General features: G+C 35.5%; 78 protein-coding genes, 1 tRNA gene, 1 pseudogene, 1 riboswitch and 1 other annotated feature. Of the genes and pseudogenes, 63 read left to right on the top strand and 17 right to left on the bottom strand.

Annotated features, from left to right (window positions below; translation table 11 throughout):
• Positions 1-235: 235 nt before the first annotated feature.
• The 3 genes from EKG35_RS06635 to sspI form a co-directional block, all read right to left on the bottom strand.
• Positions 236-1,276: an S-layer homology domain-containing protein gene (locus EKG35_RS06635; protein WP_185807666.1), complete on the bottom strand. Its 1,041-nt coding sequence runs from the start codon at positions 1,274-1,276 to the stop codon at positions 236-238.
• Positions 1,277-1,416: 140 nt separating this feature from the next.
• Positions 1,417-2,796, bottom strand: a complete 1,380-nt coding sequence (locus tag EKG35_RS06630) for an FAD-binding oxidoreductase (RefSeq protein WP_126293650.1) — start codon at positions 2,794-2,796, stop codon at positions 1,417-1,419.
• 160 nt (positions 2,797-2,956) lie between these two features.
• A complete protein-coding gene (gene sspI / locus EKG35_RS06625) occupies positions 2,957-3,166 on the bottom strand; it encodes a small acid-soluble spore protein SspI (protein WP_126293649.1) in 210 nt (69 codons plus the stop codon).
• Between the two features lie 513 nt (positions 3,167-3,679).
• Here sspI and EKG35_RS06620 point away from each other — a divergent pair.
• Complete coding sequence (locus EKG35_RS06620) at positions 3,680-4,441, top strand: TrmH family RNA methyltransferase (RefSeq protein ID WP_126293648.1); 762 nt, start codon at positions 3,680-3,682, stop codon at positions 4,439-4,441.
• Between the two features lie 103 nt (positions 4,442-4,544).
• On the opposite strand, the gene EKG35_RS06615 is transcribed toward EKG35_RS06620, so the two are convergent.
• A complete protein-coding gene (locus EKG35_RS06615) occupies positions 4,545-5,915 on the bottom strand; it encodes a methyl-accepting chemotaxis protein (RefSeq protein WP_126293647.1) in 1,371 nt (456 codons plus the stop codon).
• Between the two features lie 216 nt (positions 5,916-6,131).
• Positions 6,132-6,362: a binding site (T-box leader), on the top strand.
• Positions 6,363-6,550: 188 nt separating this feature from the next.
• Between EKG35_RS06615 and pheS the strand changes: the two genes are divergently transcribed.
• The 4 genes from pheS to EKG35_RS06600 all read left to right on the top strand — a co-directional run bounded on the left by pheS (position 6,551) and on the right by EKG35_RS06600 (position 13,330).
• Positions 6,551-7,588, top strand: coding sequence for a phenylalanine--tRNA ligase subunit alpha (pheS, locus tag EKG35_RS06610; RefSeq protein WP_126293646.1), 1,038 nt, complete (start codon positions 6,551-6,553; stop codon positions 7,586-7,588).
• Between the two features lie 12 nt (positions 7,589-7,600).
• On the top strand, positions 7,601-10,006 hold the full coding sequence (gene pheT / locus EKG35_RS06605; protein ID WP_126293645.1) for a phenylalanine--tRNA ligase subunit beta: 2,406 nt from the start codon (positions 7,601-7,603) through the stop codon (positions 10,004-10,006).
• 201 nt (positions 10,007-10,207) lie between these two features.
• Positions 10,208-10,555 (top strand): hypothetical protein, encoded by a 348-nt coding sequence (locus EKG35_RS21215; protein ID WP_246020230.1) that lies wholly within the window; start codon positions 10,208-10,210, stop codon positions 10,553-10,555.
• Positions 10,556-13,330, top strand: coding sequence for an ATP-binding protein (locus EKG35_RS06600; protein WP_246020228.1), 2,775 nt, complete (start codon positions 10,556-10,558; stop codon positions 13,328-13,330).
• 59 nt (positions 13,331-13,389) lie between these two features.
• Here EKG35_RS06600 and EKG35_RS06595 read toward each other — a convergent pair whose 3' ends face one another.
• Both EKG35_RS06595 and EKG35_RS06590 read right to left on the bottom strand, forming a co-directional pair.
• Positions 13,390-16,365: a collagen binding domain-containing protein gene (locus EKG35_RS06595; RefSeq protein ID WP_246020232.1), complete on the bottom strand. Its 2,976-nt coding sequence runs from the start codon at positions 16,363-16,365 to the stop codon at positions 13,390-13,392.
• A 35-nt stretch (positions 16,366-16,400) separates the two neighbouring features.
• The gene (locus tag EKG35_RS06590) at positions 16,401-17,522 is read right to left on the bottom strand and encodes a collagen binding domain-containing protein (RefSeq protein WP_126293643.1); all 1,122 of its coding nucleotides are present in this window, start codon (positions 17,520-17,522) and stop codon (positions 16,401-16,403) included.
• Positions 17,523-17,894: 372 nt separating this feature from the next.
• Here EKG35_RS06590 and EKG35_RS06585 point away from each other — a divergent pair, with 372 nt between their 5' ends.
• Together EKG35_RS06585 and EKG35_RS06580 are read left to right on the top strand one after the other, a co-directional pair.
• Complete coding sequence (locus EKG35_RS06585; protein ID WP_246020226.1) at positions 17,895-18,506, top strand: class D sortase; 612 nt, start codon at positions 17,895-17,897, stop codon at positions 18,504-18,506.
• A gap of 56 nt (positions 18,507-18,562) precedes the next feature.
• Entirely contained in the window at positions 18,563-19,621 is a 1,059-nt protein-coding gene (locus EKG35_RS06580) for a response regulator (RefSeq protein ID WP_126293642.1), read from the top strand.
• A gap of 200 nt (positions 19,622-19,821) precedes the next feature.
• Here the strand turns inward: EKG35_RS06580 and EKG35_RS06575 are convergent, their stop codons facing one another.
• A complete protein-coding gene (locus EKG35_RS06575) occupies positions 19,822-20,277 on the bottom strand; it encodes a nucleoside-diphosphate sugar epimerase (RefSeq protein ID WP_126293641.1) in 456 nt (151 codons plus the stop codon).
• A 225-nt stretch (positions 20,278-20,502) separates the two neighbouring features.
• On the opposite strand from EKG35_RS06575, the gene EKG35_RS06570 reads away from it, so the two are divergent.
• From EKG35_RS06570 to EKG35_RS06510, 12 genes are all read left to right on the top strand, one after another.
• Entirely contained in the window at positions 20,503-21,042 is a 540-nt protein-coding gene (locus EKG35_RS06570) for a hydrolase (RefSeq protein WP_126293640.1), read from the top strand.
• Positions 21,043-21,174: 132 nt separating this feature from the next.
• Positions 21,175-22,608 (top strand): sodium:solute symporter family protein, encoded by a 1,434-nt coding sequence (locus EKG35_RS06565; RefSeq protein ID WP_246020224.1) that lies wholly within the window; start codon positions 21,175-21,177, stop codon positions 22,606-22,608.
• 44 nt (positions 22,609-22,652) lie between these two features.
• On the top strand, positions 22,653-23,810 hold the full coding sequence (locus tag EKG35_RS06560) for an NAD(P)/FAD-dependent oxidoreductase (RefSeq protein WP_185807665.1): 1,158 nt from the start codon (positions 22,653-22,655) through the stop codon (positions 23,808-23,810).
• A 28-nt stretch (positions 23,811-23,838) separates the two neighbouring features.
• On the top strand, positions 23,839-24,102 hold the full coding sequence (locus EKG35_RS06555) for a (2Fe-2S)-binding protein (protein ID WP_126293638.1): 264 nt from the start codon (positions 23,839-23,841) through the stop codon (positions 24,100-24,102).
• Positions 24,103-24,128: 26 nt separating this feature from the next.
• Positions 24,129-25,346 carry an NAD(P)/FAD-dependent oxidoreductase gene (locus EKG35_RS06550; RefSeq protein ID WP_126293637.1) on the top strand — a complete coding sequence of 406 codons (1,218 nt, stop codon included), beginning with the start codon at positions 24,129-24,131 and terminating at the stop codon, positions 25,344-25,346.
• 1 nt (position 25,347) lies between these two features.
• Positions 25,348-25,596: a (2Fe-2S)-binding protein gene (locus EKG35_RS06545; RefSeq protein ID WP_126293636.1), complete on the top strand. Its 249-nt coding sequence runs from the start codon at positions 25,348-25,350 to the stop codon at positions 25,594-25,596.
• Between the two features lie 579 nt (positions 25,597-26,175).
• The gene (locus EKG35_RS06535; RefSeq protein WP_126293634.1) at positions 26,176-27,387 is read left to right on the top strand and encodes a CaiB/BaiF CoA transferase family protein; all 1,212 of its coding nucleotides are present in this window, start codon (positions 26,176-26,178) and stop codon (positions 27,385-27,387) included.
• Positions 27,388-27,468: 81 nt separating this feature from the next.
• Complete coding sequence (locus EKG35_RS06530; protein ID WP_126293657.1) at positions 27,469-28,659, top strand: CaiB/BaiF CoA transferase family protein; 1,191 nt, start codon at positions 27,469-27,471, stop codon at positions 28,657-28,659.
• Positions 28,656-29,603, top strand: a complete 948-nt coding sequence (locus tag EKG35_RS06525; RefSeq protein ID WP_126293633.1) for a hydroxymethylglutaryl-CoA lyase — start codon at positions 28,656-28,658, stop codon at positions 29,601-29,603. Before EKG35_RS06530 ends, EKG35_RS06525 begins: the two co-directional genes overlap by 4 nt.
• 45 nt (positions 29,604-29,648) lie before the next feature.
• On the top strand, positions 29,649-30,713 hold the full coding sequence (locus EKG35_RS06520) for a tripartite tricarboxylate transporter substrate binding protein (RefSeq protein WP_185807664.1): 1,065 nt from the start codon (positions 29,649-29,651) through the stop codon (positions 30,711-30,713).
• A gap of 46 nt (positions 30,714-30,759) precedes the next feature.
• On the top strand, positions 30,760-31,248 hold the full coding sequence (locus EKG35_RS06515; protein WP_126293631.1) for a tripartite tricarboxylate transporter TctB family protein: 489 nt from the start codon (positions 30,760-30,762) through the stop codon (positions 31,246-31,248).
• Between the two features lie 12 nt (positions 31,249-31,260).
• Positions 31,261-32,763: a tripartite tricarboxylate transporter permease gene (locus EKG35_RS06510; protein ID WP_342774106.1), complete on the top strand. Its 1,503-nt coding sequence runs from the start codon at positions 31,261-31,263 to the stop codon at positions 32,761-32,763.
• Between the two features lie 246 nt (positions 32,764-33,009).
• Here the strand turns inward: EKG35_RS06510 and rnhC are convergent, their stop codons facing one another.
• The gene (rnhC, locus tag EKG35_RS06505) at positions 33,010-33,966 is read right to left on the bottom strand and encodes a ribonuclease HIII (protein WP_126293630.1); all 957 of its coding nucleotides are present in this window, start codon (positions 33,964-33,966) and stop codon (positions 33,010-33,012) included.
• Positions 33,967-34,150: 184 nt separating this feature from the next.
• Between rnhC and zapA the strand changes: the two genes are divergently transcribed.
• The 13 genes and pseudogenes from zapA to EKG35_RS06440 all read left to right on the top strand — a co-directional run bounded on the left by zapA (position 34,151) and on the right by EKG35_RS06440 (position 49,401).
• Positions 34,151-34,411 carry a cell division protein ZapA gene (gene zapA, locus EKG35_RS06500; RefSeq protein WP_126293629.1) on the top strand — a complete coding sequence of 87 codons (261 nt, stop codon included), beginning with the start codon at positions 34,151-34,153 and terminating at the stop codon, positions 34,409-34,411.
• A gap of 5 nt (positions 34,412-34,416) precedes the next feature.
• Entirely contained in the window at positions 34,417-34,956 is a 540-nt protein-coding gene (locus tag EKG35_RS06495) for a CvpA family protein (RefSeq protein WP_126293628.1), read from the top strand.
• A gap of 220 nt (positions 34,957-35,176) precedes the next feature.
• On the top strand, positions 35,177-36,886 hold the full coding sequence (gene polX, locus EKG35_RS06490; RefSeq protein WP_126293627.1) for a DNA polymerase/3'-5' exonuclease PolX: 1,710 nt from the start codon (positions 35,177-35,179) through the stop codon (positions 36,884-36,886).
• 40 nt (positions 36,887-36,926) lie between these two features.
• Positions 36,927-39,293, top strand: a complete 2,367-nt coding sequence (locus tag EKG35_RS06485; protein WP_126293626.1) for an endonuclease MutS2 — start codon at positions 36,927-36,929, stop codon at positions 39,291-39,293.
• A 97-nt stretch (positions 39,294-39,390) separates the two neighbouring features.
• Positions 39,391-39,804: a DUF350 domain-containing protein gene (locus EKG35_RS06480; RefSeq protein ID WP_126293655.1), complete on the top strand. Its 414-nt coding sequence runs from the start codon at positions 39,391-39,393 to the stop codon at positions 39,802-39,804.
• A 503-nt stretch (positions 39,805-40,307) separates the two neighbouring features.
• Positions 40,308-41,999 (top strand): annotated as a pseudogene (locus EKG35_RS06475) (long-chain-fatty-acid--CoA ligase).
• A gap of 99 nt (positions 42,000-42,098) precedes the next feature.
• The gene (locus EKG35_RS06470) at positions 42,099-42,680 is read left to right on the top strand and encodes a fatty acid metabolism transcriptional regulator FadR (RefSeq protein WP_126293625.1); all 582 of its coding nucleotides are present in this window, start codon (positions 42,099-42,101) and stop codon (positions 42,678-42,680) included.
• 24 nt (positions 42,681-42,704) lie between these two features.
• Positions 42,705-43,478 carry an enoyl-CoA hydratase gene (locus EKG35_RS06465; RefSeq protein ID WP_126293624.1) on the top strand — a complete coding sequence of 258 codons (774 nt, stop codon included), beginning with the start codon at positions 42,705-42,707 and terminating at the stop codon, positions 43,476-43,478.
• A gap of 83 nt (positions 43,479-43,561) precedes the next feature.
• A complete protein-coding gene (locus EKG35_RS06460) occupies positions 43,562-44,335 on the top strand; it encodes an electron transfer flavoprotein subunit beta/FixA family protein (protein WP_126293623.1) in 774 nt (257 codons plus the stop codon).
• 27 nt (positions 44,336-44,362) lie between these two features.
• Positions 44,363-45,340 (top strand): electron transfer flavoprotein subunit alpha/FixB family protein, encoded by a 978-nt coding sequence (locus EKG35_RS06455; protein WP_126293622.1) that lies wholly within the window; start codon positions 44,363-44,365, stop codon positions 45,338-45,340.
• 190 nt (positions 45,341-45,530) lie between these two features.
• A complete protein-coding gene (trxA, locus tag EKG35_RS06450) occupies positions 45,531-45,884 on the top strand; it encodes a thioredoxin (protein ID WP_281274596.1) in 354 nt (117 codons plus the stop codon).
• Positions 45,885-46,022: 138 nt separating this feature from the next.
• Positions 46,023-47,813 carry an excinuclease ABC subunit UvrC gene (gene uvrC / locus EKG35_RS06445; RefSeq protein ID WP_126293620.1) on the top strand — a complete coding sequence of 597 codons (1,791 nt, stop codon included), beginning with the start codon at positions 46,023-46,025 and terminating at the stop codon, positions 47,811-47,813.
• A 34-nt stretch (positions 47,814-47,847) separates the two neighbouring features.
• A riboswitch (Lysine riboswitch) is annotated at positions 47,848-48,032 on the top strand.
• A 142-nt stretch (positions 48,033-48,174) separates the two neighbouring features.
• Positions 48,175-49,401 carry an aspartate kinase gene (locus tag EKG35_RS06440; RefSeq protein WP_126293619.1) on the top strand — a complete coding sequence of 409 codons (1,227 nt, stop codon included), beginning with the start codon at positions 48,175-48,177 and terminating at the stop codon, positions 49,399-49,401.
• A gap of 66 nt (positions 49,402-49,467) precedes the next feature.
• Here EKG35_RS06440 and EKG35_RS06435 read toward each other — a convergent pair whose 3' ends face one another.
• Complete coding sequence (locus EKG35_RS06435) at positions 49,468-49,884, bottom strand: YslB family protein (protein ID WP_126293618.1); 417 nt, start codon at positions 49,882-49,884, stop codon at positions 49,468-49,470.
• Positions 49,885-50,156: 272 nt separating this feature from the next.
• Between EKG35_RS06435 and EKG35_RS06430 the strand changes: the two genes are divergently transcribed.
• From EKG35_RS06430 to EKG35_RS06380, 11 genes are all read left to right on the top strand, one after another.
• A complete protein-coding gene (locus tag EKG35_RS06430) occupies positions 50,157-50,771 on the top strand; it encodes a succinate dehydrogenase cytochrome b558 subunit (protein ID WP_126293617.1) in 615 nt (204 codons plus the stop codon).
• A gap of 58 nt (positions 50,772-50,829) precedes the next feature.
• Complete coding sequence (sdhA, locus tag EKG35_RS06425) at positions 50,830-52,575, top strand: succinate dehydrogenase flavoprotein subunit (RefSeq protein WP_126293616.1); 1,746 nt, start codon at positions 50,830-50,832, stop codon at positions 52,573-52,575.
• Positions 52,576-52,597: 22 nt separating this feature from the next.
• Positions 52,598-53,377, top strand: coding sequence for a succinate dehydrogenase iron-sulfur subunit (gene sdhB, locus EKG35_RS06420; protein ID WP_126293615.1), 780 nt, complete (start codon positions 52,598-52,600; stop codon positions 53,375-53,377).
• 508 nt (positions 53,378-53,885) lie between these two features.
• On the top strand, positions 53,886-54,332 hold the full coding sequence (locus tag EKG35_RS06415) for an acyl-CoA thioesterase (RefSeq protein WP_185807663.1): 447 nt from the start codon (positions 53,886-53,888) through the stop codon (positions 54,330-54,332).
• Positions 54,333-54,404: 72 nt separating this feature from the next.
• A complete protein-coding gene (locus tag EKG35_RS06410; RefSeq protein WP_097072809.1) occupies positions 54,405-54,626 on the top strand; it encodes a helix-turn-helix domain-containing protein in 222 nt (73 codons plus the stop codon).
• A 139-nt stretch (positions 54,627-54,765) separates the two neighbouring features.
• The gene (locus EKG35_RS06405) at positions 54,766-55,215 is read left to right on the top strand and encodes a MarR family winged helix-turn-helix transcriptional regulator (protein WP_126293613.1); all 450 of its coding nucleotides are present in this window, start codon (positions 54,766-54,768) and stop codon (positions 55,213-55,215) included.
• 10 nt (positions 55,216-55,225) lie between these two features.
• Complete coding sequence (gene racE, locus EKG35_RS06400) at positions 55,226-56,020, top strand: glutamate racemase (RefSeq protein ID WP_126293612.1); 795 nt, start codon at positions 55,226-55,228, stop codon at positions 56,018-56,020.
• Between the two features lie 536 nt (positions 56,021-56,556).
• The gene (gene rph / locus EKG35_RS06395; RefSeq protein WP_126293611.1) at positions 56,557-57,315 is read left to right on the top strand and encodes a ribonuclease PH; all 759 of its coding nucleotides are present in this window, start codon (positions 56,557-56,559) and stop codon (positions 57,313-57,315) included.
• Entirely contained in the window at positions 57,316-57,909 is a 594-nt protein-coding gene (locus EKG35_RS06390) for an XTP/dITP diphosphatase (protein WP_126293610.1), read from the top strand.
• A gap of 264 nt (positions 57,910-58,173) precedes the next feature.
• A complete protein-coding gene (locus EKG35_RS06385) occupies positions 58,174-58,680 on the top strand; it encodes a metallophosphoesterase (RefSeq protein WP_126293609.1) in 507 nt (168 codons plus the stop codon).
• A 127-nt stretch (positions 58,681-58,807) separates the two neighbouring features.
• Positions 58,808-58,881: transfer RNA gene (locus EKG35_RS06380), tRNA-Arg, on the top strand.
• Positions 58,882-59,237: 356 nt separating this feature from the next.
• On the opposite strand, the gene EKG35_RS21210 is transcribed toward EKG35_RS06380, so the two are convergent.
• The 4 genes from EKG35_RS21210 to EKG35_RS21125 all read right to left on the bottom strand — a co-directional run bounded on the left by EKG35_RS21210 (position 59,238) and on the right by EKG35_RS21125 (position 62,109).
• The gene (locus EKG35_RS21210) at positions 59,238-60,146 is read right to left on the bottom strand and encodes a hypothetical protein (protein WP_246020222.1); all 909 of its coding nucleotides are present in this window, start codon (positions 60,144-60,146) and stop codon (positions 59,238-59,240) included.
• 94 nt (positions 60,147-60,240) lie between these two features.
• Positions 60,241-60,756 carry a hypothetical protein gene (locus EKG35_RS06365; protein WP_126293608.1) on the bottom strand — a complete coding sequence of 172 codons (516 nt, stop codon included), beginning with the start codon at positions 60,754-60,756 and terminating at the stop codon, positions 60,241-60,243.
• A gap of 6 nt (positions 60,757-60,762) precedes the next feature.
• Positions 60,763-61,092, bottom strand: a complete 330-nt coding sequence (locus tag EKG35_RS06360; protein WP_126293607.1) for a histidine kinase — start codon at positions 61,090-61,092, stop codon at positions 60,763-60,765.
• Positions 61,093-61,395: 303 nt separating this feature from the next.
• Complete coding sequence (locus tag EKG35_RS21125) at positions 61,396-62,109, bottom strand: SHOCT domain-containing protein (protein ID WP_221766319.1); 714 nt, start codon at positions 62,107-62,109, stop codon at positions 61,396-61,398.
• 275 nt (positions 62,110-62,384) lie between these two features.
• Between EKG35_RS21125 and EKG35_RS06350 the strand changes: the two genes are divergently transcribed.
• The 3 genes from EKG35_RS06350 to EKG35_RS06340 all read left to right on the top strand — a co-directional run bounded on the left by EKG35_RS06350 (position 62,385) and on the right by EKG35_RS06340 (position 64,295).
• Positions 62,385-63,224 (top strand): MerR family transcriptional regulator, encoded by an 840-nt coding sequence (locus EKG35_RS06350; RefSeq protein WP_126293606.1) that lies wholly within the window; start codon positions 62,385-62,387, stop codon positions 63,222-63,224.
• A 70-nt stretch (positions 63,225-63,294) separates the two neighbouring features.
• Entirely contained in the window at positions 63,295-63,975 is a 681-nt protein-coding gene (locus EKG35_RS06345; protein WP_126293605.1) for a DUF554 domain-containing protein, read from the top strand.
• 131 nt (positions 63,976-64,106) lie between these two features.
• Positions 64,107-64,295, top strand: coding sequence for a YjcZ family sporulation protein (locus tag EKG35_RS06340; RefSeq protein WP_126293604.1), 189 nt, complete (start codon positions 64,107-64,109; stop codon positions 64,293-64,295).
• 204 nt (positions 64,296-64,499) lie between these two features.
• Here EKG35_RS06340 and EKG35_RS06335 read toward each other — a convergent pair whose 3' ends face one another.
• Together EKG35_RS06335 and EKG35_RS06330 are read right to left on the bottom strand one after the other, a co-directional pair.
• The gene (locus EKG35_RS06335; RefSeq protein ID WP_126293603.1) at positions 64,500-65,249 is read right to left on the bottom strand and encodes an SDR family NAD(P)-dependent oxidoreductase; all 750 of its coding nucleotides are present in this window, start codon (positions 65,247-65,249) and stop codon (positions 64,500-64,502) included.
• Between the two features lie 72 nt (positions 65,250-65,321).
• Positions 65,322-66,317 carry a LacI family DNA-binding transcriptional regulator gene (locus EKG35_RS06330; RefSeq protein ID WP_126293602.1) on the bottom strand — a complete coding sequence of 332 codons (996 nt, stop codon included), beginning with the start codon at positions 66,315-66,317 and terminating at the stop codon, positions 65,322-65,324.
• A gap of 157 nt (positions 66,318-66,474) precedes the next feature.
• Between EKG35_RS06330 and EKG35_RS06325 the strand changes: the two genes are divergently transcribed.
• The 8 genes from EKG35_RS06325 to EKG35_RS06290 all read left to right on the top strand — a co-directional run bounded on the left by EKG35_RS06325 (position 66,475) and on the right by EKG35_RS06290 (position 74,974).
• A complete protein-coding gene (locus EKG35_RS06325) occupies positions 66,475-67,314 on the top strand; it encodes a transketolase (RefSeq protein ID WP_246020220.1) in 840 nt (279 codons plus the stop codon).
• A gap of 1 nt (position 67,315) precedes the next feature.
• Entirely contained in the window at positions 67,316-68,326 is a 1,011-nt protein-coding gene (locus tag EKG35_RS06320) for a transketolase family protein (RefSeq protein ID WP_126293600.1), read from the top strand.
• 23 nt (positions 68,327-68,349) lie between these two features.
• Positions 68,350-69,363, top strand: a complete 1,014-nt coding sequence (locus tag EKG35_RS06315; protein WP_126293599.1) for a zinc-dependent alcohol dehydrogenase — start codon at positions 68,350-68,352, stop codon at positions 69,361-69,363.
• A gap of 37 nt (positions 69,364-69,400) precedes the next feature.
• A complete protein-coding gene (locus EKG35_RS06310; RefSeq protein ID WP_126293598.1) occupies positions 69,401-70,396 on the top strand; it encodes a TRAP transporter substrate-binding protein in 996 nt (331 codons plus the stop codon).
• 21 nt (positions 70,397-70,417) lie between these two features.
• A complete protein-coding gene (locus EKG35_RS06305; protein WP_126293597.1) occupies positions 70,418-70,924 on the top strand; it encodes a TRAP transporter small permease in 507 nt (168 codons plus the stop codon).
• Positions 70,921-72,201 (top strand): TRAP transporter large permease, encoded by a 1,281-nt coding sequence (locus EKG35_RS06300; RefSeq protein WP_126293596.1) that lies wholly within the window; start codon positions 70,921-70,923, stop codon positions 72,199-72,201. Before EKG35_RS06305 ends, EKG35_RS06300 begins: the two co-directional genes overlap by 4 nt.
• 656 nt (positions 72,202-72,857) lie before the next feature.
• A complete protein-coding gene (locus EKG35_RS06295; RefSeq protein WP_126293595.1) occupies positions 72,858-74,177 on the top strand; it encodes a GntP family permease in 1,320 nt (439 codons plus the stop codon).
• Positions 74,178-74,197: 20 nt separating this feature from the next.
• Positions 74,198-74,974: a 3-hydroxybutyrate dehydrogenase gene (locus EKG35_RS06290; protein ID WP_126293594.1), complete on the top strand. Its 777-nt coding sequence runs from the start codon at positions 74,198-74,200 to the stop codon at positions 74,972-74,974.
• Between the two features lie 256 nt (positions 74,975-75,230).
• Here the strand turns inward: EKG35_RS06290 and EKG35_RS06285 are convergent, their stop codons facing one another.
• Positions 75,231-75,611, bottom strand: a complete 381-nt coding sequence (locus tag EKG35_RS06285; protein WP_126293593.1) for a YmaF family protein — start codon at positions 75,609-75,611, stop codon at positions 75,231-75,233.
• Positions 75,612-75,907: 296 nt separating this feature from the next.
• Between EKG35_RS06285 and EKG35_RS06280 the strand changes: the two genes are divergently transcribed.
• Positions 75,908-76,108, top strand: coding sequence for a spore coat protein (locus EKG35_RS06280; protein ID WP_126293592.1), 201 nt, complete (start codon positions 75,908-75,910; stop codon positions 76,106-76,108).
• A 185-nt stretch (positions 76,109-76,293) separates the two neighbouring features.
• Here EKG35_RS06280 and EKG35_RS06275 read toward each other — a convergent pair whose 3' ends face one another.
• On the bottom strand, positions 76,294-76,680 hold the full coding sequence (locus EKG35_RS06275; RefSeq protein WP_126293591.1) for an SLAP domain-containing protein: 387 nt from the start codon (positions 76,678-76,680) through the stop codon (positions 76,294-76,296).
• Between the two features lie 154 nt (positions 76,681-76,834).
• Between EKG35_RS06275 and trhO the strand changes: the two genes are divergently transcribed.
• From trhO to EKG35_RS06235, 8 genes are all read left to right on the top strand, one after another.
• Entirely contained in the window at positions 76,835-77,797 is a 963-nt protein-coding gene (gene trhO, locus EKG35_RS06270; protein ID WP_126293590.1) for an oxygen-dependent tRNA uridine(34) hydroxylase TrhO, read from the top strand.
• An 886-nt stretch (positions 77,798-78,683) separates the two neighbouring features.
• Positions 78,684-78,950, top strand: coding sequence for a hypothetical protein (locus EKG35_RS06265; protein WP_126293589.1), 267 nt, complete (start codon positions 78,684-78,686; stop codon positions 78,948-78,950).
• Between the two features lie 152 nt (positions 78,951-79,102).
• The gene (locus EKG35_RS06260) at positions 79,103-79,474 is read left to right on the top strand and encodes a DUF1413 domain-containing protein (protein ID WP_185807662.1); all 372 of its coding nucleotides are present in this window, start codon (positions 79,103-79,105) and stop codon (positions 79,472-79,474) included.
• A 119-nt stretch (positions 79,475-79,593) separates the two neighbouring features.
• Complete coding sequence (locus EKG35_RS06255; protein ID WP_126293587.1) at positions 79,594-80,223, top strand: YIP1 family protein; 630 nt, start codon at positions 79,594-79,596, stop codon at positions 80,221-80,223.
• Between the two features lie 152 nt (positions 80,224-80,375).
• Positions 80,376-80,849, top strand: coding sequence for an IS200/IS605 family transposase (gene tnpA / locus EKG35_RS06250; RefSeq protein ID WP_126293586.1), 474 nt, complete (start codon positions 80,376-80,378; stop codon positions 80,847-80,849).
• A gap of 327 nt (positions 80,850-81,176) precedes the next feature.
• Complete coding sequence (locus EKG35_RS06245) at positions 81,177-82,769, top strand: ATP-binding protein (RefSeq protein ID WP_126293585.1); 1,593 nt, start codon at positions 81,177-81,179, stop codon at positions 82,767-82,769.
• Entirely contained in the window at positions 82,766-83,449 is a 684-nt protein-coding gene (locus EKG35_RS06240) for a response regulator (RefSeq protein ID WP_246020218.1), read from the top strand. The genes EKG35_RS06245 and EKG35_RS06240 overlap by 4 nt, the downstream gene beginning before the upstream one ends.
• Positions 83,450-83,689: 240 nt before the next feature.
• Positions 83,690-84,982 (top strand): CitMHS family transporter, encoded by a 1,293-nt coding sequence (locus EKG35_RS06235; protein ID WP_126293584.1) that lies wholly within the window; start codon positions 83,690-83,692, stop codon positions 84,980-84,982.
• Positions 84,983-85,311 lie beyond the last annotated feature (329 nt).

The following is an 85,311-nucleotide window of genomic DNA, read 5'->3' as shown; positions in this document are numbered from 1 at the left end:
AATTCATAGACGGAGTCCTCCTGTGTGATGATGGGTCAATGGCTGTTGACACTCATGCATCATACTAGAGGGCTTTTTTTATTTCAAGACCCTGAAAATCCTTCTAACAGGAATGCTCCTTTAAATTATCCTTAACATACAGTTCAAATTGATAAAACAATAGCAAAAAATCATCTCATCTTTAGAAATCTATAGAGATGAGATGATTATAATCAATACTTTTTCAAGCTCTTAACTAATTCTTTTTAAGATCAATTAATTCATAAACGACCTGATCATTATCCAAATCGTAAGTCAAAATGTGACCATATTGTTGATCGAAATAATATAGATAGCCGTCCGTACTTTCTACTTCCATTACCTGATTAAAGGTGCCTGCTTCAGTATCAACACTCTCTGACATACTTGTTACGGTATAGCGAACCGAAAGATAGGAATCGTTATAAGCATAGCTCCAGGTTGACCCCAATTTAACAGGGGAGGGGATAGAGAATTTTAAGTATTCATCTAAATTTCCTTGTTTAGGTGCGAAAAATTTAAATCGGCTATCAGTTAAAATACTTTGATAGTTTCTACTAGAACCGCTTTCGTCTGTAACGCTCCATAGGTCAGTATTTTTGTCCGATTTCTTATACGTATAAACCTCTGTACCAATTCTTCCGTTATTTTCAATGTATTCAAAAGTATATTGATAATTCTTATTGAACTTGAATTTCCCGGTAACTGGAATATAATCAGGCACTAAAACACGGGAAAGAAAAGCAGAAAAATGTGAACGAGTTAATGGACTTTTTGGTTTAAATGTTCCATCAGTATATCCGGTTGTAATATTATTTGCTGCAAGTGTACTAATTGCAGCGTAATAACTGCTTTTTGTAGAAACATCTTTAAATCGAACACTGCTTTTACCAGTTAAATCAAAAGCATTTACTAGCACGTGCGCCATTTTTTCACGGGTAATTGGTTCATTCGGATAAAACATTTTCCCTTTTGGAAAAATTCTCTCGTCTACAACTGCTGCAATTGCATCGTATGCACCATGATTTTTTGAAACGTCTAAAAAATTAGGATTAGGTCTATTTTCTAAATCGAGATTTAACGTTCTAGCAATCATTGTAGCAACTTGAGCATTTGTTACATTGTTATCCGGTTTAAATGTAAGATTGTCATATCCTTTAATAATTCCTTCCTGTACTAAAAATTCAATTTCGGAAGAATTTGGATGTTTTGAGGGTACATCTTTAAATGTTGCAGCCTGGCTACTCCCAATATTCATAAATAGAAAAGTAAAAAGAGCGAGGCTATTCAGTATAAAAAACTTCCATTTTCCCTTCAAATCTAGGTCCTCCATTTACTAGTTAAATATCAAAATTAAATCAAAAAACAAGAGATCCAATAATGATAAGTTAAATATAATTAAGAAATGAATATTTTTCCAGGGTTTAGAATATTATTTGGGTCAAATAATTTTTTAATAGCCTTCATCACTTCTAGAGAATTCCCATGCTCAGTTTGTTGGTATTTTGCTTTGCCAATTCCTACACCATGTTCACCTGTACAAGTTCCACCGTTTTTTAAAGCAAAATTCACTATATTTTCGTTGAACTTTGTCGCGCTTAATTTTTCTTCATCGGATTGTGGGTTATACATGACGAGAGCATGGAAATTTCCATCACCAACATGGCCAACAATTCCGCCAACTAGACTTGTGACTTCTATTTGTGAACGGGCAAAGCGAATTGCCTCCGCAAGTTTCGATATTGGTACACAAACATCCGTTGTCATCATTTTTTTCCCTGGGAAACCGTGGATGAACGCATAAGCAATACTATGTCGGACCTCCCAAAGTTTGTTGCGGGAAGCAGTATCTGTTTCAAAAGCAAAATTAGTACAACCATATTCTTCAAATATATCTTTTGTAAAAGATACATCCTCTGCCATACCAGACTGATTACCATGGAATTCTAAAAATATAGTAGGCTTTTCTTCATAATTCGTATCATTATAGATGTTAGCTTGACGGACTGAAGCTTCGTCTACCAATTCTACTCGACCAATTTGAATTCCTGCTTGCCTAATGGCAGTAACAGCCTGTACGGCAGAATCAATCGTGTCAAATAGTGCACGACCTGCAGTAACGAATTCTGGAATACCGAATACACGAAGCGTAATTTCTGTAAAACACCCTAAAGTACCTTCAGAACCAACAAATAAGCCGTTTAAATTGTAGCCGGAGGAAGACTTAACAGCTAAGTTTCCTGTATGCATGATTGTGCCATCAGCAAGGACAACTTCTAAATCACGAACTTGATCGCGCATTACACCGTAGCAAACTGCGGTAGTACCGCTTGCATTTGTGGCAGTCATTCCACCAATTGTTGCATCAGCCCCGGGGTCAACGGTAAATTGAAGCCCATATTTTTTTAATTCTTTATTTAATTGTAATCGTGTAACTCCTGGCTGAACTTTTACTAATAAGTCATCTGGTCGAATTTCCAATATGGAATTCATTAGTGAAAAATCGATCGAAATTCCTTTATTAACTGGAATTACATTTCCCTCTAAGCTTGAGCCGACGCCAAATGGAACAACTGGAATTTTAAATTCGTTTGCGATTTTTAAAATGTTTTGTACATCTAATGTCGAGCGGGGATAGACTACCACATCAGGTAAAACTGGCTCATGGTGTGATTCATCTTTTGCATGTAATTGTCTTACAGTTTCGTTTGTAGTAATTTGATCTTGTTCTAAAACTTCTAATAATTGATTAATAGCATCTGAAATACTTACTTGCATTTTTTACACCTCATTATTTATTAGTAACTATTATTTTAGATTAAATGAGAATTTTATGAAAGGTTGAAATATTATGTAAATGGGAATGTTGAAAAAAGGAACCATCCAAAAGTATTTTGGACGGTCCCTAAATTCATACCAAGTAAGTAGACATCTGATATTAAGATTGAAAAGCTTTTGATAATTTTTCTGTAAATGCTTCCTGTTCTGCAGCAGACGATGCTTTCCACCATTTCTCTAAAAATACACCTAAACCAGGTAGTAAATGCTCTTCACCACGAGAAATAGCATCCTCTACAGTATCACGGAACTCGTTAGCACTGTCGCCTTGAACGTTTGCTGTAATTGCATCTCGAATTTGAAAATTCATAACAATCTCCTCCTCTAAGAGTAGTCTGCTTCAACATAGAAAAACTATACATAGTAAATAATTTTATAAATGATGAATTTAAACAATTCACAAAAGGGTTGGATAACAGCAGTAAAATTCCATGCCACATTCGATTAAAAGATAGCGAGTTTCCATTGCAACTTCTTCTACACTTTTATAATATTTCCTTTTCCACCGTTTTCATTAGTTTCAGAAACAATGCAGAATGATTCATTGTTAAGCATGGAAACCTATTTTTGTTTATCAGGATGTTGTGCAATAATGCGTTTTACTAAATTCATTTCTATACGAGCTCATTTGAAAACTTTGGTGAACATACTACTGAGGAGCATATAAAAAGGCTTAGTACACTTTTAAAAACCAATGGAATTGAACAAAACTATTCTGTTAAGAAATAGGTTGACCTTTTCAAGAAGAAGATTTTTACACTGTCCAACTTTTCATGTAAAATTAGGCTTTAAGAACGAAAGGGAAAAGGCGGTAACTGTATAAATGAAACGAATTGAATCAACACAAAATGCTTTAGTAAAGCATTGGAAAAAGCTTGTAACAACTCGTAAAGAACGTGAAAAAACAGGAGAATTTATCGTAGAAGGCTTTCATTTAGTGGAAGAAGCGTTGAAAAATAAAGAGCAAATTGTTCAGATTATTGTGCGTGAAGGTGTGGAATTACCTTTATTATGGGCAATTGATAATGTCGTGATGGTGGAGGTTACGGATTCCGTTGCAAAAGAAATTGCGGAGACAGAGACTTCTCAAGGTGTCTTTGCCCATTGTAAACAACAACAGGCAACAAATGAAGATCAGGCAAATTGGCGAAAACTTTTACTTGTTGATGCAGTGCAAGATCCAGGCAATATTGGTACGATGATTCGTACAGCTGATGCAGCTGGTATTGATGCAGTCGTATTAGGAAAAGGTTGTGCAGACGCGTACAACCCGAAAACATTACGTTCAGCTCAAGGCTCCCATTTCCATATCCCGGTTGTGCGGGGTGAATTAATGGATTGGATTGAAGATTTACAAGAGCGTGATGTAAAAGTTTATGGAACTGCTTTACAAGATGCCATTGATTATACTGAGGTTGAAGGTTCGCAAAACTTTGCATTAATCGTAGGTAATGAAGGCAGTGGTATTCATCCACAGCTGCTTGATAAAACAGATCAAAATGTCATTATCCCGATTTTGGGCAAAGCTGAATCGCTAAATGTTGCTGTAGCAACTGGAATACTGCTCTATCAATTTATTCGTTAATTTAGAAACTAAAGAAGAGAATGAGAAGAATCTAGCACAAGACCCTGCTCCTTTTAGTGAAAGTAACCTAAAAGGCTAAGTGGGGTACTTGCGCATTTATTATTTATTCAATCAGTAAATCAGCTCCCAATACACCAATAATATGATCTCCATCTAATATAGGCATTGACAGTGAAATACAATTTTTCTTTGTTAAAGCAGAAATATAAACCTCTGATACATAGACTTGTCCAAGTGAAGCTTGAATAAACCAAGGACGCATTTTTGCGTTAACAAGACCAGCTGTAGGATTCGAATAAACGAATGTTCCATCCAGTCGATTAGACCATATTGCTTCTAATTGTTTGTTTGATGAAAGAATATCATCCAATACTTTCTTGTGTACTTGTGTATTCATTGTTACTAGCTGTCTTGTTTGGTTTAGTTGTGAAAGAATTTGTGTCATGTTATTGATTAAGGAGTGATCCATTTCTATTTCATGTGCGGATAAATCTTGTTGAACGATTGTTTGTAATTCTTCGGAAGTTTGAATTAATGAATGACTTATTGCTCGTATCTCTTCTACATTTATGTGCTGCTTATCTAAATCGTTTGATACGTGATAAACATTCTCTTTGTTTTCAAACGCCAATTGAGATATTTCCTGAAGCAGCTGTGCAATCTCCTGGACGCTTTCTCGTTGTCCCTCCACAGCATCAGTAGATTCGGAAACCATTTTTGTTATAGAACTTAATTTCAATTGGAATGATTTTAAATATTTCAGAATGTCATTTAATTCGTTTGAACCCTCCTGAATTTGCTTTGTTTCAGTTTCCACCATATGTGTAGATTTATTAATCTCGTTTAAGATTAAATCAATATTTTCTCGTGTTTCTTCCACTGCATTTGAGGTTTGGTTTGCTAGGTTCCCAACTTCATTCGCTACTACTGCAAATCCTTTTCCGTGTTCTCCTGCTCGAGCAGCTTCGATGGATGCATTTAAAGCTAAAATTCGCGTCTTTTGGGAAATGGATCCGATTGTATGGACGATATCAATAATTTTTCTTGAGTTATTTACTAGCTGATTCATTTGCTGTAGGAGAGTGTTGTGACTATTGCTTAAAGTTTCAAACTTTTTTTGAAGTGAATGAAAAGATTCAAAAGATATCATTAATTCTTCATTTGAAGTTTGACTGTTTGAAAGAATTTCTTGTGAAAAGGCAGAAATATGTAAGGCGGATGATTCAATTTCAGTCATTTTTTTAGAAACTTGCTGTGCATGTTCAGCAGTTTGTATACTATGCTCAAGTAAACTATTTGATTTTTCTTTACTAGAAGCAGATGTTTCCTCAAGTGCTATTGAAGCGATTTTCATTTGTTCAACTACTGCTTTAAGTTGGTCAATTGCAACTTGAATTTGTCCATTGATATTTAGAGATGCGTCTTCGAAACTTGATTCTGTTTTTATTTCTTCTCGTCTTTTTATAAAAAGCATAAAATATCCCTCCTTTTTTGATGTTACAAAATCTAACGTTAATATAATATAAAATATAACATATTAGTTAAAAATTCCATATACAAATGTTTAAAATGTACTATTTTTTACGTATATTAAAAATGTAATATTTTTAAATGAGAATGTGATTGCTGTACTTGAAACGATTTCCGTTTTGAAGTAAAATAATGAAGAATTTAGAAATACAATAATTTTAAATGCGTTATGAGTGGGAAGAGTAAATATTTATAGACCTTTTAGGGAGCATAGGCCGTAGACTGAAAGCATATGTATTGTCGTAAATATTGAAGTTCACCCCACGAGCAGCTTCCGGGATCAAGTTTATTTGTGAAAGGAAAGCCGGCTGAGTTAGCCGTTATGTTAATGAAGTGATTGCATATTTGCAATAACTAGGGTGGTACCGCGAAATTAGTCCTCGTCCCTTTTTAGGGGCGGGGTTTTTTGTTGTGAAAAGAGGTTAATTGGTTATTCGCACATAAATCTGTGAAAACCGCACATAAACCGATGAATTTCGCACTTAAACATTCCAATACCGCACATAATCAGGCGGAAACCGCACATAACCCATTAGTCACATCACTACAAAGCCAAATTTTTTAAGGAGGTATATAAAAATGGAACAACAATTAAAGCAATTAGAGCAAGAAGCATTAGCTAAATTAGCAGCAGCTTCGAATTTAAAAGAATTAAATGATGTTCGTGTTGCGTATTTAGGTAAAAAAGGTCCAATTACTGATTTATTAAAAGGAATGGGGAAATTATCCCCTGAAGAGCGTCCGAAAATGGGTGCACTTGTCAACACGGTTCGTGAGAATGTAACAGCACAATTAGAAGCAAGAGCTGCTGTATTAGAAGCTCAAGCCATTCAAGAACAACTTGAAAAAGAATCAATTGATGTGACGTTGCCAGGACGTAAAATTCGCCAAGGAAATCGTCATCCTTTAACACGCGTAGTCGAAGAAATTGAAGATTTATTCGTTTCAATGGGATATCAAATTGCTGAAGGTACAGAAGTTGAAAAAGATTATTACAACTTTGAAGCACTTAACTTGCCTAAAGGGCACCCTGCTCGTGATATGCAAGATACATTCTATATTACAGAAGAAACACTTTTACGTACACATACTTCACCAGTGCAGGCACGTACGATGGAAGCGAAAAAAGGTGAACCAATTCGAATCATCTCGCCAGGTAAAGTGTTCCGCCGCGATAATGATGATGCAACACATTCACATCAATTCATGCAAATTGAAGGGTTAGTTGTTGGTGAAAACATTCGCATGAGTGATTTAAAAGGTACACTTGATGCGTTAGCGAAAAAAATGTTCGGTGCAGAACGTGAAATTCGCCTACGTCCAAGTTTCTTCCCATTCACTGAGCCATCTGTTGAAGTTGATGTTTCTTGTCATAAATGCGGCGGTTCTGGCTGTAACGTATGTAAGCAAACAGGCTGGATTGAAATTTTAGGAGCTGGAATGGTGCATCCAAATGTACTAGAAATGGCTGGATATGACTCTAAAAAAGTATCAGGATTTGCATTTGGAATCGGTGCTGAACGTATTGCAATGTTGAAATATGGAGTGGATGATATTCGTCATTTCTATACGAATGACAATCGTTTCTTATCACAATTCCACCGAACAGAAGAGTAAGGGGGCGCAAAAATGTTAGTATCATTAAATTGGTTAAAACAATATGTTGACATAGATAGCTTAACACCAGAAGAATTAGCTGAAAAAATTACACGTTCTGGTATAGAAGTAGATGCAGTAATCGATCGTTCGCAAGGGATGACAAATGTAGTTGTAGGATATGTTGTTTCAAAAGAAAAACATCCTGATGCAGATAAATTAAATATTTGCCAAGTTGAAGTTGGAGAAGGTGATGTGCGACAAATTATTTGTGGTGCACCGAATGTTGCGCAGGGTCAAAAAGTTATCGTAGCATTACCTGGAGCTCGTCTTCCAGGGGGCGTGAAAATTAAAAAAGCTAAAATGCGCGGCCAGGAATCAAACGGAATGATTTGTTCATTACAAGAGCTAGGTATAGAAGGACGTGTTGTTCCGAAGGTCTACGCTGACGGAATTTATGTACTGCCTGAAGATGCAGTGCCAGGAAGCGACGCATTGGAGCTTATCGGCTTACGTGATATTGTATTAGAACTTGGCTTAACACCAAACCGTTCCGATGCACTTTCAATACTTGGAGTTGCTTATGAAGTGGCAGCTATTCTTTCACAGGAAGTAAAATTACCGAAAATTAACTATGAAACTTCATCTGAAAAAGCTCAAGACTACTTAAAACTCCGAGTGGAAGCTAAAGAAAATCCATTGTATGGTGCGAAAGTTGTTAAAAACGTAAAAATTGCCGAATCACCACTTTGGCTGCAGCATTATTTAATGGCTGCTGGTGTACGCCCACACAATAATGTTGTTGATATTACAAATTATATTTTAATGGAATATGGTCAACCGCTTCATGCATTCGACTATGATTCATTAAAAACAAAGGAAATTGTTGTACGTTTAGCAAACGAAGGTGAAAAAATTGTTACTTTAGACGATCAAGAACGTACATTGAATTCTCATAACCTTGTTATTACTAATGGCATCGAGCCAGTTGCAATTGCAGGGGTAATGGGTGGTGCAAACTCTGAAGTGACAGATTCTACGACAACAGTTGTAATTGAAGCTGCTTATTTTGATGGCCTTTCAGTTCGTCGTACATCAAAAGAATTAGGGCTTCGTTCTGATTCATCAGCTCGTTTTGAAAAAGGAGTAGATCCAAATCGTGTCCTTCTAGCTGCTGAACGTGCTGCTCAAATGTTAGAAGAACTTGCTAGTGGAGAAGTGTTAGATGGAACAGTGTTAATTGATGAATTAGACAAGACACCTGCAAGAGTCGTTGTATCTCCTGATTTTATTAATACTCGACTAGGGATGAAAATATCGTTAGAGGAAATGTTGTCAATTTTAAATCGTTTAAAATTCGACGTAGAAGCAGCAAATGGCTTACTAATTATCGATGTACCAACTCGTCGTCAAGATATTAAAATTGAAGAAGATATTGTAGAAGAAATCGCTCGTTTGTACGGCTATGATGAAATACCAATGACGCTTCCAAGTGGAGGGGAACAAGTTGGTGGTTTAACACCTTACCAAGCGAAACGACGCGTTGTTCGTAATTTATTAGAAGGTTCTGGCCTATATCAAGCAATTACTTATTCATTGACTTCTGATGAGTTAGCACAAAAATATGCTTTAAAAGCAGAAGATACAACAAGATTATTAATGCCAATGAGTGAAGATCGTTCTACATTACGTCAAAGCTTAATTCCTCATTTAGTGGAAGCAGCAAGCTATAATGTAGCTCGTAAAGAGGAATCTGTTGCATTATATGAAATCGGGTCTGTTTTCTTGGGTCAAACAGAAGAAAAACTTCCTTATGAAGAAGAGCATATTGCCCTTATTGTAACTGGAAAATGGGTAGACAATGCATGGTTGGGTGAAAAAGTAAATGCAGATTTCTTCGTTGCAAAAGGAATCGTAGAAGCTTTATTCGAAAAACTCGGCTTATCAGAACGAATTTCGTATGAAAAAGCGGTTGTTGAAGGTTTGCATCCTGGTCAAACGGCAAATATTTTGCTTGATGGAGAGAAAGTCGGAATAATTGGTGGTCTACATCCAGTAGAGCGCAAAAAGTATGACTTAAAAGAAGCGTTTGTAGCTGAATTAAACTTACAAGCGATTATTACAGCGTCTGTAGAAGAGTTAGTGTATAAACCAGTTCCTCGTTTCCCAGCGATGACTCGTGATATCGCATTAGAGCTTGATCGTTCAAAACCAGCTGGAGAAATTGTTGAAATAATTCGTAAAGCGGGAACAAAACTTTTAAAAGAAGTAAAAGTTTTCGATGTATATGAAGGTGACAAAATGACAGCTGGCAAAAAATCAGTAGCCTTCTCTTTAACATACTTCGATCCAGAGCGTACGTTAACAGATGAAGAAGTAGTAAATGCTCATGAAAAAGTGCTAAAAGCATTGGCTGAGGCTGGAGCGGAAGTACGATAATTTAATACAAATTAGATGGTGGTGAAAGGCTATTTACTTTTCACCACCTTTTTTATTGTTACTTATAAGAAGATAAGAAGAAAAAGTTTTATGAGGTATATAAAACTACTTTTGTTAAATTTTTGATAAAATATTTTTAAAAAGTGTGCTAAAATTTTATTATAAGAGTGAAAATATAACATTAAAGGAAATTAACAAAGTATGTTAAGTTTTAAAAAAGCAACAAAAAGTAAGATACTAATTGTTATTACTTTTCTTATTATCATTACTATTTTCCGTTTAATATGGATGAACTTCTTATCAACGCTTAATTATACTGAAAGCCCAAGTATAAATAATGGTGTTTTAGATTTACGTGGATGGGAGTTTTCAGATAAAAAGACGCTCCCGTTAAATGGAGAATGGGAGTTTTACCCATCTACTTTAATCAATCCTGATGAATCTCTACAATCGGTCGAGGGAGATAAAACGTATATACAAGTTCCAAGTAAGTGGAATGATGTTTTTATTAATGATCAGGATCATTCTTTTCACTACGGTACATATTGATTGCGAATACTGCTTGATGATGAAAGTCCCCATACATTTGGTTTAAAGATTTCAGAAATTAATACTGCCTCTGCAATATATGTGAATGGAAAATTAGTAGGGGGAGCTGGACTACCATCATCAAATTCCGACTTACATGAAAATAATAAAATTCCATATTCTGTTTCATTTGGACCTAAAGAAAATGAAGTTGACATACTAATACATGTATCTAGTAAGTTTAATGAGGGGGGAATTATAAAACCCTTACGCTTTGGAACAATAGAAGCAATTACTTATCGAAATAACCTTTCCATTGGAATGCAGCTATTATTTTGTGCAGTCTTAATAATACACGGTGTTTATGCGTTAATCTTATATGTTATTGGCGCTAATCCAAATAAAGGATTGTTATACTTTTCCTTAATATTATTCTCTGCTCTTATTACTGTTCTGGGAGCAGATGATAAATTACTGTATAGAGTATTTGAAATCAACTATGTATGGGGGGCAAAATTAACTTTTCTCTCATATATTGGTGTTGCAGCATTTATTCCACACTTGATTAAGAATTTATTCCCTATTGAAGGTTATTTAAAAATTCTAAGATGGTACTCGTTATATTGTGCTCTTTATGCTATCTTCATTCTACTAGCACCTTTGGAATATGCTTTACATACAATTACCATACTCGGTACAGTCCTTTTATTATCAATCATTGTTTCGGTGATTTTGCTTAAAAATACAAATAAGGAGATAGAAGAAAGTATCTATCTTTTAATTAGTTGTTTAAGTATTGGAGTAAACATTGTTTGGGTAATAATACACGGTCGTTTGTCGCTAGAATATATACATTATCCTTTTGATCTTATTTTCGCAATACTAGCTTTTGCAGCACTTTGGTTTAAACGCTTTTTCCTCGTTACATCAAAGGCGGAACAGCTTGCTGAAAAATTAAAGCTCGAAAACACGCGCAAGGATGACTTTTTAGTTAATACCTCTCATGAATTGAGAAATCCATTGCACGGTATAATCAATATTATTCAATCAATTTTAGATGACCGAAAAACCCCGCCTAGTGAAGAGCATAAAAAACGCTTAGGAATTATAATGAAAGTCAGCAAGCGTATGTCCTTAATGTTAAATGACTTGCTGGATGTCACTAGATTAAGAGAAAAAACGATTCAGTTACAACTAGGGAGAGTACAGTTACATTCTGTTGTAGCTGGTGTTGTGGATATGATAAAACTTATGCTGGATGGGAAACCAATCCGTCTGCAAGTTTGTATTCCTGATACATTTCCTGCTGTTTTAGCAGATGAAAACAGAATTATTCAAGTCTTATTTAATTTAGTTCATAATGCAGTGAAATTTACTGATGAAGGAACAGTCACAATTCATGTGTATATTGAGAATAAAAAAGCTTATATTGTTGTTGAAGATACTGGAATAGGAATTGAAAAAGAGGCATTGCAAACTATTTTCCATCCCTATGAACAAGCTTCTATTAATTCATCAAGTGAACGTGGTGGATTCGGACTTGGACTTAGCATTTGTAAGCAATTAGTAGAATTGCATAACGGAACATTAACAGTTGAATCAACTCCAGGTAAAGGCTCTGCTTTTACATTTACACTTCCTCTATTCGAAGTTAGTGAAGTTGAAGAGGAAAATTATATAATTAATCTGCTGAAAGAATCAATCAATACTATTGCTGCAACAACTGAGCTTTCAACACAGATTGAAACGCGAAACGACTATAATGTTAATCAAGAATTGAAACCAAAAATTTTAGCAGTAGATGACGACAATATTAACTTAAACATATTGATTTCCCTTCTTGGAGAGGAATATGAAGTGACCGCTGTTAGCAGTGCAAAACAAGCTCTTGAAAAACTCAAAGTGGAACAATATGATCTTGTTATCTCAGATGTGATGATGCCGCATGTTTCAGGCTTTGAGCTAACGCGTATTATCCGCAAACAATTTACTCTTTCGGAGCTACCTATTCTGCTACTGACTGCTCGAACTCGGTCTGAGGATATGTTGACCGGCTTCCATGCAGGCGCAAATGATTACGTAACGAAACCTATCGATTCATGGGAATTAAAGGTGAGAGTGCAAGTACTCATAAAACTAAAACAATCCATTGAGGAACGTGTAAGAATGGAAGGTGCTTGGCTGCAATCACAAATCAAACCACATTTTTTATTTAATGTGTTAAATTCAATTTCTGCACTTGGAACGATAGATACAAATAAAATGCAGGAGCTCCTTGAAGAATTTAGTAATTATTTACGTTTCAGCATTGATTTTAATAATGCAGCACCACTTGTTTCTCTTGAAAGTGAACTTTCTCTTGTTCGTTCCTATTTATATATAGAGAGTGTACGTTTTGGTGATCGCTTAAGAGTTCGATGGGAGATTGATGATTCAATTGAAATTCAGGTACCTCCGTTGTCAATTCAACCACTTGTAGAAAATGCGGTAATACATGGTATTTTAGATCGCAAAGATGGGGGAGAAGTTTGCATTCGGGTTCGCAGGCAGTTAGATTGTATTGAAATTTCGATAATTGACGATGGCAAAGGTATGACTGAGGCTGAATTTGAGCAGCTCTTCATGAATAAAAGTGACTCGAAAGTTAGAAAAAGTATTGGGTTGAAAAATATCGACCGCCGCTTAAAACAGCTATTTGGTAAAGGGCTGCAAATCGTTAGTTCATATAATAAAGGGACAACTATTACTTTCTATATTCCAATTAAGAAAGAGATAGGGGAAATAACCTTCCCTTAATGCTAATTTGTACTAACATAAAATGAGCCAACCACAATATGTGATTGGCTCATTTCCTTTTAAGAGTTTCTTAATTTAGTTACAAACATAATTGAAAATGCTGAAAGCAGCAATAATAACCCAATTACTAACAAGGAGTACATGTTTGTTGCAGTTTTTGGCAATTCATAGTTTGTATCACTGTTAGAATTATTTGAGTTTCCAGCAGCGACTTCTCCATTGGAATTACCTGAATTATTATTGCCGTTAATGTTGCCATTAGGTTTTCCAGGGTTCTTTCCACCATTGTTGCCATTAGTGTCCCCGGAGCTACCGCCGCCATTATTGCCGTTAGGTTTTTCAGGATTATTACCGTTATTGTTGTTGCCGTCAGATCCTCCAGGATTACTGCCGCCATTGTTGTTGCCGTCGGTATCTCCAGGGTTATTACCGCCGTTGTTGTCGCCATCAGAGTCCCCAGGGTTATTACCGCCGCCGTTGTTGCCGTCAGAGTCCCCAGGATTATTGCCGCCATTGTTGCCGCCGTTGCCTCCTCCTGAGTTGCCTCCGCCACCGCCGCCAGATCGAATCACTTCATTTTCAAAAGTGACTTTTACTGTTTCTTTTTGATCATTTTCAATAATAAAATTAAGCGGGTCCTTACTTAGGCGATATCCGGATGGTGATTTTGTTTCAATGAATTGGTAGTTTCCTGGTTGTAAAGCAGGGATTATGATTTTGCCTTCATTGTTTGTCGTTAAGTCTTTAGAAATTACATTGCCATATTCATCTAGTAAATCAAAAACTGCCCCTGCTAAAGTTACAGAGTGATCACCTTTTTTAACCTTTGTTAATTCTACGGCATCGATATGTTTTTTATTTACGTGACTAACTTTTACGATTTCAGTTTGAATTTCGGTAATAGTGAATGGAATCGGTGTTGCATCCAATTCATAACCAAGGGGAGCAACTGTTTCGATTAACTGATATTCACCAGGCTGTAAATTTGGTATAGCTAATCTTCCATTAGCATCCGTTTTAAGATCCGTCAAACCGATATCCACATATTCTGTTCCGTTGTATCGTAAAAGCTTGAATGTTGCATCTGCCAAAGTAATTGACTCATCATCAGCATCAAGCTTTGTCAGTTCAACTGCTTGATGCAATTTTTTATTTGTAACCGTTACAGAAACTTGTGGTTCATCGATTGTCACTTTTTCTTCCCCTTGAATTTCGATAAAGTAGCCTTCAGGGGCAGCAGTTTCCTTCAAAATATAGTCATCATATAATAGACCATCAAAGATTGCTTGTCCTTTTTCGTCTGTTGTAACGGTTTTTATTGGTATTTTTCCTTCGCTATCATAAAGTGTGAATTTTGCACCAGGCAGTAGCTTTTCAGTGTTGTCGGCATCTACTTTTGTTACAACAAGTTGGCCTGTTTCACCAGAACCACTGCCGCCGCCTCCAGAAAGTCTAACAACGATGGACTTACTAGTTTCTGTGACTTCAGTTGTTAAACCAGCTCCATTAAGCTTCACTTTATTTGATACAGTAGCGCCATGTTGTGCATTAATATAAGTTTGGTATTCTAACATATAAGCTGTTTCGATTGTATTATTGAAGCTTAGTTTGAAGGTTGGTTTGCCCTCATCATTTTCAGTAAACTCAAGTGTATAGGCATTACTATCTAGCACGTCGCCTTTAGATATCGTACCGTCTTGGTTAACCTCTGTTTTATATACAACAAAAGAATCCTCTACTAGTATTAAATTTTCACTTGGCGTATCAGAAATTGTTGCATCTGCGATAGTAGATTGACCACGGTTAATGTAAACGGTCCAATCAATTACCTTGCCATCCTGCAAACCATCCTTGTTGACATATTCTCCACCATGCTTCACTGCAACACCTGCATTCAAATCTGTTAGCTTTTGCGTGTCATCATATAATGTAGCAGTGTTGTCATACTTTTCAACGATTAATTGATTGTCTAAAGTAGTTTTATAGGTAATAATATATCCACTATTGATAGATTGGTTAAAGGCAAGTTTAAACCCTAGAGTTTCACCATTTTCAATAGTGTCGACAGTAAATTGGTCTTCAGAAAGTTTTGCACCCTTACTAAATTCATTTTTGCCACCAAGAGGCTCTGCATGGAATACCTCAATAGAACCATCTACTAATTTTTGCCCTTGTAAAATATAGTCTTCAATAATGGCTTTTGAAATTGATTTTAAATTATAGTTTATGCCAATTTCCCAAGTAATTTCTTTTGTAATTGGGTTGTAGCTTCCGTTTTTGTAGCCATTATTAGTAGTATATTCATCAGGTTTAAACTCAGCAGTAGTAGTTTTTTCTTTTGGTGCTCCTTCTTCTATCCAGTGAATTTCCGCATTATTAGTGAAATTCGGTTTTGAATCATCTTCTTTCCAATCATTGTTGAATTTTGTAGTGTATGTGATAATTAGTTTTTCTTCAACTGGATTTAGGAATTTAACGGTAAATCCTTTTTCTTGAAGTACAAGTTCATAATCAGTGTTCTTTGTTAAAACCTCTTGATTTGCCTTTGTAATCTTAAAAGAATCTTCCACAAGTTCGAGCCCACCGTTAACAAATGAATCAGTTAACACAAGGTCTTCCATTTTAAAGGAGTTTCCGTTTAGTTCAATCTTCCAATCTACCGTTTTCTCTTTATAGTTAGGGTTTTGCGAATTTTTAATTAAAACAACTTGTTGTACATATCTTGTAGCTGTTTTTTCTGTTTCTACTGACTTCACCTTATTTTCGGCATTCCCACTATTGAAGATTGGTTCAATTGGGTTTGTACTATATTCAATTTTGTAAGCAGACGATATTTCTTTATTGAATTTTACTGTAAAACCATGTGAACCATCTATAGTTTTATCTGCTAAGGTGTATTCCGAGGAATCCACTAGTTCGCTTTTAGATTCCTTTCCATCAGCATCTAATGTAACTTTATAAATTTTAAAAGTATCTTTTATAAGCTGATGTCCAGCAGGTAAGAAGTCCTCTAAGACAGCGTTATCCTTTGAAATTGTTTTTTCATTATAATTATATTTTATCTGACAATCTATCTCTTGCTTTGAAGAATTGTAGTCATAAGTTCTTTTTCTAGATGTACACCACGTCGTACAGAAACAGTACTAGTCGCTTCGGCATTACTGATATTATCTCCACTTAATGTAGCAGTGTTGCTATAAGTTGTTTTATCTACATCAGTAATATTTGTTGTGTAGGCAATACGATAAGCTGCATTAATTTCATCAGATACAAAGTGAATTTCAAAATCTTTCCCATCTTCAGTCTTCACAATGTTATAAAGACTTGAATCTAGTTCTCCACTTATTTCAGCAGTACCATCTAACTGCATTTCTAATGAGTAAATTTTAATTGATCCGCTCACCAATTCCTGTCCCTCTTCAATTGGATCTTTAACCACAGCTTTAGCTATAGTGTCTAGATGTTTGTTGACATCAACAGTCCAGTCAATTGATGATGCATTATAATTTGTATTAGGTTTCCCTGATTTTTCAATAGTTTTTCCCGGTTTTTCTTTAAAAATTATTGGTATTTCAAGTTCCCCTGATTGAATTGGGAATTTAATGACTTGATGAGTACTGCCAGTAATAGTCGTTTCACTGAAAATACTCCAAACTTCAAATGTTCCACTTATATTTGAGTGTGTTTCTACATTGCCGTTAAAGATAAAAGTAACTTTCCCATCTTTTGTAACAACAAAAGTACCTACAGTTCCGAAGCCTGCAACTAAATCTCCATCAAACTCATTGTAAAGTTCAAATTGTTCTGGTAGTTGGAACTCAAAAATATCCCCATCTTTATAATTGTGCCCATTTTCCAGTTTCCACTCGTATTTGATAATTACTTCTGAGCCTAGCAATGGTTGGTTGGTAGGATTCTTATCAGCATCTATTAATTCTCCCTCTGTTGTCTCTAAAGTAACGTTCGTTATTATAGTTGCTGAATCACCTGTTGTTGGAGGAATAATGACTTCAACAGTATCTCCTGTGGTGTTCTTTGTATCCATTTCCTCTTGAACAGAATGATCCTCAGTAACAGGTTCCTCTGAAGGTATATTCTCTTCCGCACTGGCAGATAGAGGAATCCCTAAACTAAAAAAAATGCTATTAATCACTAAAACTAGGACTAAGCATAAAGAACTGATTTTTTTCATTCTACATTTATTACCTCCTATTTGATTAATTTTTTACCAGATATCCTTTGTGTTTCCCATCCCTCAACTTTCTACATTATTTAGATGAATGCATTGATAAGTTTTTGAAACTAGTAATGAATTACATATTTTTGCAGTTCATCCTAAATCATTATTGAAGAAAGTTCTCTACACTTTCTCCACAAAAGTTGTAAAACTCGGAGAATTTAAAATAATTGAATTTTTGGCAGTAGAATATTATGATAATCAAAGAATTTTGTGTTAAAATATGTAAATCTATGATAAAAATAGTAATAAATAAGTGACTTTTTCCTAATCTTTTTCTATAGTTTTTTAAAATAATTCTACTAATAGGAATTTAGAGGTGGTCTTTTGCTTAAAATAATTCAATATACATTACTTATTGCAGGGGTTGTTTTTGTCAGCTTATTTTTTGCCCAGTACTCGCAAACTATGGAAAAGCAAGATGCAGCACTAGAAGAAGCAGTTGAAAAGGTCAGTAAAAGCGAGGTTTCTTTTGCAAAAGAAAAAGAAAAAGAAGAAGAAACAGAATCAGAGATCAAGAATTTTACGGCCGCAATGAATGAAGCCTTTGCTACACTTGAAATTCCAAAATTAAATAGGACTCTTCCAGTCGTTGAAGGAACAGATGCTGACTCATTGGATAGAGGGGTCGGCCATTTAACCAAGTCTGTTTTTCCAGGGCAAGGGGAACAGATTGTCTTATCTGGGCATCGTGATACGGTTTTTAGAGATTTTAACAAGATAGAAATAGGAGATCTTTTCATTGTAAATATGCCTTATGGAACATTCACTTATCAGATTAAAGATACGGAAATTGTCAATGAGGATGATACGACCGTTATAAGGAAAATGGGCGAAGAAGTTCTTGTTGTAACAACCTGCTATCCATTTGATTTCCTAGGCAGTGCCACGCAGCGTTTTATTATTTATGCTTACCCGTATGACAAAGAAGTTTCATAAAATTATTCCATAAAGTTAACAGAACAATTAAATGCAGGAGAAGGCGGTAGAATAGTTTGAGAGCACTTGTTATTGATGATGAAGAATTAGCGATTTATCATTTAGTTAATTTACTAAAAAGATTCTCTTTCATAACAGATATTGTGACATTTCATGTTAGTGTTGAAGCATTGGACTATTTAAAATTACATCAGGTGGAGATTGCCTTTATTGATATAGAAATGCCTGAAATGAATGGAATAAAATTAGCAGAAGAAATTCAAAAATTAAATCCAGCATGCAAAATAATTTTTACTACTTCTTATGACCAATATACGGTTAAGGCATTTGAGCTGCAAGCAACAGATTATTTAGTAAAGCCCGTAACATATAAAAGACTGCAAATTACAATAGAAAGGGCATCTAAAAAAATAAAGAAAATAAAACCTAGGCTTTGTCTTTTAGGTGATTTAAAAATACTTGTTCAATCAGAAGCAGCGATTGTTTTTGATAAGTGGAGAACACAGAAAGTGAAGGATGTATTCCTTTTCTTATTGCATGAACGAAACAAAAATATTTATAGGGACACCTTGATAGAATTATTTTGGCAAGAGAAGGAAATCAGTAAATCGATTGCTAGTCTGCATAGGATGGTCTATTATCTCAGAAAAATGTTGGAGTCACACCAGTCTATTTTAAACAATGCAATTGAAATCATAAGAACAGATATTGGCTACCAGCTAAAGGTGAAAAATATCGAAGTTGATGTGGAGTTGTTTGAAAAGAAAGTAAAAGAATTATCGGATATACGAAAAGTAGATGCAACAAATTATAAACAAATTGAAGTATTAGTATCATTATATAGCGGGAATTATTTGGATAACGCTGATTATTGGTGGATTGAAGGGGAGAGAAATAAATACCGGGAAATATGGATTTACTATTCCAGTCTATTATTAGATTACTATTATAATGAAGAAATGTACCAGGAAGTAATTACATTGGCAAACCGTATTCAAAAATTAGATCCACTAGAAGAAATGTCATACCGAATGTTAATTCAGCTTTATAAAGAAACTGGGAATAAGCAAGGAGAAAAGTTTCAAAAATCGATGCTTGAACAAATTTTCCGTTGATGGGAAATAAAGGTTCCCTATATACCTAATGATATGTTGAAAATATTACAAAACGAAATATTTTTTGTAACATTCAGAAGTATATGGGGTTTACACTACGGTTTTATTTCTTTTTAAGATTGGTAATTAAATAGGAATATACGAGGTTATACCCTATGCTTTTAAAGTGGTTTTACCTCGTTTTTTGTGAACAATGAAGTTTATTCGCCCATAGTATTTCTAGGTCTAGCTAGTCCTATTATTGCTCCCAGGACGCCCAAAATTGTATGTATAAGGCCGAATGTATAAAAATTAAAGAAAATTTTATGTGTATATTCATTTAATAATGGTAAATTTGGATCAGTAGTGATCTCTCCTAAGGTTGAAAGAACATTCTGTTGGAAATCGATTGAAAAATAAACGAAAACGCCGATAAGTAGAACTCCTCCAACAATTGAAACTGCCCTTAGCATGTGGTCACGGGAATTTCTAGATAATGTAAGAAAATATCGAAATGTCGTAAACAAACTTAGTATTAAAAAAGGCATTACAAATACAACGCCAATAAAACCGAAGTTTCCTGAGTTATCTTGAGGCTTCATGGTAAACAATTGTCCTATGAGTAAAAAGCCCAGCAACGAGATTCCTAAACTAATCAACCAGCTTAGTCTTAGCAAACTAATCATCCTTTCTATAAAAATACTATACATTGAAATAATGAATTTGTGTGGGAAATGTTAAAAAAATAGGGGTATTAAAGGTTAAGCAGGTTTATAAATAAGTTTCTTCTATATTAATTGAAAGTTTAAGAATTAAGCGGTCAGTTTTAATGGCAATTTTCTATAAAATGCTGTTACCATATAGTTGTAAAGAAAAATTTTTAGAAAAAAGGGGAATTGGTTATGCTTCAAAAAGATGAAACAGTGCTGGTGCTCATTGATATTCAAGGAAAATTAGCAGAAATTGTAGACAATAGTGAATTTGTCATTGAAAATATTGCAAAGATGACACAAGGGGTGCAACTTTTAGGTTTACCTATTCTTTGGCTAGAACAATATCCAAAAGGTTTGGGGAAAACTGTTGAAGCGATTGCTCAGCATTTAACAGACCAACAGCCGATTGAGAAAATCACTTATAGTGCTTACGACACACCTGAATTTGTTGAAAAACTAGAAGCAACTGGACGTAAAAAAGTGCTTCTTGCAGGTATTGAAACACATATTTGCGTATATCAAACTGCAGCGCATCTGTTGCAAAATGGCTATGAAGTAGAAGTTTTAGCGGATTGTGTTTCATCTCGCACAGCAAAAAACAACGAAATTGGTCTTCAGAAAATTACTCAAATTGGTGCTAAAGTGACAAGTGTTGAAATGGCGTTATTTGAAATGCTTCAAATCGCAAAAGGAGATACATTTAAAGCGATTAGTAAACTAGTTAAATAAAAAATATAATATTAAAACCATACTATCATTGGGCTTTTCAATGGGGAGTATGGTTTTTTTATGTAAGAAATTTTTATAAAATGAGAGATTTTAGCATAAAAATTAAAATAACTATTTAAAAGGGGGGATTTAGTGTTAGCAACATGGACGTGGATTGTAACAATTGTTTTAAGTTTATTCTTTATTGGCATGTCTTTAAGATTCAGAAAAAAGTCGAACGAAAGCTTTTTGCAATTTGCAATAGCTGGTGGAACACTTCCGTTTTTCTTAATTTTATTTACAGATATTGCAACGATAATGGGGGTAGGGAATTTTGTAGGCCATTCTTCCAAAGGTTTTGAAATTGGAATTGCCAATATTCCTTTTATCATCGGTGAACAAGGTGCAAAAATACTTTTTGCCCTCCTCTTTGCAGGGTTTGCTGCACGCTTTACGTATAAAAGTATTGCAGAGCTATTAAATGACTTAATATTAAGAGATAAAGTATCGAGAGCACTTGTTGGTATTTTAACTTCTGCTATTATGATTGCGTGGATTGGTGGGCAAGCAAAAGGGATGGGGCAACTATTTTCCGTATTTACAGGGGCCGATCCTTTGCCGCTTATCTTTTTCTTCTCTGCGGTATTTATTATTTATACAACAATAGGCGGTATGTATTCGGTGGTTTGGACTGATTTTATACAAGGTGTATTTTTACTAGGACTTGCAGTTTGGTTTTATATAAAAGTTTATGCAAAAATCGATTTTAGTTACACGAAGTTAAAATCAATGCTTGTTGATGTAGGTGCAGCTTCTTTGACAGAACTCAACATTTCCGGTTGGGAAGTATTAACACTATTTGTGACAGGCTGTTTTGGGGTTTTAGCAGCTCAAGTATATTGGCAACGGTGTTTTGCAGCAGTTAATCCGAAAGCGGCTAGCCGAGCGATGTTATATAGTGGCATTGTTGCAATTATATTTACTATATTAGCTTCTGTATCAGGAATGATTGTAAAAGCGTTGAATCCTAATGTTGAATCAGGCAATGCAATTTCGTGGTTAATTTTAAATGAAATGACCCAATTGGTTGCATTACTATTCTTTATCTTAATTTTCCTCGCGGCCATTTCGAGCGCCTCCTCTCAATTACACTCAGCTGCTATAGTTATTGTAAACGATCTAATTATTCCATTTTCAAAGGAAGTCAAGGATAAATCATTGATTTCTATATCGAGATGGTTAGTTGTAATTGTAGGGATATTTTCAATTACTGCTGCCGTTTATTCAGAATCCATTATTAGTTTATTTTCTTTTGCCTACACAATGACTGGTGGGGGAGTAGTACCCGTACTGATTGTTGGTTTGTTATGGAAAGCTAGAAGATCAGAGCGTTTTGAGATGGGTTTCCATAATAGTAAAGTATCCGTTTGGGGTGGTCGAATCGGTTTGCTTTCGGGTGCTATTATTTCTGTTGTATTTGGAATTCTATGGGGAGTTTTAATATCAACTATTCTAACAATTATTGTTTCATTAATACTTCCAAATAAAACAGATTCAAATAGAACGATAGAAATTAAACATGCATAAGATGAAGTAGTTATTTATTTTACCTATTGATGGAGGATAAAACCTTGAAACAAAAAGTCGTCGTCATCGGCGCAGGGATTATTGGAACTTCAGTAGCATATTTTTTATCAAAAAAGAATGTCAATATCGTCCTTGTTGACGCTAAAGATATTGCTTCAGGTACTTCAGGTGCTTGCGATAAAGCCATTATGCTGCAGTCAAAAAAGTGGGGTCCTGCACTTGAGTTAGCTATACAAAGTGCAACACTATATAAAGATCTAGAACAAGAGCTCCAGCAGGATTTAGAATACCGTCAAGGTGGCGGACTGATATTAATCGATAATGAACAAGATCTTAAAGTATTACAGCAAACGGTGGAGAAGCAAAATTCTATCGGTTTAAATGTCAAAATACTAACAGGTGATGAAGTAAGAAAAAAGAATCCGTATCTTTCCGAGAAAATTATAGCTGCTTCATGGTGTGAAGAAGATGCGGAAATTAACCCGATGCTTACAGCCTTTGCTTTTGCAAAGGCAGCTCATAAAAATAAAGCAATACTTCGATTAAATTGTGAAGTACTTGATCTTGTTACAGAGAATAACAGAATATTAGGTGTTCAAACAACCCATGGGAAAATCTATGCTGATAGTGTTGTAATTTGTAGTGGTGTTTGGACAAATCAAATTTTAAAAACGGTTCAACTTGAAGTCCCAATCATCCCACGAAAAGGCATTATTCTAGTAACAGAGAAACTACCAAAAATCATTGATTGCAACATATTAAGTGGTTCGTATATAGTGTCTAAATTACAGAAAGAACAAAATTCTATCCCTTATGGAATCGGGCTTGCGATTAGTCAAACTAAAAGCGGTACGTTGCTAATAGGTGGTTCGAGAGAGTTTGTCGGATTTGATGAGTCTATTAAAACTAAAATTATTCGTGATATTGCAAAGCAGGCGATACACGCATTTCCGTGTTTAGATAATATACATTTAATCCGTTCATTTGCCGGTTTTCGACCATATACCCCAGACAATATGCCGATACTTGGAGAAATCCCTTCAGTTCAAGGCTTGTATATTGCTGCGGGACATGAAGGAGATGGGGTGGCTTTAGCACCTATTACAGGGAAGTTAATGTCGGAATTAATCACTAATCAAAAAATTGAATTTGATTTATCGCCATTTAGTATTGAAAGGTTTTTAGAGAGTACTATTTCTTAAAGATATCTCATAATGCGAGGAGTTTCGTATGGAGAATCAAAATCATGAAAAAGAAATTTCGTTTACTTTTAATGGCAAGCGAATAAAGGGAATTGAAGGGCAGCCTATTGCGGCAGCTTTAATGGCAAATGGAATTCGAGCTATTCGAACATGTACAGTAACCGGAGAACCTAGAGGGATTTACTGTGGTATTGGACATTGTTATGAATGCAGAGCAACCGTTAATCAAAAGCGAAATATCCGTACATGTCTAAAGTGTTTAGAAGAGAATATGGACATTAAAAGTGAATGAGAAATTGACATAGGAGCTTTATCTAAATGAAAGTTGATGTGGCCATTGTTGGTGCCGGACCTGCTGGACTTATAGCCTCAATCGAGCTCGCAAAAAATGGCATGAAAGTAGTTGTAATTGATGAATATTACCGCTCGGGCGGACGGCTATTGGGACAGTTGTACGAAGATACAAAATCAGAGAAAAAACGGATGTGGGATGGAAAAGAAATTGCAAATCATTTGATGGACGAAGCGTTATCTCTAGGTGTACAAATCCTTTGTAAAACAACTGTGTGGAAAATTGAGTCAAATTGTCTTTTTATATCAAATAGTGAAATAAAAGAAATTCATTCAAAGGCTATCATCTTAGCAACAGGAGCAATAGAAAAAGCACTTCCTATACCAGGCTGGCAAAAGGTAGGAGTCATAGCAGTTGGAGCAGCGCAAACTTTTACAAATTTACATCGTGTAAAAATCGGTAATCGTGTTCTTTTTGTTGGTATTGATCCTCTTTCAATTTCGGTTGCAATGGAAATGAAAAAAGCGGGTATTCATGTAGTTGGAATGATGCTGCCAGCGCCTTCATTAATGACAGGTGAAAAAAGCAATCCACAAGACGTACTAGAACAATTACTGATGGTTGCTCATATGGCACCTAATTACTTTTTTCGTATAGCTGGAAAACTAGTTAAAGGGAAAATCAAAAAATTGATTGTAAACTTATTAAAATTTAATTTAATTCAAATCATGGGAATACCTCTTTATTTCAGAAAAGCGGTTACACAAATAAATGGTCAAAGGGAAGTAGAAAGTGTAAGTGTTAGTAATCTATCGACCAATGGCGAACTTTCTCGTATAGAAACAAAGCTTGAAGTAGATACAGTTTGTTTATCTGGAGGTCTATTACCTTTAGTTGATCTTACACAAGTAGCTAATTGTATACTTGTTGATATACCAGAATTAGGTGGCATCGTGCCATTACATAATAAATATTTAAAAACATCTGTTGAAGGAATTTATGTAGCCGGAAATATTACAGGAATTGAAGGAGCAAAGGTTGCGATGGCTCAAGGTAAACTCGCGGCGTTTAGTTTGTTGTACGATTTTAAAATAGTAAGTGAACAACAATTACAAATGGCATTTAATGAAGTCGATATTGCTAGAAAATCTTCTCCAATTTCATTTCTTCCAAATATAAAAATAGGAAGAAAGATTATGGAAGAGAAATGGAAAGCTTATTCCATCCCGATAGGAGAAAAATGAATTGGAAAAAACATGTATTTGTCGATGTGAAGGTGTTTTTCTGGAAGAAATTCTTCAAGCAATTGATGAGGGAGCAACAAGCTTTCAAGGAATAAAAAAAAGAAATCGTATTGGAATGGGGCATTGTCAAGGAAGAACGTGTCAGCCGATTGTAAGAGATATTTTAAGAAAAAAGGTAGGAGCCAATTCATTATTCGAATTACAAAAAGCGCAAGCACCTGTAAGACCTGTTCCATTGGGGAAATTATAATTATAGAGAGTGTTAGTTAAGAAACTTCTCCTTCTTTCATGTAGTTTTCCATTGTATTTCTCGTATTAGTAACAAATTAATATAAAATCTTATGTTAGGGGCTGTACCAACAGTAAATGATAATTCACTGTTGGTCAGCCTTTTATAATTTTATAAAGAGTAATATTCAGAATAATTAAAAATATGATAACTATAAAAATTAATTAACGACATATATTTTTTGAAATGTTCATACCATTGAAATGTGTACAATTTTTAACATTGTATCCAAACCGCTCATTGAATATGAAGTTGATGCATATACGGTGAAATTATTGGTTTCTTTTTTACTTAGAATATCTAGCGAAAGCCATCCAGTCACCGAGGCAGCGCTGCTTTTCCTCGAAGGCAATAAGCGCTCCATTGTTTTAGAAATAGCTAAAGGGCTGAGCAAGGCGTTAGCGTTTTTCATATGGTGATTGCTTTAAACAACCACTTTATTGTAATCGCTTACTAATTTGAAGAAAGAGGGCTTGCCGCAATGAATAGATTACTAAATTTAGAGAGTATAGAGCTGCAAAATGTTAATGCTAAGGGAGGATGAAAGAGTTGCCAGAAAAAAAATACCCTTTAGAAGGAGTTAAAGTTCTTGAAATGGGCTCATTAATTGCTGGGCCCTTTTCTACTAGAATATTAGCTGACTTTGGAGCAGAAGTAATAAAAATTGAACTGCCAAAAAAGGGGGACCAAATAAGAAATTGGCGAGTTCTGCATGAGGGGACTTCTCTCTGGTGGTATGTTCAGTCAAGAAATAAGAAAACGATTTCTCTAGATTGTCGTACTGAAGAAGGAATGGAAATTACAAAGAAATTATTAAAGGATTGTGATGTTTTAGTAGAAAATTTCCGTCCTGGAACTATAGCAAAATGGGGGCTAACTCCTGAGAGGTTAAAAGAAATTAATCCTAAACTCATAACTTGCCATATTTCTGGTTATGGACAAGATGGCCCGTATAAAGACCGTGCAGGATTTGGTGCAATTGGTGAAGCGATGGGAGGTTTAAGATATTTAACAGGCTATCCAGATCTTCCTCCAACAAGAGTAGGAATTAGTATTGGAGATTCCGTAGCATCTCTTTATTCAGTCATTGGGGTATTAATGGCTTTATATCATCGTGATGTAAATAATGGTGAAGGTCAAAGTATTGATGTTTCACTATTCGAATCTATATTCAGTTTAATGGAAAGTTTATTGCCTGAGTATGATGCAGCTGGAGTAAAGAGAGAAAGGACAGGCTCCTCTATGCCAGGTATAGCACCATCCAATATTTACAAAGCAAATGATGGAAAGTATGTAGTTATCGCAGCGAATGGGGATAATATTTTCCAGCGCTTGCTAAAAGTAATTGGAAGAAATGACTTGGTCGGGGATGAACGGTATACAACAAATGAAAAAAGAGTTGCTAATCTCGAATTTATTGATGGCATTATTCAAGATTGGACATTGCAGCATTCATTAAAAGAATGTGTAGATCTTTTAAATGATAATGGAATTCCTGCTGGTGCCATCTATAGTATTGAAGATATTGTAGAAGATCCACAATATAAAGCGCGGGATATGATTGTAGAGGCGCCACATCCAGAACTTGGTACGTTAAAGGTACCTGGTATTGTTCCGAAATTAAGTGATACGCCGGGTGAAATCAAGTGGTTAGGTGCAAAAGAAATCGGAGTATTTAACAATCAAGTCCTAAAAGAAATTGGGCTGACAGATGACCAAATCCAACAATTGTGCGAAAAAGGGATTATCTAAAGTTGGAAATCTAGTCATCTATAAAAGTAAATATTACTCGTTATAGAAAACAGAAACTATTTTTTGAACAGAGGTGAACAAATGTCTGGTCCACTTACTGGATTGAAAGTTTTGGATATTGCAACGGTCTATGCAGCCCCATTTGCAGCGGCTTTATTAGGGGATTACGGTGCAGAAGTAATAAAGGTAGAAATTCCGGGAAAAGGTGATCCTGCTCGAGGGTTTCAGCCGATGAAGCTTGATGAATCGATTCCTTGGGCTACGATATCACGCAATAAAAAGACGATTACTCTGGACTTGCGGAAAGAAAAGGGACAAGAGATATTTTTGAAATTATTAGCCGATCAAGATGTTCTATTCGAAAATTTCCGTCCAGGAACACTTGAAAAGTGGGGAATAACGATGGAGCGAATTCGTGAAGCAAATCCCAATATTATCGTTGTGCGTGTCAGCGGCTATGGACAAACAGGTCCAAAGCGTGAACTAGCAGGTTTTGGGACTTCGGCTACAGCATTTAGTGGTTATACCTATATAACAGGTGAACCAGATCGTCCCCCATTATCACCACCGATATCACTTGTAGATTATGTAACAGGTTTATTTGCAACAATTGGGGCAATTGTTGCTCTCTATCATCGGGATGTCTATGGAGGGGAAGGACAAGAAATTGACGTCTCCCTTTATGAATCGATGTTCCGAATGATGGAAGTACTTGTCGCTTCCTATGACCAACTAGGAATAATTATGGAAAGACAAGGAAGGGATAATAGTTTGGCTGTTCCAGTAGGAATTTTTCAAACTGCTGATAAGAAATGGATGGTTCTTACGACAAGCACAGATAGGACATTCTACCGCCTCGCTGAGCTCATGGGGAGAGCAGAAATGGTTACTGATCCAAGATACTCTACAAATAAAGCGAGAGAAGAAAGACGAGCAGAACTAATGAGTTTAGTTGAGGAATGGATAGGGAGATTTAATGCAAAAGAACTTCAGGAGCTTTGTGACCAAAATGGTGTTCCAATTTCACCGGTCTATTCGATTAAAGATATATTTAATGATCCTCAGTATCAATCACGTCAATCTATTATCGAAGTGGAACACGCAACTCTTGGAAAAGTAAAGCTTCCGAGTGTGGTACCGAAATTTTCTAAAACTCCGGGTACAGTTAGGAAAACAGGTGCATCATTGGGAGAACACAATGTGGAGGTATTTTCGCAGCTTGGTTTTTCTCTTGAAGAAATTGAATTATTACAAAAGGAGGGAATTATATGAGTTGGCAGCATATTGATTTAATCAAAGTGAAGGATGTAGGACCACGGGATGGTCTCCAAATGGAAAAAGCTTTTATACCGACAGAAGAAAAAATTAAATTGATTAATGCTCTATCCAAAAGTGGTGTAAGTGCTATTCAAGTGACTTCTGTTGTTCATCCAAAAGCTGTACCTCAATTAGTAGATGCAGAGATTGTAATGAAAAACATAGAACGTCAATCTAATGTCAAATATAGCGTCTTAGTGCCAAATGAAAGAGGAGCTGAGCGAGCGGTTCCAATGCAAGCAGATGAATGGGAATTGATGCATTCGGTCACAGAAGCCCATTGCAGAGCCAATTCTAATAAAAGTGTAGACGAAAGCTTGAAAGAACACGAAAAAGTCGTGAAGATTGCTAGGCAAAATAATATAACGGTACAAGGAGGAATGGCAACTGCCTTAGGTTGTCCTTTTGAAGGAAGAGTTTCTTTTGAACGAGTGCTTTATACCGCCGAAGCTTATTATTCTATGGGAATTCGCCATATTGGAGTTGCGGATACAATAGGCTGTGCAGATCCAAAGCTTGTCTATACGACAATGAAACAGCTTATCGATAAGTTTCCAGATGTGGAATTTAGTCTTCATCTTCACAATACAAGAGGAATGGCTCTTGCCAATATTTTAGCAGGCATTAATGCAGGGGTATTTAATTATGATGCTTCGATTGGTGGACTCGGAGGTTGTCCATATGCACCAGGTGCTACAGGAAATATAGCAACAGAGGATCTTGTACACATGCTTGATTTAATGGATTTGCATAGTGGTGTTAATTTAAATGAGCTTCTTTCTATTTCAAAGGATGTTGAAAGATTAGTAGGACATGAACTAGAAAGTGCCATTCATCGTGCTGGACCGTCCTATCAACTACATGCCGCACCAGATGCACAGGTGAAGCTGGACCATTAAGGTAGAACAAGGCGATTACGTTTTCAAATAAAGGGGGAAGATTACGTGAAAATATTAAAATCTAAGGGGTCATCATTATTCATTGTGTTTTTATCGGTGCTGCTTTTATTAGTTGGATGTAGTTCGAATTCAAGCTCATCTACAATTACAACAACTGCATCAACTTCAAATGAAGGTTCAGCAAATACTAGTGGAAATGATGAAAGTGTATATGCAGACGGAAAGCCGGTAACTCTTGTTGCACCTGCCTCTCCTGGCAGCGGTTGGGATTTAACCGCACGTGCATTGGTAGAAGTTTTTACAAAAGAACAATTAGTTGACTTCCCAGTACCTGTAATAAATGAGGCAGGTGCAACTGGAGCTGTATCGTTGTCACAACTTGTTACAGCGAATAAAGGTGGGGTTGATAAAATCAGTGTAACATCAACACCTATTATGTCCAATTATCTTCGCGGACTGTCGGACTATTCATATGAAGATGTGACGATGATTGCAAGGCTTATGACAGAATATTACACAGTTATTGTACCGAAGGATTCAAAATATCAAACACTTACAGATTTATTAAATGAAATAAAAGAAGATCCAAAATCAGTTGCAATTGGAGCATCTGGCGATGATCAGCTGCCATTTGCACTATTAGTAGATGCAGTTGGCGGTGATGCATCAAGTATTAATTTCATCTCTTATGAGGGTGGCGGTGAAATTACAAATGCTGTATTAAATGGAGACATTAAAGCAGCCATGTCAGGTATAAGTGAATTTACAGCACAAATTGAATCAGGCGAATTCCGAGCACTTGCTGTAACAAGTGAAGAAAGACTTGGCGGTGTCATGGCAGAAGTTCCAACAGCTGTTGAACTTGGCATCGATGTTACATTTGGTAACTGGCGTGGACTAATGGGTCCTCCTGAAATGCCGCAAGATGCTGTAGCATATTGGCAAAATGTTATTGAAAAGACTCTGCAAACTGAAACTTGGAAAGATTTAGCTGCAAAGAATCAATGGGAAACAACCTTTATGAAAGGGGAGGAATTCCAGAATTATTTAGATGAAGCGAATGACGCATATATAAAAGGATTAGAAACAACAAACCAACTGAAAAAATAATAACTAAATCAAATCGTTTACAAAAATCGGAAAAAGAGGTGTTCATTTGAATAAGAATATCATTTCAGGAATGGTAGTTCTAGTCTTTTCCATAACGTATACGATTTTGGCTTTTCTCTTACCACCGCCTGCATCAGGATCTGTCGTTATTGGACCCTCCGTTTTTCCAGGAGCTATAGGAATACTATTAATCGTCCTAGCGATAATTCTTATTATTTCTGGTTTAATAGAGGTGCGTCAAAAAAAAGCCAATTTGATTAAAGAAAAAGGTACGCATGGTACACAGGATGAAGGAGAACCACAAGATAAGAAAAAGGTATTTATTCTTTCACTAATACTTTTTGGGTATATGATTTTATTCGTTCCATTGGGATACCTTATTTCTACTGTGTTGTTTATCTTAAGTATAACAATGTATTTGGACCGAAAGCATTGGATTCGAAATGTTATTTATTCATTTGCCTTTCCAATTATCGTATATTTCGTATTTGATCGTTTGCTTTCAGTTTATTTGCCATTAGGACCATTAGGATAGGGGGTGGCTGAATTGGATGTTTTTTCTAATATCATGACGGGATTTAGTGCCGTATTAACACTAGAAACACTTGCTTTTGCTTTTCTTGGGGTTTTAATCGGTACGTTAACAGGGATTTTACCTGGTATTGGTCCGATTACGGCCATCGCCCTGCTAATTCCGTTATCGTATGGAATGGAGCCAATGAGCGGTCTGATTATGTTAATTGGAATTTATTACGGTTCGATGTATGGCGGTTCGACAACAGCCATCCTTATTAAAACACCTGGGGAAGTAGCTTCTATCGTTACCACGTTAGACGGATATGAAATGGCCAAACAGGGAAAAGCAGGCAGGGCTTTATCCGCTGCGGCGATTGGTTCTTTTATTGCAGGAACACTTTCAACTTTAGGTTTAATGCTACTAGCACCTATTTTAGCTAAGTCAGCCTATTATTTTGGTTCGGCAGAATATTTTCTTCTTATTGTTTTAGCGATGTCTATGGTATCGAGTTTAACAACAGGCTCACCTTTAAAAGCCTATATTTCAACTTTATTCGGTCTTTCGATTGCTATGGTAGGAATTGATTTGCAAACAAGTGTACCTCGATTTACTTTTGGCATCCCGAATCTTTTAGATGGCATCGACTTTGTTTTAATTGCGATTGCACTTTTTGCCATACCTGAGGCAATAGAAAATTTGGCAAGGAAGGGCAGCTCACACAAAGCAGATATACAAAAAATTAAAGGCTCACAATGGATGACGCGCGAGGATTGGAAAAGATCGATTGGTCCATTTGGCAGGGGTTCTGTATTAGGGTTTCTTATAGGAGTTCTTCCAGGAATTGGACCGTCTTTAGCATCCTTTTTATCTTATGGGATGGAAAAAAAGTTATCAAAGCATCCAGAAGAGTTTGGGAAAGGTGCAATTGAGGGAGTATCTGGTCCAGAGGCTGCAAATAATGCTGGAGTGGGAGGGGCATTAGTGCCATTATTTACTCTTGGCATCCCTGGCTCAGCCACAACAGCGCTCTTAATGTTTATTTTTATGATGTACGGACTACAGCCTGGCCCAGGAATGTTTGATTCAAACCCAACTCTTCTTTGGGCAATTATTGCCAGCATGTATATCGGTAATGTCATGCTATTAATATTGAATTTACCATTAGTAGGTGTATTTGCATCTCTATTAAAATTACCGGCTGTGCCGCTTTTTGTGGGAGTGGTTGCTCTTTCGGTACTAGGTGTATATGGCATTAACTTTAATCAGTTTGACCTTATTTTGTTATTTGTATTTGGAATGGTTGGCTATGCGATGTCGCGTTTTGGTTTTCCGTTAGCACCAGCAGTAATGGCTTTAGTATTAGGGCCATTATTGGAACAGAATTTCCGTAGAACGATGGAAATTACGAATGGTGACTTGCTAACTTTCGTTCAAAGACCAATTTCTCTTGTTATTTTGATTCTAATAGTCTTAATGATTATTTTACCTATCTTAAAAAGGGTGTTTATGAAAAAGCGTAATAGTAGAGGTTAAGATGATATAGAAACTAATAATTAAAATATATGGGTAAAAAAGGGTCGTCATTTAGTTAGCTTGAGACGGCCCATTACTTCTGTAGAGGTGCCGTTTTTAGCGACTGCCATTGGAATAATGTTGGAAGTGAAACTAATAAATAATTAGTAATGAAGACGGATACTGTTTTGTAAAATAGACAACTTGTTGTTGTGAAAGATTATGTGACTAGGGTAAAACGAAAAAGAGGCATAATTACCTCTTCTTTCATTTGCGTTTTAAATTGACAATTTTCTTCGCTTTTTCCGTATTGGCAAAATGCCATTTAGACAACGTACGTAATGTTTCCTCTCCATGCTCCAACCAGATACGGGCAGCCATTTCATCAACTTTTCCACTCGCCCCTTTTTGCAATGGAAATCCTACTGTTTCCGAAAGTCTATCCATTTCGTTTAAAAATGCATAGCGTGCGAGTATTGAGGCGGCGGCAACCGCTACGTGCAGTTGCTCTGCTTTTGTTGAGAATAAAACATTTTCACGTACAATTTCTTTTACATTTTTTAAATGATTGTAGTATATATTTCGTTCAGCAAATTGATCGACTAAAATATAATCTGGTTGTTCAGGGGCTATTTTCTTTAAAACATGTCTTAACGCTTGATTATGCAGCATAGCTTTGATTTTCCCCTGCGAATAACCTTTAGCTTGAAGCTCGTTATACTTTTCATTGCGCAATGTTAAAATGCTATGTGTACAAACAGACATAATATCAGGAGCCATTCTTTTCATAATCGTGTCGTTTAACATTTTAGAATCTTTAACACCTAATTCGTAAATTAACTCAATTTTATCTTGAGGAACATAAACAGCTGCAACAGTCACAGGGCCGAAATAGTCGCCTGTTCCAGTTTCATCTGAGCCAATTACAGATAACTCAGCAAAATGTTCAGGTAATTTATCACCTTTTGTTTGAATCGGCTGGTTATTGGATATTGCGGAAGTGGATGGACTTTTAGCCTTTATCTCTCCCCAGCGGCTTGCCTCTCTTTTTGCTCCAATTCCTTGAAACATTACTTTTCCTGATTTATATATAGTAATTGCTGTATCAGGCAGCTTTGCAGCAAAAACTACACCGGGTGCATTGCGTTCTATAATCGATGATGCATAATATGATTTTACTTTATCCTGTATTTCTGTAGAAAGCTGTAACACAATATTCGACATAAGTTTATTCCTTTCTTCGTTCGTTGTTCACATGAAAAACAGTTTCATGATATGATATGTATTATAAAATTTCCAAATATATTCTAATATTATAGAAATAGTGCAAGTAAATGTAACTTTTAGCTTGTTTGTAACGTTTATAAAAAATATCTGGTTTGTTGCTTACGCTTTGGGAGGTATTGCATTGGCTGAACAAGAAAAAAATCGAATATCGGTGGAAATATATGGTCATACTTATAAAATGGTTGGGACTGAATCTACCGGTCATATGCGATTAGTTGCATCAATAGTAGATGATAAAATGCGGGAAATACATGTACATAATCCTTCACTAGATAGTTCCAAGCTTGCAGTACTTACAGCTGTCAATACCGTACATGAATTACTTAAATTAAAAGAGCAAGTTGAAAAGCTTGAAGATGAATTGAAAAAATTAAAGGGTTGAAGTTAATGTTAGACATATTGTTAATTATTATATTTATTGCTAGTTTACTAGTGGGGCTAAAACGCGGCTTCATAGTGCAAGCCATCCACCTTACAAGCTTTTTCATTGCACTTATTGTAGCGTATATTTATTATAAACCATTGGCAGAGAAGTTTGTACTTTGGGTTCCGTATCCAGGTATCAGTGAAGATACATCGATGATGCTTATATTAGATACGTTGGATGTTGATCGAACATTTTATCGTATTATAGCGTTTGCAGTTATTTTCTTTGCAGTAAAAATAGCACTACAAATTCTAGGTTCTGTTTTTGACTTTTTAACATATTTGCCAATACTAAATTCTATTAATCGACTTCTTGGTGCGATTCTTTGTTTTTTAGAATTTTATTTTATTTTATTTATTGTTATGTATGTTCTTGCAATGCTTCCAATCGAGGCCATTCAAAGCTTTATGGGTAGTTCGATTATAGCCAATCTAATGCTTGAGCATACGCCGATTCTCACAGGGATGTTCCAAGATTGGTGGTATATCTATAAAGAATAAAATAGACAAGAAATTGTATGTGTCGTTATGATTTAAAGTTAGTAGTAGTATTAATAATTAGAAGGCATCACTTTACTTTCGTTGGTAGGATAAATTGCGCCGACAATACGGAGTACCAAAGTAGCAGGACTTTATAGCATATATTTAGTACAGAAGGAGTGGGGATGTTCAGAAATTATTACTTTCTGGACACCTCCATTTTTCACGAGGAGGTACGAAATTGAATAAAAAAATTGTTATTAAAACTCTCGAAAAAATTGCCCTATACTTGGAGCTTCAAGGAGAAAATCCATTTAAAGTGTCAGCCTTTCGAAAGGCAGCAAATGCACTTGAATTGGACGAACGTAGTTTAAGTGAAATAGATGATATTACGAAACTTAAAGGTATTGGGAAAGGCACTGCCGCAGTTATTAATGAGCTAATTGAGACAGGTGAATCCTCCCAATTAAAAGAGCTTGAGGATGCTGTTCCAAAAGGATTAATTCCACTCCTAAAACTTCCTGGTTTAGGAGGCAAAAAACTAGCGAAGCTTTATAGCGAGCTAGGCATTGATAGTGCAGAAAGCTTGAGAGCAGCATGTGAAGCAAAAGAAATCCAAAAACTAGCTGGATTTGGCCCAAAATCTGAAGAAAAAATATTAAAAGAGTTGGAGCAGCTAGGAAATCGAAGTGAACGTTTGCCTATATGGTATTTGCAGCAAATCGTCATTGATATTGAAGAATTGCTAAAAACCATTCCAGAAGTGCAAAAGTTTTCTGTTGCTGGTAGTTTTCGGCGTGTAAATGAAATGAGCAAGGATATAGATTTTATTGTAGCAACAGAACAGCCAGAAAAAATAAAGGAACAGTTGCTTGAGGAACTATCAGTTAAAGAGGTTGTAGCAGCTGGAGATACAAAAATTTCCGTTGTTTTAGATATTGAAGATGTAGTTAATGTCGATTTTCGACTTGTTTCTTTAGCAGAGTTTGCAACTGCTCTACATCATTTTACTGGTTCAAAAGACCATAATGTCCGCATGAGGCAGCTTGCAAAAGAGCAAGGGAAGAAAATAAGTGAATACGGTGTAGAGCAGCCTGATGGTACAGTTTTAACGTTTGATTCCGAAGAGCAATTTTTTGCACATTTCAATTTGCCTTTCATACCTCCAACTGTTCGAGAGTCAGGTAAAGAATTAGAGCGTTTAGATGAATTAAATAATCTTGTTACACTTGAAGCGATTGTGTCAGATTTGCATATGCATACAACTTGGTCAGACGGTGCCCATACTGTGAAAGAAATGGGTGAGGCGTTGATTAAACGTGGCTATACACACGGAGTTATTACTGATCACTCGCAATATTTAAAGGTTGCCAATGGTTTAACTCCAGAGCGTTTAGAAAAACAACGATTAGAAATTTATTCATTTAATGAGGCCCATCCGAATTTCCGATTATTTGCAGGTACGGAGATGGATATTTTACCAAATGCAACACTTGATTTTGAAGATGATGTATTAAAAGAGCTTGATTTTGTAATTGCATCTATTCATTCAAGTTTTTCACAGCCCCAAGAAAAAATAATGGAGCGTTTATATACAGCTATTCAAAATCCATATGTTCATATGATTGCACATCCAACAGGTCGAATTATTGGTCAGCGTGATGGCTATAATCCTGATATACCACAACTAATTAAATGGGCAGCCCAATTTGGAAAAATTTTAGAACTAAACGCAAGTCCGTACCGCTTAGATTTATGTATAGAGCATTTAATGATGGCAATGGAATACAACGTTCCTATTGCTATTAATACAGATGCCCATGCGATTGAGCAATTATTGTTTATGGAAATTGGAACAAAGTATGCTCAAAAAGCCTGGGTGAAAAAAGATTTAGTTGTAAATACATGGTCAGTAAAACAATTTGAAACTTTTATACAACAAAACAAGTAAACAATATGTATGGAAATGATTTAGCAGGAGGTGTTCGGGAGTGATCGCAGAACGAGCATTAAGAACATTAGAATACGATAAAGTACGTGAACAGGTAGCAGCCTTCTGTACATCTTCTTTAGGAAGAAATGCCATCGAGCAACTAATTCCCGAAACAGATTTTGATAAGGTAATTGAGCTATTAGAAGAAATGGATGAAGGGCTTTCTATTCTACGTGTTAAAGGGAATGTACCAATGGGTGGAATTTTTGATGTACGTCCACATGCAAAACGCGCCCAAATCGGTGGAATGTTGAGTCCGATTGAATTAATGGAAATTGCAAGTACGATACGAGCAAGTCGTATTCTTCGTAATTTTTTAGAAGATATTGAGGAAGAAGGGAATATTCAAATTCCTCATTTTATCGAAAGAAAAGAGCAAATGCCGATATTGACAGCATTGCAGCATGAAATAAATGATTGCATTGATGATAACGGAGCAGTATTGGATTCGGCAAGTACAGTATTACGATCAATTCGACAATCTCTAAGATCTGAAGAAGCTAAAGTGCGTCAAAAGTTAGAAAGCTTAACCCGCGGCTCCAATGCTTCGAAAATGCTTTCAGATGCAATCGTTACCATTCGTAATGACCGCTTTGTTATTCCAGTTAAGCAAGAATATCGAGGTTATTATGGTGGCATCGTTCACGACCAATCTTCATCAGGCCAGACGCTTTTCATTGAACCGGAATCTGTTGTACAGGCGAATAATGAAATTGGTCGATTAAAAGTAAAAGAAAAAGCTGAAATTGAAAGAATTTTAGTAGAGCTTTCAACAAAAGTACAGGAAGTTAGCCACGACTTATTTGTGTTAGTACAAATATTAGGCGATATTGATGTCATTTTAGCAAAAGGAAAGTATGGCCAGGCAAACAAGTGCACGAAGCCAAAGATGAATGAGGAAGGCTATATTCGTCTTGTACGAGCTAGACATCCACTTATTCCGATTGATGAAGCTGTACCTAATACAATCGAATTTGGACGTGATATTACAGCAATTGTTATTACAGGACCAAATACTGGCGGTAAGACGGTTACACTTAAAACTGTTGGACTTTGCACATTGATGGCACAGGCTGGTTTACCAGTTCCAGCATTAGATGGCTCTGAATTAGCTGTGTTTAATCAATTGTTTGCTGATATTGGAGACGAGCAATCAATTGAACAGTCGTTATCAACCTTCTCTTCTCATATGGTGAACATTGTTGATATTTTAAGTAAATTTGATTCGCGTTCACTTGTATTATTTGACGAACTAGGTGCTGGAACAGACCCTCAAGAAGGTGCTGCACTTGCCATATCCATCTTAGACGAGGTAGTTGGTCGTGGTGCACGAGTTATGGCAACTACTCATTATCCTGAGTTAAAAGCTTATGGCTATAATCGGCCTGGAGTTGTGAACGCAAGTGTGGAATTTGATGTTGAAACTTTAAGTCCAACTTATCGCTTATTAATTGGTGTTCCAGGTCGGTCTAATGCGTTTGAAATTTCTAAGCGCCTTGGTTTAAAATCATCTATCATTGACCAGGCAAAATCATTTACCGGCTCTGATCGTCATGAGGTAGAAGCAATGATTGCTTCACTTGAGGAAAGCAGACGCCGTTCGGAACGTGAGGCGGAAGAGGCACATCTTCTTTTAGAGGAAGCTCAGCTATTGCGTGAAGAACTTGCAGAACGTCTGAAAACATATGACGATAAAAAGGAAAATCTTGAGAAAAAAGCAAAAGAAAAAGCTCGGAAAATTATAGATGAAGCAAAACAAGAAGCTGAAAAAATTATTACAGAGCTTCGAGAAATGCGAGAAAATGCGAGTAAAGTTGTTAAAGAGCATGAATTAATTGATGCTAAAAAACGATTAGAGGAAGCTGCTCCTCAGGAAAATCCAGTGTTAAAGAAACAAGCCCAAATTCGCGAACGTGCTCAAAATTTAAAAATTGGCGATGAAGTAAAAGTTTTAAGCTATGGTCAAAAAGGTTCGTTAATTGAAAAAGCATCTGATAATGAATGGGTTGTACAAATCGGTATTTTGAAAATGAAACTAGAAGAATCGGATTTACAATATATAAAACCGGAAAAAGAAAAGCAAACTGTCACAATGACCAATGTGAAAAATCGTAATAGTCATGTTAAATTAGAATTGGATTTACGTGGCGAACGATATGAAGATGCCATTCTTAGAACCGAGAAATATATTGATGATGCACTCCTAGCTAATTACCCCCGTGTATCGATTATTCATGGTAAAGGAACTGGAGCATTAAGACAAGGAATCCAAAACTTTTTAAAAGGTCACAAGCGTGTGAAGTCATTCCGCTATGGAGAGGCTGGCGAAGGTGGATTTGGAGTCACTGTAGTCGAGTTGAAATAAGAATAGTTTTTCTAACAATATAATGTAATCAGATGGACTAGAGAAAATAGAGGAGCTTTTTATATAAAGCTTTATAAGTATAGAGGGGATGACTGTGATGCTGGGTTCAAGTTTTTGGCAACATCCTTTAGTTGAAACAGCAGGTTACTTTAGTGTGGTAGTACTTTGTTTAATCGTGTCAATGATTTTATTCGAAATTGTAACAAAGTATAAAAACTGGGAAGAAATAAAAAATGGAAACCTAGCTGTAGCACTGGCAACTGGCGGTAAAATATTAGGGGTATGTAATATTTTTAGGTATTCGATCGAACGCCACTCAACCCTTCTAGAGATGCTTGGTTGGGGATTGTTTGGATTTGTATTATTAATTTTTGCTTATTTGTTATTTGAATTTTTAACGCCTCGCTTTAAAGTGGATGATGAAATTGCAGAAGATAATCGTTCGGTCGGTTTTATATCGTTTACTATTTCATTGGGGTTATCATTTGTAATCGGCGCAAGTATTACGTAGGAGCGATTGTATGAAAACTTTAGCTAAAATATTAGTGGGTGTTTGTGTAATATTTTTAATTATAGGGATTTATTATTTAGCGACAGTGTAAGATGACGGTGAAGCTAGTAGAGGGATTTACTTCTACTAGCTTCAAATATTTTGAATAAGTTTATTGTTTGTATCCTCATGCTGCTGACCTAAAGTAAAGCAAGATAAACGTCATCGCTTTTAGTACACTAGACGGCTGCACATGTGAATACACAATTAGTAAAACTTAATACATTATAAGAAGCTAGTAGAATCCATTTTCTGCTAGCTTTTTATATTACTAAATTAAATAAAGAATTCTATAGACATTTTTCTACAAAGTTCAACTCTGGAAAATATACATAAATGAAAGAAAAAATAACATTAAATAGCTAAAATGTGAAAGTTTTATAAAAATAGTTTGAAAGCGCTTTTCTTTTCAACTATAATAATTGTAAGAAAATTTAAAACTTTGAAACGAAGGGGAGTTGTTAATGACTGAGAAGGTTTGGCTTTCAAAATACCCGAAAGAAATACCTCACAGCTTGACTTATGAAAAAGTACCTGTTCAAAGATTTTTAACAAGGGCATATGAAAAATACCCGAGCAAAGTGGCGATTCATTTTACTGGGAGAGATGTTACTTATAAAGAATTGTATGAATCTTCACTAAAATTTGCGAATTATTTGCTTCGGTTAGGGGTGGAAAAAGGTGATCGAGTAGCAATAATGCTGCCAAACTGTCCGCAGGCAGTCATTGCATACTACGGTATTTTATATGCTGGAGGAATCGTCGTTCAAACGAATCCACTTTATACTGAGCGTGAGTTGCAATATCAAATGGCTGATTCGGGGTCAAAAATTATTGTATCAATGGATATTTTATATCCGCGTATTACCAAAGTATTAAAAGAAACGAATATTGAAAACGTTATTATAACAGCAATAAAAGATTATTTGCCATTCCCTAAAAACCTGGTTTATCCATTTATTCAAAAGAAACAATATGGGGTTAGTGTAAAGGTAGAGCATAAGGGGCTGACACATTTATTTACTGAAATTTTGCGGACTAGTGAGGCGCTGCCAATTGAAGTGCCATTTGATTTTGAAGAAGATTTAGCATTAATTCAATATACTGGTGGAACTACTGGTTCGCCTAAAGGGGTAATGCTGACACATAAAAATTTAATTGCAAATACAATGATGTGTGATGCGTAGATGTACCAATGCAAAAATGGTGAAGAAGTGATTCTAGGAGCATTGCCATTTTTCCATGTCTATGGAATGACAACGGTACTCTTATTGTCAGTAATGGCATGCAACAAAATGGTGCTGCTTCCGAAATTTGATACAGAACAAGTATTGAAAATGATTGAAAAGCAGAAACCAACTCTCTTTCCAGGTGCTCCGACAATGTACATTGGATTATTAAATCATCCTGATATAGGGAAATACGATTTATCTTCAATAAAGGCTTGTTTAAGTGGTTCTGCACCTCTGCCTGTTGAAGTACAAGATAAATTTGAAGCACTAACGGGTGGGAAACTTGTAGAAGGCTATGGTTTGACTGAAACATCTCCTGTAACACATGCCAATTTTATATGGGGCAACCGTGTAAAAGGATCAATTGGAGTACCTTGGCCAGATACGGAAGCGGTCATTATGCGTTCAGCAGACGGCGAAATTTTACCTCGCGGAGAAATTGGTGAAATTGCTATTAAAGGTCCACAGGTGATGAAAGGCTATTGGAAGAGACCGGAAGAAACTGCAATGTCTTTTGTTGATGGGTGGTTTTTAACCGGCGACTTGGGTTATATGGATGAAGAAGGATACTTTTATGTTGTAGATCGTAAAAAAGATATGATTATTGCTGGCGGTTTCAATATTTACCCTCGTGAAGTTGAAGAGGTACTTTATGAGCATGAGGCGATTCAAGAATGTGTTGTTGCCGGCATACCTGATCCATACCGCGGTGAAACTGTTAAAGCATATATCGTGGTTCGAGAAGGAAAAAATGTTTCTGAAGAAGAATTAAATAAATATTGCCGTCAACATCTAGCTGCATATAAAGTACCGCGTATTTATGAGTTCCGAAATGAATTGCCAAAAACTGCAGTTGGAAAAATTTTAAGACGTACTTTAGTAGAAGAAGAAAAACAAAAAATGAATGAACTGCAAGTAAAATAATAAGGGTGATATTTATTGACAGAATGTTTAATAAATAATAATATGAAAATATGAATGAATGGTCATTCATGTTTTCATATTTTTTTGGTGGTGAGCAGCATGAAACGGGATAAACCCAAATACAAACAAATAATAGATGCAGCTGTAATCGCAATTGCAGAAAACGGCTATCATCAAGCACAAGTATCGAAAATTGCAAAACAAGCAGGAGTTGCAGACGGTACTATCTATTTGTATTTCAAAAATAAAGAGGATATTTTAATATCTGTTTTTCAAGAAAAGATGGGTGTCTTCGTTGAAAATTTACAACTGATTATTCAAAAGGGCGAAACTTCAACAGAGAAGCTATCCCAAATGATAGATAACCATTTTAACGTATTAGCAAATGATCGCCACCTTGCAACTGTTACTCAGCTAGAATTAAGACAATCAAACAAAGAAATAAGACTAAAAATTAATTCAATCCTAAAAGAGTATTTAAAACTACTTGATGAAATTTTAGTAGAAGGCATGGTTAAGGGAGAATTTCATTCAGGCATGGATGTAAGGGTTGCACGTCAAATGGTTTTCGGAACAATCGATGAAACGATTACATCTTGGGTAATGAATGATTTTCGATATGATTTACTCGCAACTGCACCAAAGGTTAGACAACTATTGTTGAATGGCTTAAAAGGTTAAATTGCAATAAAGGGGAGTGGGAGAATGCAATACTTAAGATTGAATATTGAAGATGGAGTAGCAATTGCCACAATTCAGAGACCACCTGCAAATGCATTATCGCGCGAGTTAATTTCTGAAGTGGATGAATTGTTAACGACTGTTGAACATAATGATTCAGTACGCGTTATCCTTATACATGGTGAAGGACGTTTCTTCTCAGCTGGTGCAGACATAAAAGAATTTACTGAACTAGCGTCAGGCGAAGAGTTTTCTAAATTAGCAAGCAACGGACAACAAGTATTTGAACGTTTAGAGTCTTTCCCCAAACCAGTAATCGCAGCCATTCATGGCGCTGCATTAGGTGGGGGTCTAGAGCTTGCTATGGCATGTCATATCCGCTTAGTAGCTGAAGATGCAAAATTGGGATTGCCGGAATTACAGCTTGGTTTAATTCCAGGATTTGCAGGTACACAACGCTTGCCTCGTTATGTTGGTATAGCAAAAGCGGCAGAGATGCTCTTTACAAGCGAGCCATTAACTGGCAGCGACGCAGTACAATGGGGTCTTGCAAACAAAGCATTTCCTATAGATGAACTTTTGCCAAATGCACTTGAAATGGCGAAAAAGATTGCTCTAAAGAGTCCAATCGTATTAAAAGCTGCAATAGACATGCTGCAATATAGTAAACATCAAGCTTACTATGATGGTGTAAAAGCTGAGTCGCTTAGTTTTGGTACAGTATTTGAGTCTGAGGATGCAAAAGAAGGCATTCAAGCATTTATCGAAAAACGTCAGCCATCATTTACAGGTAAGTAATCTATTAAGTAAGAAGCTTCATCAAAATTAAAAGATTGGCTGCATACATTATGTAGTCCATTAGCTTATAGGAGGTTAGGGATATGAACATTTATGTTTTAGTAAAACGCACATTTGATACTGAAGAAAAAATAGTGATCGCAAATGGCAAGATTCAAGACGACGGGGCTGAATTCATTATTAATCCATATGATGAATACGCGATTGAAGAAGCAATTCAAGTGCGAGATGCAAAAGGTGGAAAAGTAACTGTAGTTACAATCGGTGGAGAAGATGCTGAGAAACAGCTTCGCACAGCTTTAGCAATGGGTGCTGATGAAGCAGTGCTTATCAATACAGAAGATGATTTAGATGAGCTTGACCAATACTCTACAGCATATATTCTAGCAGAATATTTAAAAGATAAAGAGGCAGACTTAATTTTAGCGGGAAATGTTGCAATTGATGGCGGGACTGGTCAAGTGGGTCCCCGTGTAGCAGACTTACTTGGAATTAACTATGTAACAACAATTACTAAGCTTGAAATTGATGGTACAAACGTAAAAATTGTACGTGATATTGAGGGAGATTCAGAGATTATTGAAACTTCTTTACCGTTGCTAGTTACTGCTCAGCAAGGATTAAACGAGCCGCGCTATCCTTCTTTGCCAGGTATTATGAAAGCAAAGAAAAAGCCGCTTGAAGAGCTTGAGCTGGACGATTTAGATATCGATGAAGATGATGTAGAAGTGAAAATCGAAACAGTGGAAATTTTCTTGCCAGCTCAAAAATCTGCTGGACGAATTTTACAAGGTGAGCTTTCAGACCAAGTAAAAGAGCTTGTTAACTTATTGCACTCAGAAGCAAAGGTAGTCTAAAACTATACGGTAACGGAGGGGTCTTATATGGCAAAGAAAGTTTTAGTGTTAGGTGAAGTTCGTGATGGAGCATTACGTAACGTTTCATATGAAGCAATTGCTGCTGCAAAAAAAATTGCGGATGGCGGTGAAATTGTAGGCGCACTAATTGGAGATGGAATCTCTCAATTAGCAAATAGTCTTATAGCTTATGGAGCAGACCGGGTGGTGACGGTTGAGCATCCTCATCTAAAATCATATACTTCAGACGGCTTTAGCCAGGCTTTATTAGCAGTACTAGATCAAGAAAATCCACAAGCAATTGTTTTTGGACATACATCTTTAGGTAAAGATTTATCGCCTAAAATTGCTTCAAGATTACAATCTGGCTTAATTTCAGATGTTACAGAAATTGAAGGTTCTGGGGATAGCGCATTATTCATCCGTCCTATTTACTCTGGAAAAGCATTTGAAAAAGTAAAAATAAAAGATGGTGTTGTTTTTGTGACAATTCGTCCAAACAACATTGCACCTCTTGAAAAAGATGAGAGTCGTTCAGGTGATGTTTCTTCAATTACAGTAGATATTCAAAATCTGCGTACAATTATTAAAGAAGTGGTACGCAAAGCATCTACTGGTGTCGACCTATCAGAAGCGAAGGTTGTTGTAGCGGGAGGTCGAGGTGTTAAATCAGAAGAAGGCTTTGAACCATTAAGAGAATTAGCTAACTTACTTGGTGGTGCAGTAGGAGCTTCTCGTGGGGCTTGCGACGCTGAATACTGCGATTATTCATTGCAAATTGGTCAAACAGGCAAGGTTGTAACACCAGATCTTTATATTGCTGCTGGTATTTCTGGAGCAATTCAACATTTAGCAGGTATGTCGAATTCAAAAGTGATTGTAGCAATTAATAAAGATCCAGAGGCAAATATTTTTAAGGTTGCAGATTATGGAATAGTTGGTGACTTATTCGAAGTAATTCCAATGTTAATTCAAGAATTTAAAGCGTTAAAAGTAAATTCATAATTCCATACTAAATAGTTCGATAAAGTCGATTTGCTCTATATTTTTAAGGCAAATCGGCTTTTTTTATGCTCTTCAAACTGTGAATTGACAATTGTGAAGCTATTTTTAATATTTCATTTTAACTAAGATTTTGTAAATTTTATGTTTTAATTTCAGTTCACTTTACTGTCACTCAATTTGCTATCATGCTATACTACATTCAGATGTTAGATTTAAGGAGGCTATAAAAATGGCAATTGTACATGCAACAGATCAAGACTTTTCACAACAAATCGCTTCAGGCGTTGTACTTGTAGACTTTTGGGCAACATGGTGTGGACCATGTAAAATGATTGCACCAGTTTTAGAAGAAATTGATGCAGAAATGAGCGATCAAGTAAAAATCGTTAAATTAGATGTTGATAACAACCAAGCAACTGCTGCAGAATATCAAGTAATGTCAATCCCATCTTTATTATTATTTAAAGACGGCGAGCTAGTTGCTAAAACTGTTGGATTCCAACCAAAAGAAGCTTTAGTAGAGTTCATTAACAACAATAAATAATGCTATTGCGATGTCCCAAAGGTGGCTTTAAGCTGCTTTTGGGTTTTTTTGCTTTATAAACAACCTCTTTTTTCTCGCATTTGTTCTTCTAATCGCCGTATAATAGTATAAAAGGTAAATTAAATTTAGGTGATAATAATGAATGATAACATTCAAAATAAATTAGCGATTTTGCCCGAGGAACCTGGCTGTTATTTAATGAAAGATCGTCAGGGGACAATTATTTATGTCGGCAAAGCAAAAATATTAAAAAATCGAGTTCGTTCGTATTTTACGGGCTCCCATGATGGGAAAACCCAGCGGCTAGTAAGTGAAATTGAAGATTTTGAATATATTGTTACTTCAAGTGATTTAGAAGCATTAATTTTAGAGCTAAACCTAATTAAGAAACATGATCCGAAATATAACGTAATGCTGACGGATGATAAAACATATCCTTATATAAAAATAACGAATGAAAAATATCCGCGTATTTTAACAACACGAAAAGTTAAAAAAGATAAAGCAAAATATTTTGGACCATATCCAAATGCATTTGCGGCAAATGAAACAAGAAAATTACTAGACCGCATTTACCCATTAAGAAAATGTGCAAGATTGCCTGATCGCGTCTGCTTATATTATCACCTTGGCCAATGCCTTGCTCCTTGTGTAAAGGAAATTGAGCCAAAAGTATATGATGACATGATAGAAGAAATAACAAAATTTCTTAATGGCGGCTATGAGGAAGTAAAAGAAGACTTGCAAAAGAAAATGATGGAAGCCGCAGAAAATCTTGAATTTGAACGTGCTAAAGATTTTCGTGATCAGATTGCACATATTGAAACGATTATGCAAAAGCAAAAAATCGTTTCAGCAGACTTATCAAATCGTGATGTATTTGGATTTACTGTCGAAAAAGGTTGGATGTGTGTACAAGTATTTTTTGTGCGTCAAGGGAAGCTGATTGAACGTGATGTTTCTATTTTCCCAATTTATCGTGATCCTGAGGAAGAGTTTTTAACCTTTATTGGTCGTTTTTATGATATTCCGGAACATATAAAACCAAAAGAAATTTTTATTCCAAATAATATAGAGACGGGTATTTTAGAAAAACTGCTTGATGTAAAAGTGATAATCCCAAAGCGAGGACCTAAGAAAGAGCTCGTTGAATTGGCAATGAAAAATGCACAAATTGCTCTTCATGAGAAATTTCAGCTAATTGAACGTCAAGAGGAAAGAACTATCGGTGCTTGTGAGGAGCTTGGAGATGCGATGAATATCGCTGCACCTCTTCGCATCGAAGCGTTTGATAATAGCCATATGCACGGTGCAGATGCTGTTTCGGCTATGGTCGTTTTTATTGACGGAAAACCAGCAAAAAAGGAATATCGCAAATATAAACTTCGAGAAACGGCGAAACATGATGATTACGGTGCAATGCAAGAAGTTATTCGCCGCAGATACACAAGAGTATTAAAAGAAAATTTACCTCTCCCTGATTTAATTATTATCGATGGTGGGAAGGGACAAATGGAAGTGGCACGCGAAGTAGTAGAGGATGAGCTAGGTCTTTACATTCCCATTGCGGGACTGGCAAAAGATGAAAAGCATAATACTTCCCAACTGCTATTTGGCGACCCGCCAGTACCTGTCGAAATGAAAAGAACAAGTGATGGCTTTTATTTATTGCAGCGTATTCAAGATGAAGTGCACCGATTTGCCATTACGTTTTTACGTCAACAACACCAGACACATGCGATTCAATCTGTTTTAGATGGAATTGAAGGTGTAGGCCCAAAACGAAAACAACAATTGTTAAAGCATTTTGGATCAATAAAGAAAATAAAAGAATCAACTATTGAACAACTAATAGAAGCTCATATTCCAAGTGCTACAGCAACCGCCATTTATAATTATTTCCATAAAGATACATTGTCAAAGGAATAATTGTATGATATTGTAAGCACATAACATCTAGTATATTTATGATAGAGGTGCAAGGTTTAATAGTAACTGATTGGAGGATGAACAATTCCTGAGATAGTTAGTGAAAGGAAAACTTGCCGAAGCGGTAAATCAATTGTTCAGGTTTACTTGCTGGTTTTACATTTAAGAAATGTAAGACTGTCAGAATCAAAATCAAGGTTCTGGAGGGCTATCTCGCAAAACGTTCCAATCTTGAGGTATGTTTAGAGGCAGCTTTTCACTTTTTCTGTGAGAAGTTGCTTTTTTATTTATAGCTAAACGAAATTCATCCTTGTTTGATGTAGAAAAGGTCAGCATCGATGTTAAAAAGGAGTGTGTGCCTATGACGAACATTGTTGTAAAAATCGACAGTTCTTCACTATCAACACCTGAAAAAATAGAGCAAATTGCTAAAAGAATAGTTGAAGAAAAAAAGCTTGGGCGAAATGTAATTGCCGTCGTACCATCTATGGAATTAATTGACGATATGTTCCTTCAACAAGCATATTTACTTTCAGATAAGCCCTCAAAACGAGAGCTTCATGTACTTGACTCAATTAATGCGCAGATTGCAAGCAGCTTATTAGCAATTGCAGTTCAAAAAAATGGATTTAAAGCAATCTCATTAACAGGCTGGCAAGCAGGAATTCAAACTGTAGAATCAAATAATAATGTACTCATTGACAATATAAATCAGAAATTCATTTTCGAGCGCATAAAAAAGGGAGAAATAGTCATTATTGCAGGGTCCCAAGGAATCGATAAGAAAAATGATATTTTGACATTAGGTGACGGTGGTCCAGAAACAATTGCGGTCGCAATCGGAGCAGCAATTCAAGCACAACGTATAGAAATTTATACAAATCAGGATGGCATTTACACAGCAGATCCCAATATAGTAAAAGAAGCTAGAAAGTTAAAGCAGATTTCTTATGATGAAATGCTTGAGCTGGCAAACCTTGGTTCACAAATTATCCATCCGCGAGCTGTCGAATTAGCCAAAAGATATAAAATGCCATTAATAGTTCGATCTAGTACAGAAAATGCCAAAGGGACTATGATAAAGGGAGAGGTTGACATGGAGAAAAATTTAGTTGTACGTGGTGTTGCTTATGAAGCAGACATTATTCGCTTAACAGTAGGGTATGATTCTTATGAGTATTCATCACTTGCTACTATTTTTTCTACACTGGCTCAGCATAACATCGATGTTGATATAATCGTACAAGCAGTAATTGATGGAGTTAAACCGACTGTCTCCTTTTCAATCGCTAAAGGAGATTTTGCAGAAGCAATTAAGGTATTGGAGAAAAATAAAGCAGCTTTAGGGTTTAGTTTTGCAGATTTCGAGGTAGGTTTAGCAAAAGTATCAATTGTAGGCTCAGGGATGGTTTCAAACCCTGGTGTAGCTGCACGCATGTTTGACCGACTACGAAAAGAAAACATATTAGTGAAAATGGTAAGTACATCGGAAATAAAAGTATCTGTTGTTGTGCCGCAAGATGAAATGGTTAAAGCAGCAAATGCTTTGCATGACGAGTTTAATTTAGTAGAGGAATTAGTTAATTAATAATAAAAGCCGTCCAAAAATAATTTTCGGATGGCCTTTTTATATTTAATGGAAGAAACTACAAATTTATTCAATCGTTTCTTTTTTATCCCATTTAACAGTAAATATAACTTGGTGCTGTTTTTCTCGTTTTTCATCATGGCATTCAGTTAAGCAGCCTTTGATTCCTTGTATCTGCTGTGCGATAAAGCCAGCCTCGAGTCGAAATGAACGTTCCTCGATATTTAGTAAATCAATATCATTTGTCAGATGAAAAATACAGCCGTCCTTTTCTTCTTTATCTAGTGTCAAAAAACCCCATCCTGCATCTTGGAAAAATGAGATAATAAGCTGAGTATCAGTACATGGAAATTTTCTTGCCAAGTCTTTACCTGCCCAATATAGAACTTCTTTCTCGTGTTTTCCTAATATTGTAGGAAGCAAGTAATCTCTTATTAAATCATAACCAAATGCTGGAACAGTTTTGTTCTGAAATGATGTCATCTAAAAATACCTCTTTCGTGAATTTTCTTATTTTTACTTAAAAAGAACATAAAAATTTCGTAAAGTAGAAAAAAACCTCTTGTGAGAGCAAATTCTTTATTTATTTGTATGTATAAAAAACTGGAAGCTACCTTGACGCTAATAGTTCTTGAGAGTACAATGGACATGTCATAATATTGTACCATGATGAAATCCGCAGTCAATGTAATATCGTTTACAAAATAGTGACGATATTGGCTCGCTTTTCAAAAGTACTAAGGGGGGTAACAGTCTTGTCGAAAAATCGAGAGTTTTACTGGCGCCGCTTACATTCCTTACTAGGTATTATCCCTGTAGGTCTGTTTTTGGTGTTCCACTTATCTTTGAACTTCACTGCGACAGGTGGAGAAGAGGCTTACAACAATGCTACTGGAGTAATGGATTTAGTTCCACATTCTCTACTACTAATTGTTGAATGGATCGTAATTTACATACCAATCCTATTCCACGGATTATATGGTGTGTATATTGCATTTACGGCTACTAACAATGTGAAACGCTTCGGCACATTCCGTAACTGGATGTTCGCACTACAACGTTTTACAGGAGTATTCCTTGTAATTTTCATTGCGTGGCACATCTTCCAAACTCGTATTCAAAAAGCACTTGGTGCAGAAGTTGAATTCAGTATGATGGAAGAAATCGTTCGTAATCCATGGATGCTTGCATTCTATATTGTAGGTATTTTATCAGCTACATTCCACTTATCTAATGGAATTTGGTCATTCCTAGTAAGCTGGGGGATTACACAATCGCCTAAATCACAAAAAATCGCATCGTATGTTACAATGGTATTCTTCGTATTGTTAAGTATTGTTGGTGTTGCGGCAATCTTAGCATTCGTGTAATTAACACAATAGAACATCCGCTATGTTTTTAGCAAATAAAGAGGAGTGAGGAGTAATCATGGCGAAAAGCAAAATCATCGTCGTAGGTGGCGGTTTAGCTGGCTTAATGGCTACGATGAAAGCTGCCGAAGAAGGCACTGAAGTTGAATTATTCTCATTAGTTCCCGTAAAACGTTCACACTCTGTATGTGCGCAAGGTGGAATTAATGGTGCTGTTAATACAAAAGGTGAAGGGGATTCTCCTTGGATTCACTTTGATGATACAGTTTACGGTGGGGACTTCTTAGCAAACCAACCACCAGTTAAAGCAATGTGTGATGCTGCACCTGGCATTATTCACTTATTTGACCGTATGGGAGTTATGTTCAACCGTACTCCAGAAGGTTTATTAGATTTCCGTCGTTTCGGTGGAACACTACATCACCGTACAGCATTCTCTGGTGCGACAACTGGTCAACAATTGCTATATGCACTTGATGAGCAAGTTCGCCGCTATGAAGTTGACGGTTTAGTTACAAAATACGAACACTGGGAATTCCTTGGCGTTGTTTTAGACGACGAAGGTCATTGCCGTGGTATCGTAGCTCAAAACATGCAAACTGAAGAAATTCAATCATTCCGTGCTGATGCTGTAATTATGGCAACAGGTGGTCCTGGTATTATCTTCGGTAAATCTACAAACTCAATTATTAACACTGGTTCTGCAGCATCTATCGTTTACCAACAAGGTGCTTCATATGCAAACGGTGAGTTCATTCAAATTCACCCTACAGCGATTCCTGGTGACGACAAAAACCGTTTAATGTCAGAATCTGCTCGTGGTGAAGGTGGACGTATTTGGACATACAAAGACGGTAAACCATGGTACTTCCTAGAAGAAAAATACCCTGCATACGGTAACTTAGTTCCTCGTGATATCGCTACTCGCGAAATCTTCGATGTATGTGTAAACCAAAAATTGGGTGTTAATGGTGAAAACGTTGTATATCTAGACCTTTCTCATAAAGATCCACATGAATTAGACGTTAAACTTGGTGGTATTATTGAAATCTATGAAAAATTCGTAGGTGACGATCCACGTAAATTACCAATGAAAATCTTCCCAGCAGTTCACTACTCAATGGGTGGTTTATGGGTAGATTACGACCAAATGACTGAAATTCCTGGTTTATTTGCAGCAGGTGAATGTGATTATTCACAACACGGTGCTAACCGTCTAGGAGCAAACTCATTATTATCAGCTATTTATGGTGGTTCAGTTGCTGGACCAAACGCTGTTAAATATGTAAAAGGCTTAAAGAAACATGCAGAAGATCTTCCTCAATCAATCTATGATGCTCGCGTTCAAGAAGAGCAAGAGAAATGGGACGCAATTCTTAAAATGGATGGTAATGAAAACGCATACTTACTGCATAAAGAGCTTGGTGAGATGATGACTGATAATGTAACAGTTGTTCGTTATAATGACCGATTAGAAGCTACTTATAATAAACTTGGTGAAATGTTAGAACGTTGGGAAAACATTAACATCAACGACACACAAAAATGGAGTAACCAAGGGGCTCACTTCACTCGTCAGTTGAAAAACATGTTATATCTTGCTCGCGTAATTACTAAAGGAGCACTTTTACGTAACGAATCTCGTGGAGCTCACTACAAACCAGAATATCCTAACCGTGATGACGAGAACTTCTTAAAAACAACAATGGCGAAGTTCAATCCACAAACTGGTGAACCGGAAATTACTTATCAAGAAGTTGACGTTTCTCTAATTCCGCCACGTAAACGTGACTATTCTTCATAAAACATAAGGGGGGTCATTAATCATGACAACAGCAGTAGGAACTGGAAGAACAATTAAACTTGAAATCCTTCGTCAAGACACTCAAGGTGGAGCAACACGTTGGGAGAAATTCGAAGTTCCTTACCGTCCAGGTATGAACGTTATTTCTGCTTTAATGTTCATTCAACAAAACCCTGTTACAGCTGATGGTCAAAAAACATCTCCAGTAACTTGGGACATGAACTGTCTTGAAGAAGTATGTGGTGCTTGTTCTATGGTAATTAATGGTCGTCCACGTCAATCATGTTCTACATTAATTGACCAATTAGAACAACCAATTCGTCTTGAACCAATGAAAACTTTCCCAGTTGTCCGCGACTTACAAGTAGACCGTAGCCGTATGTTCAACGCTCTTAAGAAAGTTAAAGCATGGGTTCCAATCGACGGAAGTTATGATTTAGGTGAAGGTCCACGTATGCCAGAACGCAAACGTCAATGGGCTTATGAATTATCTAAATGTATGACTTGTGGTGTTTGCTTGGAAGCATGTCCAAACGTGTCTGAAAAATCTTCATTCATCGGACCAGCTCCACTTTCACAAGTACGTTTATTCAACACTCACCCAACAGGTGCAATGAATAAAGATGAACGTCTTGAAGCAATTATGGGAGATGGTGGCCTTGCAAACTGCGGTAACTCACAAAACTGTGTTGCTGCATGTCCAAAAGGTATTCCACTAACTACTTCAATTGCAGCACTTAACCGTGCAACAACTGTACAAATGTTCCGTAACTTCTTCGGTTCAGATCATATGGTTGATTAATAGTAAAAGATAAATGTATTAGTATAATAAAAGGGTATCTAAGTCATAATTTATGACTTTTAGATACCCTTTTTATTTTACTTGCATAATATAGAATGGCAGCCAGTTTGGGCTGTTGCGTTCAAGCTTAAGGAAGCTTCTTCTTTCACTTTTCCTATAAACTATTTTAACAATAATTTGTAAGCTTTATCTTCACAGCATCTAAGATTTACCTTGCGAATCAATAACAAAACACTTATGCCATGGCTTTCATTTTTGTTATAATAAATGAACCACTATTCATTTTATCTTCTTTCAGTACTGAATGAAGATATAGCCTTCGGTGAGTCATGCAATTTCGTGATGGGTTTGGGGAGGGAAGTTAACCTAAGTGAGTTTCTGCCATAAGACAATGGTTAACTGGTTAAGCATTATGCTTGATCCTACACGAATCCGCAACTTGAATGCTTATTAGCCAAGGCGTAAATTGACAAAAGGGGATAGGGGAAATAGGAAAGGGGTTATGAAGATGAAAGCAAATTATATTGCAGATCCACAAGCTTGGGCAGAAGAATTTGAGTTTTATGTAGAAGTGAAGGTAAGATTTTCTGAAACGGATATGTTTGGACATCTTAACAATACCGTACCTTTTACTTATTTCGAGTATGCGCGTATTGAATTTTTAAAGCATATCGGGTTTTCAACAAAATGGTCTGCAGATGAAGTAACGAAAATTACTGTAGTGGCAGACCTGCAATGCGACTATTTAAAACAAGTATTTTTTGATGAAACACTTCGAATCTATGTAAAGGCAGCACGAATCGGTACTACATCAATTGATATTCATTATTTAGCAAAAAACGAACATGATGAGGCATGTTTTACTGGTCGAGGAACAATTGTTCAAATTGATAAACAAACTGGAAAAGCAATTCCATGGGATGAAAAAGAAATATTAATATTACATGGGAAATAGTAAAAATGCCCTCACAGCCTTTCAACTCTTATCATACTTTACATAGAAGAGGAGATAGGAGGGTGTTGCCTTATGAATAGCCCGCAGCATCGTTCGCTTTTGACGAAAAGAGAACGGGAAATATTCCAGTTATTAATCTTAGATTACTCTACAAAAGATATTTCGCAAAAGTTGGGCATTAGCGAAAAAACGGTGCGTAATCATATTTCAAACACGATTCAGAAACTGGGCGTATCCAGTAGATCACAAGCATTAATCGAATTACTGAGGCTAGACGAATTATCACTACATTAGAATGGATGCTTGCTATTTCGCTTAAAACACTTCAAAATAGAATTAACTTCATTTCAGCAAAAATTTTTTGTCCCTAAGTGTACACACAAGTTCAAAAGTAGCTGAGACGGATTTGATTCTTGAGGAGTGAATGCACTTAATGAGTAACAACGAAATGCGCAGCCATGGTACAGTAGCATTTTTAGAAAAAGAACTACGCTATATATCACATTTAATTAAACAAAAAGGCAGAGAAATATTAAGCAATTACACGATTACACCTCCACAATTTATTGCGCTTCAATGGTTACATGAATCGGGCGATATGACAATTGGGGAATTATCGAATAAAATGTATTTGGCTTTTAGTACGACAACTGATTTAGTTGATCGTATGGAAAAAAGTGAATTAGTAGTGCGCATTCGTGATGATCAAGACCGCCGAGTTGTACACATACATTTGCTTGAAGAGGGAGAAAGAATCATTCAAGAAGTTATCGAAAAAAGGCAGAACTACTTACATGAACTTTTAGTAGATTTTGATAATCAGGAAATAGAAATGTTATCAAAATTACTATATAAACTACATTTACAAATGGTAGAGGATTGAGGCGGTTTTTGTGAATGCACCGATTGGCGTTATTGATTCAGGTGTTGGCGGCTTAACAGTTGCAAAGCGAATGATGGAAGTTTTACCATATGAAACTATTTATTATATTGGTGATACTGCAAGATGTCCATATGGACCAAGAAACAGGCAAGAAGTATTAAAATTCACATGGCAAATGGCAAATGTATTACAAAAGATGAATATTAAAATGCTTGTCATTGCATGCAATACAGCAACCGCAGTAGCGTTAGATAGCTTGCAAAAAAATTTATCGATTCCTGTAATTGGAGTTATAAATGCTGGTGCACGTGCTGCTGAGAAAAAAACAAAACGAAACGAAATCGTCGTACTTGCAACAGAAGGTACAATTAAAAGTGGTGCATATGAAAATGCGCTGCTTTCTTTAAGTACGAAGGCGAAAATAATTCCTCTTGCATGTCCGACGTTCGTCCCACTTGTAGAAAGTGGAGAATATGAAGGACAATTTGCATTCGACTTAGTAGCAAAAGGTTTAAAGCCGCTAGCCAATAAAAAATTTGATACAGTTATATTAGGATGTACACATTATCCAATTATCCAGCATCATATCGAAAAAGTGGTTGGACCCGATGTTGTGGTCCTATCCTCAGCAGAGGAAACTGCAAGGGATGTAAAAGACTTATTAGAGTATAATGATCAGCTCTGTACTTCTACAAAAGAGCCGCATCATATTTTCTATTCAACAGGGTCAGTACCAATTTTTCGCTCAATCGCTGAAAATTGGCTTAAAAAATCAAATTTAGACATACGTCGTATAAAACTATAATCTACTAGGTATTCAAACTTTTTGAGTTTGAATATCTAGTTTTATTTTTTTATTCGAAAATAATAAAATCATTTGAGTGTGAGTGCAACAATTTTTTCCCAAACAAATCGTCTAGCGGAAGAGGCAAAAGGAACAAAAATACAATTATATTAGTGATGGTGGGCACAGTAAAATTTCCTGGGCAATTGAAGATTAAATGATTATTGGATTAGCTCCAGTTAATATTCAGATGATGCGAGGTTCGAGGGTGTAGGTGATTATGGCTAAACAAAAAATATATAGTTATTGGGAAATATTAACTAAACCAACCGATTTATTACATGTACAAGTGGTATTAGCTAATATTGTTATGTAGAAACAATATTATATAATAAGGATACCTCAATTAAGCGGTGTGTAGAAACTCTATATATCGTTTTTAATTGTGAAACAAGCTTGTGTTGGCGTTTTCGAAATAGTTTCAAATTAATGGTGTGTATGGTACTTTAATTTAAATTATGTTAATATGGGGGCGCGAAACAACGAGGAGGACAATTATGACAAGACATGATGGACGAGAGGTTGACCAATTAAGACCAGTAAACATCGAAAAAAATTATTTAATGCATCCAGAAGGATCTGTACTTATAAAAGTAGGGAATACAAAGGTTATATGTACTGCAACAATTGAAGATAGAGTGCCTGGGTTTTTACGAGGTCAGGGTAAAGGATGGATCACTGCAGAATATTCTATGCTGCCAAGAGCGACAGCTGAACGTACACAACGTGATTCTTCGCGTGGTAAAGTGAATGGCCGTACGATGGAAATTCAGCGTTTAATTGGCCGAGCTTTGCGCGCCATTGTTGATTTAGAAGCGCTGGGTGAAAAAACAGTATGGATTGATTGTGATGTTATTCAAGCAGATGGCGGCACTCGTACTGCATCAATAACAGGTGCATTTGTCGCTTTAACAATTGCCATTGCAAAAATCCATGAAATAAAACCGTTTGCAAAATTCCCCATTGTAGACTTTTTAGCTGCAACAAGTGTCGGGATCATTGATGAATTAGGCCCTATTTTAGATTTGAACTATGTTGAGGATGTTGCAGCAGCTGTTGATATGAATCTTGTCATGACAGGTGCAGGACGCTTTGTAGAAATACAAGGGACAGGGGAAGAGGCAACTTTCTCTCGTGATGAACTTAACACATTACTGGACTTGGGTGAGAAAGGTATTTCTGAACTAATTGCCATTCAAAAAGAGGTACTTGGAGAAGCAGCAAACCTTGTAGGTTCTTTGAAGGAGGAAGCATAAATGAAACAGGTAGTAATCGCAACGAAAAATAAAGGAAAAGCAAAAGATTTTGAAGCTCTTTTTGGTCCTCTAGGCTATGAAGTCGTAACAATGTTCGATGTGGCGCCAGATATGGAAATTGAAGAAACAGGGACAACCTTCGAAGAAAATGCCGTTTTAAAGGCTGAGACGCTTTCGCGTGAGCTTAATAAGCTTGTTATTGCAGACGATAGTGGTTTAGCAATTGATGCATTAGGGGGGGAACCAGGCGTATATTCTGCCCGCTATGCAGGCGACCATGATGATGAAGCAAATATCGTAAAGGTACTAGAGAAAATGCAGGAGGTCCCAGATGATAAACGTACAGCTCGTTTTTGCTGTGCATTAGCCATTGCAGGACCTGGCATTGAAACATACACGGTTTTTGGAACATGTGAGGGCGTCATCTTACATGAGAAGCGCGGTACAAATGGTTTTGGTTACGACCCAATTTTTTACGTTCCAGAACTAGGGCGCGCAATGGCTGAATTGTCTCCTGAAGAAAAAGGAGCCATTTCACACCGTGGCAATGCTATTCGTAAACTTGCTGAAGAATTGCCGAATTTGTTAAAATAAACTAGTTGCACGGAATTTTACTCATTATTTAGCGAGAAATACCTGAAAGTTTAATAATTATTTGGTAAAATGAAATTAGCCCGGTACTTTTTGGTATCGGGTGGTTTTGATTCATTTAAAAGGTGCTAAGTTTTTGGAAGAAGTATTTGTTTAAGACATCAAGCTGCTTAAGAATGAGTGTATACTTGTAACAAGTGTCTATTTCACTGGTATAGGCGAAGAATGCTTCTTATTGGTAAACCATTTATTAAAGGAGACCTAAGTGTGAAATTATTAGTAATGAGTGATACACATGGGGATGCTGAGGTAATAAAGCGTGTACGGGATGCACATTTAGATGTCGATGCAATCATCCACTGTGGGGATAGTGAGCTGCCATTTGATCATCCTTATTTAGAAGGTGCAAAACGGGTGCGCGGCAATTGCGACCACGATTCCCGCTATCCTGAAAAGGAACTGTTCAATGTAGAGGGCTTAAAGATATTTGTTGCTCATGGTCATTTGCTAAATGTAAAGTCAACAACAATGAACTTGCTATATCGTGCCAAAGAGGTTGAAGCTGATGCAGCATTTTTCGGCCATTCACATGTATTAGGAACAGAATTAGTGGATAATATATTATTTGTGAATCCAGGAAGCCTCCTAAAGCCCCGAGGCATTGATGAAAAAAGCTATGCTATAGTTGAGTTTGCCGATCAATCTTGGAAAGTTACAGGGTATACGGATACAGGAGAAGAGATCTTTACGAAACGATTTCCTTTAGATGAGTAACAAAGATTAATGCTTTCAGAAAAAAATAAGAAAAATTTTCATTTATTTTTAAAATACCGTTGACATTCTCCTGTAATGCACATATAATAATAATTGTCTTTAATGGTTATTACCATGTTTGACCAATGTCTCAGTAGCTCAGCTGGATAGAGCATACGCCTTCTAAGCGTACGGTCGGGGGTTCGAATCCCTCCTGGGACGTCATAAGGTAGTTTTAGAAAAAGAAACTATCATCGAAAACAGCCTTAAATCCTTTTATATAAAGGGTTTAAGGCTGTTTTGTTTATTTAAGAAAAAGATAAAAATAGTTAAAAAATAAATAGTAGGTACCTATTTGGTACCCAATTATTTGTTATTTGTACTTATACAGCTTGACTTTCATCTCGTTCCTGTATAGCAAGTGAGCGTAATGAACCAGTGTTGTTTGAAGATCCACTTGTGTAAGATTTTTGTAAAATTAGATTAAATCAAGCTATCCAGATCGATTAAATTTTTAGTATAGCTCAGGAATTAGTAATAACTGATTCAAAATAGCTTTTATTGGAAAATATGATTTTCTAATCAACAATAATTACTGGGTCAAATAACCAATCTTTTGATTTGTAATTATTATCGTACATATTTCTTACATCACGAGTGATTCCATTATCAATAAGTAGGTCTCGGAATCTTTTACTTAAAAAAATTGGATGATATGCCCATTGTCCGTTTGACTTCCACTCTTGAAGGATATTTATATCTTTGATTGGATTCTGCTCAATATCAATTTTATTATAGTGATAAGGGTAATCAATCCGACCTCTTATGTTACATATAGAACATTGATCATTTGTTTCTGTAATAAAATAATAGTGTTTCATTTCGGAGCTCCATGATGGAAGAATGCTAGTCGGAATTATTTGAAATGCTGGTTGAGCTGTCTTTTTACCGATATGTATCACTTCTTGCAATTTATAACCCGTTATATTCCACTTTTCCATTAGAATGGCCATTTTCTCCGAAACAACCCAATAATCAATACCGACATTTACCATATATCGGTCTCCAATTTTAGAAGTATCTATAACTAAAGCAGAGTTTTGAACTTTTGCTTGAAGTCCGCAATAATTACATATTGTCTTCCATTCAATTCCATCTTTTTTATGTTCTAAAAATACTTTTTGAGAATTACCGGTTGATCTTAACTCAAAAAAAGGAGATGGCTTAAAATCTTCATCATCAAATTTAAAGGATAAAGCCTCACCACATGATAAATTGAATTCACTCTCTAAAATGGAAATGATTCTTGCGAGTGTATCAACAGTTAATCTCTCATTTAGATTAATTGGAACTTCGACATAAACTTCAGAACTGTGTTTTCGTTTCTCCGGAAAAGTCAATTGAATTCCATATTTATAAAAGAATTCTTCAAGCTTATTCTTTAGGTAGTAATCAGCATAAAAATCAACAATTACTCTTGTTTCCATGTTTCCTCCCTTATTACAAGAAAGAGTGAGACTATATTAATTCCTGCTCAAGCGTAAATCTTCTCACAATTCTTTGATATGGCGAATGAGAGTGCTACTTGTTGCTATAGATTCGTTCTATAATTTTTTCAAAATCTTCTTGTGAAAGTGTTTCGTCTTGAGGATATCCCACCATAAAACCTTGTGTGGCAGCAGGCAATTGATAGGTTAACATTACGGTCATTTTTTTAGGATGATCATTATATTCATCATAAGTTTGTTTTGTTGTTGCATTTTTAGAAGGTTTACTAAAGGGAGCATACCCTTTAGTAGAATCTACAAATACAATTGGTATTTGTAAGCTTTCAAATCGTTCAATATACTCAATTTGAGTAACAGTATTAAAGTAATCATCTTCAATCATAATTGTTGAATATTTATTTTTTAAATCGTCTTGAAGTAATAAATCCTCAACTCCCAATGATTCAAAATGAACATTTTCATATCGGAATTCCTCTAAAGTACCAACAACTCCTATATTCACAGTTTCTTCAAAGGTTATTTTATTATTTGAGCAACCACCGATTAAAAACATTAAAACAGCAATTAACAAATACATAAATTTATTCATAATAAATTATCCATTAATCTCTCTAATATTTTCATTGTGAATATCTGTAAGATCTTTTATATAAAATAATGAAAAATCATCCCTTATATCTACCTCAAAAAAATAAATATTTTCGGTATCTTTATCTATAACTTCTATTTCAAACAATCCTATTCCTGGAAGATAGTTAATTTCCTTGGGTATTAAATTTTCCCTATCTACGCCATAGTTAGTTTCAATATTATTTTCAGCATAAAAGTATGCGACAGCTTTTTTAGATTTAGAATTATAATAATAATTACTGACGAAAATTACCAATATACAAAATAATACATTAAATATAACTAATTTTTTCATTTTCCTCCCCCTAATCCAATTCATAAAAAGTCAGCTGCTAAAATTACTTTCATTTCCCGAATCTGATACAGATTATGCATATTTATCATGGGGTATCCAGGTTAGGATATTTCTATTTTAATTTACATATCATTCTCTAATTATTTCATGGTGAGCTTAACAGTAGTTAGTTATGAAGAAATTTGATCCTGCAAGGGCATTACAACAATAATCATCTACATTTTCATTAGTTGATAGAGTATGAATATGAAATAACCTTTTTTAAAGAATAGAGAGAGGTAATTTTCCAAGACAGTTATATTCTCAACCTTGATTTAAAATTTTCTTTTTCTCTTTTTCGAATTCTTCTTCAGTTAAAATGCCTTGTTCTTTTAATTTTCCGAGTTTTTCAAGTGCTGCGTACTTATCTGATACTGCAACAGTAGAAAATGAAACTGTTGTTGTTCTAAGCGTATCACGAACCATGTGGATTTGATTCATAACAATATTTATAAAATCTCTTAACCGTTCAAATGGCATTAAATTGTCGAATTTCTTACGGCTTATTCCTAGATCGATATAGAGTTCATTTTCAAACAAACCGTCTTTTGCTTGTGTTATGCCATTCATACTTCTATAATCGAATTCTTCATAAAAAAATTGTTTATTTCTACCACGACTACTAACGAATACTAATCGTTGATCGGTAGCTATTAACAATCCCTTAATTTCACGATCCACTGTTTTATCGTATTCTGCAATTATAGAAAGTAAAAATTTTTCATTGGAACGTAAGACGTATTTTTCGAAATAAACGATAGAATCTTTATAGAGAGAAAATAGGGAGCTTTTTCCAAAGCCTGTGCCAATGTATTTCTCTTGTAAAATTTTTTTATCTTCTTTTTCAATGACGTTAACTCCTAATTTTACTGCTAATTCCTCTTTTACTTGGCGTAGTTCCTCTTGTTTTTGTCTTTCTTTCTCTATTTGTTCAGGTGTTTTTTCATGTGTTCCTAATAATTTTTTAAAAAAACTCATTTTACCACCCCATTGTTTTATTTAAATAGGTAAGTTATTACATTACCCATAAATGAAAAAAATTTACAATATATTTTGCTAAATATTATAGCATAGGCGGAATCTGTTGTGAGAATGGGAGAGTTAAAAGTTTCCATAATAATATTCAAGAGACTGAACAGAGCTTGCCCTTGAATCTGGTACTCAAAATTACCGAAAAATCTTTCTTAGTATTGAATCTATTGTAAAATATAAGTACGTTGATTCTCTGTATTCATATGATGAAGGAGTCTTTTATGAAAGAGTATTTTACTATTGGGGAAGTATCGAAGCTATTTAAGGTGAAAATTGCAACACTTAGGTATTATGACGAGATTGGTCTTTTACGTCCAGAATTTATTGATAAAAAGACCAACTATCGATATTATTCGACGCAGCAGTTTGAAAGGCTGAATTCAATAAAATATTTGAGGGCTTTAGATTTGCCAATAAGTGAAATTATCGATTTTTTTAACTATAGGGAAGTGGACACGCTTATAGAAATGCTAAAGAAGCAGGAGACCGAAGTTGCTAAAAAGAAGCGGGAATTGGAGATCATTGAGACTAAAATTTCCCGCCGTTTATTGCAAATTCAAGACGCCATTAGTACACCTTTAGATAAAATATCGGAAGTAAAGCTTCCTAAAATGCGAGTAGCATATTTACGACAGGAATATGTTATTGGAGACGATATTGAAATACCTATTACAGAATTAAGGAATAGTTTTGGCATAAACGGGGAAATTTTCTTAGGGAAAATAGGACTCTCTATTTCGAGTTCTAATTTAATAGCTAATAAATTTGATAAATATTCAAGTGTTTTCATGGTGCTAGAAGAAGGAGACCAGATAGAGTCTTCTTCTATTGTTATACCAGAAAGAGAGTATTTAAGAATTCGATTTAAAGGAACCCATATGGATGCAGCAAAATATTATAAAAAATTGCTTTCATATATGAAAGAACATCAATATGAACTGATCGATGACTCGATGGAAATAACACTGATTGATTACGGTATTACAAATGATGTGGAAAAATATGTAACAGAATTATTATTACCGTTTGCCACTCTTAATCTTAGCATTTATTCAAAATAGCAACTTGACCCTCTAGTTACTAGAGGGTTTATTTTTATTTCTAGAAATAAAGTAAAGGAGAAATAAATAAATGTTTGGAACCATTTTTAACACGATGATGATAATAGTTGGAAGTATTGTTGGAAGTATCTTTAAAAAGGGAATAAAAGATGAGTATCATGATATTCTTATGCAAGCCATGGGATTAGTAGCCATGGGGTTAGGAATAAATGCAATCGTGCAGCATTTGCCTTCAAGCAAGTATCCAGTACTTTTCATTGTAAGTTTAGCTTTAGGGGGATTGATTGGTGAAAAGCTAAAGTTGGAATCAAGATTCAATGCTTTAGTTAATAAATACTCAAAGGGTAATTTAGCTGAAGGGCTATCGACTGCAATTTTATTATTTTGTATTGGAACACTATCGATTTTAGGTCCTGTGGAAGCAGCATTAAAGGGGGATTATACATATCTTCTCGCAAACGGCATGTTAGATGGCATTACTTCAATTGTACTAGCGTCCACTTTTGGCATCGGGATAGCGGTTGCAGGTATAGTTTTATTCGTATGGCAAGGATCCATCTATTTAATTGCTATTTTAATGGAGAATTCATTAAATAATGACCTTCTGAATGAAGTAACAATTGTAGGTGGAATTTTAATTTTAGCGTCAGGATTAAGTATTTTGGGGATTAAGAAATGTAACACTTTAAATCTTCTGCCCTCGTTAATCATTCCCCCTATTGTATTTTTTATAATTCATTTAGCCAATTAGCTTTTACTTCATTTTGAAGAGGAGATACTAAAAAATTTTATTAATTTTTTTGTCAAAATTACACGTTTATACTTACCTGTATTAAGAAATAGCCATAGATTATACTATCATGAGTTAAAGGGGGTGTACGTATGTCATATAACGTAGGAGGAAGTTACGACTATTGCAACAACTACAATGATGTAGCAGGCAGCTATGATTATTGCAATAATGTAGGTGGCGCTTACGATAGAAAAGACAACAAAAAGGACTTTGTGCTTATTGTTGTACTATTTATCCTATTAATTATTATAGGTACTGAATTTAAAAAATGGTGTTAGGCTAATTTATTTGTGCTAAAAAATTGAATTTAATTTGTCCACTTTAATAAACCCCTTCAAAAAATCCCCAAGCATAAATTACCGTATTTACGTAATTGTTTACGTGAATACGGTATTTTTTATTATCAGTCACTCTAATTTTGAGGAGCTATGACCCTAAATTACTAATATTGAGTCATCTTTCTTAAAAAGAACATTATTAAACTAGTCAATGTGAGAGCCGCCGTTAATATCGATTTCCTCACCAGTAATATATCCAGCATCCTCGCTGCATAAAAAAGCAATCGCACTAGCAACATCATTTACGTTTCCGATTCTTTTTGCAGGAATACCTTCGGAAATTTCTTTCAAAATGTTAGGATCATCTAGTAAGTTACCAGTAATCCCAGTACCAATCATGCCAGGTGCTACACTATTTACAGTAATACCGTGTTCGGCAACCTCTCGAGCAACGGCTTTAGCGAAGCTCATAACAGCACCTTTTGTTGCAGAATAATGTGATCCTCCGAAAACACCACCGCCACGTTTAGCAGAAACAGATCCTAAATTTACAATCCTGCCATATCTTTGCTGAATCATAGATGGTAAAACAGCTTGTGTCATATAGAAGGTTCCATTAACATTTACTTTGAAGAGAAGGTCAAATTCAGAAGTAGAAATATCTAAAATTCTTGTTGGTCTTGTAATCCCTGCGTTATTGACGAGAATGTCGATTTTTTCGTGCTCCTCAATTATTTTATTTACTATAGAATTTACAGCTTCTTGATTTGTAACATCCAATAAAGCGCCTTCAGCAGAATGTCCTTCGTTTACAAGGATATTTGCTGCATGTAATGCTGCTTTTTCATTAATGTCGGCAATAATTACATGCGAAAATTTAGCTAAATATTTAGCCGTAGCAAAACCAATCCCATTTAAGGTAGCTGCACCTGTAATAATAGCAACTCTTTTCAATACATCAAGCCCCCTTCTTTTATAAGAAAGGTTAAACGTTTAACTATAAAATATACCGAAATTTCTAATAAGTCAATTTCTTTTTGTTGAATTTCTTACTTTTAGTAAAAGTTCTACTTTTTCTTCTTGTTCAAAAGGGTGGTTATTCAATATATTAAATAACTTATGAGCAGCTTTTCTTCCAATTTCCTTATTTTCAACGTGGATAGCAGTAACAGATGGTTCAATCAGCTCAGCACTAGCAAAATCCCCGAAACTTACAACACCGATTTGTTCTGGGCATTTTAACTTTAATTCTTTTATCTTCATAAGACATCCAATTGCCATAAAGTCATTTAATGCAAATACTCCGTCTACATCTGGATGTCTTCTATAAATTTCTTCAAATGCCTTTGCACCGCCTTCTACAGTTGCGAATCCTTGTTCAAGAAATAGAGTATTAGTATTTGAGAATTCAAGGAGTGCCTGTTGACATCCTTTTATACGATCAAAGGTTGGATTGATTGTTTTTTTAGAGTATATGATGGCGATTTTTTTATAGCCTTGACTTAATAAATGTTTCGTTGCTAGATAACCGGCATTAAAATCATCAGCTGTCACTTTAGGTAAAGAGAGTGCCGTGTCATAGCGCAGAACTTGGACAATTGGTAATTCTTTAAACAAATCCTGATATTTAGATAAAGATGAACTATTGACAGGACTTATTATTAAACCCTCAACCCTTTGAGCAATTAAAAGTTTGATCGCTTCCTTTTCATAATCTAAATTTTCACTTGTATTAATAAAAAGCATTTCATATCCATTAGAACGTATTACATCGGATAATTCCATAATAATTCCTGAAACATAATGGTCTTGAATGCTCGAAACCATGACACCAATAGTTTTTGTGTGATCGTTCCTTAATTTTTTAGCATTTTCACTTGGAATGTAATTATATTTGTTAATAACATCCATCACTTTTTTTGTTGTGGATTCACTTAATTTTTTTGTCCCATTTAAGACATGTGAAACACTTGCTGTAGAAACCCCAGCTTCTTTAGCAATATCTTTAATTGTAATGCGCATTTTATTTACCTCCGATATAAGGAAAAATCGTATTTTAAGAGAAAATATTAAACTGAAAAGATAGAAAATTTTAAAAATTGTTGAAATTAAATTCTTGTTTTGGTATCTTATTCAAGAAAGGTTAAACGTTTAACTACAATTTGAAAGGATGATTAGGATGTCAACCCAGACAGAATCTAAAATTCTATTAATTAATGAAAAGGCCAAAATGTCTCGTATTGAAACAGTACGCTTGATTGAAAAGGCGGGCAGTGGCCACTATGGTTCCTCTTTTTCATCTTCTGAAATCTTTGCAACACTATATTATCATGTTATGAACTTTGATGCTAAGAACCCTAAATGGCCAGATCGAGATCGATTTGTAATGGGAAAAGGGCATGCAGCAGTTGGCTTATATCCAATTTTACAAGATTTAGGATTTTATTCTAAAGAACTTTTAGATACGTATGTAAGCTTAGGAAGTCCGTTTGGTGATCACCCAGATATGAATAAAATTCCTGGAATTGATTTTAGTTCAGGTTCTATCGGACACGGATTGTCTGTTTGTGTAGGGATGTCATTAGGAGCTAGGATAGACGGAAAAAAATATCGTTCTTTTTGTTTAATGGGAGATGGGGAATTGCATGAAGGCCAAGTTTGGGAAGCAGCTATGAGTGCAGCTAATTTCAAGTTAGGTAACCTCGTAGCAATTTGTGACAATAATAAAGTTACGGTTGATGGAGTTATTTCGGAAATGATGAGTATTTATCCTATTCGGGAAAAATTTGAAGCTTTTGGTTGGCGGGTTGTTGAAGTAGATGGCCATGATGTTAAAGCTCTAATTGAAGTGTTTGATTCGTTACCAGATGTCGATTCAGAAGTTCCAACTTTAATTATTGCAGATACATTATCAGGAAAAGGTGTATCTTGGATGGAAAAAGGATATGAGTGGCATGTAGCAAATTTAGCACCAGTTGATATTGAACGGGCAATTAAAGAGATTGAGGAGATGGAATAGTATGGTGAATAAAAACTTGACTGAATATTATGGAAGTCTATCTCATTTGGATAATGAAAGTTGGGAGCTATATAGAAGTTTAGAGCTCGCAAAAGAATTAACTGCCGGGGAAACACTGGCAAAGCTTGGTGATGAACACCCAGAAATCGTAGCTTTATGTGCTGACCTAGGAAAACCGACACGTTTAATTGATTTTGGAAATAAGTATCCAGATAGATTCTTTAATTTCGGATTGGCTGAAAAAAACATGGTAACAGCAGCTGCAGGATTGGCTACAACAGGTAAAATACCCTTTGTGGCAACATACGCATCCTTCTTAGGTTTATTGTGTGCGGAACAAATTCGTACAGCTGTAGCATATCCAAATTTGAAAGTGCGCTTAATTGGAACCCATACCGGAATTGCAATGGGTTATTATGGATCTTCTCATCATGCGACTGAAGATATTTCCATTGTTCGGTCTATGGCGAATATGACGGTTATTTCACCTTGTGATGGTACATCTCTAGCAGATTTAATTGAAGAATCTGTAAAAACATATGACGGACCAATTTATTTCCGAGTTAGTAGAGGTCGGGAAGATTCAGTCTATAAAAATCGTAATATTAAAAGCAAGATTGGAAGAGCGAATGTTCTACGTGACGGAAATGACATTGCCATAATTGCCTGTGGAGTTACAGTTCAATGGGCACTAGAAGCTGCTGAAATTTTAGCAGCTGAAGGTATTCAAGCTAAAATTATCGATATGCATACGATTAAACCAATTGATGTGGATTGTATTTTACAAACGGCAAAAGAAGTTGGAAACATAGTAACAGTAGAAGAACATAATATTATGGGTGGACTCGGCAGTGCTGTTGCAGAAATATTAATGGAAAATGGTGCTCATTGTAAATTTAAACGTCATGGCTTAAATGATGAGTATTCAATTATTGGAAAACCGTATTATTTATATGGCTATTATAAATTAGATGGTAAAGGAATTGCAGAAGTTGCAAAAAAACAATTATAGAATTTGATACTGGAGGTATTGCTATGAAAGTTGCAGAATTTGATAAGATTCGCAGTATTGTAATCAAGCAAGGACAACCTCCAAAACATAGTGTAGGCGAAGTGCTAGTAAAAACATTATTAACTGGTATTTGCGGTTCCGAGGTACATGCGTATCTCGGTACACATCCTTTTCGCTTACCGCCTAGTGTTTTGGGACACGAGGTAATTGGTGAAATTATTTCAGTAGGAAAGGGATGTAAGGGCTTACAAGAAGGGGACTTAGTAGTAATTGAACCGCATTATGGCTGTGGTAAGTGCTTTGCCTGTGAAAATGGAGATTACAATTTATGTACAGAGAAAACGATATTGGGAACTGTAAAATGGCCTGGTTCTTTCGGGGAACAGTTTGTTGCCCCTGCCCAGTGTGTTTATAAAATTCCTAAAGAGTTTGACTCTCGGTATATTTTAGTCGAACCATTAGCAGTTGGATACCATGCTGTAAAAAAAGCTGAAATACAAAAAGGTGAAAATGTATTAATTATTGGTGGAGGTCCCATTGGTATATTAACAGGTGTTGCAGCAAAAGAAGCTGGTGCAGAAAAAATATATATTTCTGATATTGCAGAACTAAATTTAAAAACGGTAGAAGATTTAAATATTGGTGAAGCCATCAATTCGCTGAAAGTGGATTTAGAAGAATATTTAAAAAATCAAGTAATCCAACATGTATTTATTACAGTTGGTATTACAAAAGGGATTGAAGATGCTTGTAAATTAATAGTTAGAAAAGGAAAAATTATTTCAATTGCTTTATTTGAAAAATCTGTTCCACTTGATTTCAATCAAGTAATGATTAAAGAGATACAAATTTTTGGATCTTCAATGTACACACAAGATGATTTTGTAAATTCAATAAATCTAGTTAATAGTTCTAAATATCCTTTAGAAAAAATAATTACAAAAACTTATAAGTTTAATGATATACATCAAGCGATGGAAGACTGTGTTCTTAAATCTCGAGAAACCATTAAATCTGTTGTTGATTTTACAAAGTAATGAAATTTTTTAGTGTAAAAAAATTAGGGGTGATTATATGAGAAAGTTCTTAATGATTTTGTTTCTAATTACAGTTATAGGGGTATTAGCAGCTTGTAGTTCTAGTGAAGAGGATAGTGCTTCTGCAGATGGAAGTTTAACATTAAAATTTGCCCATGGAGCAGCTGAAGATAACCCCCGTCATTTAGGTGCATTGAAATTTAAAGAATTAGTTGAAGAAAAATCAGAAGGCAAAATAAAAGTTGAAGTATTTGGCAATGAAGTATTGGGCACTGAAAGCCAAATGGTAGAGAACTTAGAAATGAACGATTTAGATATTGTAGCTTCTTCAACATTTACACAATACGAACCAAAAATTAATTTATTTGGTTTACCATTTTTATTTGAATCAAGTGAAAAAGCATGGGAAGTATTAGATGGTGAATTGGGACAAGAGATTTATGGATCTTTAATTGATAAAAATATCAGAATAATCGGACACTTCGAAAATGGTATGCGTCATGTAACATCAAATAAAGAATTAGTAGAAAAACCTGAAGATTTAAAAGGGTTATCAATTCGTACACCAGAGATTCAAATTTTAATAGACATTTTCAACCAAGTTGGAGCAAATCCAACTCCAATGGCATTTGGTGAACTTTATATGGCATTACAACAAGGTACAGTTGATGCCCAAGAAAATCCAATAACAAATATTTATGCTAGTAAGTTTTATGAAGTACAGGATTATTTATCGCTAACGGGACATTCTTATAGTTCCACTGATATTGCTATTAGCGACCAGTTATGGTCTTCATTAACAGAAGAACAGCAATCATTAATTCAGGAGTGTATGGATGAAGCAGTAGCATACCAACGTGAGCTAGTCCGTACTCAAGAAGAGGAGTTTCTTAAAGAAATGGAATCAAATGGAATGCAAATAAAAGAACCAAGCAAAGATGAAATGCGTGAGGCTACAAAAGGGGTCTATGAAAAGTATTCAAACGAGTATGGAGAAGAACTTGTTAACCGTTTGATGGAAGCTGCACAATAAAGAGTTGGATGGTGATAAAAAATGGTGGTGTTGCGTTGGCTAGATAAGCATATAGAAGAAGTAATTTTAGTTATTTTAAGTATATTGACCGTCGTTATTGTATTTTTCCAAATTGCATCACGAAACCTTTTAAATTTCTCTTTAATTTGGGCAGAAGAATTAGCTCGATATGCTTTCATCTGGATGATTTATATAGGGGTAGCATATGGAGTGAAGAGAAAAAGACATATTAGTGTGGAAGTCTTAAATATGATCTTAGGCAAAAAGGGAAATAAAGTATTAGATATAGTAGCTAATATTTTATTCTTGGTATTTGCAGTAATTGTAACTTATTTAAGTTTTTTAGTTCTAGGAAAAGTAAATCGTGTATCTTCTGCCTTAAGTTTACCTATGGAATTTGTTTATGCTGCTCCATTAGTTGGCATGTTGTTGGCGAGTATTAGACTAATACAACAAATCGTAAGTCAAGTCAGGAATTTTAATAAGGAAGAGGAAGTAACAGAAGAGAAGGTGGTGCCAAAAGTATGACTACTTTAATTTTATTCGGGAGCTTTGCCATCTTATTATTCTTAAGTGTACCAATCGGTATCGCATTAGGAATGGCATCACTTATCACATTATTTTATTCTGAGATTACGTCATTGGAGTATTTGGCCCAAACATTAGTTTCTGCAACAGACTCTTTTACATTAATGGCAGTACCGTTCTTTATCTTAGCAGGGGAAATTATGGGGAAAGGTGGCATTTCCAAAAGATTATTTGAACTTGCTAATGTTTTTGTTGGAAGATTTACAGGTGGTTTTGCAATGGCCGCTGTATTAACATGTATGTTTTTTGCGGCCATCTCTGGCTCTGGACCGGCTACAGTTGCTGCAGTGGGTGGAATTATGATTCCTGCAATGGTGAGTTATGGATACGATAAAAAATTTGCAACTGCTGTTGTAGCTTGTTCAGGAGCTTTAGGAATTATTATTCCACCAAGTATTCCAATGGTTGTATATGGGGTTTCTGCTAGTCAATCAATCGGAGACTTGTTTATTGCAGGAGTTATTCCCGGAATTGTAATCGGTATTTTATTAATGGCATGGGCATATATTTATTCACGCAAGATGGGCTATACGGGAGTAAAGGAAAAAATGAGTGTGAAGGATAAATGGAAAGTAATTAATGACTCTAAATGGGCAGTATTTGTTCCTATACTAATTTTAGGAGGAATATATGGAGGTATTTTAACGCCCACAGAAGCTGCCGTTATCGCGGTAGTTTATGCACTCATCATTGGCATGTTTGTTTATAAAGAAGTAAAGATTAAAGATATTGCACCAATTATGTATGAATCTGCTTTAACATCAGCAACGATTCTACTAATTATTGGAACAGCAAGTACATTTGGGAAAATCTTAACGTTGGAGCAAATTCCTCAAATGGTTGCAGAGGGTATATTAAGTATTTCTGATAGTCCGTTTATAGTTTTATTGTTGATTAATCTTCTGCTTCTTTTTGTAGGTATGATAATGGATACAACGGCGGCTATTATTTTATTAACCCCAATATTATTACCGATCGCTACAAAAATTGGGGTCGATCCTATCCATTTTGGTATTATCATGATTGTAAACTTAGCTATTGGCTTCATTACACCGCCAGTAGGTGTAAATCTATTTGTTGGATCCAGTATTTCTGGTATAAGAATGGAGGTTCTTGCGAAAGCATCTTTACCATTTATGTTTTCTATGTTACTAGGTTTGACTTTAATAGTAGTCATACCAGAACTTTCATTGTTTCTGATAGATATTTTTAAATAATAATTTAAATGCGATAAAAGAATAAAATTGCGGCAGAAATTAAAAGAGTCTATTCCCGGGCTAAAAAGATAAAAAACTTTTAACTACTCTGGGTTATATCAGTGGCTAGAAGTAGTTTATTTTAATATATCACTAGGTCTTTTTGACCTAGTTTTTTATATTTTTATGGAAGTAAACACACTTCTGGGTTCCCTCCTCTGAGGAATTCCTGAAGCGGAAGATGTCAGCGGACATAGTGCTATTCCTTGCCCCTGATGAAGCAGATTTGTTACTGGTGCAGAAATAGCCTTTGACGGTGGACAAACTGTGAAGTAATTCAATATAGTGTGGTCAAACATGTAATTAAGCTCAGAGAGTACCCTCACTTTCTGAGCTTTTTATAATTGTAAGGTTACCATGTAAGTAAAAAAATGTAGGTATATAAAATTCAATCGGCGATTTCCTGAAACGAGAAACAGCGTTTTTTATTTTATGCCAGAAGAGTTTAAATTGGATAGCTACGGTATTAATAACAATAGTTTTTAAGGTATTTCCCTTGAAAATTTATCAGAGCTCATTCTAGATTAAAAGGTTTGTTTATATAAATAGTATTGTAGGTCTGAGTTTTCCATTTTTTCATTTTGTAAGCGATTACTTACATTGGGGGAGGAAAAGAAATGTTAAGCATGATTGGGTTAGTAGGTGGCCTTTTATTACTAATCGTCTTAACAATGAGAGGGATGAACCTTCTTGTTACTGGTCCACTAAGTGCATTATTTGTAGCAGTTTTAAGTGGGATGCCTTTATTTCCGCAATTAGCAGAAGAAGGACAAGCAAACTTAGTTGGTAGCTATATGGGCGGATTTACAAGCTTCGTAACTTCTTGGTATCTCATGTTCTTGCTAGGTGCAATTTTCGGAAAAGTAATGGAGGACAGTGGAGCAGCAAGCAGTGTATCACAGTGGATTGTTGACAAGCTTGGGATGAAACAAGCTGTGCTAGCAATTGTAGTGTCTTGTGCTGTATTAACATATGGTGGAGTAAGTTTGTTTGTTGTGGCTTTCTGTGTATATCCAATGGCCCTAAGCTTATTTAAACAGGCCGATTTGCCACGTCGATTTATTCCAGCAGCACTAGCTTTTGGGTCGGTTACATTTACTATGACATCTGCAGGTTCTCCAGAAATTCAAAACTGGATTCCTATTGAATATTTGGGCACAACTCCTTATGCAGGTTGGGAAGTTAGTTTAATTGTTGCTGTATTTATGATGATTTTTGGGTATTGGTGGCTAAAAAGGATGATTTCAAAAGCTGTTGCAAGAGGAGAGCGCTTCCTTACTAGAGATAATGATCCAATCGCTGAAAATCGTGATCTGCCAAATCCAATTATGAGTCTAATACCTCTAATCGTTGTATTAGCGATTTCGTTTATTTTCCATAATTCTTTACAACAATCAGCTTTAATTCTCGCTCTTTTAGGCGGGGTGATTGCAACTTATGTCCTTAATCGCAAATATTTTCAATCTTTTTGGAATGCAGTTTCGGACGGGACGATGGGAGCGCTTATTGCTATTGGTAATACAGCTGCCGTAGTAGGTTTTGGCGGGGTTGCCAAGGCAGTACCTGCATTTGAAGTTGCAGTTAATGCAATGACCAGCATACCTGGAAGTCCCTTAATCGGTGGAGCCATTGCAGTAAGTGTTATTGCGGGAATGACCGGATCTTCATCCGGCGGTCAGGCCATTGCATTGCCGCTTCTTGCTCCGCATTATATGGATATGGGAGTAAATCCAGAAGCGTTGCACCGGGTTGTTTCGATATCATCAGGTGCTCTGGATTCACTTCCTCATAACGGATATGTTGTCACAACAGTCAGAGCGATTTGCGGTGAATCACATCAAGATGCCTATAATCCAGTTGGTGCCTTAACTGTTATTGTACCTGCACTTGGAACAATATTAGCCATTATTTTATTCTCACTTGGAATAGGAATTTAATAAATAGGAGGTCCACTCTTTTGGTAAAAGATAAAGTTGTTTTTGTTACTGGGGCAGCACAAGGAATAGGGTTTAAAATTGCAGAAGCCTTTGCAAAAGAAGGGGCGAAAATTGCTCTAACTGATCTAAATTTGAAAAAAGTACAAGAAGCTGCAAATAATCTTAGTGATCGAGGATTTGAAGTGATTGGAATTGCTTGTGATGTATCAAAAGAGCATGAAATAATTGAAGCCATTAATCAGACAAAAATCCACTATGGAAGCCTAGAAATATTAATTAACAATGCAGGCTTACAGCATGTATCGATGATTGAGGATTTTCCAACCGAAAAGTTTCAACAGTTGATTCAAGTCATGCTTGTTGGTTCCTTTATGACAATAAAACATGCACTGCCAATTATGAAAGAAAATCGTTTCGGCCGTATTATTAATATTGCATCCATTAACGGTTTAATCGGCTTTGCCGGTAAAGCTGCATATAATAGTGCTAAACATGGTGTCATTGGCTTAACGAAAGTAGCGGCGTTGGAAACAGCAGAATATGGAATTACGGTTAATGCACTATGCCCGGGTTATGTAGATACACCCCTTGTAAGAGGACAATTTATGGACCTTGCCGAAACGCGAAATATATCTGTGGAAAAAGTATTAGATGAAGTACTATATCCGTTAATTCCGCAAAAAAGATTATTAGATGTTTCTGAAATAGCGGATTATGCACTCTTTTTAGCTAGTGAAAAAGCTAAAGGAGTAACTGGTCAGGCGGTTGTGTTAGATGGAGGCTATACAGCCCAGTAGTATTCCTATTTTACTACCTTATAAATAAAGCTCAGAGAGTCGATTCACTTTCTGAGCTTCTTGTAATTCACTCAATCGAATAAATTTAAATAGTTATCTTTCAATTACTTTAGGATTAATTACAATGGAAATCTTGAGAAGTCATTAAACTTGGATAACTTGATTTTTAGAGGGTTGTTTCAAAGGGATATTTCTAAAGTTATTTGAATTTTATTCCTTAACCATTTCTATGCCTAATACAAATTTAGAGCTGTCATTATAAACTTGTTCTTCCGCTATAACTATGTCTATGGGGAGTAGATCCGTCTACAGTAGTAACACCACTAAATTCATGATAATGTCCGCCGTTAGGAAGAGGAATTGCTGGACCGGTAACTCCACGAATTTCATGTCTATGTCCTTCATCAACAGATGTAAAGGTGAAGTATCTGTGTGTATGTGGTACACCACTTGGCGCTGGTTCTGTAGTTCCTGCATATCTGTGGTTATGTCCTACATCAAAAGAAGTAACACCTCTAAATTCATGGACATGGGCAGGGACGGGTCTTCCATCCCAGGAAGTGATATAAAGGTGATGGGAATGCATTGGATCTGAATCGTCTGAATGATACATAAATCCAGAAATAGGAATTTCCAAAAGTACGTCTCCTTTTATCTTTTTCTATACTTTATGTTAATAGCCTAAATAACGATACAAATTAAAAAACTACTTAATTCTCTCTAAGGTATTGTTGGAAGTTGCCCTAGAAGAAATCAAATTAAACATTTCACAAATTATTCCTTTAGTGTAGATACCTAATTATAAAGACATCTAATTTTTTGATTTTATTGGTTATATACATAGAAGGTTATAATTGCTAATTTAGGCGAATGTGTAGACTGTCAACCCTTGCTTTGCATAACCTATACCGAATTCGGAAGGAGGAAAAAGTTATGCAACAATTTGATTACGATCGAGATGACAGATACGACGATGACTACGACTATGACAGTTATGGAAGACGTCGTAGAAGAAGACGTCCTCGATATCCATATCCGTTTTTCCCAATATATCCCGTATATCCATTTTATCCTTTCTACCCAATTTACCCGCCATACTACCGCCCACTATATTACCGTCCATACGGCTACTAGATAAGGAACCCACTATTAGTGAATAGAAACGGCAGAATCTCTAATAACAGATTCTGCCGTTTTATTGAATTCGACATTCCTTGTATTCATGCCATTTATTATGAATTGCTTAAATAATAATTGATTTTATAAAGATATAACCCATACCTATGAGCATTGCTTGTTTTAAGTAAAAAAAAGATTTGTCACCTGTCGTTAAATTGAAGTTGACCGTTTTCGTTATTCAAAGCTTCTTGTTTATAGTCATTTTTAGAAAATATAAACGTCCAAGGCATACTGACATTAGGTGGTATCGTTAATGCTGGAAGGGTAAATTCTTTTTCTGCAACGACCTTCTCATGTGTACTATATACTAATCGCGTGTTATGAAACGTCAAAATCGTATCAGTAAAGTTATGTACTAATACCGTAACTAAAAGCTCATTTTTGTAGTTAATTGATTTTCGGATAGGGGTGAATAGTACACCGGAAGTTTTCTGCCCCTTTGTCTCATTAAAAATCTTTTTAATCAGGATTCGATCATGAGCAGACAATGCTTTGTTCCAAGATGCTTCAAATTGTAGCTGTTGCATATTGAAAACCTCCTATTCAAGCTAAGTGTATCATAAGTAGTTTAAGCAAAGATAATCGTAATAATTTCAAACTAATCGTGATAAAAATATAGTATAATAATATTTTGAAACTATCAGGATATCCTGTAAATATGTATGATAGGTGGAAAGTAAGATGAATTACCAAGTTTTATTATATTATCATTACACAACAATAGAAAATCCAGAAGCTTTTGCGGAGGAGCATTTACAAGCATGTAAAGATTTAAACTTAAAAGGCCGTGTTCTAGTTGCGGCAGAAGGAATTAACGGCACCGTTTCAGGTACAGTACAAGATACAAATGCTTATATGGATATGATGAGAAATAATCCTTTATTTGAAGGCATTGTGTTTAAAATTGATGAAGCAGAAGGACATGCTTTCAAAAAAATGAAATGTCGACTACGTCCTGAGCTTGTAAACTTAAGTTTAGAAGATGATGTGAATCCAAAAGAAATAACTGGCCGTTATCTTTCTCCTGCTGAATTTATGGAAGAAATGCAACGCGAAGATACCGTTGTGTTAGATGTGCGGAACACATATGAATATGATGTTGGTCATTTCCGCGGTGCTATTCGTCCTGAAGTGGAAACATTCCGTGATACACCTGCATGGGTACGTGCAAACCGGGAATTATTTGAAGGGAAACGTGTGTTAACCTATTGTACGGGTGGAATCCGCTGTGAAAAATTTTCAGGCTGGTTAAAAAGAGAAGGCATTGGTGAAGATGTCGGTCAATTACACGGGGGCATTGTTACTTATGGAAAGGATCCCGTTGCAAAAGGCCAGCTTTGGGACGGTCAAATGTATGTATTTGATGAACGTATTACCGTACCAATTAATCAAGTAGAACATGTTGTTGTTGGTAAAGACCATTATGATGGTACACCATGTGAACGTTATATTAAATGTGCCAACCCTGAATGCAACAAACATATCCTTGCTTCAGAAGAAAATGAAGCCAAGCATCTTGGTGGTTGTTCACTTGAATGTGCGAAACACCCTCGCAATCGCTATATTGCCAAACATAATCTTTCAGAAGAATATGTGATAGAAGTTATGGAACAGTTAGAAGTGCGGTTTGGGACTTCCGTTTAATTAACAACTGAGTAGAACCTTAAATGTAGAGCTAATAAATTAATTTGGGAACAAATTAGTTTATTAGCTTTTTCTAAATTTCGCAACTACAGTTATGATGTCGATATATCGGGAATATAATAGGTTGTACTGTTATCGTCTAATTTTGTCTTGCATTATTTGTGCTGCTTCTTAAATAGGTGAAGGATAGAAAATGATGCGAAGGAAGTGTAATGTTGGCGATTTTAAATCCTCAATATGCATTTTTAGAGGCTGATTACCTTAATCCTAACTTGAAACAAGTAAAATCGAAATTTGAAGATCTAGAAATAGTAAAGGATTGTGAGCTAGTAGCAAGCGCTCACTCAAACTCAATCTTAAAAATCATTCCACCGAACTTATACTTAAAAGTAAACTCGTTGTCTTATTTTGTTACATGTAGATATTTATTGCATTGCAATTCTGTTGATCGGAGAGGTATTTTCCTGTTAAAGTCCCTCAATCTCTTGCCAAATTAGATCATTCATCAATAGTAAAAAAATTATTCTAAGAGAATAAGTAAACAGATGTAAAAGGACATTAAACTTCAAAACATTTTCGCTGTATTTTTTTTTAATTTGATTGCAATGAGTGTTTTTTGCTTAGAGGCTGTCCCAGAAGTATATATTCCAAACTTCTGGGACTGTTTTCTTTATTGGAAATTTCCTTGATACTAGGATTTTTGCGCGTTTCGGATACAGAAACAAAGACATCTCACTCCTTATGAAGAAGAAGTAACGGATAAGTTATGACGCTATTAAATTAGGAATATAATACATTAAAGATTATCGGCTAATTTCGTAATGCATTACTTGTAGCTGCTTCTGAAAGGTTAAGGAACAGAAAATGATGCGAAGGAAGTGTAATTTTGACGATTTTAAATCCTCGATATGCATTTTTAGAGGCTGATTACGCGAATCCTAACTTAAACCAAGCATTATGGAATCTTGAAGATTCATCAGAAATAGAAAACGAAAGTGGGCTTATTGCTAATGCTCACACGAACACAATGTCAAAAATCATTCCACCGAACGTATATCTAAAAATAAGTCCGTTGTTACCATTTCTTAATTCGTTGCCTGTAGATATTTATTGTATTGCTATTCTATTGTTAGGAGAATTCTTTTACAAATAAAGGGCTGAAAAAACCATTTTAAACTTATAGGTTTTAAAGTGGTTTTTAATTTCTTAATTCAGGAGTATACAAAAACTGCTTGCATGTTTGTGTACAAACATATATTATTTGTATACAAAGAAAATGTTTCCAGAACAGTAAGGGTGGTTAGTATGTCACAAACTGTAACAATTCGTTTTTCAGATGAAGAATATGACTATTTAGAAGATGTAGCAAAGGAAGCAGAGCAATCACTTGGAGCGGTAATTAAAGATTTAGTACTTCAAGAGTTAGGGTATGAAACGACTGGTGTAAAAGTCTCGATTTTCGCTATTCATGAAAAAGCAAAACATTTACAAGCAGGAACAGAATTTAAAATTCGCGATTTATTTTCGAAAATTGAATGGTCTAATTTCACAAAAAGTTCTCGTCTCTCGGTTGGAAGGGAATTTCTTAAAAAAGTAAAAACAGATTTATATTTTTCCGACGAGTATGAATTTGTAAGAAAAGATTCAGATAATGCTGTAGTTTACAGAAAAAGATAATAAATATTTTATTAGCTCGAACAAAGAAATGTGTCTTTTGGCATAAACTGCAAGATTTACAAATTTTAACCTTCATGGTTTACTTATAATAACAGCAAAGATTAATAGAGGGTGATTATATGAATGAAAAGTTAAATCCGTTTTTATCCGTTTGGTTGCATCCGAAAAAAACAGCTCGGTTTGTTATAGAGAATAAGGGTTTTCCTTATGCGCTTTTAACGGTAGCTGTTAGTTATATCGGAGTTTTCTGTGCTTCCTTGATCGATACAGAACTTTATCCATTGCTTCCATTATGGGGAATATTATTAATACTTCTTATCCTTTCACCAATATTCGGAATTATTTCAAATGCAATTTATGCTTTAATTGTTTGGCCAATGGGAAAGCTTTTTAACGGTGTTGGTACATACCAAGACATGTTTAAAGCATTATCACTAATCGCCATTCCTTATATTATATTAATTCCTTTTTATATCATTTGGATGTTTACAGATCCATTAAGTTTGTTCTACACTGATATGGAAGGTAGTTTAGTTCTTCCAATTATTACATTATTGTTTACAGTTGTTGTTACGATTTGGTGTATGGTCATTTCAATCGGGGTAGTTGCAGAAGCACATAAAATACCGAATTGGCAAGCTTTCTTGACAATCGTAATTCCTACTATTATATTTACATTTTTGATTATTATTGCAATAATCGTTTTAGCTTTAATTATAGTAGCGATAGGCGCAATTTTTGGATACTAGCAGAGAAATTCTGCTAGTTTTTTTGTATAAATGAAAACCCCCTGCTATGTAGGGGGTTCCGGAAAGCTTATAGCTATGGACATAAAAAAAACTCCAGTCGTACAATAAAGTCAGGTCTGGTCAACCGACTTCGTACGAAAGGAGCTCCAAAAATGGATAACAAAAGTTTAGCACATACAACGTGGAATTGTAAGTATCACATTGTGTTTGCACCGAAATATAGAAGACAAGTGATTTATAGTCAAATAAAGGCTGATATAGGAAGAATCCTGCGACAATTGTGTGAAAGAAAAGGCGTGGAAATCATAGAAGCAAGTGCATGTCCCGATTATATTCATATGTTAGTAAGTATTCCACCGAAGTTAAGTGTATCAGGATTTGTAGGTTATTTAAAAGGAAAGAGTAGTTTAATGATTTTCGATCGACACGCCAATCTGAAATATCGATATGGAAACAGGAAGTTTTGGTGCAGAGGATTTTATGTGGATACAGTAGGAAGAAATAAAAAAACAATACAAGAATATATTAAAAATCAATTACAAGAGGATATCCTGGAAGATCAAATGACAATGAAAGAATTCATTGACCCTTTCACAGGAGAAGAAATAAAGCGAAGAAAGAAATAAAAAAAGCCGCTTTAGCGGCAAAGTGAGGAAATGAAGTGCGGTTGGCGGACCTTTCAGAATGTCTTTAGACAGGAGCCAGTAACCCAGCGTTTCACGCGAAGAGCAAACCACCAGTTATACTGGTGGTTTTGACTTATATTCAGCAATGTCTAAGCCTATAACTAGTAGCCTTGGAAGACATTTAAGAAAGGGCATCGGCTGTTGAAAACTATGAGCTCTTTTGTGAAGAACGAGACATTTGTCGAGATGTCAATGTTTGAAATGAATTGATAGAATATTTATATTCTTATAGAATTAAGAGAAAAATGAATAAAAGGATGTTGTTTTATGGGGAGAGTATCACTGCAAACAAAAATTTTGGCGTTAACATTATCATTAAGCTTCTTTATAATTCTCCTATTAACATCTTATTTTACCTATATGAATGGTAAACAAATAGCAGATGATCGTGGTCGATTAGCCTTAGAGCTATCTAAATCAATTTCTTTTATGCCCACTATTATCGAAGCGTTTGAATCAGAAAATCCATCCGAAACGATTCAACCAATTGTCGAGAAAATTCGTCAAAAAACAGGCGCTGAATTTATCGTGGTTGGAAATCGGGAAGGGATTCGTTATTCTCACCCTCAAGTATCGGAAATTGGAAAGAAAATGGTAGGCGGGGACAGTAAAAGAGCGATCGAAAACGGTGAGTATTATATTTCGGAAGCACGTGGTTCCCTTGGTCTTTCCATGAGAGGAAAATCACCTATATTTAACGACAACGGAGACATCATTGGGGTCGTTTCTGTCGGTTTCTTAGTAGAGGATATAGAGCGACAAATATATAAGGATGTGTCAAAGGAGCTTGTTATTTCTCTTGCAGCTCTTATTGCATCTATCATTGGGAGTTTTTTACTTGCAAAAAGTATACGAAAAGATACTTTAGGGTTAGAGCCATATGAAATTGTTAATTTATATAAAGTAAAAAATGCTGTACTGCATTCTGTGCAAGAAGGCATCTTGTCTGTTGATAAAAATGGAACGATTACTTCGATGAATCAGCGAGCAAAAAGTTTACTTGGAATAAATGGTTCAGTCCGACATTTAAAGGTTGATGGGTTGTTTCCTTCAAATTACTTATATGATGTGTTGAATTCGGGAGAACCTCAATTCGATAAGGAAATGACGTGGAAACGTAAAACAATCATTGTAAGTTGTACACCGATCTTCGATGAAAAAAGTGTAAGTGGTGTCGTCGCTGTATTTCGAGAAAAGACGGAAATAGAGCAAATGATTAACAAATTGTCTGAAATGAAAACTTATTCAGAAGAGCTGAGAGCACAAACTCATGAATTTACTAATAAATTATACGTGCTGTCCGGGTTGCTGCAACTAGGTGAGTATAAAGAGGCAATAGAGATGATTCAAGGTGAAACGTCTGAGCTGAAATTCCAGAATCAAATTGTGTTCGAGCAGATTAAAGATACAAAAGTTCAAGTAATCTTATTAGGGAAATTAGGGAAGGCGTCTGAGAAAAAGATTTTGTTTGAAATTGATCCAGAAAGCTACATTAATAAACTCCCTAAGCATATCCGGTTGTCCCAATTAACGCTTATACTTGGTAATATAATAGATAATGCCTTTGAGGCTGTTTCTGCCACAGATAAACCATTAATTAAGTTTTTTGCCACAGATATAGGCGAAGATATTATATTTGAAGTAATTGATAATGGAAAGGGAATAGCAGATGAAGACATGCACTCACTTTTTGAACGAGGCTTTACTTCAAAAACTGGAGATAATCCAAGAGGATATGGACTGTCGAACGCTGATAGTGCAGTAAAAGAACTGGGCGGCATTATCGAGGTGCAAAACGGAAAAGAAAACACTGTTTTCACAGTGTATCTTCCAAAAACTGTTAAGGGGGAAGGGCATTGAAAATAAAAGCAGTTATAGCAGAAGATGACTTTCGAGTAGCCGCTATCCATGAAAAATTTTTAGGGAGCTTTGAAGGAATAGAAGTAGTTGGGAAAGCACTAAATGGCAAAGACACTATCGAAATACTGAAGCAAGAAAAACCTGACTTGCTTCTTCTAGATGTGTACATGCCGGACCAGCTCGGTACCGATTTGTTGCCAGTTATACGTCAACAATTTTCAAATTTAGATATCATTATGATCACAGCTGCTACTGATAAAGAATTATTTGTAAAAGCACTTCATTACGGGGTAGAGTATTTTTTGATAAAACCAGTAAAGATGGAACGGTTCAATCAAACAATTGAAGAATATCTAAATAAGTCTCAGCTTATACAATCCAAACAGGAGGTAGACCAGGATTTTGTAGATCTTATCTTAAAAAAATCCGCTCCTTCTAATGACACGAAAGAACACTCATTGCCAAAGGGAATCGACGAAATTACACTAGTCAAAGTAAGAAAAGTTCTTGACGCTAGTAGTACAAGCCTATCAGCAGAACAAGTAAGTGAGCAAATCGGTGCTTCGAGAATAACAGCAAGACGTTATTTAGAATATTTGATCACTGTAAAAGAATGTAAAGCTGAAGTTGTATATGGTGTTGTAGGAAGACCTGAGAGAAGGTATTGCAAAATTAAATAGGAACTTCATTACATGGGCACTCAATTTTTGAGTTGCCCACTTTTTTATTGGAATTGTTTCCGGCTTACTTTAAAAAGGACGTAAAGAAAATTCCGTGAACACAATGAACAAAAGTTTCTAAATGTTCTTAAAATACATTATTTTGCAATCGCTTACAAATTGAATATTCTAATCTACAATTTATTTAAAGGGAAAATAACAGAATGTTATTTAACTTTTTAAGGGGGAGGAATAATTAATATGCTAGCTTTATTAGGATTTTTAATGATTATTGTATTTATGGTTTTAATCATGTCCGGGCGGCTTTCTGCAATGATAGCTTTGATCACTGTACCAATTGTCTTTGCAATCATTGGCGGGTTCGGAAGTGAAATGGGACCTATGATGTTAGAAGGAATTAAAAGTGTCGCTCCAACAGGAATTATGATTTTATTTGCAATCCTGTTTTTCGGTACGTTAATTGATGCAGGAGTTTTTGATCCGATTATTAATACAATTCTAAAGATTGTAAAGGGTGACCCTGTAAAAATTGCAATAGGTACAGCAGTTTTAGCCCTTCTTATTTCCTTAGATGGTGACGGTACTACTACATATATGATTACAATTTCAGCAATGCTTCCACTTTATAAAAGAATCGGGATGCGGCCAATTATATTAGCGGGGATTGCTGTCTCAGCTTCAGGTGTAATGAACCTTCTTCCTTGGGGCGGGCCAACAGCAAGGGTAATGACAGCTCTGAATCTTGAAATGTCTGATGTTTTCACACCAGTTATTCCTGCTATGATTGGCGGGGCAATCTTCGTTCTGTTTATGGCGTTTATGCTAGGAAGACAAGAAAGAAAAAGAATCGGTATAATAGAAGTCGATTATAAAGCAATGATTCAGATTGCAGCTACAGCGGAAGATGCACATCTTAAGCGACCTAAATTAATCATTTTTAACTATGCCTTAACGATTATTCTTTTAGTGGCATTAATTACTGAGCTATTCCCACCTGTTGCATTGTTTATGCTTGGTTTTGCAATTGCTATTACTGTAAACTATCCAAAACTAAAAGACCAAAAAGAACGTGTGGCAAATTATGCTGATAATGCATTATCTGTTGTATCCATGGTTTTTGCAGCAGGTATTTTCACGGGGATTCTTTCGGGGACTACAATGGTAGATGCGATGGCAAATACGGTCATTCAATATATTCCAGAATCAATGGGATCGCATTTTGCTATTATAACAGCGCTTATTAGTGCACCATTTACTTTCTTTATGTCCAACGATGCTTTTTACTATGGAGTACTTCCGTTGCTTGCCAAGGCAGGAGCGGTATATGGCATTGACCCATCCTTCATTGGAAGAGCTTCTCTTTTAGGTTTGCCAGTACACTTATTAAGTCCACTTGTTCCATCTACTTATCTACTAGTAGGGATGGTTGGCGAAGACTTTGGGAAATTACAGCGCATCTTCTTAAAATGGGCATTCGGTTCCACAATTGTTATGATCGTTGTTTGTGTAATTTTAGGAATTATTCCTCTATAAGCTAGAGGGAAATAAAAGAAACCTCTCCATCACTACATCTACAAATTGGTTGTACAAAGGAAGGATATTATTATATAATAATATAAGAATACAAGTGATTCGAATAAGATAACCGTTTCCGATAAGTGCTGGTAACACTTATTAATAGGAAACGGTTATTTTTTTATAGGATTTTCTAAAGATCTTTCCATAAAATCTTTATTATTTTGGTTCTATGTCAAATGTTGGGGTGAAGTGATATTACACGGCACCCCGATTATCCTAAATGAACCCCAATTTTCTTATATAAATTATTTAATAAAATTTTCGCTTTAAAGTGTTCATAGCTT

Origin of the sequence: Lysinibacillus telephonicus (genome assembly GCF_003966145.1) — a bacterium.
Classification (GTDB): Bacteria; Bacillota; Bacilli; order Bacillales_A; family Planococcaceae; genus Ureibacillus; species Ureibacillus telephonicus.
This window is presented reverse-complemented; position numbering and strand designations above follow the sequence as displayed.

Coding starts and splice junctions, on each gene's coding strand:
- EKG35_RS06555 (WP_126293638.1), top strand. CDS start 23,839: ATGGAGAATCAAAATCATGAAAAAGAAATTTCGTTTACTTTTAATGGC.
- EKG35_RS06590 (WP_126293643.1), bottom strand. CDS start 17,522: ATGAAAAAAATCAGTTCTTTATGCTTAGTCCTAGTTTTAGTGATTAAT.
- trhO (WP_126293590.1), top strand. CDS start 76,835: ATGAATTACCAAGTTTTATTATATTATCATTACACAACAATAGAAAAT.
- EKG35_RS06465 (WP_126293624.1), top strand. CDS start 42,705: ATGCAATACTTAAGATTGAATATTGAAGATGGAGTAGCAATTGCCACA.
- EKG35_RS06455 (WP_126293622.1), top strand. CDS start 44,363: ATGGCAAAGAAAGTTTTAGTGTTAGGTGAAGTTCGTGATGGAGCATTA.
- EKG35_RS06235 (WP_126293584.1), top strand. CDS start 83,690: ATGCTAGCTTTATTAGGATTTTTAATGATTATTGTATTTATGGTTTTA.
- EKG35_RS06495 (WP_126293628.1), top strand. CDS start 34,417: ATGTTAGACATATTGTTAATTATTATATTTATTGCTAGTTTACTAGTG.
- EKG35_RS06310 (WP_126293598.1), top strand. CDS start 69,401: ATGAGAAAGTTCTTAATGATTTTGTTTCTAATTACAGTTATAGGGGTA.
- EKG35_RS06350 (WP_126293606.1), top strand. CDS start 62,385: ATGAAAGAGTATTTTACTATTGGGGAAGTATCGAAGCTATTTAAGGTG.
- EKG35_RS06320 (WP_126293600.1), top strand. CDS start 67,316: ATGGTGAATAAAAACTTGACTGAATATTATGGAAGTCTATCTCATTTG.
- EKG35_RS21210 (WP_246020222.1), bottom strand. CDS start 60,146: ATGGAAACAAGAGTAATTGTTGATTTTTATGCTGATTACTACCTAAAG.
- EKG35_RS06280 (WP_126293592.1), top strand. CDS start 75,908: ATGCAACAATTTGATTACGATCGAGATGACAGATACGACGATGACTAC.
- tnpA (WP_126293586.1), top strand. CDS start 80,376: ATGGATAACAAAAGTTTAGCACATACAACGTGGAATTGTAAGTATCAC.
- EKG35_RS06530 (WP_126293657.1), top strand. CDS start 27,469: ATGTCTGGTCCACTTACTGGATTGAAAGTTTTGGATATTGCAACGGTC.
- EKG35_RS06470 (WP_126293625.1), top strand. CDS start 42,099: ATGAAACGGGATAAACCCAAATACAAACAAATAATAGATGCAGCTGTA.
- sspI (WP_126293649.1), bottom strand. CDS start 3,166: ATGAATTTTCAAATTCGAGATGCAATTACAGCAAACGTTCAAGGCGAC.
- sdhB (WP_126293615.1), top strand. CDS start 52,598: ATGACAACAGCAGTAGGAACTGGAAGAACAATTAAACTTGAAATCCTT.
- rph (WP_126293611.1), top strand. CDS start 56,557: ATGACAAGACATGATGGACGAGAGGTTGACCAATTAAGACCAGTAAAC.
- EKG35_RS06275 (WP_126293591.1), bottom strand. CDS start 76,680: ATGCAACAGCTACAATTTGAAGCATCTTGGAACAAAGCATTGTCTGCT.
- rnhC (WP_126293630.1), bottom strand. CDS start 33,966: ATGTCGAATATTGTGTTACAGCTTTCTACAGAAATACAGGATAAAGTA.
- EKG35_RS06440 (WP_126293619.1), top strand. CDS start 48,175: ATGACGAACATTGTTGTAAAAATCGACAGTTCTTCACTATCAACACCT.
- EKG35_RS06615 (WP_126293647.1), bottom strand. CDS start 5,915: ATGCTTTTTATAAAAAGACGAGAAGAAATAAAAACAGAATCAAGTTTC.
- EKG35_RS06435 (WP_126293618.1), bottom strand. CDS start 49,884: ATGACATCATTTCAGAACAAAACTGTTCCAGCATTTGGTTATGATTTA.
- EKG35_RS06525 (WP_126293633.1), top strand. CDS start 28,656: ATGAGTTGGCAGCATATTGATTTAATCAAAGTGAAGGATGTAGGACCA.
- EKG35_RS06390 (WP_126293610.1), top strand. CDS start 57,316: ATGAAACAGGTAGTAATCGCAACGAAAAATAAAGGAAAAGCAAAAGAT.
- EKG35_RS21125 (WP_221766319.1), bottom strand. CDS start 62,109: ATGAGTTTTTTTAAAAAATTATTAGGAACACATGAAAAAACACCTGAA.
- EKG35_RS06295 (WP_126293595.1), top strand. CDS start 72,858: ATGTTAAGCATGATTGGGTTAGTAGGTGGCCTTTTATTACTAATCGTC.
- EKG35_RS06360 (WP_126293607.1), bottom strand. CDS start 61,092: ATGAAAAAATTAGTTATATTTAATGTATTATTTTGTATATTGGTAATT.
- EKG35_RS06630 (WP_126293650.1), bottom strand. CDS start 2,796: ATGCAAGTAAGTATTTCAGATGCTATTAATCAATTATTAGAAGTTTTA.
- EKG35_RS06340 (WP_126293604.1), top strand. CDS start 64,107: ATGTCATATAACGTAGGAGGAAGTTACGACTATTGCAACAACTACAAT.
- EKG35_RS06460 (WP_126293623.1), top strand. CDS start 43,562: ATGAACATTTATGTTTTAGTAAAACGCACATTTGATACTGAAGAAAAA.
- EKG35_RS06245 (WP_126293585.1), top strand. CDS start 81,177: ATGGGGAGAGTATCACTGCAAACAAAAATTTTGGCGTTAACATTATCA.
- EKG35_RS06260 (WP_185807662.1), top strand. CDS start 79,103: ATGTCACAAACTGTAACAATTCGTTTTTCAGATGAAGAATATGACTAT.
- EKG35_RS06315 (WP_126293599.1), top strand. CDS start 68,350: ATGAAAGTTGCAGAATTTGATAAGATTCGCAGTATTGTAATCAAGCAA.
- EKG35_RS06330 (WP_126293602.1), bottom strand. CDS start 66,317: ATGCGCATTACAATTAAAGATATTGCTAAAGAAGCTGGGGTTTCTACA.
- EKG35_RS06570 (WP_126293640.1), top strand. CDS start 20,503: ATGCTTCAAAAAGATGAAACAGTGCTGGTGCTCATTGATATTCAAGGA.
- EKG35_RS06405 (WP_126293613.1), top strand. CDS start 54,766: ATGAGTAACAACGAAATGCGCAGCCATGGTACAGTAGCATTTTTAGAA.
- EKG35_RS06415 (WP_185807663.1), top strand. CDS start 53,886: ATGAAAGCAAATTATATTGCAGATCCACAAGCTTGGGCAGAAGAATTT.
- EKG35_RS06550 (WP_126293637.1), top strand. CDS start 24,129: ATGAAAGTTGATGTGGCCATTGTTGGTGCCGGACCTGCTGGACTTATA.
- EKG35_RS06635 (WP_185807666.1), bottom strand. CDS start 1,276: ATGAATATTGGGAGTAGCCAGGCTGCAACATTTAAAGATGTACCCTCA.
- EKG35_RS06255 (WP_126293587.1), top strand. CDS start 79,594: ATGAATGAAAAGTTAAATCCGTTTTTATCCGTTTGGTTGCATCCGAAA.
- EKG35_RS06300 (WP_126293596.1), top strand. CDS start 70,921: ATGACTACTTTAATTTTATTCGGGAGCTTTGCCATCTTATTATTCTTA.
- EKG35_RS06365 (WP_126293608.1), bottom strand. CDS start 60,756: ATGAATAAATTTATGTATTTGTTAATTGCTGTTTTAATGTTTTTAATC.
- EKG35_RS06410 (WP_097072809.1), top strand. CDS start 54,405: ATGAATAGCCCGCAGCATCGTTCGCTTTTGACGAAAAGAGAACGGGAA.
- EKG35_RS06325 (WP_246020220.1), top strand. CDS start 66,475: ATGTCAACCCAGACAGAATCTAAAATTCTATTAATTAATGAAAAGGCC.
- pheT (WP_126293645.1), top strand. CDS start 7,601: ATGTTAGTATCATTAAATTGGTTAAAACAATATGTTGACATAGATAGC.
- EKG35_RS06535 (WP_126293634.1), top strand. CDS start 26,176: ATGAAAGAGTTGCCAGAAAAAAAATACCCTTTAGAAGGAGTTAAAGTT.
- uvrC (WP_126293620.1), top strand. CDS start 46,023: ATGAATGATAACATTCAAAATAAATTAGCGATTTTGCCCGAGGAACCT.
- EKG35_RS06620 (WP_126293648.1), top strand. CDS start 3,680: ATGAAACGAATTGAATCAACACAAAATGCTTTAGTAAAGCATTGGAAA.
- EKG35_RS06305 (WP_126293597.1), top strand. CDS start 70,418: ATGGTGGTGTTGCGTTGGCTAGATAAGCATATAGAAGAAGTAATTTTA.
- EKG35_RS06480 (WP_126293655.1), top strand. CDS start 39,391: ATGCTGGGTTCAAGTTTTTGGCAACATCCTTTAGTTGAAACAGCAGGT.
- EKG35_RS06345 (WP_126293605.1), top strand. CDS start 63,295: ATGTTTGGAACCATTTTTAACACGATGATGATAATAGTTGGAAGTATT.
- pheS (WP_126293646.1), top strand. CDS start 6,551: ATGGAACAACAATTAAAGCAATTAGAGCAAGAAGCATTAGCTAAATTA.
- sdhA (WP_126293616.1), top strand. CDS start 50,830: ATGGCGAAAAGCAAAATCATCGTCGTAGGTGGCGGTTTAGCTGGCTTA.
- EKG35_RS21215 (WP_246020230.1), top strand. CDS start 10,208: ATGTTAAGTTTTAAAAAAGCAACAAAAAGTAAGATACTAATTGTTATT.